Origin of the sequence: Paraburkholderia sediminicola, from assembly GCF_046026855.1 — a bacterium.
Taxonomy (GTDB): Bacteria; Pseudomonadota; Gammaproteobacteria; order Burkholderiales; family Burkholderiaceae; genus Paraburkholderia; species Paraburkholderia sediminicola_A.
In genome coordinates this window covers 1-115,343 of record NZ_JAQQET010000008.1, presented here as the reverse complement: position 1 = coordinate 115,343, position 115,343 = coordinate 1, and the positions used below count along the sequence as shown (strand labels likewise).

Genomic DNA, 115,343 nt, shown 5'->3' with positions numbered 1-115,343 from the left:
AAGGTGAAAGCACTTGTCGCGACGACAGCTCTCGGGATGGGATACGACAAACCTGATCTGGCATTTGTAATTCATTTCCAAATGCCCAGCTCTGTGGTCGCCTACTATCAGCAGGTCGGCCGTGCAGGACGAGCCCTGCCAGCAGCGTACGGCATACTTTTAAGCGGTGAAGGTGACGATGAAATTGCAGACTTCTTTATCAACAGCGCTTTCCCGAAGCCAGAAGAGGTGCAGGATATTCTCCAAGCCCTGAGCGCTGAAACTGAGGGGCTTTCAATCCCAGAACTTCTCACGCGAGTAAATATCAGCCGAGCACGCGTGGAGCAAGCTATAAACTTACTTTCTCTCGAATCGCCAGCGCCGATTGTTAAATCTGCTGCGAAATGGCAACTCACAGTCGCGACGTTGTCGCCGGAGTTTTGGGAACGTGCCAGACGACTCACGCAGCTTCGTCTCGCAGAACGCGAACAGATGAAAACCTACGCCGGCCTAGCGACGGGGCATATGGCTTTCTTGATTGCGGCGCTTGATGGAGATCCAGTGGTCGCTGTCGCGCCAAACTTGCCGCAGTTGCCTCAAGAGGTCGCCCCCGCTTCGGTCCAAGACGCGATTGATTTCCTGCGACGAAGCAATTTGCCGATAGAGCCACGGAAGCAATGGCCGCAGGGCGGTGGAATGCCTGTGTTCGGGGTGAAGGGGAATATAGCTGAGGCGTACAGAGCCGCAGAGGGCCGATCACTCTCCATTTATGGCGACGCAGGTTGGGGTAAGCTCGTGAGGGAGCAGCGATATAAAGCAGAAAAGTTCGGCGCGGACCTGGTCGAAGCCTGCGTTAAAATGCTAGCCGAATGGAACCCGGTACCTTTCCCTACTTGGGTCACATCTGTTCCGTCGCTTCGACATCCGGAACTCGTGCCGGATTTTGCAAAGAGGCTTGCTGACGCGCTTGGACTACCGTTTCATGTCGTGCTTCTGAAGACGGGGCATTCCGCTGAGCAGAAGTCGATGGCGAACAGCAGTACACAAGCTCTCAACATTGACGGGACACTGGAAGTTGTCGACGGAATTTGGAACGAAGGCCCCGTGCTACTGATTGATGACATTGTTAACTCGAGGTGGACTCTGACTGTTGCTGCGTGGCTTTTACGCCGCAAAGGTTGTCCTTGCGTGCTCCCGCTCGCCCTTGCTCAAACGGGACACGATTCATGAGCACGGCGGTTTCGGCTAATACGCAGGCGATTCTCTTGTTAACGGCCCCATTGCTGACTGGGTCGAAAACGGCTCGCGTAGCGGATCTGCTGACTAACACTGAATACAAAAAGTTGGCGCGACGGCTCCGCGAAATAAAGCGGCAGCCGGCGGATTTGCTGGCGTCTGATGCCAATGACGTCATCGAAGCTTGCAGTGATCTTGCCGACGCAACACGTCTTCGACGCTTACTTGGCCGTGGTTTTTTATTGAGCCAAGTTCTGGAGAGGTGGCTCGCACGTTCAATTTGGGTACTGAGCCGCGCGGACATCGACTATCCGCGGCGGCTAAAAGCTCGGCTCAAGGAAGATGCACCTCCCCTACTTTATGGTTGTGGCGACATTAATCTGTTAAATCGTGGCGGCTTGGCGGTAGTTGGGTCTCGTGATGTTGCAGAGACGCTGATGGAGTACACACGAAGGGTCGGGAAATTGGCGGCGAGCGCAGAGGTGACAATCATTTCGGGCGGAGCACGCGGTGTTGACCAAGCTGCAATGATGGGATCTCTCGAGGCCGGCGGTGCTGTTTGCGATGTGATGGCAGAGCAGTTGGAGAAGTCGGCGCTGGGCAACTCTTATCGGCGCTACCTTATGGATCAGACAATGGTCCTGGTTTCGGCATATGACCCTAGCTCGGGATTTAGCGTCGGGCATGCAATGCAGCGAAATAAGCTGATCTACGCACTTTCAGATGCTGCCTTAGTGGTGAACTCAAACATAAACAAAGGTGGTACTTGGGCCGGCGCTGTCGAACAGTTAGACAAGTTCAAATTCGTCCCGATTTTCGTGAGATCCGACGGCGAATTTAGCGAGGGGTTAGACGCGTTACAACGAAGAGGCGCCTCTCCATGGCCAAACCCACAAAATGCTGAGTCGCTGCTCGATCTACTTGCCGCCCTTCCGACACGCGCGCATGCGAGCGAGCAGGCAGATCTTATTGCTGCACCTTCGTCGGAGCCGTCAGCGAGAAGCGCGGAGACTGTGCCGATAGAGGGGGACATGCTGCCGGCAGAAGCGACGAGTTTGCCGACTGAGAGCATGTCCACAGAGAGTGTGCAGGACACGCCGGAAATTTCACACATTACCGAGATAACTGCTGACGCTCCGCCAGTAGGCTGTTCTTCCAAAAAAGTTCCCGCGGACCAACTGTGGGCAACCGCTCAGTCGTTGCTGGAGCAGATCCTAACATCCCCCATGAAAGAAGGAGATATTTCGGACGCTCTCGGCATATCCGCTACTCAGACAAAAGAGTGGCTGAAGCGACTTTTGGACGAGGGCGTTATTGAGAGGAAAGAACGTCCGGTAACCTACGTGCTTCGCAGCGGCAGATTACTGTAAAGAGAATTGTTGCTCAAGGATAGCCGACGAACCTCTTGTTTCGCTTAGCGTGGCTGACGGATGCCGTTGGTCATGGCAATCGACATGCCAGATTCGCGTCTGCACCAACGTCTGGACAGAATCCGATGTGAAAAGCGTGGCTGCAATGACCGGCCCGAGTGTGAGCTATTTGACCGGTCCTGAACAATTCATTTCGCGGACCGCTACGTCGTACCGCAACGTCGATGGCAACCCTGTGGTTGAACAAGGCAGCGAAAATGAAGATGCAAAAAAAGCGGTGGCTTCCTACGGATCATCCGGAGGCTGTGGTCGGCGCCGCGCAACACCGCTGTGCGGCGCATCGCAGGACGCGCCTTTGCGCCAATTCCGATCGCGCTTCAGGGTGTGATGCCCCCGCGCAAGCCCCGGTAGTATCTTCACGCCACCGAAGAAGCAGTCATCACGTCGGCGCGTTTTGCTGATTCGATCGTTTCGGCCAGCAAGTCTTCAACGCCAACTTCGCCTAGCCGCTTGCGAACGGGTCACGCTCAAAGTCACCCTGCAACGGGGCTGGCCGAGGGCACGTCGAAATCTGTCTCAGACAGTTCCGAGTGCAGCCGGTGATTAAGTAAAACCTGAATTATTGTGCGCACGGACTCCTCGGTCGGGACGATTCGCCCTCGCTGGTCGAACTTGAGATCCCATTGACGCGCCGCGCTCACGTCTCGGAGTCGTTGCATGTATTGGGGATTGGCGTAATAGGCTCTTTCTTGGACAACGGCCATGCGGCGCAGGTGCATCGTATTCGTACCCACATGCTCTACTAAAAGGCCTAAATCTGAAAAGGCTGCTTTAAAGTCGTCGCTTTGCTGAAGCTCGACGAATGATACGGCATAGGTCTGTTTATATTCCAGCAGCGATTCGAAGTTCGCCTTATTGACAATCAAAATATCCGTTTCTGTCGCAAAGAAATCAAAAGTTTTAGCGATCGTGAATGATTCATCACCCGACAGATCAAGCTGGTTGCCATTCAGAACCAAGTTTAGAACAGATGCTCTTTTTTTCACACGCCAGTCATTTGCGAGTCGGCGCACGCAGTATAGTACGTCGCCTCCCATTTGCAACCTGACCACATAGCCCGCACTGTTCTCGAGTTGATTAACATCTGTAATCAAATGTTCTTCCGGTGGCAAATCAATCAGCTCTTGCAATTCGGGAAACGATGTTTCATCACCTTCCAGATAGAGGCATCCGATTTCATTTGGCTGAACAAGCAACTGATAGTCTTCCACCTCTTGATAGCGTGCAAGACAGTCAACGGCAATCCGCTTTAGTTCAGCGGTTAAATCTTCCGTAGTCACAACGGAAAATGCTTTAAATTTTCTATTTTTTGCCGAACTTTTTTTGAACGACCATAAGGTAAGCGAGGCGTCAGCAATATTAAAATTTTTGATATTTGCTAGAGACTCATTGGCGGCCATGATTTTACTCTTTGAATTTTGAAAGCACATAGATTCCTTGAACGACGCATGATTTTAATTTGTCGCCCGGATATATCTTTGATTTTGATAGCGCGATAATGTTGCGGCCGTTGCCGTGGATGTCCGCGCTAATTTCATAAAGCTGCCAACCCATAGCAAGTAAAAGCGGATTCATCAGGATCTGACCGGACCGATAAGTTATAAGGAACATCCAAGCAAGGAACACTATAAATCCGTAAAACTTCCCGCTACCGCCCAAATCTAATCCCATGAATGAGACAACATAAGGAAACACGTAGTTAATAAGATCATTCGGGACAGTTTTCGATTCCTTGACAGTAAGCTCATGCAAACCGGGAATTCGATTGAGCACTAAAATGAAAAATAGTAGGCTAACAAGACAGATGGCAAAAAATGTCAACGATCGACCGGGATTGGATAAAATCGGAAACTCGCATTTTTTGAACGACCAACAGACCGATTTTGCCCAACTTTTTTCAGAGATATCTTGAAGAAATAGGATGGCACTCAAAGGAAAATATGAGCCGAGAAAGAGTGATACGGACGGTATTAATTTGACTTGCATCCTTGTCCCGAACCGCTAATGCGTTAATTGGTCGTATCGCGCTGCATTCTACGTGCGGATTGCGTTCTATGCTACCAGTGCAAAGACATCGGCACTAGTGGGTCAGGTCGCAGAAGCGGTGACGAATTGAAAGATTTGGACGACTGCAGCTCGGATCGATTATGACGGTGTGCGTCAGGAATGAGGCGTCCACGCCACGTGTCTCCCTGACGGGGTAAAAGAAAAGGGTTTGCATCGCTGCAAACCCTTTGAATTTCTTGGTGGGGTGTCTGTGACGCAAACACTCGACCTGCGGAATAAAAATACCGGTGCCCGTGCGGAACCTCTCTCGCCGATCAACTAGTCAATGATCAACGATGTCCGTCGCCCCTTCAAACATCAATATTCCCCGCCCTCAACGCATTCGACTCAATAAACGCCCGACGCGGCTCCACATCATCCCCCATGAGCGTGGTGAAAATGCCATCAGCCGCAATAGCATCCTCAATCTGCACACGTAAAAGACGACGCACAGCCGGATCCATCGTAGTCTCCCAAAGCTGCCCAGGATTCATCTCACCCAGGCCTTTATACCGCTGCTTGGAAACATTCCGCTCAGCATCGGCAATCAACCACCGCATCGCGCTCTTGAAGTCGGTAACCGCCATGCTCCGCTCGCCGCGCTTGATCATCGCACCCGCGCCGATCAACCCCTTAAACGTATCCGCCGTCGTCAAAAGCTGCTGATAATCCGCCGTCAGCTGAAACTCTTGATCCAGCACCGAAACCTTCTGATTACCATGATGCGTCCGCGAAACACGCAGTGAGCGCAGCTCACGCACCGGGTCATACATCGTCGTGACCTTCACCTCAGGCTTCAACGGATCGTCCCGAAGCTTCGCCTCAAGCGTCTTCGCCGAGCTCTCAGCCGCTTGCTCAGAAGACAGATCGATCACGACCCCATCCATCACCGCCTCAAGCGCGCCAGCGTCGTACAACCGGCTCAGCCGATCCACCACGCCTTGCGCCAGCAGATACGAACGCGCCAGCTCACCCAAGGCATCGCCTGCGATCGGCGTCGCATTCTCAGAAGGCAGCAGCTCCGACCCATTCAGCGCCAGCTTGAGCATGTGCGCGTTCAGCTCAGTTGCATCCTTCAGATACCGCTCGTCTTTACCCGCCTTGATCTTGTACAGCGGCGGCTGGGCGATATAAATAAACCCGCGCTCGATCATGTCCGGCATCTGACGATAGAAGAACGTCAGCAGCAGCGTGCGGATGTGCGCGCCGTCCACGTCAGCATCGGTCATGATGATGATGCGGTGATAACGCAGCTTGTCGAGGTTGTAGTCGTCCTTGCCGATCCCGCAACCCAACGCCGTAATCAGTGTCACAAGCTGTTCCGAAGAAAGCAGCTTGTCATAGCGCGCCTTCTCCACATTCAGCACCTTGCCGCGCAGCGGCAAGATCGCCTGAAACTTCCGGTCACGCCCCTGCTTCGCCGAGCCGCCTGCGGAGTCGCCCTCGACGATATAAATTTCGGACTTCGCCGGGTCTTTCTCCTGGCAATCCGCCAGCTTCCCAGGCAAGCCAACGCCGTCGAGCAAGCCCTTGCGACGCGTCATTTCACGCGCCTTGCGCGCCGCATCTCGCGCCCGCGCCGCATCAACGATCTTGCCGCAAATGATCTTCGCGTCGTTCGGCGTTTCCTGCAGGAATTCTTCGAGCGCCTTCGCGACCACATCTTCCACCGGCGCGCGCACTTCCGACGACACCAGCTTGTCCTTGGTCTGCGCGCTGAACTTCGGCTCCGGCACCTTCACCGAGAGGACGCACGAGAGCCCTTCGCGCATGTCGTCGCCGGCCGTCTCGACCTTCGCTTTCTTCGCGACGTCGTGATCCACGATGTACTTGTTCAACACGCGCGTCATCGCCGCACGCAAACCGGTCAAGTGCGAGCCGCCGTCGCGCTGCGGAATGTTGTTCGTGAAGCACAGCACGTTTTCGTTGTAGCTGTCGTTCCACTGCATCGCGACTTCAACGCCAATGCCGTCTTTCTCGCCGCTGATGTGGAAAATGTTCGGGTGCAGGACGACCTTGTTCTTGTTGATGTACTCAACAAAACCCTTCACGCCGCCCACAAACGCGAAATCTTCTTCCTTGCCCGAGCGCAGATCGCTCAAGCGAATCCGCACGCCGTTATTCAGGAACGACAGTTCGCGAATCCGCTTGGCCAGAATGTCGTAGTGATATTCGACATTGCCGAAGATCGTCTCGTCGGCCATGAAGTGCACTTCGGTACCGCGGTTTTCGGTATCGCCGGTCACCTGAATCGGTGACACCGCCACGCCGTCGATCTCTTCGATGATGCGGTTCTGCGGCACGCCACGGTGGAATTCCATGAAGTGCTTCTTGCCGTCACGGCGCACCACCAGGCGCAGCCATGCCGACAGCGCGTTCACGCACGAGACGCCCACGCCGTGCAGGCCGCCGGACACCTTGTAGCTGTTCTGGTCGAACTTGCCGCCGGCGTGCAGCTCGGTCATCACGATTTCAGCGGCGCTACGCTTCGGATCGTGCTTGTCGTCCATCTTGAGACCGGTCGGCACACCGCGGCCGTTGTCGGTGATCGAAATCGAGTTGTCCGCGTGGATGGTGACCTGGATGTCGTTACAGTACCCGGCCAACGCTTCGTCGATCGAGTTGTCCAGCACTTCGAATACGAGGTGATGCAGGCCGGTGCCGTCCGATGTATCGCCGATATACATCCCGGGACGCTTGCGCACCGCCTCCAGACCTTCAAGGATCTGAATGGACGAGGCGCCGTAGCCGCTGTTATCGGGTTGCGAATTGTTCGTTTCAGTCATGGATTTTTTCCGGTTCTGCGTTGCTGCTGGGTTGCTGCTCGGGACTTTTCAAAACACCATAAAAACGCCAAAGGGGCACTGCGCCCCTTGGTGTGTTCTCGGTTTCTGGACGCGTTAGATGCGCATCGGCATCACGACGTATTTGAATTCGTCGTTCTCGGGAATCGTGATCAACGCGCTGGAGCTGGCGTCGCCAAGGCTCACTTGCAACATGTCGACCTTCAGGTTCGCGAGCACGTCGAGCAGATACGTGACGTTGAACCCGATATCGACGCTGTCGCCGTCGTACGCGATTTCCAGTTCTTCCTGCGCCTCTTCCTGATCGGCGTTGGTCGACATGATCTTCAACTGGCCCGGCTCGATAATGCAGCGCACGCCCTTGAATTTGTCCGACGTCAGAATCGCGGCGCGTTGCAGCGAACGCTGCAGTTCTTCACGGCCGATCAAGAACTGATTCTTGTGCGACTTCGGAATCACGCGCTGGAAGTCGGGGAATTTGCCTTCCACCAGCTTCGACACCAGTTCGACCTGGCCGAACGTGAACTTCACCTGCGTTGCGGCGATGTCGATCTTCAGCGTGTCGTCAATGTCTTCCAGCAGACGCTGCAGTTCGAGAATCGTCTTGCGCGGAATGATGACTTCCTGGCGCGCGAACGAGCCTTCAATCTTCATCGACGAGAACGCGAGGCGGTGGCCGTCTGTGGCGACTGCCATCAGCTGGTCGCCGTCTACCACCAGCAGCATGCCGTTCAGGTAGTAGCGGATGTCCTGCTGGGCCATCGAAAAATGGACCATGCCGAGCAACTGGCGGAACGTTTTCTGGGGAACCACCAGGTTCGCGCCGTAGTCTTTAGCTTGAGCAACGGTCGGGAACTCGTCGGCCGCCAGCGTTTGCAGCGCAAAGCGGCTCTTGCCGGATTGCACGGTCAAACGCTTGTCGTTCAAGGTCAGCGTGACCTGCCCGTCGGGCATCGCGCGCAGAATGTCGAGGAGCTTTCTTGCTGCCACCGTGGTCGCAACCGAATCGCCGCCCACGCCAAAATCGGCACGCGTGGTGATCTGCAACTCCAGGTCGGTCGACAGGAACGACACTTCTGGGCCGTTCTTGGTAATCAGCAAATTGGCGAGGATCGGCAACGTATGGCGGCGTTCGACGATGCCGCTCACAGTTTGCAGCGGCCTGAGGAGGTTATCGCGTTCGGTCTTGACCAGTTGCATAGAGTTCCTTCGTTGATATGACGGCCTGCGCGCCTGACTTGCCAGCCTTACAGCGCGTAGCCGCGGCTCCCCGCCGGCGCCACGCAGCGCCTGTCACGGCGTGAATTCCGCCCGCGGCCGCCGGGCGGTTAAACCTGTATTGTGCCTGAAAACAGAACCGCTCCACTAAAATGGGGGCGAGTTCCGAAATAAACAGGTCGAAATTTCCGTCCGGCCTGCTTAACCTTTCAGCGTTTGCTCCAGCACGTGCAGTTCGTGGTTCAGTTGCGCGTCTGTACCGCGCTCGGCGGCAATCTTGCGCACCGCGTGCAGCACGGTGGTGTGGTCGCGCCCGCCAAACAGCTCGCCGATTTCCGGCAAACTTTTCTGCGTCAGTTCCTTCGCCAGATACATCGCGATCTGCCGCGGCCGCGCAATGTTCGCCGGACGCTTCTTCGAATACATGTCAGCGACCTTGATGCTGTAGAAGTCAGCCGTGGTCTTCTGAATGTTTTCCACCGAAATCTGCCGGTTCTGTACCGTCAGCAAGTCTTTCAGCGCTTCTTTTGTCACTTCAATCGTGATTTCGCGGCCGTGGAACTTCGAATACGCGAGGATCTTGCGCAGCGCGCCTTCGAGTTCACGCACGTTCGAACGCAGGTGCTTGGCGACAAAGAACGCGACGTCTTCGCTCAGGCTCACAAACTCGGACTGCGCCTTGCGCATCAGAATCGCGACGCGCATTTCCAGCTCAGGCGGCTCGATCGCCACGGTCAGGCCGGAGTCGAAGCGCGAGATCAGGCGGTCGTCGATGCCCGAGATTTCCTTCGGATACGTGTCGCTGGTGATGATCACCTGCGCCTTGTTCGCGACCAGCGCCTCGAACGCGTAGAAGAACTCTTCCTGCGTGCGGGACTTGCCGGAGAAAAACTGAATATCGTCGATCAGCAGCAGATCGAGCGAATGGTAGTAACGCTTGAAATCGTCGAACGCCTTGCGCTGGTAGGCCTTCACCACGTCGGACACGTACTGTTCCGCGTGGATGTAGCGAATCCGTGCGCCGGCCTTGTCCATCAGAAGCTGGTTGCCGATCGCGTGAATCAGGTGGGTCTTGCCCAGGCCCACGCCGCCATATAGGAACAGCGGGTTGTACGAGATGCCGGGGTTGTCCGCGACCTGAATCGCCGCGGCGCGCGCCAACTGGTTGGCCTTACCGGTCACGAAGTTGTCGAAGGTGAGCACGGGATTGAGCTTCGAACGCTCGTACATCGAGTCGTTCTCGCCGTTGCCGTTCGAGTTGGCGCTTTGGCCCGGACGCCACGTGCGGCGTGCGGCTGCGGCTTCGTTTGCGTCGAGGCTGGGAAGGTCGAGGTCGGCGGCATCTTCTGCCGCGGCGCGTGCTGCGTTCGCGTTGAGGTTTGCCATCGCGTTGTTCGCGCTGTTCGTGCCATTGGCGCGCGCGGCATGGGCCGATTGCACGGCGCCGACAGCAGCGTCCACTGCCGCACCGCCGCCGTTTGAACCAGAAGAAGAATGGCCAGCGCCCGTCGAGCCAGGCGCAGACGAGGGACGCGACGGAGCCGACGTCGCTGCCGCAGGCGCGCGCATACCGGCTTTCGGGTCCAGCACAAATTGCACGTCGACCGGCGTCTGCCAGAAATCGCGTGCCATATCGGAAATACGGCCGGAGAACTGGCTCTTGACCCAGTCGAGCTTGAAGCGGTTCGGCGCAGCGATGCTAAGCGTGTTCGCAGCGGCGTCGAAGGCGACCGGGGCCAACGGTTTGATCCACGTCACGTACTGCTGGGGCGTAAGCTCGCGCTCCAGCAATGCGGAACAGTGTTGCCAGAAATCGTTCATCGAGTTGCTGTCGTTATGGTATGCACGGCGGTTCGCCGCTGCCCCTGTCGCGTGCGCGCAACAAGGCCCTGAGCAGCCAGGCGTAACCGCTCCAGGCGCTTGTGCCACAAGGGTTTGCGGCGCAAGCGAGCCGGAGCGGCGTGCAGGATTTTTGGGAAGTAAGGCGAGATTCTAACGCCAAAACGCCAGCGAAAGGGAGTTATCCACAGGGACCGATCATCCGACGAAGCTTCTCCAGCCTGGCGCCGAACCAGGCTAAACTATTGACGGCCAAAAGAAAACCGGTTTAAATAGCGGGTTCCGCGAAAACCAATTCTGCACAACCTCCGGCCATTGCGCTTTCAGCGATGATCGCGCGGTTATTTTTCGATCAAGTGAGAGCAACATGAAACGTACTTACCAACCTTCCGTTACCCGCCGCAAGCGCACCCACGGCTTTCGCGTTCGCATGAAGACCGCAGGTGGCCGTAAGGTCATCAACGCACGTCGCGCGAAGGGCCGCAAGCGCCTCGCCATCTAAGGCAGGCGAGCGGATTGCGCGCTCCGTCTGTGGCTAGCGAGGCCCGCGGTGAAGCGGGAGCGGCAGGGGCGCCGCAACTGGGCTCGGTTCCGTTGCGAGCGCAAGCCGCCTTCCCCAAAGCCGCAAGGCTACTGAAAACGGATGAATTTTCATCCGTTTTTCGTTTGCGCCCGTGGCGCCGCACCGCGCACTTTGTGGTGTACGGCCGGCCCACCGGCAACGACGCTCGCTTAGGTCTCGTGATCGGCAAGAAATATGCGCCGCGCGCGGCCACGCGTAATCTGGTACGTCGAATCGCGCGTGAAGCCTTCCGGCTGCGTCGCGCGGAATTCGGCGGTTGGGATGTGCTGCTGCGTTTGCACACGCGCTTTGACAAGAAAGCTTTGCCGAGCGCTTCGTCGCCCCCGTTGAGGGCGCTGTGCCGCAGCGAGATAGAGGCGCTGCTCGACAAGGCAGCGCGCGAAATTGTCCGTCGCGAGGCGCCGCCCGCGGAAGCGCCCAAGACGGAATGACGCTCAAGTGACCGCCCAATGCGCAGCTATAGCAGCCATGCTGCGCGGGCGTCGCCCGGTACTCCACGTTGCGCGGCGCCGTCCGGCCGCACCAGCCATGCAAACGGTACTCATCGCTTTACTGCGTTTCTACAAGCTTGCTGTGAGCCCCATGCTCGGCAACCGGTGCCGTTTTTACCCTTCCTGCTCTGATTACGCGCGCGAAGCAATCCAGTATCATGGCGCCGCGCGCGGGACTTATCTCGCCGCCAGGCGTATTTGCCGCTGCCACCCGTTTTCCGCGGGCGGCATCGATCTCGTCCCGCCTCCCACTTCTGAAAAGCGCTGACGCGCCGTTCCATCGACACTGAGACAACGCATGGATATCAAACGCACCGTCCTATGGGTCATCTTTTTCATGTCAGCGGTCATGCTGTTCGACAACTGGCAACGCGACCACGGACGCCCGTCGATGTTCTTCCCGAGCGCCAACCCGACCAAGACCGTCGGTAGCGCCGCTCCGGGAACCACGACGCCGGGAACCCAGCCCGCCGATTTGCCGGCCACCAACGCAGCAGCGCCGGGCAACGCGCCGGCTGCAACGCAGTCGCAACTGGTCAAGTTCAGCACCGACGTCTACAACGGTGAGATCGACACTCGCGGCGGCACGCTGTCGAAGCTGTCGCTCGTCAAGCAAGGCGACGGCAAGCAGCCGGATCTGGTCATCACGCTGTTCGACCGCACCGCGAACCACACCTATGTGGCGCGCACGGGTCTGCTCGGCGGCGATTTCCCGAACCATAATGACATCTACACGCCGGTGCCGAACCAGCCGACCGATCTGACGGGCGACGAAAAATCGTTCAAGCTCAGCTTCGAGTCGCCGGTCAAGGGTGGCGTGAAGGTCATCAAGACCTACACGTTCACGCGCGGCAGCTACGTGATTGGTGTCGACACGAAGATTGAAAACGTCGGTACCGCGCCGGTCACGCCGTCGGTCTATATGGAACTGGTACGCGACGACACGCCGGTGGAAACGCCGCGCTTCTCGCACACGTTCATCGGACCGGCTGTCTACACCGACCAGCACCACTTCCAGAAGATGACGTTCAGCGACATCGACAAGAACAAGGAAGACTTCGTCAATTCGGCCGACAACGGCTGGATCGCGATGGTGCAGCATTACTTCGCGTCGGCATGGATTCCGCAGCAGGGTGTGAAGCGCGATATCTACGTCGAGAAGATCGATCCGGCGCTGTATCGCGTCGGCGTGAAAGAGCCGGTGCCGACCATCGCCCCGGGCCAATCGGCTGACGTCTCGGCACGCCTGTTCGCCGGTCCGGAAGAAGAGCGCATGCTCGAAGGCATCGCGCCGGGTCTGGAACTGGTGAAGGACTATGGCTGGGTCACGATCATCGCGAAGCCGCTGTTCTGGCTGCTCGAGAAGATCCACAGCTATGTCGGCAACTGGGGCTGGTCGATCGTGCTGCTCACGCTGCTGATCAAGGCCGTGTTCTTCCCGCTGTCGGCAGCAAGCTACAAGTCGATGGCGCGCATGAAGGCGATCACGCCGCGTATGCAAGCGCTGCGCGAACGCTTCAAGGGCGATCCGCAGAAGATGAATTCGGCGCTGATGGAGTTGTACAAGACCGAGAAGGTCAATCCGTTCGGTGGCTGTCTGCCGGTCGTGATTCAGATTCCGGTGTTCATCTCGCTGTACTGGGTGCTGCTGTCGTCGGTTGAAATGCGCGGCGCACCGTGGATTCTCTGGATTCACGATCTGTCGCAACAGGATCCGTTCTTCATCCTGCCGGTGCTGATGGCCGTCTCGATGTTCCTGCAGACCAAGCTGAACCCGACGCCGCCGGACCCGGTTCAAGCCAAGATGATGATGTTCATGCCGATCGCGTTCTCGGTCATGTTCTTCTTCTTCCCGGCCGGTCTGGTGCTGTACTACGTCGTGAACAACGTGCTGTCGATCGCCCAGCAGTACTACATCACGCGGATGATGGGTAAGTCGAAGGCGAAAGCGGCCTGATCGATGTCTTGCCTGCAGCGGGCAGTGGTAACGCCCGTTGACTGACAGGCAAAAGCAGAAGCTGGCCGTAAAAAAGCCGCCCGGTTTACACCGGGCGGCTTTTTTATGACTCGGCCTTATGACTCGGCCGACGAACTCTTAGGTTTCAATGTGTCTTCGGGCGCGGCGTCGGTCTCCGGTTGCGTGCCGCCGTCAAATTCAGTGATCAGTTCTTCCACCAGATTGCGCTGACGCGGCGATAAACCCGCGAACCGGTTAGCCATCTGCGTAACCAGCTCGACCGTTTCCGGCGTCAGCGGATATTTCTCGCCACGGGCGAGCGGCTTGGTCTTGCCCGAAGGCCCCGGCCCATATTGCAGCCAGTGAAGATCGACTTGCAGCCACTCGGCCAAAACCCGCAACTTATCGGGCTTCGGAATCGTCGTACCTGAAAGCCACTTATGCGCCGTTTGCGGTGAAACGGCGGGGCCACTGGCATAGAGGAAGTTGAATTTCTTGGATAAAGCTGTTCCACCCCTCAAATCTTTCGGGAGTGAGTCTTCCAGCCGTTTGGCGAAAGCGTGTTTTTCTTTGGAGGTCGGCATGGGCCCGATTGTGCAATCCGACGCATAATCAGTGGACAACCAGTTAGGTGATTTTATAGCTCAAATAAGCTATTTTTAGCCTGAAATGGCCACCAAATAACGCGTTTCGCGATTTTGTCGAATCCCGTCTTTTCCTTGTGTGACATACATTTCAGACATGCGGAACGTGTCGATCGGCCGCAAATAGGTTGCAAGCTATCTTAGCTTATTCAAGATAAATCCTAATTTGTCTGACAAAGCCCGCCTACACCCGAGAATCCAGTCGTGAGACGAGGGACTGCAAAGGCCCGCGTTACAATGCCCGGCGCCCACTCATGCGCATTCAATCCCTTCTGATAGCCTCGTCCCCATGCTTACCACCGATTCCGATCCGATCGTCGCCATTGCCACCGCTCCCGGCCGAGGCGGAATCGGGGTCGTGCGGATTTCGTGCGGCCGTGCCGGGGAAGCCGCCGCGCAGCCGCTGATGCAAGCGCTCACCGGCCAGGCACTCGCGCCGCGTCGTGCCAGTTACGTGCCCTTCCTCGACGACAGCGGCAATGCGCTCGACCGCGGCATCGCGCTGTATTTTCCCGCGCCGCACTCCTACACCGGCGAGCACGTGCTCGAGCTGCAAGGCCACGGCGGTCCGGTCGTGCTGCAACTGGTGCTGCAGCGTTGCATCGACGCCGGCCGTGCGTTTGGTCTACGTCTGGCCGAGCCAGGCGAATTCACGCGGCGCGCGTTTCTCAACGACAAGCTGGATCTGGCGCAAGCGGAAGCCGTTGCCGATCTGATCGAGGCCAGCACCGAAGCCGCCGCACGCTCAGCGGGACGCTCGCTCGACGGCGCGTTTTCGCGCGACATCCACGCGCTGGTCGAAGAGGTCATCACCCTGCGGATGCTGGTCGAAGCGACGCTCGATTTCCCGGAAGAAGAAATCGACTTTCTCGAAGCCGCCGACGCCCGTGGCAAGCTCACGCGAATCCGCGAGCGCCTCGCGCATGTGCTGAGCGAAGCGCGCCAGGGGGCGTTGCTGCGCGAGGGTTTGTCGGTGGTGCTGGCAGGACAGCCGAACGTCGGCAAATCGTCGCTGCTGAACGCGCTGGCCGGCGCGGAGTTGGCCATCGTCACGCCGATCGCCGGCACGACGCGCGATAAGGTCGCGCAGACCATCCAGATCGAAGGCATTCCGCTGCATGTGATCGACACGGCCGGCCTGCGCGATACCGAAGACGAGGTGGAAAAGATCGGCATTGCGCGCACGTGGAGCGAGATCGAACGCGCAGACGTCGTGCTGCATCTTCTCGATGCGCGAACCGGCATGAACGCCGAAGACGAAACGATCGCTGGCCGCTTCCCGAGCGGCGTGCCGGTGGTGCGCGTGCTGAACAAGACCGATCTGACCGGGCTCGCGCCGACCGTGACGCCGCTGGACGCGGATCTCGATCTCAGCGAAGTGCGGCTGTCGGCGAAACAGGGCGATGGCGTCGCGCTGCTGCGAGAAGAATTGCTGCGAATCGCCGGCTGGCAGGCGGGCGCGGAGAGCGTGTACCTCGCGCGCGAGCGGCATCTGATTGCGCTGCGTGCGGCCCAGGAGCATCTGGCGACGGCTGCGGCGCACGCCGATCAGAATTCCCAGGCACTCGATCTGTTCGCTGAGGAACTGCGGCTCGCGCAGGACCAGTTGAACTCGATTACCGGTGAATTTAGTTCGGACGATCTGCTCGGAGTGATTTTCAGCCGGTTTTGTATCGGCAAGTAAACCGAGTTAAAAATTTTCGCGCCAATATCTTATCTGACATGCCTGCACTGGCGATTCGAGATAACCTCTCCGACATGCACCGAATGCCATTTGTTGACCTAAATCTGCCTATTTCTTTGGTACACAGAGTACAGCTGGTTTAAAATCACCGCTGTCCGTGTATCAAAGACCCGCCATGCCAAAACTAGCCGCTCCCCTCACCGAAGCGCAGATCCGTGCGCTGGAACCCCGCGCCACCCGGTATTGTGTCGCAGACGGTAACGGCCTCGTCATCGAAATCATGACGACGGGCACCAAGGTCTGGCGCTTCCGCTATTCGCTGAACGGCAAGCGCCAACCGCTCGCCACAATCGGCGACTACCGGATGATTTCACTGCGGGTCGCGCGCGCCAAAGCGCAGAAGTACGCGGAGATGGTCGCGAGCGGCGTCTCGCCAGTGGCGACGGCGAGACGCGACCGCGGTGCAGAGAGCAAGGCCGAGGTGCTGCGTGAGGGCGCGGAACTCTATCTCGCGACGGAGATGGCCGGCAAGTCGGCGGAGTATCAGCGCACCACGCGGCGCGCGCTCGAAAAAGATGTGCTCCCCGCCATCGGCGCCAAACCGATCAAAGCCGTGACGGACGACGACATTCGCGCGATATGCGACCAGATCAAAAGCCGTGGCTCGCCAAAGATGGCGCTGCACACGCGCAACGCGGTCAAGCGGCTCTACGAGTACCTGATCGCCCGGCAACTCGCTACGACCAACCCGGCAGCGCTTATTCCGGCCCGCTTCATCGCGACGCCGGACAGCCGCACCCGCGTGCTCACTCCAGACGAAATGGGGGCCATGCTCCGGGCGATCTACGCATCGAACATTCGACGTCCGCTGAAATTGGCTTTGCACCTGCTTGTGCTAACGATGGTGCGGAAATCGGACATCGTCGAGGCGGCCTGGTCCGAATTTAACCTCACTGCAGCCCGCTGGACGATCCCCGCTGCGCGGATGAACAAGGGCCGCGAGCATGTGGTGTATCTCCCGGATCAGGCGGTCGCCCTGCTTCGCGAGCTTCAGGACACGAAGACCAGCCGGAATTTCGTCTTCCCGAGTGTCAGGGGCGACGATCGTCCGATCGCAAAGAGCACGCTCAATCAGGCCGTCAAATCGCTCGGACTCGATGTGGAGCATTTCGTCTTGCATGATTTTCGACGCACCGCCGCCACTCACTTGCGTGAGATGGGCCAGCCTTCGGAGGCGATTGAAAATGCGCTGGCGCATGCCGTCAAAGACACGCCGGGCGGAGACAACCACGCCGAGCATGTCGCACAACGGCGTCGCAGCTTGCAACTGTGGGCGGATTTTGTCGACGCCCAGATCGAGAGCGGCCGACAAGGTGTGATCGGCTAATTAAGGCAAATGCGACAAGTGCGACGTTGGTTGTCAGGGGCCGGTAAACCCACAGGCCAGCGGTGCGCTTGATGGTACACAACAAAATAAACATAAGCCGCAAACATCAGTCTTCAAAAAGAAATGCAATCTCTTCACAAGGTTCTCAATCCCACTGCGATCGGGCCCCGCCAGCCAATTCACGTCAATCCCGCCGCGCTGCCAGCCAACCCATCACAGCGCCCTTTCTTCTCGCCATTCATCGCCTAAACTAAAACATGGTTGCAAGCCGAGGCGGAGGCTCCGATGTCTGAATCGTTAATGGCTTATTTGTTGGGACCTTTGGTGATGCTGCTGGTCGGCGCGGTGATCTGGGCTGCGTCCCACCCTCGTCATAAGACAGGGCCGGAGCGCCTCGAGCGCTGGCTTGACACGCACTATGCGGAGTGGCTACATCACAAGCACTGAGGCACCAAGCAGAGTCACCCAACAAAAAAAGGCCGTCGCATCAATGCGACGGCCTTTTTCTCTGGTGCGCGCAAGCCTCAAAGCGGCGCGCGCCAGCGCATTCCGTTTACCAGCCCTGTTGCGGCTGCTGCGGATACCCATACTGTGCGGGCGGCGGCGCGCCGCACGCGACATACGCCCGCTGGTACTGGTCATAGCAGTATCCCGGCGGCGGCCCCGCATACACCGGCGCCTGCTGATAGACCGGCTGCGCATACACCGGCTGCTGGTAAGCGACCATAGGCGGAGGATTCAATGCGGACGTGACTACCGCGCCCAGCAAGGCACCGCCGATCAGCGCACCGACCACATCGCCGCCATTGCCGTGAGCTGACGCTTGACCCGCCGCACTCAGGCTCCCGACCATCAACAACGCCATCGCAATCTTTTTCATGTTTGACTCCCGCCGTTCAGGCATGGGACAGATTGTGTGGGTTGCGTGCAGAAATAGATGCTGCAGTTGGTAACCGGGCATTACGGGTGTAACGTCGCGCGAACGGTCCTGTAAAATCCGCCGCGTGACCCGTCGGACAAATCCGACGACCCGCAAAAGCTTTCCTATCCTTCGACCCGAGACCCACAAGTCGACATCGGGCGTCAGGACCAAGCCAAAAAGTTAAGGGGCGTGCGCGTGAAACAATGGACCATCCGGCAACGGATTCTGTGCAGCTTCGGGATCGTGCTGATCGTGATGCTGGCAATGGCAATCGTCACTTTCGAGCAACTCGGCGGCATCGACCACGACGCAAAGAGCCAACAGCAGGACTCGATGCCCGGCCTCTACTACGCCACCGCAATGCGTGCGGCCTGGTTCGAGAACTACACCGTCACGCAGCGCCTCATCTATGTCGACGCGGACCCGGATTCCGTAAAGCGCGACTCCTCCCGCTTGCAAGAGACTCAGCAGACGCTCGAGAAGCTCCTTAACGACTACGGCGCGACCATCTTCCGCCAGGAAGACCGTGAACTCTTCAACAATTTCCGGCAACAACACACGCAATACCTGCCTATCCAGGCGTCGCTGCTGACCGCCCTGGCGAGCTCGAAAGAGAACGCCGCGCAGATCTTCAACACGCAGCTCACACCGGTCTGGGAAACCGGCCGGCTGTCCGTGCGCAAGCTGGTGGACGACAACAAGACCTACGCCGACCAGTCCGCCGAAAGCATCCGCAGCTCGGTCGAGACGACCCGTATCGTGCTGCTCGTGATGCTGCTGATCGCCGCCGTCGCCGCCGTTCTGGCTGGTTACTGGCTGCTGCGCGCGGTCACCACGCCGATGGCGAAGGTGTTACAAGTCGTCGACGTCATGCGCACGGGCGATCTCACGCAGCGTCTGCAACTGAACCGCGCGGATGAAATCGGCGCCCTCGAAGCCGGCTTTAACCGCATGACCGACGAGCTCACCGCACTGGTCGGCCAGGCGCAGAAGTCGGCGGTCCAGGTCACCACGTCGGTGACGGAAATCGCCGCGACCTCGCGTGAACAGCAAGCCACCGCGAACGAAACCGCGGCGACTACCACCGAGATCGGCGCCACGTCGCGCGAAATCTTCGCAACCTCGCGCGATCTGCTGCGCACGATGAACGAAGTCTCCGAAGTAGCCGGCCAGTCGGCGGCGCTCGCGGGCACCGGCCACGCCGGTCTCGCGCGCATGGAGGACACCATGCGCCTCGTGATGGAGGCAGCCGGCTCGGTCAACGCGAAGCTGGCGATCCTCAACGAAAAGGCCAGCAACATCAACCAGGTCGTCGCCACCATTACCAAGGTCGCGGATCAGACCAACCTGCTCTCGCTGAACGCGGCGATCGAAGCAGAAAAGGCCGGCGAATACGGCCGCGGCTTCGCCGTCGTGGCGACCGAGATTCGCCGCCTCGCGGATCAAACCGCCGTGGCGACCTACGACATCGAGCAGATGGTCAAAGAGATCCAGTCGGCGGTGGCAGCGGGCGTGATGGGCATGGACAAGTTTTCCGAAGAAGTCCGGCGCGGCATGCTCGACGTGCAGAACGTGGGCGGCCATCTCACGCAGATCATCCAGCAGGTGCAGGCGCTCGCGCCGCGCTTCTCGATGGTCAACGAAGGCATGCAGACACAGGCCACCGGCGCGGAGCAGATTACCCAGGCACTGACGCAGCTCTCGGAGGCCGCGCAGCAGACGGCGGAATCGCTGCGTCAGTCGACCCAGGCTATCGACGATCTGACGCACGTCGCCAATAGTCTGCGTACCGGCGTATCGCGCTTCAAGGTGGTGGCCTGACGCGCCGCGGCGGGCTCATTCAGGCACACACCTCGACGCAAACACCGTACGTCACTCCACTCCAGCCCACGCCGATGCTCTTCATCCTCTTCACGCTCGATAGCGAACGCTACGTGATCGACGCGACGCAGGTGGAGCGTCTGATGCCGCTCACACCGCAGTCGCCGCCGAAAACGATTCCCGGTGCGCCGTCGTGGGTCGCGGGCGTGCTCGATCACGAAGGCGTGCCGCTGCCGGTGATCGATCTGCCGGCGCTCGCGCTCGGCCGCCCTGCCGCGCAGTTGATGTCGACGCGTGTCGTGCTGGTGCGCTATCCGCATGCGGGCACGGTGCGCCTGCTCGCGCTCCTGCTCGAAGGCGCAACGCGCACCATTCGCCTGAACGCCGATGCGTTTCAGGATGCCGGCATCGACATCCCACACGCACGCTATCTAGGCCCGGTCGCGAGCGAGGCAGGCGGTCTGGTGCAATGGATTCGCGTCGAGCATCTGCTGCCCGACAACGTCAAAGCCCTGCTGTTCCCCGAGGCGCACGCATGAACGCGCATCGCGACAATGCCCCGCTTTATCGACGCTTCGTCGATCTGCTGCATCGAACCATCGGGCTCGATGCAGCGTCGCTCGGTCATGGCGCGATCGAGCGCGCGGTTGATCAGCGAGCCACCGCCTGGTGCGCGGAGGGTCACGCCGACGCCACGCTCGCCGACTACTGGGATGCCGCGCAGGCGTCGCCTTCGATCGTGCAGGCGCTGGTCGAAACGGTGGTGGTGCCGGAGACCTGGTTCTACCGCGATGCCGACGCGTTCCGTGCGCTCGCGCGTCTCGCGCACGAACGCCTTGACGAGCGCGGCACTGCGCTGCCGCTGCGGATTCTGAGCCTGCCCTGCTCGACCGGCGAAGAGCCCTACACGATCGCGATGACGCTGCTCGATGCCGGCATCGACGCCGCGCACATGCGTATCGACGCAATGGATATCAGCGAACGCTCGCTGGCCGTCGCACAGCGCGCCGTGTACAGCCGCAACTCGTTTCGCGGCAACGCGTTCCCGTTTCGCGACGTGCACTTCACGCGCACCGAAGACGGCTGGCGTCTCGCGCCACGCATCGCCGACGCGGTCCGTTTCTCGCGCGCCAACCTGATGCAACTCGATGCCACGACGCTCGGCGTCTACGACTTCGTGTTCTGCCGCAACGTGCTGATTTACTTCGACCGCGAAACACAGGAAACGGCCTTGCGTACGCTCAACAGCCTGCTGGCCGAAAACGGCACGCTGTTCGTGGGTCCTGCGGAAACCGGGCTGTTGATGCGTCATGGCATGCAGTCGGCGAAAATTCCTTTGGCGTTCGCGTTCCGCCGCGCCACGCCCGGTGAAGTGCAGTTCAATGGCTGGCATACCGCGCCGCTCGCCACCGCTGCGGCACTCGCGATGACGCATTCGCCTGTGCCCGCTCTTGCACCGCTGCAGGTGTTCTCGGCCGAGCCTTTCGCGTGGCCCGATCCAGTTGCGCGCAGCTCATTGAACGATATCTCAACACTGACGCCGTTGAACGGTATTTCGCAGCACACGCCGACGCCGTTCAAAGCCGCCGCGCAGTCGCACGAGTTCATGTCACCGCAGATCATCGCGCCGACCAACGCCGCACGCGACACGCTGCAAGCCGCGCACGCGTTGGCCGACGCAGGCCGTTTGACGGAAGCGGCAAACGCGATCAACGCTTATCTGGAACAGCACGCACCGCACGCCGACGCGTTCTATCTGCTCGGTGTGCTGGCCGACGCCAGCGGCGATACGAACCTCGCACGCGGCCAGTATCGCAAGGCGCTCTACCTCGACCCGCAACACGCCGAAGCGCTCGCGCATCTGGCGACGCTGCTCGAACTCGAAGGCGACCGCAATGGCGCGCGTCTGTTGATGGAACGCGCGTCGCGCGCACAGGGAGCGCAACGTGGTTGAGGATCGCACGGTGAGCTTCGACGATTGCTGGAACCGCATCGGCGTGCGCGGAGATTCGTCGTGCGAGCGGCTGGTCGAATACGTGCGCTGCCTGAATTGCCCCGTGTTCGAAGCGGCTGCGGCCAGATTGCTGGAACGTCCGATCCCGCTCGTGGATCTCTCGCTGCATGACGCCCGCACGCCGGCGCAACAGCAACGACACGATCCGCAAGGTGCGAGTGAGTCATTCCTCATCTTCCGCATCGGCGGCGAATGGCTCGCGTTGCCCACGCCGATCTTCAAGCGCATCGTGCAGACGCGGCCAATTCATACGTTGCCGCACCGGCAACATCGCGCGGTGCTGGGTGTGGTGAATGTGCAGGGCGACTTGCTGGTGTGTCTGTCGCTCGCGCATCTGCTGGGTTTCGAGGCCGACACCACTGCGGCCGACGACAAAGCGCGTCACGATCTGCCGCGTTTGCTGGTGGTTTCGCGCGCGGAAGAGCACGCGGTGTTGCCCGTCGATCAGGTCGACGGCGTGCATCGGATCGCAGTCTCCACTTTTTGCCCGCCGCCCGCGACACTGTCGCACGCGGCCGCCGCGCACACGCGCGCCGTGGCCCCATGGCGCGGCATGACGGTCGGCCTGCTCGACGCCGAGGCATTGTTCGATACCTTGAACCGGAGTCTCGGATGACGGACGACCCGCGCCGCCCGTCGCTGATCGATCTCTTCCGCGAAGAAGCGCGGACCCAGGCACGCGTGCTCAACGACGGCCTGCTCGCCCTCGACCGCGCACCGCGCGATGCCGCCGCGCTCGAGGCCTGCATGCGTGCGGCTCATTCGCTGAAGGGCGCGGCGCGTATCGTCGGCGTGCAGGTCGGTGTCGAACTCGCGCACGCGATGGAAGATTGCTTCGTCGCGGCGCAGGAAGGGCGCGCGTTGCTCGACACTGCCTGGATCGATGAATTGCTGCGCGGTGTCGATATCGTTGCGCGCATCGGCAATGATGAAGACGAGTCGGCGCGTGACGCCGTCAGCGCGTGCGTGGCATCGTTGCAAGCGCGTATGGCGGGTGTCGTGCCGCATGGAGCGGCAATGCGGAGAGATGCTGTGCCGCCGGCTGCGTCTATTCCTGCTCACGTCGGCGTCTCTGCATCTGCACCCGGCGTAGCCACCGAACCGCAAACCGCATCGGCCGGCGCTGATCATGAGGCAGAAGCCGCATTCAATCTGCTAGCCAGCGCCTTGCGCGCCGAAGCGATGCCTGCCCCAGCCGCACCGGCCGGCACGACGGAAATCGGGTCCGCGTCAGCCTCTGCAATCCTGTCCGCTCCTGCAGGCGTCTCAGCGTCTGCCACCGCCGCAACCGCGCCCGCCTCGAACGAGGCAAGCGTCCCCTCAACAGACCCCGGCCGCATGCTGCGCGTACGCGCCGACAACCTCGACCGGCTACTCTCCTTATCCGGCGAATCGCTGGTCGAATCGCGCTGGCTCAAACCCTTCGCGCAATCGATGCTGCGCGTCAAACGCGTCCAACGCGACGGCTCGCGCGCGCTGGATCAGTTGCACGAAACGCTCGCCGACCTGAAGCTCGACCCACGTGCGCACGCCGCGCTCGAAGAATTGCGGCGTCTCACAGCGGAATCGCAACATCTGCTCGCCGAGCGTCTGGCTGATCTGGAAAGCTTCGACCGCCGCTCGACGCATCTGTCGCAGCAACTTTACGACGCCGCGCTGCAATGCCGGATGCGCCCCTTCGGCGACGGCACCAGTGGTCTCGCTCGCATGGTGCGTGACGTCGCGCGTTCGCTCGGCAAGAAGGTCCGCTGGCAACTGGTCGGCGAATCGACTCAGGTCGACCGCGACATTCTCGATCTGCTCGAAGCGCCGCTCGGCCACATGCTGCGCAACGCGATCGACCACGGCATCGAAGCGCCCGCGGTCCGTCTCGCGCACGGTAAGTCGGAAGAAGGCACGCTCACGCTCGACGCGCGCCACACTGCCGGCGCGCTGCTCATCACCGTTACCGACGACGGCGCGGGCATCGACCTCGACGCATTGCGTACCTCGATCGTCCGCAAAAAACTGGCGAGCGCCGAAACGGCTGCGCGCCTGTCCGAGACCGAGTTGCTCGAATTCCTCTTCCTGCCCGGCTTCTCGCTGCGCGATCAGGTCACCGAGGTCTCGGGCCGCGGCGTCGGACTCGACGCAGTGCACGACGTCGTCAAGCGCGTGCGTGGCACGGTGCGCATCACGCACGAACCCGGCCTCGGTACGCGTGTGCAGCTGCAGTTGCCGCTCACGCTCTCGGTGATTCGCAGCCTGCTCGTCGAAGTCGCGGGCGAGCCGTATGCGGTGCCGCTCGCGCATGTGAACCGCACGCTGCACGTCCGCCGCGCGGATATCGAATTGCTCGAAGGCCATCAGCACATTGCCTTCGACGGCCGCCGCATCGGCGTCGTCACCGCGCATCAGATTCTCGACACCGCGCCACCTGCCAACGAAGCCGATACCGTCAGCATGATCGTGATCGGCGACGGCGAAGAAACCTATGGCGTGGTGGTCGATCGCTTTCTCGGCGAGCGGATGCTGGTCGTGCAGCCGCTGGATCCGCGCCTCGGCAAAATCAGGAACATCACCGCCGGCGCGTTGATGGAAAACGGCGACCCGGTGCTGATCGCGGATGTCGACGACTGGCTGCGCTCGGTCGAACGGCTCGTGGCGGGCGGCGATCTGCAACACACGCAGCACAGCGCTGCCCTCGCCGCCCGGCGCGTCACACGGCGCGTGCTGGTGGTCGACGACTCGCTCACCGTGCGTGAACTCGAACGCAAGCTGCTGGCTACGCGCGGCTACGACGTGACCATTGCCGTCGACGGCATGGACGGCTGGAATGCGGTGCGCGGCGAGCGCTTCGACCTCGTGATCACCGACATCGATATGCCGCGCATGGACGGCATCGAACTCGTCACGCTCATCAAGCGCGATCCACAACTGCAGGCGCTGCCGGTGATGATCGTCTCGTACAAGGATCGCGAAGAGGACCGCCGCGCCGGCCTGAATGCGGGCGCGGATTACTATCTGGCAAAAGGCAGTTTCCATGACGAAGCATTGCTCGACGCAGTGCGTGATCTGATCGGCGAAGCTTACGGTTAAACCCACGGGTAAAACGGATGAAAATCGGAATCGTCAATGACCTGCCCCTCGCCGTCGAGGCGCTGCGCCGCGCGCTAGCGGCGCGCCACGACTACGAATTGCTGTGGGTTGCGCAGGACGGCCAGCAGGCGGTCGATTTCTGCACCGCGCAGCGGCCCGACATCGTGCTGATGGACCTCGTCATGCCGAACGTCGACGGCATCGAAGCCACGCGTCGAATCATGGCAAAGGCGCCGTGCGCGATCCTGATCGTGACCGTCGACGTAGGCGCGAATGCGTGGCGCGTCTACGAAGCGATGGGCGCGGGTGCGCTCGATGCGGTGGATACACCCTCGCTGAGCGGTCCGGACGCGCACAAGAGCATCGCCACCCTGATCGCGAAGATCGACCGCATCGCCGCGCTCGTCACGGAACGCAATGCACCTGGCGCAGCGGCTGCGGCAGCGCCCATCAGCGCGACCAATCGCGACACGCCGCTGATTGCGATCGGCGCCTCGGCGGGCGGCCCGGCGGCACTCGCCACCCTGCTCGCCGGTTTGCCGAAGGATTTCCCTGCGGCAATTGTCATCGTCCAGCACGTGGACGCGGCATTCGCCGCCGGCATGGCCGACTGGCTGAACCAGCAGTCGGCGCTGCCGGTGCGGATCGCCCGCGAAGGCGACCGGCCGCAAGCGGGCGTCGCACTGCTCGCCGCTACCGACGACCATCTGCATCTGAAGCTGCCTAACGTGCTCGGTTACACAAAAGTGCCGGAAGAAACGCCCTATCGGCCTTCCGTCGACGTGTTTTTTCACAGTGTCGTGTCACGCTGGCCGGCGCGGGCAATCGGCGTGCTGCTGACCGGCATGGGCCGCGATGGCGCAATCGGACTCAAGGCGATGCACACCAAGGGCTATCACACGATCGCGCAGGACGAGGCGACCAGCGCCGTCTACGGCATGCCGAAAGCGGCCGCCGCGCTCGACGCCGCCGCCGCGATCCTGCCGCTGCCCCGGATTGCCACTGCGCTCGCCGCCGCCGTTTGCGCGAGGTAGGCGCACACTAGCCGCACATTAGCCCGCTACGACTCATTGACATTCATTCTGGCTGACCAACATGGACACTTCCAAACCGCATCAGAACGCCACTGCGCCGAACCTTGCAGAACACGACGCGAACGCGCAGACGTACGCGGAGGACGCGCCCAACAGCGCTATCGACGACGCATTGGCGCGCATCCTCAGCAGTCCACCCGCGGCCGAGTGCCCAATCATGGTGTTGCTGGTCGACGATCAGGCGATCATCGCCGAGGCGGTCCGCCAGGCGCTGGCCGATGAAGCGAGCGTCGACTTTCACTACTGTGCGTCGCCCGAAGAGGCGGTGCGCTGCGCCGACGAAACCCGCGCAACGGTGATCCTGCAAGACCTCGTGATGCCCGGCACCGACGGCCTGACCCTCGTGCGGCAATACCGGCAGAATCCGTCGACGCGCGATATTCCGATCATCGTGCTGTCGACCAAGGAAGAGCCGTTAGTGAAGAGCGCGGCCTTCGCTGCGGGCGCTAACGACTACCTGGTGAAGCTGCCGGACCGCATCGAGTTGATCGCGCGGATTCGCTATCACTCGCGCTCGTACCTGAACCTGTTGCAGCGCGACGAGGCCTACCAGGCGTTGCGTCAATCGCAGCAGCAGTTGCTCGCGACCAATCTGGAATTGCAGCGGCTCACGCATTCGGATGGGTTGACGGGTTTGTCGAATCGCCGTTACCTCGATCAGTACCTGGCCGCTGAATGGCGTCGCGGCACGCGCGACAAAACCGGCCTCGGCTTTCTGATGATCGATGTGGACAACTTCAAGGCCTACAACGACACATATGGGCACGTTGCCGGCGACGAAGTGCTTAAACGCGTCGCCCACACCATCGAGTCGTGTCTCGGACGCTCACCCGATCTCGCGGCACGATTTGGCGGTGAAGAGTTTGCAGTGGTGTTGCCGGGGGCGTCTTCGGGTGGATTGCGCTTGCTCGCGGAAAAGATCCGCATTGCAATCGAAGGGCTCGGCATTCCGCATGCAGGTTCGGCAAGCGGCGTCGTGACGATCAGCATCGGCGCAGCGATGATCGTGCCGTCCGCAACCGAACCGGTGACGACCTTGATCGAAGCCGCCGATGTCGGACTGTATCGGGCGAAGCGGGATGGGAAAAATCAGGTGGCGGTGAGCGGCTGATCCGCATTGCCGCAAGGCCACACCCGGCCACGCCCATACGCGCTTCGCCACAATTTTCGACCGGTTGGCGGCGCGAGGCGCACACCACACAGCCTCAGGCGCTCACGAAGCCGCCGCTGGTCCGCGCGTATAACGCGCGGCCGGCGCCTTGTGCGACAGGTTCGGCTGCAGCTGCTGACGAGCGGTGTTGAATCGCTCCCAATCGGCCGCATCTGGCAGCGACGGGATTGTCACCAGTTCGCCTTGGTCAAGACCGGCGAGCGCGGCATCCACCATGTCCTCGGCGGTCATCACGATCTGCGTCGGCAGATGTTCGACCGCGAAACCGGCGCGGTCCCAGAACGCGGTGCTGGTGGCGCCCGGCAGCACGGCCTGCAACTGCACGCCCTTGCCGCCCACTTCATGATGCAGCGACTGCGTCAGATTCAGCACGTAGGCCTTGGTGCCGCTGTAAGTGCCGTTAAGCGTCTCCGGCGACAGCGCAACGATTGACGAGATATTGATCACGATACCGTTGCCGCGCGCCACAAAACCCGGAACGGCCGCTGCCGTCAGGCGTGTCAGCGCCGTCACGTTCAGGTCGATCATGCTTTCGAGCTGGTCCACGTCCGAGTCGATCAGCGAAGCCGTTGCGCCGACGCCCGCGTTGTTGACCAGCATCGTGATGCTGCGGTCGGTCCGCAGACGCTCTTCGATGCGGCGTGTGTCGGCTTTGTCGGTGAGATCGGCGGCGACGATATCGACATGGCGGCCGGTTTCGCTGGCCAGGCGCTCGGCCACGCCGGTCAGGCGTTTAACGTCCCGCGCCACCAGAATCAGATCGTAGCCGCGTCGCGCGAGGCGGTCTGCATAAACGGCGCCGATGCCTGACGATGCGCCCGTGATCAAGGCCGTGCCCTTGTTTGCTTGCGTCGCCATGGTGAATCTCCTTGCGGGCTTTGCGCGTCACGCCTGAGCCCTGATCGGTGAATGGGGAAACCTGAAACCTCCGCCGCTGTGCCTTTTTTGTGGGCATCGCGGTGTTGACGAGGCAAGTCTAGGCGCGTAGCCTTTTGTCTCAAATGTCGTATTTACCTCGTTTTGAGACATCGCAATGAAACGTATCGGCGTGGTGGTTTTCCCCGGCTTCCAGATCCTCGATATGGTCGCGATCTCCGTGTTCGAGCTCGCAAACCTCGAGGCCGGGCAGCCGGAGTACGCGGTGGAAGTCATCTCCGAACTGGGCGGGATGGTGCGCAGCTCGTCGGGCGTCGAGATCGCAACGCAAGCGTTCGGCGATCCGGCGTATGACACGGTGGTCGTAACGGGCGCGATGCAGATCGAGCCGTCATCGGCGGCGTTGCTGGGGTTTTTGAACGACGCGCTCGGCGCCTCGCGCCGCACCACCAGCATTTGCACTGGCGCTTTCGTGCTGGCCGAAGCAGGCATCCTAGACGGCAGGCATGCCACGACCCACTGGCACCATGCCCGCGAATTGCAGCGGCGCTTTCCCGATACGCGCATCGACGAAGACCGCATCTTTATCGTCGACGGCACCGTGTGGACCTCGGCCGGCATGACGGCGTGTATCGATCTGTGTCTGGCGCTGATCGAAAGCGATCTCGGCGTCGAGGTCTCGCGCGCTATTGCCAAGAAACTTGTCGTCTATCACCGGCGCACTGGCGGCCAGTCGCAGTTCTCGGCCATGCTCGACCTGGAACCGAAGTCCGACCGCATTCAGGACGCGCTGTCATACGCCAGGAACCATCTGCACGAGCCGTTGACGGTCGAACAACTCGCCGATGTCGCACATCTGAGTCCGCGCCAGTTCAGCCGCGCCTTTCGCGACGAAACGCGCCAATCGCCGGCCAAGGCCATCGAGGCGCTGCGCGTGGAAGCCGCGCGCACCATGCTCGAAGCGGGCCGTCACTCAATGGAAGCGGTCGCCGCTGACACCGGTTTCATCGATACCGAACGGATGCGGCGCGCCTTTCTGCGCGCGTTTGGCCAGCCACCGCAAGCGATCAAACGCGCAGCGCGCGCGTTGTAACACATGTGGTGGACAATATCGCCGACAGCAACTCCACCGTGATACAGACAGCACCCTAGAGGACGCGTGATGAACTACGACGACAGCAATCCCTTCGCGAAGATTCTGCGCGGCGAACTACCCTGCATCAAAGTGGCGGAAAGCGATGCCGCGCTGGCCTTCATGGACTTGATGCCGCAAGCGGACGGTCACCTGCTGGTCGTACCGAAGGAAGCGGCGGTTGAGATTTTCGAGTTGTCGGATGCCTCGACGGTGGCCTGCATGCGCATGACGCAGAAACTCGCCATCGCCGTTCGGGCGGCTCTGCGCCCCGACGGCGTGTTCATCGGCCAGTTCAACGGCGCGGCGGCGGGACAAACGGTGCCGCACGTGCATTTTCACGTGATCCCGCGCTGGGAAGGACAGCCACTGCGCATGCATGCACGCGAAGTGGCCGATGCGGCCACGCTCGAAGCGCTGGCCAAGCGTATTCGCGACCACTGGCGCGCTCACTGACACCGGGCGCGCCGTAACTGGTCACGCCCCGTAATATGTGTAATGGCCGGTGAAACCAGCCGCACGCGCTGTGCGGCTAGACTGGCACCTGCCTTGTACCCGCAAGGCATTGAGTGTGGATCTCTTTTCAGCCTGCCCGAAACGGCAGGCTTTTTTATTTGGGGATCGAATTCGCGAGCCGCCCTCGCCTCGTCGAGACGTTTGCCGCGCGCTCACCCATGCAGGCCGGCCACCTCAAAGCCGATGCCGCGAACGGCGCAGCGGATGCCGCCAGTCGATACGATGCCGTTTCATCGGCACGGGATTCATCTCGTGCAAATGCCGGTGTTCTTGCCACAATTCGTCAGAGAAAAGAAACGCGACGATAAGCAGCGGGATGACCAGAAAGGCGCCTAATATCAAGTGCTCGATCACGGTAGCCTCCATCGCAAGAGCCTGATTTCATTGTAGAGCACCCCATGTGCCCACACGGTGCCGAGCCCCTCACAAATTTGCGATAAACGCCCTGCGACAACGCGACGCCCCACCCTCGCCGAACCCGCGTGGCGCCTCGCGCTTTGCAAAAACGCGCCGCACCTTGGTCTGGCGTTGCAAGAACTCCCTGCGCTGAGCCCGGACTAACAGGAAACGCAAGCCGGAGCCCTCACCCTGAGCTTGCGCACTCAAACCAATAATTCTCAAGGGGAATCCAATGACTATCGAACGTAGCAGTGAACTGACCCTGCGTCCGCTCGAGCGCACCGATCTGCGCTTCGTCCATGAAGTGAACAACAACGCAAAGATCATGCGGTACTGGTTCGAAGAGCCCTATGAAACGTTCTCCGAACTGACCCAGCTGTATGACCAGCACGTGCACGATCTGCGCGAGCGCCGCTTCGTCGCGATCGACAACGACGGCCAAACCATCGGCGTCGTCGAATTGATCGAGCTGGACTATATCCACCGGCGCGGCGAGTTTCAGATCATCATCGCTCCGCACGCGCAGGGTCGCGGCTACGCTACCGTCGCCACGCAACTCGCGATCGATTACGCGTTTTCGGTCCTGAACCTGCGCAAGGTCTACCTGATCGTCGACAAGTCGAATACCGCTGCCATTCACGTCTATGAAAAGTGTGGTTTCCGGCACGAAGCCGAGTTAATCGAAGAGTTTTTCGGCAATGGCCGCTATCACAATGCATTGCGCATGTGCATGTTCCAGTCCGAGTTCTTCGAAGGTAATCAGCAGGCCGAGTAACCCGCTGCCAGGCCGCCCAGGGACGCCATGCTGCGTCGACTGACGCACCTGGCACCGTTTATCTTTAGTACATACACCGTTATTTCGTGATTTTTGATTAATCGGGTGAATGACTTTGTGTGCAATGCACCAAGTGCATCCGTTAATTGTATTAATTCACTTAATTGGTGCCCCTCGTTTACGCGAATACGCGCCGCAAAGCTTTACTGGTTAAAGCGGTGTGTCCCGCCCGTCTCTTAGTTATCCGTTGCAATCCACCCTGTTTAAGCCGCTGCTCAAGGTTTAAGCAGGGGCGAAACGTGGTGCGACAATTCGCCGCTGTTGCGACCGCACACAAGATGTGCTTGTCCTTCTTACGCGTTCTCCTAAAGTGCAAGGTGCGGGTTCGACGTTAAAGTTAAATACATAGCTAACCTGAGTATTCAACCCGCACCGGAGGAAAATATGAAAACGCGAATCGCCCTTGTTTTCGCCATTGTGGGTTTGGCTGCCGCTTCTGTTCAGGCGCAAGATTTCATGGTCAAGCCGCAGCAAACCATTCAGTTCAAGGCTAACGCGTACGGTTGCCTGTCGAAGGATAAACTCGACGCCGCCGACCAACATGCGCAAGCTGGTGAACAGCAAAAGATGCAGGAATTCTTCTCCGGATATCAGTGCGTTTCCGCGCCGGAAAACTCGAGTTTCCGAGTTGTACGCGTGGTTGGGCACGATGTCGAATTCGTGAATGCGGCTAATAGCGATACGGAAGGCCTCTGGGCAAACGATCGATTCATCAAACAATAAGCTAAACGCCAACGCTCCGGCGAAGCGCCGGAGTTTTTGACTTTCGCCATAAACTCTCTGGCTTTAAAAGCCCGGGGGCTGTGAACCTGCGAGTTATAAACCGGTCAGGCATTGCATGCCTGGCCGTTTTTATTTCTGCCCAATTTTTCCATGAAGTGAAACCGATAAAAAAGCCGATGCGGGATTTCGATCCGCATCGGCAATACGCCTTCTCGCAAAGCGCAGGGAGAAACGTTTAGCCGTTCAAACGGCGATCAATGCGAGTCGCGCGGCACGGGCGCGCCGCTCGATCCGACCAGGAAATCGAGATCGGCGCCCTGGTCCGCTTGCAGCACATGGTCGACGTAAAGCTTGTAGTAGCCGCGCGTGGGCGGCGCGGGCGGCTGCCACGCGGCGCGCCGGCGCGCGAGTTCTTCATCGGTGACATCCAGATGCAGACGGCGGGCGTCGACGTCGAGTTCGATCATGTCGCCGGTTTGCACGAATGCGAGCGGGCCACCCGCAGCCGCTTCCGGCGATACATGCAGCACCACCGAGCCGTACGCCGTGCCGCTCATGCGGCCGTCGGAAATGCGCACCATGTCCGTGATACCTTTTTGCAGCACCTTCTTCGGCAGCGGCATGTTGCCGACTTCAGCAAAGCCCGGATAACCCTTCGGCCCCGCGCCCTTGAGCACCATGACACAGTGCTCGTCGATGTCGAGCGAGTCGTCGTCGATCTTGGCGTGCAATTCCTCGATGTTCTCGAATACCACCGCACGGCCCCGATGCTTCAGCAGATGCGGCGTTGCCGCCGACGGCTTGATCACTGCGCCGTTCGGCGCCAGGTTGCCCTTGAGCACCGCAATGCCGGCCTTGGGCTTGAACGGCTCGGCAAATGTCGTGATGACCTTCTCGTCGTGATTCGGCGCGTTGCGCACGTTGTCCCAGATCGTCTTGCCGTTTACCGTCAGCGCTTCGCGATGCAGCAGGCCCTGTTCGCCAAGTTGCTTCAGCACGGCGGGTAGGCCGCCCGCATAGTAAAAATCTTCCATCAGGTATTCGCCCGACGGCTGCAGATTCACCAGACACGGCACGTTCGAACCGAGCTCCCAGTCTTCGAGCGACAGCTCCACGCCGATGCGTTTGGCCAGCGCGATCAGATGGACGACCGCATTGGTCGAACCGCCGATCGCCGCATTCGTGCGGATCGCGTTTTCGAAGGCCTGGCGCGTGAGGATCTTGTCCATCGTCAGATCCTCGCGGACCATATCGACAATGCGCCGGCCCGCCAGATGCGCGAGCACCTGCCGGCGTGCGTCGACCGCAGGAATCGCCGCGTTGTGCGGCAAGCCCATGCCCAGCGATTCGACCATCGAGGCCATCGTCGACGCGGTGCCCATCGTCATGCAGTGGCCGCGCGAGCGGTTCATGCACGACTCGGCTTCGGTGAATTCTTCCTGCGTCATCGTGCCGGCACGCACTTCCTCGGACATCTGCCAGACGCCCGTACCGGAGCCGATGTTCTTGCCTCGAAAGCGGCCATTGAGCATGGGGCCACCCGACACGGCAAGCGCAGGCAGATTGCACGACGCCGCGCCCATCAGCAGCGCCGGGGTGGTCTTGTCGCAGCCGACCAGCAGAATCACGCCGTCCATGGGATTGCCACGGATCGATTCTTCGACGTCCATCGAGGCGAGATTGCGGAACAGCATCGCGGTCGGGCGCAGATTGGTCTCGCCGAGCGACATCACCGGAAACTCGAGCGGCAAACCACCCGCTTCGTGCACGCCTTTCTTCACATACTCGGCAAGCTCGCGAAAATGCGCGTTGCACGGCGTCAGTTCGGACCACGTATTGCAGATGCCGATCACCGGACGTCCGTCGAATTCGTCGTGTGGAATACCCTGGTTTTTCATCCACGAACGATGCAGAAAACCATCGCGATCTTTGAGGCCAAACCACGCCTGGCTGCGCAGCGGCTTTTTAGTCTGGTTGGAATCAGCCATGAAATCTCCTGTTGGCAAGTATGTAGAGGGGGCGCCTAGCCCGGGGCGCCTAGCCCGGGGCGCCTAGCCCGGGACGCCTAGCCCGGGACGTTTAGCCCGGGGCGTGTATCAGTCGTCAGTGCACACGCTTGCTGCGGCGGTACTGGTCGAACAGCACCGCGAGCAGCAGAATCCCGCCACGAATCAGGTATTGGTAGAAGGTCGGCACATTCATCAGGCTCATTGCGTCCTGCACGGAACCCATGATCAGCACGCCGACCAACACACCGGAAATCGTTGCGACACCGCCCGTCAGCGAAACACCGCCGAGCACGCACGCGGAAATCACGCCGAGCTCGAGCCCGACCGAAGTTTTCGGATCGCCGAGACTCATGCGTGACGCAAGCATCACGCCTGCAAAGCCAGTCACGAGGCCCTGCAATACGAACACTGTGATCTTGATACGCGTAACCGGCAAGCCCGCGAGCAAAGCGGCCTCGCTATTGCCGCCGACGGCCAGCACGTTCTTGCCGAACACGGTTTTCTTCAGCAGAAAACCGAACAGCACGAAACCGACGATGTTGCTCCAGATCGGATACGAAATGCCGAGGAACGCGCCGCCGCCGAGGTCGAAGAAACGCTCTTCGGAGATCATCACGGCGTCGCCGTTCGATGTGATGTAGGCGAGGCCGCGCACGACTTCCATCATCGCAAGGGTGACGATCAGCGAGTTGATCTTGTAGCGCGCGACCAGCACGCCGTTGACCAGCCCGACCGCGCCACCCGCGAGTACCCCGGCGGCGATACCGATCGTCACGCTATGCGTCGCGGTGATCAGCGTGGACGCCACCACGCCCGCGAACGCGACGATCGAGGCCACCGACAAATCCACTTCGCCCAGCGCGAGCACGAACATCATGGTCACGGAGATCGAGCCGATCAGCGTGACGGAAAGCAGCAAGCCCTGAATGTTTCGCGAGCTTAAAAATTCCGGCACGGTGAACGACAATGCCGCGAACAGGATGATGAACACCATCACGATGCCGGACCGGTTGATCAGGTCCCAGGTGCGTGCGGCGCGTGCGCTCAGGCCCGCGGAAGCGACGGCTGGCGTAGTGGGGTCGGTTGAGGGTGTGTGCATGATGTCAATTCCGTTTTCAATGGCACGATTCAGTTGCCTTCGATTGCCTTAACTTGCCTGGTGAGTGCGGCGTCTTTAGCGAGGCAGCGCGAGCTTGATCAGCGCATCCGGCGTGGCCTGCGCCTTCGGCAGATCGCCGACGATGCGGCCTTCCTTCATCACGATCACGCGGTCCGCGACGCCGATCACTTCGGCGAGATCGCTCGATACGACGATGACCGTGCGGCCCGCTTCAACAAGCCCATACAGCAGGCCGTAAATCTCGCTGCGCGCGCCGACGTCGATGCCGCGCGTGGGTTCGTCCATCAGGAATACGTCGATGTTTTCGGCGAGCCAGCGCGACAGAATCACTTTCTGCTGGTTGCCGCCGGAGAGCGTGCCGATCGGCGTTTCGCCGTTACGCGTCTTGATCGCGAGCTTGCCGATGAACTCTTTGGCGATCTGCGCTTCCTTGCGGCCGTTGAGCACGTTGAAGCGGCTGAAATGACGACGGCAACTGATGTTGAGGTTGTCCGACACCGAAGCAATCGAGACGATGCCTTCCTGCTTGCGGTCTTCCGGACACAGCGCGACACCTGCACGCACGGCGTCGCGTGGCGTGGCGAAACGCACGCGCTTGCCCTTGAGCGTGATCTCGCCGGCAGCCGGTTTGACTGCGCCGTAGATGAGCTTCATCAACTCGGAACGTCCCGCGCCGACCAGGCCGAAGAAGCCGAGGATTTCGCCTTTACGTGCCTTGAACGAAGCCGGTTCGCGTAAGCCACGTCCCATCAATTCCTTGACGTCGAGCTGTATATCGCCGAGTTCGCGTGAGCGGTAGCCGTACACGTCGGCGATTGAACGGCCCACCATGCAACTGATCAGGCGATCGCGATCGAGCCCATCGCCCGCTTCGAATGTATCGATGCGGCGGCCGTCGCGAAACACCGTCACGCGGTCGCACAATTCGTAGACTTCATCCATCCGATGCGTGACGTAGATGATCGCGCGGCCCTCGGCCTTCAACGCGCGGATGATCCGGAACAACTGCGTGGTTTCGCGCGACGACAACGAACTGGTCGGTTCGTCGAACGCGATCACACGCGCGTCGCGCATCAGCGCCTTGCCGATTTCGATCATCTGCCGCTGACCGATCGACAGATTTTTCACCTGTTGCGAGGGGTCGATTTTTTCGCCGAGTCTTTCTAACTCACGCACCGCACGTGCAATCAGCGCCTTCTCATCCAGCACGCCGAAGCGGTTGGGCAGGGTGCCGAGCATCAGGTTTTCGGCAACGGTCAGTTCAGGCACCAGATGCAGCTCCTGATAGATGATTGCGACGCCTGCCGCGATGGCCGCCTTGGTGGTGACGAACTGCTGCTCGACACCGTCGAGCGACAGCGTGCCCGCTGCCGGTTGATTCACGCCGGACAGCACTTTAAGCAGCGTCGATTTGCCTGCGCCGTTTTCGCCCATCAAACCGTGCACCTCGCCGCGCCGCACGTCGAGCGACACCTGGTCGAGCGCGAGCACGCCGGGAAAGCGCACGGTGATACCGTCGAGTTGCAGATACGGATCAGTCGACGTAAGCGTAGGCGAGGGCGCTTGCGCGGGGAGCGCCGTTTCGCCGGTGTGAGAAACCGTCATCAAAAGCCTCTAGCGTATGGACAACCCGTGCAGGCCGCTCACGCGTCGGCGTGAGCATCAACGTGAAAACGGCCCGCAGTGTGCAGACTCGAATACCGCTTAAATTCCGAGCTCTTTACGCACGTCCAGCCAGTTGCCGCGCACCATCAACTTGCCGGTGGTTTGCGTGTCGGCGGGCGGCTGCTTGCCGTCCTTGATCCACTCGACGAGGTTCTCCGTGCTCTCCTTGCCGTGCATCGTCGAGCTCACGGCGATCGTGCCGTAGAAACCCGTGGGTTCCTTCTTCTGGAACTCGGCAAACGCTTCGCCCGCACCGTTGATGCCGACGCCGATCACGTCCGCCGCCGGAATGTGCAGTTGTTCAGTCGCGCGAACGCCGCCCAGCACGCTTTCCTCGTTGAGCGCGAAGATCACCCACTTCTTGATGTTCGGATGCTGCGCGAGCACCGGCGACGACGCATTGAAACCGCCTTCGTCATCAGTGGTCTTTTGCGGAGCGTCGAAAATGTTTTCCTTCTTGAAGCCGCCGGCCAACAACGATTCCGTTGCGCCGTCCGTACGCAGTTTGGCGGTCGGCAGTTCGTAGTTCGTGATGCGCAGCGCGCCGACTTCTTCCGGCTTCCAGCCGCGGCGTTTCATCTCTTCAGAGATCGCGGTGCCGACCTGATTGCCGATCTTGAACGCGGACATGCCCAGATGCGGCACGTTCGGCAGCGGCTTGCCGGTGGAGTCGACCAGTTGATCGTCGACGGTGACGAACTTCATGTTGTAGCGCTTCGCACGCGCCTGGATCGCCGGTCCGAGCCGGACGTCGGGCGCACAGATCACGAAGCCTTTGGCGCCTTGCGCGCCGAGGTTATCGATCGCGGCCAGCACCTTTTCACCGTCCGGCGTGCCGATGTTGACCACCGAGAAACCGTCCTTCTGACCCAGCGCGGTGGCAGCTTTCTGTTCGTTGATGAACCACGCCTGTTCCGGCATCTTCACAAGGAAGCCGACTTTGAGCGGCGTGTCCGCGTGCGCGGAGAATTGCGCGGAAAAGGGTGCGGCGAGGGCCGCGGCGGCGATCGCGGTTAGCGTCAAACGGCGAAGCTTGCTGGTCATGCTTGTCTCCTGAGGTTGAAAAGCTGCATTGATTTCGTTTATTTGCAGCGTGAAAGCACGGCGGCGTCAGCCGGAACGTGGATGGGCGATAGCGTGAGCGGCTCGAATCGCGGCAGCGTGCGCCCTGCAACACCATGCGTGCTGCGCGGTGAGATTCGCGGCCGAGTGAACTGCGAGATGCACGGTGGCTACGGCGCTGCAACGGGCGGAAGGTTGAGCCGTGGGAGAAGTGGCAAAGTAAGCATGCCTCATCGCCATCAACCCGCAACGTAGGCCGTTTTCACGGCCGTCCAGAAGGCTGCATCCGTTGCGCCATAGGCTGACGCTTTGCGGCCGCCGCCAGGCGCGTGGTGCTCGACGGCGGTAGTCGGCAAATTGATCGTGACGAGACCGCATTGCACGTGGCGGCGAAAATGCCGCGCGCGGCTCAGCGAGCGCGTGCAGATGCCGGCGCATAAACCGTAAGCGGTGTCGTTCGCGAGATGCAGCGCGTGGTCGTAGTCGTCGGCCTTCAGCACCACGGCTAGCGGACCGAAAATCTCTTCTCGCGCGATGCGGTGTTCGGGTTCACCGATAAACAAAGCCGGTTCGAAAAAATAGCCGCGCGTCGCGCGTTCAAGTTGGCGGCCGCCGTGCAGCAGTTGCGCGCCTTCCTGTTGGCCGACGCGTACGTAGTCAAGATTGCGCGCTAACTGCGCGACGTTGGCGACCGGGCCAATATCCGTGCCGTGCTTCAGTGCATGATCGACGCTGAGCCTGGCGAGCTTCGTCTGCAACGCGTCGACGAACGGCTCGAACACCGCACGTTCGACGACCAACTTCGACGCAGCCGTACTGCGTTGGCCGGTAAAGCTATAGGCCCCGCTGAGGGCTGCATCGACGGCGCCGTCGAGATCGGCATCGGCCAGCACCAGGAACGGATTCTTGCCCCCCATTTCCAGTTGCACGCGTGCGTGCCTCGCAGCGGCAGCCTGGAGGACACGCGTGCCGGTTTCCGCCGAGCCGGTGAAACTGATCGCCGCCACCAACGGATGCGTGACGATCCGCGCGCCGACCTGCCGGCCGCTGCCCAGTACGAGATTGAATACGCCGGCCGGCAAACCGGCGCGGCTGACGATCGACGCCAGCGCCGCCGCGCAACCCGGCGTCGATTCGGCCGGTTTGAAGACGACGCAATTGCCGTGGGCGAGGGCGGCGCCGATCTTCGCGGCAGCAATCGCCAGCGGCGCACTCCACGCCGCGATGATGCCGATTACGCCGAGCGGTTCGCGCGTCACATCGATCTCGACACCGGCGCGCGCCGATGCCCCGGACTCAGCAAACGCGTGGAGTGCCTCGGCGGCAAAAAACTTGAATATCTGGCCGGCCCGCGTTGCTTCGGCTAAAGCTTCCGGTAGCGTCTTGCCAACTTCTCGCGCCAGCAGCCGGCCCAGTTCATCACGGCGCGCGAGCATCTCGCTGCCGATCGTATCGAGCGCATCCGCGCGGCGTTGCGCCGAACCCAGGGACCACTCGCGAAAGGCCGCGCTCGCCGCTTCGATCGCGGTATCGGTCTGCCTTACATCGGCCCGCACGTAGTCGCCGACCGGTTCATCCAGATCCGACGGATTGAGCGACACGCCCGTGGTCGCGCCCGTCTCCCAGCCACCATTGATGTAATGACGGAACGGACTGGCAACGAGCGGGGCAAGCGGATCGCGATTCATCGAAGGGAGGGGCGCCACATGAGGAAAGCTCAAAGTCCACGAATGGTATGAGCCACCCCAATAACTTTCCAATCCCTTTTTAGGCCATCCTCATATCATTTTCGATATGGCATGATGGCGACCTGGTGACGGCAAATCGTCCGAAAGACGGCATCAAGCCGCATAAGGAGACAGGCCCATGACGCGTAGCTACTCGAACTGGTTCGTGCGTGCGCGACTCAAGACGCGGCAGTTGCTGCTGCTCGCGGCGATGGAAGAGGAGGGCAACGTCCGGCGTGCCGCGGACGTGCTCGGCATGACCCAGCCCGCCGCCTCGCGGCTCCTGAAAGAGCTGGAGGACATGCTGGAGGTGAGCCTGTTTGACCGCACGCCGCACGGCATGCACGCCACCCTGTACGGCGAAGTGATGATCCGTCACGCGCGCATGGTGCTCTCGAATCTCAGCCATGCGCATGACGAAATCTCCGCACTGCGCGCCGGTCTGGCAGGCCAGGTGCGCATCGGCGTGATCGCCGCGGCCGCCGCGACAATGGTGCCGCGCGCCATCGCCAGCGTGAAAGAACGTTATCCACAGTTGCAAATCTGGGCGGAGGTGGAGACGTCAGACGTTATGCTGCCGAAGCTCGCCGAAGGCGAACTGGATATCATGATCGGCCGGGTGCTGGAGCGGCAAAACCAGTTCAAGACCGAAGTCCGCTACGAACCGCTCGCCGACGAACCGCTGTGTGTGGTGGCGCGCCCCGGCCATCCTCTCGAAAATGAAACAGGTTTGACACTGCGTGGAATCGTCAACGCGAGCTGGGTTTTGCACCCACCGGGCAGCGTTTTGCGCCATCGCTTTGATCTGATGTTTTCACAGATTGGACTGAATCCACCCCAAAATGTAGTCAATACCAACAATTTTCTGGCGATTTCGAGCTTATTGCTTCAAAGCGACATGTTGGCGGTTTTACCCGATGAAGTGGCGCGCCAGTACCAACAGTACGGTGTTCTCAAGCAGGTACCGATCGATTTACCGTGCAGAATGGATACATTCGGTATCATCACGCGCCAGTCGCACCTGCTTTCGCCGGCGGCCTCCGTCGTGCTCGGAGCCTTGCGGGAAGCCGCTTCCGAGGTCTACGGCACCGCTTTCGAGCCGGCAGTGGCGCGATAAATGCTTCTCCCGTTGCAATAGTCGCAATGGCAGCCGACGTTCGGCTCGGGAGGAGCACGCGATGTACAACAAACACGGAAAACGGCAACGCGCCGTCGACGATTCTTTTTCTGTTCGCTCCGGTGGAGCGAGCGCCTGGTTTAGTAACGGCATGGCTCTAAAATCGACAATTTACAAGGCGGAACTCCAGATCGCCAACATGGACCGGCACTACTACGCCGACCATTCCCTGACGATCGCCCGCCATCCCTCGGAAACCGACGAACGGATGATGGTCCGCGTCGCCGCGTTCGCGCTGTTTGCGCAGGAACGCCTCGAATTCTGCAAAGGTTTGTCGGATGTCGACGAACCGGACCTCTGGCAGAAGGATCTCACCGGCGCGATCGAAACCTGGATCGAAGTCGGCCAGCCGGACGAACGGCGCATTGCCAAGGCGAGCGGCCGCTCGAACGAAGTGATCGTGATCGCCTATGGCGGGCGCACGTCGGACATCTGGTGGCAAGGGGTGCGCGGCAAGGTCGAACGCATGCGCAATGTGACGGTGTGGACGCTCGGCGAAGACATCGCCGCCGCGCTCGGCAAGCTCGCCGAGCGGACCATGCGCCTGCAATGCACCGTGCAGGACGGTGAGGCATGGCTCGGCAGCGCCGAAGCGGATGCGGTGAAGATCGAGTGGACGGTGTTGAAGGCGCCCGCTAGCGCCTGGTAATTACAGCGACGTCGCGCGCGCCGCTTCGGGCGGCCCTTTGAGCTCGACCATATTGCCCTCCGGGTCGAACAGATACAGCGATTGCCCAAATCCATCCGCCCCGTAGCGCAAAGCCGCCTCGCCAGGCCGCGCGCCGTGTTCGGCCAGATGCGCCTTGAGCGCCTCGGCATCGAACGGTTCAACGCGCAAACACAGGTGGTCCATATTCCGCCCCGCGCCCGGCACGCCGTTTTCGGGGTGATCGAGCTTCGCGCCAACCTTTAACAGGTCAATCAGCGAGCGCCCCGCGCGCAACTGCGTCAGGCCCAGATCGGGCTGCTCCTTCTCGACGCTGCAACCGAGCACCTCGCAATAAAAGCGCCTCATCTCCGGAACGTTCGACGCCCGAATGACGATGTGGTCGATCTCGCGAATGTGGATTTTCATGTCGAACGCCCCTTGGCTGCTTCGCAGAATGGATGAATAGCCACCACAGTTTAGAAGAAAGGACGGCGCAGCGAGAGCAGGCCGCGAACCGGTCGCAAGGGACAGATCAGGAATGTTCAGACGAAAAAAAGCCCGCTCTATGTGGAGCGGGCTGAATCCATATCAGGAGGAGACATGGAGGAGACAAGTACTAATATACACATGGGGTTGGTGCGACGCAATAACTTTTTAAGGGAAAACCCGATATCGTGCCAAATTGTCGCAGTTTGCGGCGAGACGAGCGCCTGGCGGGGCTTCCAACCTACGGGGAAGCGCAATGACAGAGCAAGAACCGGGGCGTAGTGTGTCGGCATGCGGCCTACATTGGTGAGCATCGACACCGTCTTTCCGGGACCATCATGAACCGCACCGACCATACCGATATCGACGCCGAAACCGCCGCCGGCACCACCAGCTGGGCCACCGACGCCGAGCGTTGGGAAGCCGTCACCCGCCGCGAGGCGCAGGCCGACGGCGCGTTCTTCTACGCGGTCAGAACGACGGGCGTGTTCTGCCGCCCCTCGTGCGCATCGCGCCAGCCGCGCCGCGAAAATGTTACTTTCTTCACTGACGCAAACGCCGCGCGCGCCGCGGGCTATCGCGATTGCAAGCGTTGCCAGCCCGGCGGCCTGCCGCGCGAGCTGGAGATCGTCAATCGCGCCTGCGCCGCGCTAGATGCCGATCCGCAGCAGCGCCTCACGCTCGCACAATTAAGCGACGCCGTGCACGTCAGCCCGTTCCACTTGCAGCGTCTGTTCAAGCGCGTGGTGGGGGTGTCGCCGCGGCAGTATCAGGCCGCGCAGCGCGGCGCCGCATTGCGCGACGCGTTGCAGAGCGGTTCGGACGTGACACGCGCCACGCTCGATGCCGGCTTCGGCTCGCCGTCGCGGATGTACGACAGCGCCTCGGCGGAATTGGGTATGGCGCCGTCCGCGTTTCGCCGCAAAGGCGCGGGGCTCACCGTGCGTTACGCCAGCGCATCGACCTCGCTCGGCTTCGTGCTTGTCGCCGCAACCGACAAAGGCATCTGCAAAATCGGTTTCGGCGACGATGCCGCGATACTCGCCGAGGACCTGCGCGGCGAGTTCGCCAACGCCGAGCTGGTCGAGGACGCAACGCGCCTCGCACCGTTCATCGCCCAGATCGACGCCTATCTGCGCGGTACCCGTCAGGACTTCGATCTGCCTTTGGATATCGCCGCCACCGCATTCCGGCAACGTGTATGGGACGCGCTGCGGCGCATTCCCTACGGTGAGACGCGCAGCTATTCCCAGATTGCGGAAGCGGTCGGCTCGCCGCGGGCCGTGCGCGCGGTCGCGAGCGCGTGCGCGACGAATCCGGTTGCGTTGGCGATTCCATGTCATCGGGTGCTGCAAAAGGGCGGTGCGCTGGCAGGGTATCGCTGGGGCCTGCCGCGCAAGGCCGCATTGCTCGACAACGAAGCGCGGCACGCGGGCGACGTTTCGCCCGATAAACCCGATCGCCGCGAGCACGCAGCCAATGCAACCACCACCGACATGGACCACGCCGCGTGAGCGCGCTTGACGACGTCGCAACACTCGAACTACCGTTCAAACCACCCTTCGACTGGCCGCGTCTGCTGCGCTTTTTCGGCGGACGCGCGACGCCCGGCGTCGAAGCGGTCGAAGACGGCACCTATCGCCGCGCGATCGATTGGGCCGGCGACAGCGGCACGCTGACCGTGCGCCTGCATCCGCGCAAGCGCTGCATCGTCGCCAACATCCAAGGTCCCGCGAGCCGTCATGCCGACGCGCTCGCCGCGCCGATCGCGAGAATGTTCGACCTGCACGCCGACCCGAAGAAGATCGGCAACGAACTATCCGCCGACCCATGGCTCGCACCGTTGATCGACGCCGTGCCTGGCTTGCGTGTGCCAGGCGCGTGGTCGGGTTTCGAACTGGTGGTGCGCGCCATTGTCGGGCAGCAGGTCAGCGTGAAGGCGGCGACCACGATCATCGGACGGCTGGTGCAGCGCGCCGGCGAACGTATCGAAGGTCATCCGCATGAGAACACCGCGTGGCGCTTTCCGACGCCCGCCGCGCTCGCGACTGTGGAACTGGAAAAGATCGGCATGCCGGGTAAACGCGTAGCGGCGTTGCAAGGCTTCGCGCAAGCGGTCGCTTCAGGCGAGGTGCCGCTCGACAGCAGCATCGCCGACGCCGACAGCCTGCGTGCAGCGTTACTCGCCCTGCCTGGCATCGGTCCATGGACAGTCGAGTATGTGGCGATGCGCGCCTGGCGCGATGCCGACGCGTGGCCCGCATGGGACCTCGTGCTGATGCAGTCGATCTGCGCCCGCGATCCCTCGCTCGTGAGGCCCACGCAGCAACGCACCCGCACCGACGCGTGGCGGCCGTGGCGCGCGTATGCGGCGATGCATCTGTGGAACGAGGTGGCGGATCGGGCGGGGGCCGCGCGCGGCGGCTGAGAGGGTATCGCGGGCAGGGAGAGCGAGGCAGCATGATGTAGCGACCAGACCGGCGCCCCCATGCGGTGACTAAGGTCATACAACATTCAGGGAGCACCGCCGCACAGGCTGGCGGACCGGGGCTAGCGTCCTCGCGTGGCGGCTAAGGTCGTACGCCAACCGGGGACAAGCGCGGATCGCGCCTCAGGCGCGTGACGGGTAGAGTGACAAGGCAAAGGACAGGCCGATTCATCCTGAAAATAGGCAGAGTTGAGTGGTCCGAGGGCCGGCCGGAGCGGCCTCAAGCAGCCGCCGTGGCGAGATGTTAAAGTGCCCGCTACCCGAAAATTCCGCCGAACGTTGTCAACCGCGCAGTGCTGCACATAAGCAGTGAAGCGGCACATGGCGGCCGACAACGCCCGACTCGCATCAATGCCAAACACGACATCCTCCCGCACGAACGACGCGTTCTCGCACCGCCTTTCCGTGCTGACCTCAGGCCCGCGGCGCGATGCGCTGGTACGTGGCTTGCGCGGCATCGAAAAGGAAAGCCTGCGCGTGACGCACGACGGCAAGCTCGCCATGACGCCGCATCCGCGCGTGCTCGGTTCGGCACTCACGCATCCGTCGCTCACCACCGACTATTCCGAAGCGCTGCTCGAACTGATCACGCCGGCTGAGCACGACGTCGCGATCACGCTCGATAAGCTCGATACGCTGCATCGTTTTGTCTACGCAGAACTCGGCGACGAGATCTTGTGGAACAGCTCCATGCCGGGCCTGCTGCCCGAAACAGACGACGGTATTCCAATCGCGCGCTACGGATCGTCGAATATCGGCAAACTGAAGTACGTCTACCGCATTGGCCTGGCGCTCCGTTACGGCCGCACCATGCAGTGCATTGCGGGCATTCACTACAACTATTCGCTGAACGAAGAAGTGTGGCGCGTGTTGCATGCCGATCAGCAATCCACGGCAACCGCCGTCGATTTTCAGTCCGACCGCTACCTCGCGCTGATCCGCAATTTCCGCCGCAGCAACTGGCTGTTGATGTACCTGTTCGGCGCGTCGCCGGCTCTGGATCGCCGCTTCCTGCGCGATCGCCAACACACGCTCGAAACGTTCGACGCCGACACGCTGTATCGCCCGTATGCGACCAGTTTGCGCATGAGCGATCTCGGCTACTCGAACACCACCGCGCAAGCCGCGCTGCACGCCGACTACGACACGCTGCCCGGCTACCTCGACGCGCTCGCGAAGGCCGTGAGCCAGCCGTACCCCGCGTATGAGGCGATCGGCACGCAACGCGACGGCGAGTGGGTGCAGATCAACACGAACGTGCTGCAGATCGAAAACGAGTTTTATTCGACGATTCGTCCGAAGCGTGTCACGTATCCGGGCGAGCGTCCGCTGCATGCATTGGCTGCGCGTGGTGTGCAGTATGTCGAAGTGCGTTGCATGGACATCGATCCATTTGAGCCCACCGGCATTTCACTGGAGACCTCGCGTTTTCTCGACGCTTACCTGCTGGTCTGCGCGCTCGACGACAGCGCGCCGCTGCCGCCGGACGCGTATGCGGAGGCGAATCAGAACTTCGGCCGCGTGACGATGGAAGGCCGCAAGCCGGGCCTTGAACTGACGCGCGACAGCCGACCGGTTGCGATGCTGGATTGGGCCAACGAATTGCTCGTCAAGATCGACGCAGCCGCGGCAACGCTGGATGCGTTGCACGGTGGCGACGCGCATGCGCGCGCCGTGGCGGTTCAGCGCGCGAAACTGGCGGATGCCTCGCTGACGCCGTCCGCGCGCGTATTGCAGACGATGCGCGACAAGCAGCAGAGTTTCCTCGCGTTCAGCCTCGAGCAAAGCGAAGCGCACGCCGCCTGGTTCCGCTCGCGTCCGCTAGACGCCGCGCAGACAAAGGAATTCACCGACCTCGCTGCACAATCGCTGGCAGAGCAAGCCAAACTTGAACAGGAAGAGGTCGGTTCATTCGACGCGTTTGTCGCGGCATACCGGGCGTACACCCTGAACCGCTTTAGCGTCTAACCGACGAACGTAGGCCGCGGCCTGATGCCGTTCAGTTAACACTGAACGGCATTTTCATTTGCGAAGCAGAGAGCGGCCTTGAGGGCCGCTTTTTTATTGCGCACAGGTAACGTCTACGCAAATCGATGCTGGCTGTCGACCAACCCGGCAAAATCTCCGCTTGTTTGACGATTCACGGATGCGTATGAAACACCACGCCGGGGATGCGGTCCAACTTGAATGACACGCTCCAGAGAGGGAGGCTTCACCGTGATGAAAAAAGGTCTGTTGGCCGGGCTATGCCTGGTGGCGACGGCGGGATGTTCGACGCAGGGGCAGGTCAACCCGGACGTCATGCAGATCGCGACAACGCCGTTGACGTGTTCGAACAAAGCCGAGTGTGATGTCTGGTGGCAACGTGCGCAGACGTGGGTAACGAGCCATTCGAAGTACAAGGTCGAATCCGCGACGGACACGTTGATCCAGACTGCCGGCCCGGACGGCGGCAGGCGCGCCTTGGCGTACCAGATTACGCGCACACCGAACCCGGACGGCACAGCGACGATCGGGTTTGCAGCGCATTGCGACGGCTCTTTGGGTTGCAAACCGAACCCATGGGAAGCGGGCGCCGATTTCAAGGAATACGTACGAGGCACGGTGACGTCCGCGCCGCAGAGCGGCGAAAAACCCTCGCAACCTGCGCCAACAGCTATGCACCCGGACACATCAGGACAATCGATCCCGGGAACGAGTGGGGAAGCGATAACGCAGTGAGGGGAACTAACCGATAATGCAGTCAGCGAGGAGAAAACGCTCACGCATGAAACGCGGGTGTGGCCTGAGAACAATCCGCCGCCCAAAATGCGGCGGGGTAGTTCAAGAAGTCCCCATCGGCGCGCGCAGCGCCGCCGGAAGTATGACGCCCTTGTCACTAACGTGGAATGTGCGAGAACACAGATTCCAGATGCACCACTACCGCGACTGTGCGGGGGCCCCACTTAAGAATTAGCGGTGTGAGCCGCTTTCTCTTGCCTACTTCTCTTTGCGGCGGCAAAGAGAAGTAGGTGCCGCCCCGCACAGGGGCAACGCTAATAAACCAATAACAATTCAAGGAAAGGCCAAAGAAGCCATACCAAGGAAAAGCCAACACCATAAAACCACAACCAACAAGCGCCGCACAGGCAAAAAAAACCTCAATGCCCCATAGAAGGCCCAACCCCCTTCCTGGGTTTAGTCACCCAAACCAGCACAGCAAGCACAAGAAACCCCGCACAGGAAATCCGGAAGAAATCATTAGTGGCCATCATATAAGCCTGCGCCGTAACGATCTGATTCAACTGCGCGGTGACACCATCACCAGAAAGCCCAAGACTCCCCAACGCATTGGTAAAAGCGTTCGTATTCGCTGAATAAACATTCACCGAATCGGTCAACATCGCATGATGGTAGATCGTATCGTTCTCCCAGTACGTCGTACTGATCGCCGTCCCGATCGCCCCGGACAAAGTCCGAAAAAAGTTCGACAAACCAGAAGCACTAGCGAGCCGATCATCGGACACGCTGGACAACGTAATCGTCGTCATCGGCACGAAGAAGCAGGCGACACCAATGCCTTGCACCAACCGTGGCCAGATCACATGATTAAACGGCACATCGAGTGTAAAAGTCGAGTTCCAGAACGACACGAACGCAAACACGATGAACGCAAAACTCGCCACCATGCGCAGGTTCAGCCGATGCATATTCTTGCCGATCATCGGCGACAAAAACAGCGCGAGAATGCCGACCGGGGCGGTCGCCAAACCGGCAAGTCCAGCGGTGTAACCCATCACGGTCTGCAACCAGAGCGGGAAAATCACCACTGACCCGAAGAACGCCATAAACCCGAACGAAATAATCACCACGCCGAGCGCGAAGTTACGATCCTTGAATAGCGAGAGATCGACAACGGGTTCCTTGTCCGTCATTTCCCACACCAGCAGGAACGCAATCGACACCACCGCGATAATCGCCAGCGTGACGATAAACGTCGAGTTGAACCAGTCGCGATCCTTGCCAAAATCGAGCACCATCTGCAGACACGACACGCCGATCACGAGCAACGCGAGTCCGACCGCGTCGATCCGCTGTTTGGTGACCTTGGTCTCGCGACCCCGCAGCAACAGGAACGCGCACACCGCCGAGAACAACCCGATCGGCACGTTGATGTAGAAGATCCACGGCCACGTGTAGTTGTCAGTGATGTAGCCGCCCATCACGGGACCGAAAATCGGTGCGCAAATCACGGTCATTGCCCAGAGGCCGAGCGCGAGTCCGCGCTTTTCCGGTGGGTATGAACGCATGAGAATCGTCTGCGAAAGCGGGACCATCGGCCCCGAGACGAGCCCTTGCAGGAGCCGGAACGCGATCAGCGACTCAAAGTTGTGCGCGAAGCCGCACAGCGCCGAGGCGATCGTGAAAAGCAGAACCGACAGCGTGAACAGCCGCGCTTCGCCGACGCGCCGCGCGAGCCAGCCGGTCAGCGGCACCGCGATCGCCGAGGCCACGGAATACGATGAGATGACCCAGGTGCCCTGACTGGTCGCCACGCCGAGGCTGCCGGAAATGGTCGGCACCGCGACGTTCGCGATCGACGTGTCGAGCACTTCCATGAACGTGCCGAGCGCGAGGCCGACGGTGAGCAACGCCAGCATCCCGCCTTTGAGCGGGGTGAGTTCGGCGGCAGGTAGGGCTTCGGCGGGAGCCGTAGCAGCCATGTGTTTCTCCTCAACTGGGAAAGCTTGTCGCGGCAGCTTTATCGCACCCACTGAGTGGCGCGTTTACATGCTGGATCACCCTCTGCCCAGACAGACATTTTCAAACGATGGCGCGTGCAAAAACGCCTCCTGATTACTGCCCGCCGTGATCTGGCAACGGCTCTTCGGGTGAATCTTCCTGCGATTCCTGCGACGGTCCGAGCCCGCAACACGCGCTTGCTTCCTCGCCGATGCCGTTCGCAATGAAACGGCCGAGCAGGTCGAGCAAGGCGGCATGGTCCGCGGCGGAAAATCCGCGCAATTGCTCGTTCAACACGGCGGCGCCCAGAGCGGGCAATTGCTGCGCGGCTTCGTGACCCTGCGGCGTCAACTCCAGCTTGACCATCCGGCGGTCGGCGTCACTGCGTGAGCGCATCACAAAGCCTTTCTTTTCAAGGCGATCGAGCAAACGCGTCATCGATCCGCTGTCGTATGACATGACGCGCGACAGCTCGAACGGCGTGCTCGCGCGTTGCGCAGACAACAGCAGAATCACACCGATTTGCTGGGTGGTCAGTCCTAACGGTTTGACCGCACGGTCCATCCGCGCGAAAAGCACGTTTCGTGCTTTCGTCAGGTAATAGCCAAGACTCGATTCGAGGTGAATCTCGTCCGCGTTGTAGGGCCCATCGTTCATCGTGTATCCGGGAACATCGTCAAGCAGAACGGATTTTAGCTGCCTAAGCAGACAAGTCAAATTTCATTTCGCGCAGCGCGGGCGGCGCAAAAAACAACACCCTCACTCCGCGCGAAGCAAAGTATCTTGAAATTTAATTGCATAGTCAATATTATTGTAGGCAACGAGTTACGCGCGATCCGCGCCACCCGAGACCATGTTCTGACCGATTGTCTGCACGCCGCAACGGCGCCGTGCGAAAAGGATCTTCCCGATGCTGTACCTCAAAAACACCCTTGGCGGCTTGAGCCGCTCCCTGACCGATTCCGCGCTGAGCACCTTTCAAGGGCCGCATCGCTGGTGGAAACTGGCGTTGTTCGCCGTGCTGTTCGTGCTGCCCGGTGGATCGGTGGGGGTCGCGGTGCTTGCGTGGGCGGAGCATCGGCGGGGGCAGAAGGGGGCTAAGGCGGCCCCAGAGGAATCGGTGTCCTCCGTCGCAGTGTCGAGTGCCATTGTAGCTACGAGTGCCGCCACCAGCCCTGCGGGCGCTTGCCAGGCGCGCTTAGGTGCGCCGTGTCGGGCTGCGGCTGGAAAGCTGGCCCGGCAGACTACTTCATCGGATTCGCGGGTTTAATTCCTGTCTGATAAAACCGTCCTTCGTTGCCTGAGCGGCGTTTTTGCCGCCCTCAAAGGCAACGAAGCCGGTAATAGCATGTAACCATCCCGACACCCTAAGTAACACACCTCCTTCTCCCCCCGCATTACCCTTTCAGTTTTCCGCGCCTGAGCGGCTCCATACGCTAACATCCCGGCAGAGCCATGATCTCGGCCGGCAGTGCCGCCAACGGCCGCACTGCGGCGTCCAGAAGGAATCCATTGCATGCAGTTTGATCGAATCTCGCGCGCGCGGACGATTACGCCCCGCGCCTTGACTATTGCAGTATCGGCGGCCCTCGCCACCCTGCTGGCCAGCTGTGCGGTCGGCCCCGACTACAAAACGCCCGGCGCTGAAATCCCAGCTTCCTACAAGGAAGCCGCCCCCGGCTGGAAAGTCGCCCAGCCGGCCGATCGGCAAGACCGCGGCGACTGGTGGAGCATTTACGAAGACCCGCAACTCAACGCGCTCGAAGACAAGCTGAACGCGTCGAACCAGACCATCGCCCAATTTGCCGCCGCCTACCGGCAAGCTCGCGCGCTGGTCGGCGAAGCACGCGCGGCGTATTTCCCGACTGTCGGTGCTTCGGCAGGCGCCACGCGCTCGGGCAACGGTTCGTCGTCGAGCGGCAACTCCACCACCGCCTCGAGCCGCTCCGGCGTCAGCAACAGCTTCAATGTGCAACTCGATGCAAGCTGGGAGCCGGATCTGTGGGGTTCGGTCACGCGCTCGGTGAATGCGCAGAAAGCCGGTCAGCAAGGCGCGGCCGCCGATCTGGCGAATGCGCGCCTGTCCGCCCAGGCCACGCTCGCGCAAACCTATTTCTCGCTCCGCGCGCTCGACTCCGCCCAGAAGCTGCTCGACGATACCGTCGCGGCCTATCAGCGCTCGCTGCAACTCACGCAGAACCAGTACGCAGCAGGCGTCGCCGCGCGCTCCGACGTGATTCAGGCACAAACGCAGCTGCAATCGGCACAAGCGGCCGCAATCGACAATGGTGTACAGCGCGCGCAGGACGAGCACGCGATCGCCGTCCTTGTCGGCGAACCGGCCTCGATTTTCTCGATTCCGCCGATGCCGCTCACCGCCACACCGCCCGCCGTGCCCGCGCAGATGCCGTCGGCGCTGCTCGAGCGGCGCCCGGATATCGCGTCGGCTGAGCGCAAGGCGGCAGCAGCGAATGAACAGATCGGCGTCGCAATCGCCGCGTTCTTCCCGTCGCTGACACTGTCGGCCACCGGCGGCTTCGAGAATTCGGTGTTCTCGCAATTGCTGACCGCGCCGTCACGCTTCTGGACGCTCGGCCCGCAACTCGCCGCAACGATTTTCGACGCCGGCTTGCGTAAAGCGCAGACCGACGCCGCCCGCGCCGTCTACGATCAGGACGTCGCGACATACCGTCAAACGATTCTGGCGGCGTTCCAGGACGTCGAGGACAATCTCGCCTCGCAGCGCATCCTCGAACAGGAAATCGTCGTGCAGCGGCAAGCGGTGGATTCGGCCAGGCAGGCGCTGGCCATCGTCACGAACGAGTACAAGGCGGGTACGGTCGGCTACGTCAACGTGCTGACCGCGCAGACCACCGCCTTCACCGCGGAGCAGAAACTGGAGAGCATCGCCGGGCAGCGGATGGTGTCGTCGGTGGGTCTGGTGAAAGCGCTCGGCGGTGGCTGGGATACAGCGCAAATGAATCGCGAAACGGGCGATGTGGCGGCGCCCGCGCCGCTGCCGGCAGCTTCGGCGACGCCTGTGGCACAAAACAGCGCCGCGTCGCAAGCGGCGCAGAGCAACTAGGCGCGCGATTCGCCAGGACAAAACAAAAGAGGCATAGCCGCGAAATGTGGCCATGCCTCTTTTTTTAACCGCGTGACACTCGCGCCAACCCGCGCCTCAGTGCACGAACGTCAACGCGACCGTATCCGGCCCGCTTGGCCGCCCCAGCAGATTCAGCAGTCCTGCGAGATTGTCGCGCGCTTCCGGGGCGGCGCTGGCCGTCCCATGAAACGACGTCGAGGCCGGTGACACGCTGCCATTGCCGGTCAGCATCAGCGGCCCCTTGAGGGTGGTCAGATCCAGCGTGGACGACACACCCTGCGCCTGAAACAACAGCCGGTATGAACCCAGCGGTTTGACCAGTGAGACGCGCGAACTGACATCGTTCAGCGTCACAGTCAGTTGCCCGAATGCTTCCTGATTGAAGCTGCGCCAATCGGACCATGCGAGACGCACGTCGCCTTGCAGATCGAGCGTATTAAAAGGCGCGCCGAGGCCGCTTAGCAGCGAAGCCGGTACCGCCATCGCACCCGGCGTGACGATGGCGCTGCGCGGGGTGATGTCGACGGTGATCGGATCGGGCATCGCTTCGCTGTGCCGCATGATCATCCGCACACGGCCGGTGAAGAGCGGCCAGAACGCGGTGCGCCATTCGATCCGCCCCGGCAGCAGGCTCGCTGCGCTCATGTCGGAACCGGCGGCAAGCATCAGTGTGGCCGAACCGTGCCACAGTGAGCCGGCTGGGTCGACGAGATTGATGTGGCCACGGGTCTGTTTGGCGAACTGCGGTGTGATCCAGGCGGCCGGCAACAACGTGAGCATCACGGCCGCGCTCGCCAGTATCGCGACCACCAGCCAGGGGAGCGCGACGCGCAGGCGCCGCATCCAGTAATTCATGCGAGATCCTGTAGCGGCGCGGTCATTTCGCGGTAGACGGCTGCAACGACGCCATCAGATCCACCTGGCCGTCTTCCTTGAGCGCGGTCACGTGCGCCTCGGCGACCTGCACCTTGAACTGCTTGCGCGCATCGTCGACCCAGCTCGTCCACGCCGGGAACGACGCGTTCTTCATCTGGATCTGCACCGCGTTGCCGATCACCTGCACCTGGGTCGCGGCAAGACCGTGATCGCTGAGCGAGGCGGTGAGCGCGTCCTTCAGCGCAGCGCCGGTCGGCGCCACACCTTGAGCCGCGGCGGAGAGCTGGCGCGCTTCATTCGACTGCGCGGTCATCTGCGCCAGCTGACGCTGCAACGTAGGCAGCGATTCACGCAGATGCGCGCGGCCATCCTGCGCCGGCGCCCACAGCACCGACCACGCGATCACTACGGCCAGCACGCCACCGCCCCATGCCAGCAGCGTTTTTTCGCGCTCGGTGCGCTGATCCCAGAATCCAGCCCAGCTTTGGGCGAGTTCAGCTTTCATTGTCCGTTCCTGATGGTCCACTTGCCGGTGTTGCTATCGATCGCGCCGGTCAACCCGTTGCGCGCGAGCCGCTTGGCGAAATCGGCATCGAGTTTCACTTCGGGCTTGAAGGTCACATCGAGCCGCCGGTCGTGATAGTCAAGCGCGGCGATGCCGTTGACCGGCACCGGCGCCAACGAACGCGCGAGACCGTCGGCGAGCGACAGAAAATCGTCCGGCGACAGCTCACCCGCCGCCACCCGCAACTGCTGCAACTGGCGCGACATCTGATCGGGCGCATCGAGCACAACCGTCGTCTTGGGGAAGGTGTTGAGGAACAGCTCGGTCATCTGCGTGTTGATCGCGTCGCGCTGGCGCGCGAGCATCAGCCACTGCACGTTCGCACCAATGATCGCGATCACCAGCGCGGCAACTGCCAGCATGACCGGCAGGCGCAGACGCCGCAGCGTCGCGCGGTCGAGCCGCCACGGCTGCGAGGCGAACTCGAATTGACACAGATCGAAGCGGCACTCCAGCGCACGACGCGCAAGTTGCTCGAAGGGCAGCGGGCTGGCCCCATGGATATGGGCAGCGAGCCTTGCGGGGCCGGTTGCAGCAAGACTCGGCTCGTTGCCGGGCGCCTCAGTCAGCATGTACAACGAAACTGGCGCCGCACCGGCGAGCGCGGCAAGCGTCGCGTTCACGGCGTTTGCCGGTACTGCCAGCCCTTCGCCTTGCACGCCGCGCGCAATAGCCAGTTCGACGCGCGGCGCGCCGCTGACCACCGCGCTTTCAATCGCGCCTTCGAGCAGCAACGCGGGCGCGGTCTGGACGACGGCGCCGAGCACGGCCGCCACCATCGGCACCGCCGACGCGACGCCCGGCGCCACCACGGGCGCCACGCCCGGCAGCGACGTCGCCACGCTAGCCGAGCCCGCCATGACCGGCTCGCCCGCGTTGACCATTTCCGCGACCTCGGCGGGTGTATCAAGTGCGACTGCTTGCGGCAGGCAGCGCGTAACCGGCACGGCGCGCACGCTGCGGTGCCCGGCTGCGGCAAAGCCCTCGCAGATGAAGCGGAACCAGCCCCGGTCGATGATCGCGAGCAATTGCCGGCCGCCCGCGACCGGCTGCGGGTCGACGGCGATGTGGCAGGTTTGCGGGTCCTGGATCAGCTGATCCTCGACGATATTCGGCAACGCCTGACGCAGCCGGGGGCCGCGCAATGGCGGCAGCTTGGCGGGCATCATCAGCAGGTCGCGGGCGGCGACCATCAGCACCGTCGACGAAGCGCGCGGCAGCAGCGCGAGCGCCGAGCGGCCCGTGCGTTGGGTGCGGCCCGACTTGTCGAGCAGGACGAACGGCAGGTCCGGCAGTTGCCATTCCTGCGATGGCACCGCCGGATCACGCGGCGGCAATAGAACGATCAGCGTGCTCAAAGGCCACTCTCTCTGGGGAAGGCGTTATTCATAGTTGATCTTGTACCCGCACGATACGCGTAGTGTGAGTCAATGCGTCGCGATAGACGAGGGTCGTGCGGTCCACTTCCGCGCGTTCGTGCTGCACGCGGCCGTGGATCAGAAAGTAATTCGTGTTGACGTCCATGTCGCTTGGATCAATCGCGATCGACTGTACGCCGGCGCCCGTCAAGGCGAGTTGCACATCGCTCACGTTATGGAAAAACACCGTTTGCCGGCGCGCGACGAAGGCTTGTGCGGACGACAGACTCATTCCCGGCACGATTGCCGCGATCACTTCGGCGGAGGCCGTATTCATGTTGACAGCCGATACGGTCGGCAGCACGGTAACGAACGGCCGCAAGCGCGCGATCATTTCCGGCGTATAGCCGGGGACGTCGAGCAGCGAATCGACGCTGATCATTTGCAGCGGCGCGAGCGCCGCGTTGTCGTCGCCGTCTTCCATACCGGGTTTGTCGGTGAAGCTGCCACCGGTGGCGCCGCCCTGCGGGGTCGGGGTCGCTGTTGTCCCGGTAGTGGACGTGACTGTCTGGAAGCGTGTCGCCGATTGAGCGAGGCTCGCGCGGACCTGGACGGCGGTGTTTTTTGCCAGTTGGCTGTTCACGCCGAGGGACACGAGCAAACGCTGATAGGCGCCGATCTGTTCCGTGTTCAGTTGCATGACGCCCGGCGCTGGGCTCGAGACCAGATTGCGGAGGTTGAATTTCGCCTGGGCGTCTTCGATCGAACCTGAGAGATAGGTTTCCTGACCTTGCTCGGCTCTGACTTCACCTATTTGCCCGAGGAAATCCGACAGTCGTGTTTTGGCGATGGGGACGCCCCAAAGGCCGCCCAGATAGGTGATGCCTGCTGAGGTGTCGCCCTCCGAGCGGAGAATCAGGCGCGTCCAGTCGAGCGCGCCTCGTGCGACCCATTGCGCCTGGGATAGGAGGCGCTGGTTTTCTATCCTGCGGATTTGGACTTGCTGGCGCCAGAGCATGCCTGATACCAGGATCGCTGATAGTGCGACTACCAGGAGGGCGCTGATGATTGCTACGCCTTGTTGTTTTGTCTGCGGATGCTTTTCTGGCTGTGCGCCTATGGCGTTGGCCTTTTCTTGATTTGCCTGCGGCCGCTTTTCTGGTTGTACGCCTGCGGCGTTGGCCTTTCCTTGGTTTGTTATTGGTTTATTAGCTTTCCCCCTGTGCGGGGGGGCACCTACTTTTCTTTGCCTGCTGCAAAGAAAAGTAGGCAAAAGAAAGCAGCTCAAACCGCTAACTCTTAAGCGGGTCCCCTGGCTTGGAGGGGGCAGTGGTCCATCTGGAATCTGTGCCCCCGTATCCTCAACCCGGAGCGACAAAGCCGTCATACTTTCCGCCTCGCGCTGCGCGCTCGCCGGACGGGTTTGCCTGGAAAACCAGTGGCTTCGTTTGGGGTGGGTGGGGGCCGTTGGCTTCGCCTCGGCGGGGCGCCTATCCGCTTTTTCTGCAGATGCCTGTGCGTGGGGCAAAGTGCCCACAGCCGAAAGGCGCGTCACGTCGAAACGATCGGATGATGAGAGCACAAGCGCTGATGGGAGCAGCCGTGCCTCCCCGCCTGCAAAGGCGATAGCCGCCGGGGCACGGGTGCCAGAAGAACCAAACGCAATGCCCATCGAGGCGTGAGTGTCGGAAACGCCAAAGATGGCGCCCGGTGCACAAGCATCAGAAGCACCCCGTGTTTTTCGTGATGTGCCGCTCGGCGCGCGCAGCGCCGCCGGAACGGATGACTGCCTTGTCACGAACGTTGAATGTGCGGGAGCACCGATTCCAGATGCACCACTGCCGTTAGCTGCGCGGGGGACCCGCTTAGCATTAGCGGTTTGAGCCGCTTTCTTTTGCCTACTTTTCTTTGCGGCGGCAAAGAAAAGTAGGTGCCTGCCCCGCACAGGGGCGACACAAATAGACCGATAAGAAAACAAGGAAAGGCCAACACCGCAAGATCGCAGACAAACACACGAAGCAGAGAAAGAACCGAAGAAATAGCCCGGCCGCACGCGCCCAAACATAACGCGTCGCGAAGACAACAACAACAACAAAACCCCATAGCGTCGCGGAGACAAAAAAGAGAACTTCATATTCATTCTCCGACGAGAAAAACCCGCGTAACAGGCCGCGCCAACGACTTAGCCCCAACACTTACTTCCAGCCCAGTCACCGACCGCGGCAGCGGCGCATTCCCCAACTGGGGCACCTTCAAATTATTATCGTTCTCCGTGATAGCACTCTGCACATCCTTCATCTGCGTGGTCCAGCCAACCTTCGGCACATAAAGACGGGCAGAAATAGCACCGACCCCACCCATCAAAGGCACCGCCGTCCAGCCATCTCCCTCACCGCCGCGCAGCGCGCGCCGCAACTCGCCCACATTCTCCAACGGCGGCGATGCATACCGAACCACGCGACCCTCGGACACGCGATACCTCACCACCTGCAAACGCGGCGCCGTCCCCGGTAACAACATCTCCCGCACGATCTGCAGCACGCTGCCTGAAACCGATACCGCCGCCTGTCCGGATTCATCATCCGACGCGGCCTGCCGTGCATCGATCCGCATCTGGTCGAAGAGTTGCGCAAAGACGCGCTCGTCTTCCATCGCGCTCGTGATCGTCTGTCGACCGCGAATGATCTGATCGAGCCCGCGCCACGACAGCACGGCAATCACCGCCATGATCGCAATAGCGACCAGCAACTCGATCAGCGTGAAACCACGCGCGCCCGATCGGCTACGGCGCTTAGAGCGAACGGTTGTTTTCATTCGCGACCACCGTAACCATCTGCGCAAGATTGCCGGAACGCCCTGGCATCGTCACCATCACTTCCACTCGACGAAACACCGGATTCGGCGTCGCCGTCACATGCTCGGTACAGATCAACTGCAAATTGCCCTGCGAACAGTCGAAACTCGTCGAGCCGACGTTCGGCCAGCCATGCGTCAAATGCAATTGCGCCAGCGTATTGTCCGCGCTCCATCCCGCGAGCAGACGACGATGCAAATCGGCTTCGCCATTCGCAAGACTCCCCACCGCGCGCAACGACGCCGCCAAGGCAATCGCGATAATCGCCAGCGCCACCAGCACTTCAATCATCGTAAAACCGCGCTGCGATACGCGCGCGCCCATGTCCCTGCAACGACGCATCTCAGTGCACCTCATAGCGGCCATTGCCGGTGCCGACAATCGTCGCGCGCCCCGCCGCCGAAAACAGCGTGATCTGCACCGGCACGTCGATCGCTTCGGTGCCGAACACGACACGGCTCGGGTGCGAATCCGACCCGGGGTAATTGATCGTTACGCCGGTCACGCCACCTTCCCAGTTGCGCGGTCCAAGCAGATCGTCACGCAGCGGACGCCAGCCGTCTTCGGTACGCATATCGAAGCGAAAGCCGCCATCGAGCGGTTGCCAGGCGATCGGCCGTGCGCGCACCTGCGCTTCGTCGCCGGCCGACTCGAACAACAGCGCGAGACGCTGCGCTTCTTCGTTCAGATCGGTGCGCGGGTTGCGCGTCATCGTCAGCGCGGTCAGCGATACCAGAATGCCCGCGATCACCAGCACCACCATCATTTCCAGCAGCGTGAAACCCGCCGCGCGCTTCGGGCCACCAGCGCGTAAGCCACCTGGGCCACGTGAGCCACGTGGCCCGCGCACGCGCGTTCCGGCGCACGCCATGCCCGGCAGCGGCGCCGTACACGGAGTGTCCACACGGGACTTGCAAGCGGACAGTCGCATAGTGCCGGCCACGAACGATCAACTAAAGATCAGAAAAACAATGAGTCGATAAGACGCGCGGTGGATCGCCAAAAGAGCAGGGCGGTCCGGCGCGCCTGAAAATCAACGGCGCTTGCTGAACTACTGAACTATCGGACTACTGCCACGAACCCACGTCGGCGTCGTTACCTTCGCCGCCCGCTTTACCGTCCGCGCCATAGCTGAACACGTCGATTTCGCCATGCACGCCCGGGTTCAGATATTGATAGCTATTGCCCCACGGATCGTTCGGCAGACGTTCGAGATAACCGCCGTCCTTCCAGTTGTTCGGCACCGGGTCCGTACCCGGCTTTTCGACCAGGGCGCGCAGGCCTTGCTCCTGAGTCGGATAACGGCCGTTGTCGAGACGGTAGAGTTTCAGTGCCTGCATCACGGTGCCAATGTCCTGCTTGGCCGCCACGCGCCGCGCTTCGTCCGGACGGCTCATGATTTTCGGCACGATCAATGCGGCGAGAATGCCCAGAATCGCGATCACGACCATGATTTCAATCAGCGTGAAACCGCGTTGACGACGGCTGCGCGGACCCGCGATTTCAGTACGGCGAGTGGTCGACAGTTGCATAGCTTGCTACCTCTTTTCAGGTGAAATTTTCGATCGGGCGGGATTCGCGTGTCAGACAATCAGGGTGCCATTGAACACGCCCGGCCGGTCATTTTAATGTCATGTAGTTGAAGGGTTGCGAGAAACCGCCGGGCCTGGCGCAAAGCGCCAGGTTAGGGCACTTTCCCCCAACGCAATTTTCACAATAGTCCGTACAATATGCGCATGAACGCCATCCAAATCCGCCTTCTGTCGCTCGCGCTGTTCGCCGTGTTTTGCGCGACGCTGACCTATTGGGTCATCACGATCTCCACGACGTCGGGCGCACCGTTGCCAGCGGCCGCCGCGCATGCGCAGGTCTCGACCGACCAGGCCGCCACACTCTTCGGCGGCCAGCTCACCCGCAGCGCCAACCAGGACGTGCATCTGTTCGGCATCCTCGCTTTGCGTGAAGGCGCCGCGGCCATCGTCAGCGTCGGCGGCGAACCGCCGCATGCGGTGTCGCTCGGCAGCACGCTCATGCAAGGCGCCAAACTCTCCGAAGTCCGTGCCCGCTCGATCGTCATCGACCGCAATGGCGCGCATTCCGAAGTGTTCCTGCCGGCTAATTCTGCAGGTCCTACGATCTACATGCGCTGAGTCGTCCCACATCGGATCGCTTCAGCTGATTGCGCGGCCGCCACATTCGCCACCTGAGCAAGCCGTCGGCATAGCCGCCGACATAGTCAGATCGGCCGCGCAACTTCAAACTCTCCCCGGTCACTGCACCAGGTTATTCAACTCGATGATCGGCAGCATCACCGCCAGCACGATCACGAGCACCACGCCCCCCATCGCCAGAATCAGCAACGGCTCGAGCAGGCTCGTCAGGAACATCGTGCGACGCTCCAGCTCGCGTGCTTCGCCATCGGCCGCGCGGTCGAGCATGGTCGTCACGTCACCGGTCGCTTCGCCCGAACGGATCAGGTGAACCAGCACCGGCGGAAACGTCTTCGTATTGCCGAGCGCGCGCGACAGGGACGTGCCTTCGCGCACCCGCACGATCGCATCGTCGATGTTCTCGCGCATAGCGTTGTTGCTGAGCGTTTCGGCGGCGGCTTGCAGCGCGCGCAGAATCGGCACGCCCGCTGCCGTCAGAATGCCGAGTGTGCTGGCAAAGCGCACCGTGTTGTAGCCGCGCACGAGTTTGCCGAGCAGCGGGGCGGTCAACAGCCACCGGTCGAAGGCGAGCCGCGGACCAGGCTGCCTCAGGATCGAGCGCACCAGATACACCAGTAAGACCACCCCGATCAGCATCGCCCACCACCAGTGCCTCACGAAACCGGACAGCGCCATCATCATGATGGTGAGAATCGGCAGTTGCTGTTTGGTGCTGGCGAACACGTTCACCACTTGCGGCACCACGTAGCTCAGCAGGAACGTGACGATGCCGAAAGCGATGAGGGTCACGATCGCCGGGTACGTAAACGCAAGCACGATCTTCTGCTTGAGCGCGTTGCGTTGCTCGATGTAGTCGGCCAGACGCGAGAGCACGAGACCGAGTTTGCCGGTATGTTCACCGGCGGCGACCAGCGCCCGATAGATCTCGGGGAAGTCTTTCGGATGCTGCGTCAGCGCATTCGCGAGCGAATGGCCGCCGAGCACTTCAGCGCGAATCGACGCCATCAGCTCGCGGATGTAGTCGCGCTCCGATTGCTCGGTCAGCACTGAAAGTGCTTCGTCGAGCGGCAAGCCGGCGATCAGCAGACTGGCCAGTTGACGCGTGAGAATTGCCTGCTCGCGCTGCGATAACCGCCGTCCCATCGACAGGCGCTGATTGCGCTCGCCACGGGTGCGCGTCGCCGCCGGTTCGACGACGAGCGGCGTCAGTCCTTGCGAACGCAGATTGGTCCGCGCGCCGCGCGCGCTGTCCGCGTCGAGCACGCCTTTTTGCGCCTTGCCCGCTGCATCGATCGCTTCGAAACGAAATGCCGGCATGCGCTTATGCTCCGCCCGTCACGCGGATCACTTCTTCGAGCGACGTCAGCCCGGACGCGAGCCAGCGGTCCGCATCTTCGCGCAGCGTACGCATACCTTGTGCGCGGCCCGCGATGAGAATCTCGGCGTCCGCTGCGTTGCGGTGAACCAGCGTGCGGATTTCGTCGTCGATCAAAAGCAGTTCGTACACGCCGCGCCGGCCTGCATAACCGGACTGCCCGCACTTGTCGCAACCGACCGGATGCCAGCGCACGCTGCCGTCTTCTTCGACGCGTTCTTCGCGGCACACCGAACACAAACGCCGCACCAGCCGCTGCGCCAGCACGCCGAGCAGCGACGACGCCAGCAGATACGGCTCGACGCCCATGTCGGTCAAACGCGTCACGGCGGATGCCGCGTCGTTCGTGTGCAACGTAGCCAGCACAAGGTGACCTGTCAGCGATGCCTGCACCGCGATCTGCGCGGTTTCCAGGTCGCGGATTTCACCGATCATGATGACATCCGGGTCCTGCCGCAGGATCGAGCGCAGCGCCCGCGCGAAGGTCATGCCGATCCGCTCGTTGACCTGCGTCTGGCCGATGCCCGAGAGGTCGTATTCGATCGGGTCTTCGACCGTCATGATGTTGGTGGTCGCGGTCTCAAGCCGCGACATCGACGCATACAGCGTGGTCGTCTTACCCGAACCGGTCGGGCCCGTCACCAGCACAATGCCGTGCGGCTTGCCGATCAGCTTGTCGAACTTGACGAGCGTATCCGGGGCCATGCCGAGCGCTTCAAGATTCAGTCGCGACGCGTCCTTTTCCAGCAGACGCAGCACCGCGCGTTCGCCGTGACCGGTAGGCAGCGTCGAGACGCGCACATCGACCGGACGTCCGCCGACACGCAGCGTGATACGGCCGTCCTGCGGCAAACGCTTCTCGGCGATATCAAGCTGCGCCATGATCTTGATCCGCGAGATCAGCGCGCCATGCAACGCTTTCTTCGGCCGCACGACATCGCGCAACGTGCCGTCGACGCGAAAGCGCACCACCGACGAAGTCTCGAACGGCTCGATGTGAATATCCGAAGCCTGTTCGCGCGCGGCTTGCGTGAGCAGCGCGTTGATCATGCGGATGATCGGCGCGTCATCTTCCGACTCGAGCAGATCCTCCACCTCGGGAATGTCCTGCATCAAACGCGACAGGTCGACTTCGCCTTCCACTTCGCCGACCACCTGCGCCGCGCTGCCGTCCTGGCGTGCATAGGCCTGGTTGATCGCCTGGGTAAGTTCGTCAGCCGGCACACGCACAATGGACAACGCGCCAAAGTTACGCGCGACCTCGGCAAGCGCTGCATCACTGGTGCGCTCGCTGATCCAGATTTCGAGGCTGTCGGCATGCTGATGCGCGACCAGAATCTGGCCGCTGCGGGCAAAGCCGTAGGGCACGAGGCGCGCGGCGACTCCTGACGGTGCAATGCGCTCGGCATGCTCCGCCACGACGGCGGGCGGCATTGCCGAGGCTTGCGTCGATGCAGCGGCGCGCGCCGCTGCCGACGACGCGGAAGCTGACGGCGGCGTGGACGGCGTACTCACGGCTGCACTCCGGGCGACGCGGTGGAAGGCGTCACCGTTACCGGGTTCGTCTGCACAGCGGCGCCATTCGTAGCGGGGTACGTCTGCTGCACGGTTCCGCCATTATTCATGACCGGGTTCGTCGTCACAGCCCCGCCATTCGTGACCGGCGCCGGCGCCGAAACTGCCGGCGGCGTTAGCTGCTGACGACGCATCCTGTCGAGATCGAACAGGTTCATCGCGGGCGAACCGCCCTGGCTCGGACCGATCGGCATCGGCGGAACCACCGGATCGTCGTTGTCCTTGATCAGGTTATTGTCCGACTTGTAGGCACCCTGTACGCCCTGGATGTAATCGTAGCGGTTCGAGGTCACGGCCTGCGCGGTAGCGCGGTCGGTGATGATCACGGGGCGCAGGAACACCATCAGGTTGGTCTTGTTGCGGGTCTTCTGTTCCGAGCGGAACAGCTGGCCGATCCACGGAATATCGCCCAGCAACGGCACCTTGCTGTTACTGACCTGATAGTTGTCCTGCATCAGGCCACCCAGCACGATGATCTCGCCGTTATCGGCCAGCACCGTCGACTGGATCGAACGCTTGGTGAACTCGGGGCCGGCAGGGTTGGTCGTCGCGTTGGTCGTGCCGTTCACGATCGCCGAGTCTTCCGTGTAGAGCTGCAGCTTGAGAATCCCGCCGTCGGTGATCTGCGGCTTGACGTGCAGCGTCAGACCGACGTCGACGCGGTCGTAGGTATTGAATGCCGACGTCGCGGTGCTGCTCGTGAGATTCGAATACGAACCGGTCTGGATCGGCACGTTCGTACCGACGACAATCTTGGCTTCCTCGTTGTCGAGCGTGATGAGGTTAGGCGTCGACAGCACGTTCGCGTCCGCGGTCTGCGACAGCGCCTGCAGCAGCGCGCCGAGTCCCTGCACACCGAAAATGTTGTGCACCCAACCGACGTTGAGCCCCTGTTGGAGCCCCCCGCTCGCGCTTCCGAGCGCCCCGGCGAGACCGCCGGTGGCCGCGCCTGCCGCGGCGGAGGCCGTCAGATTGATGATGCTGTTGCTGTTGCCGGTCGACAGGTTGGTGCCGGCAAACAATGAATTGTTCGCGACCTGCCACTGAATGCCGAGATTGGCGTTCGTGTTCGAGTTCAGCTCGACGATCAGCGCCTCGATATAGACCTGCGCGCGCCGCGCGTCGAGCTGGTCGATCACCGCCCGCAGGTTGCGGTATACCGGCTCGGCCGCGGTGATGATCAGCGAATTGGTTGCTGAGTCCGCCTGGATCATGCCGCCTGGCTGATTGTCGTCGCTCTTGTCCTTGTCGCCGCCTAGCAGGCCGCTGGAACCGGCACCGCCGTTCGAGCCGTAGCCTCCCCCGCTACCGCCCAACGGCGACGCCCCCGAACTACCGTTGAGTCCGCCCGACGGCAACGGCGGCGTGCCCGACGTGCCTGTCGAATTGCCGCCCAACCCACCGCCGCCGTTCTGGTTAAACGAATTCGCTTCGTTCGAGCCGCCCGACGAGCCGGTGTCGCCGGCTTTGCCGAGCATCCCGCGCAAGGTCTTCGCGAGCTTCGTCGCGTCCGCGTTGCGCAGCGCCACGACGTGCATGTTGCCAGGCATCGTGGTCGGCGTATCGAGTTCCTTCGCCAGTTGCTTCGCCGCCGCGAGCCGGCCACCGTTCGACGCACGGATCAGCAGCGAGTTGGTGCGCGGGTCCGCGGTGATCGACACCTTCAGCGTCGCGTCGGTGCTACCGATCGCGCCGGGGTCGAGCATCTTGGTCAACTGCGTGGCGATGTCGATCGCGTTGGCGTTCTTCAACTGCACCACCGAAACCGACTGGCCCGCCGCCGTATCGACACCCGCGATGATCTGCGCGATACGCCGCACGTTGTCGGCGTAATCGGTCACGACAATCGAATTGTTGGCCGGGTAGGCCGCCACGGTATTGTTCGGCGAGATCAACGGACGCAACACCGGCAACAGGTTGTTGGCCGATTCGTTCTTCAGCACGAACACCTGCGTGATGACCTGATCGCCTCGTGCAACCGGTGTATTGCCGACGTAGGTCGGCACACCTTGCAGCTTGGCGTCAGCCTCGGGCACGACCTTCAGGACGCCGTGATCCTGAACCAGCGCGAAACCCTGCATCCGCAAAGCGGATTGCAAGGTCTTGAGCGCCTGGTCTTCGGGCACCGAATTTTCCGAAACGAGGTTCAGTTGACCCTTCACGCGCGGGTCGACGATGATCGTTTTGCCGGTTGCCGCGCCGATCGCCTTGGCCACCTGGTCGATATCGGCGTTCACGAAGTTGAGTGTCACCTGTGCCTGTGCTGTCTGCGCGGTGATCAATCCAGCCACCAGCAGCGCCGTTGCGACGCGACGCAATGCCATACGATTTCTTCTCATGGAATGTGGGATCGATGCCAACGGCCGTAGCCGTCGACGGTCATGCAGTGCGAACATTTGAGCAGGCCGCCGCCCTATCGGTCTGCCAGCCGGCGTCACAGGCGATCAACGGCCCGGATGCCGGACATCCAATGTCCGAAAAAAATGAACAGTAACAGTTTTTCATGTCGGATTTGTCACAAAACAAACGGCCCGTGCGATTACTCTAAATACCGTTTCGAACCGTCAAGCAATTGAAAGCAAATGAGCTTCCATGCGCCAAACCGCAGAAGTCCTTGGTTTTACGCTTGATTATGTCGGTTAGCCAACTTGACGCGTCTAAGTCTGCCGGTATGATACGAGCCGTTCGAGGTACTGGTTGCGACTTGCCGACACGGGTTTTCCCCGATGTCCGACGAAGGCCCGGCCAGTGAGCCTCAGCGGCTTCCAGCGGCTGAAGTATGGCCGATGCATTACCTTACCGAACCTTACCCTTGCGATTTGTTTAGTCATCTTGACTGATGAAACGAACCTTCGTCACCGTCGCCGCAGGACTTGCCGTGCTGATCGCAGCAGGGTCCGCGCGCGCCGATTGTTTTGACGCGGCCGCAGGGTATCAGAAGGTCAACCCCTTGATTTTGCGTGCTATTGCGTGGCAAGAGTCACACAATCGGCCGGACGCGCTGCATAAGAACGCCAACGGCTCGACCGACTACGGCGTTATGCAGATCAACTCGATTCATCTGCCGACGCTCGCCCAGTACGGCATCTCGCAAGGCACGCTGATGGAGCCTTGCAAGAACGTTTATATAGCGGCATGGCATCTGCGCCGCCAGATGAACAAGTACGGCAATACCTGGCAGGCGGTCGGCGCGTATCACTCCGAGACGCCGGCACTGCGTGATAAATATGCACAGCAGATCGCCGCGATCCTGCGCAAGTGGAACCTGATGCCGGCTGCACACTGAGCGGTATCGTCGTGGGTCCTTTCGTCGATTCGTTGTCAGGCACTTTTGCTGGCGCTCATGCCGGTGCGGCTTTCCGGCCGGTGCTTGTCAGCGTGGCTGCTCAGGCATTCTGATCCGGCCCGTCACGCGGTTACTCCCCGTTTGATGCACAATGCGGCTTCGTGCTGCCGTCGCTGTTCGGCCATCTTCCGGTCCCGGAGTCATGCAACCCAAGCCCGGCACGCCTTCCAATCCTCTTGTCTTTCCGTACTGCGATGAACCAGCCGCTATTGCCAGTCACCGTGCTCTCCGGTTTTCTGGGCGCCGGCAAGACCACGCTCCTGAACCACATCCTCGCGAATCGCGCCGGTTTGCGCGTCGCCGTGATCGTCAACGATCTGGCCGCCGTCAATATCGACGCAACGCTCGTGCGCGACGCCGCTGCGCTTTCGCATGTCGAAGAACAGCTCGTCGAACTGTCGAACGGCTGCATCTGCTGCACGTTGCGCGACGACTTGCTGGTCGAGATCAGGCGGCTGGCCGGCGAAAAACGCTTCGATGCAATCCTGATCGAGTCGACCGGCGTAGCCGAGCCGATGCCGATTGCCGAAACCTTCACCTTCGTTGACGACGACGGCGTGTCGCTGTCCGATGTCGCACAGCTCGATACGATGGTGACCGTGGTCGATGCGTTCAACTTCCTGCGCGACTACGGTTCAGCAGATGCGCTCGCCGAACGGGGCATCGCCGCGACCGAAGAGGACGACCGGACGCTGGTCGAATTGCTGATCGAGCAGATTGAATTCTGCGATGTACTGGTGGTGAACAAGGCCGATCTGGTAAGCGCGGATGAGCTCACGCGTTTACAGCGCATCCTTGCCCGTATCAATCCGCGCGCAGTGCAGGTGGTGAGCCGTTTCGGCGAGGTGCCGCTTGCCGAAGTGCTGAACACCGGGCGCTTCGATTTCGACGAGGCATCGAGCGCGCCAGGCTGGCTGGCGTCGCTCAATCACGAGCACGAGCATGACCATGAGCACGGCCATGCTCATCATGGTGAAGCGGACGAATTCGGTATCGGCAATTTCATTTACCGTGCGCGACGGCCGTTTCACCCGGAGCGCCTGTGGGCATTGCTGCATGAGGAGTGGAAGGGTGTCTTGCGCAGCAAGGGCTTCTTCTGGCTCGCCACGCGCAACGACATCGCCGGTTCGCTGTCGCAGGCGGGCGGCGCTTGCCGGCATGGTCCGGCGGGGATGTGGTGGGCCGCTCAGGATCGCAGCGAATGGCCGGACGGCGATGACGAGCTGGCCGCCGAAATTGCCGCCGACTGGTATGGCGATCCGGACGACCTGAGCATCGGTGATCGTCGCCAGGAACTGGTGATGATTGGCGTCGGCATCGACCCGGCTGTCTGGAAAGCGAAGTTCGACGCGTGCCTCGTGACCGACGAGGAATACACGGCGGGATCGCATGCGTGGCAACAATTCGCCGATCCGTTCCCGGCATGGGATTTCGACGAAGACGACCACGACCACGACGGCCATGGTCATGGTCATGGTCATGGTCATGGCGAAATTGTGCATCGCCACGATTAGGCAGCCCTTGCCCTGGTGCTGAATGTTTGGCCGCGACGCCTGTTGCGGTTGCGGCTCAAACACAAAATCGCAGGCGAAAAAAACCCGCCATTGGCGGGTGTCAACTGCCAGGCAGTAATCTGCTTAGCGCTTGTTGACGGCGTCCTTGAACGCCTTGCCAGCCGTGAACTTGACGGTCTTGGCGGCCGGGATCTTGATAGTTTCGCCGGTCTTGGGGTTACGACCCGTACGTGCTGCGCGCTTGCCCGAACCGAAGCTGCCGAAGCCGATCAACTGGACCGCGTCACCCTTCGACACAGACTTCTTGATCACTTCAAGCAACGTGTCCAGCGTCTCACCGGTTTGAGCCTTGCTGGCGCCGGTCTGTCCTGCGACGGCGTCGATCAGTTCCTGTTTGTTCATTAAGGTTCCTTTCTGAGTTTAGGTTGACACGAACAGCGCGAACGCGCCGATTATACGTGCGCGAGCCACGCCGTCGAGCAGCTGCGGTCCGGATCCCCTCCGGACAATAGCGCCGGGCGATTTGACTACCCGTCGGCCGTGCTGCCGCTCCCTTCGCGGCGCTTGCTATGATAGCGCAGCGCAAACCCAATCAGGATAAGGGTTTCGAAGAAATTAAGCGGTTCCGGGGCCGATATCGAGGGGAAACCCTTCTTTTTTCGCTTCGCGAGCCTCGATTGGAGGCTCAAACCCTGTATGGACGGGGCTTAGCGTTGGTTTTTGCCAACGTTCTGAGCGTCTTTTTCGCCGCCCGGCGAGCTGCGCGCGCTGGTGGTAACGTCTGACCCGCTCTTTCGAGCGTCATTTTCCGTCGCGCATGACCGATCCGCTGATCCCCGCCGTCCTCGCGTTTCGCGACAACGGCACACCTTTTTCGCCGCTCTACGACGACATCTATCACAGTGCTGTCGGTAGTCTCGAGCAAGCCCAATACGTCTTCCTGCGCGGCAATGCGCTACCGGACCGATGGCAGGGCCGCCGCATTTTCACCGTGCTCGAAACCGGTTTTGGCATGGGCATCAACTTCCTGATGACCTGGGCTACCTGGCGTGACGATCCCGCGCGCTGCGAGCGGCTGCACTTCGTCTCGACCGAGAAACATCCCTTTACTCAAGCCGATTTGCAAAGCCTGTATGCCGCGACGATCTCCGATCCGGCGATTGCCACGCTCGCGCAAACGCTGGCCGACGCATGGCCGATGCTCGTGCCCGGCAGCCATCGGCTGGAATTCGAAGGCGGCCGGATCGTCCTGACGCTCGTGTTCGGCGACGCAGGGGAAACCTTGCCAAACCTGCGACTGCGCGCTGATGCGTTCTACCTGGACGGCTTCGCGCCGGCCAAAAACCCCGAGATCTGGACGCCTGCGATCTTCAAGGCGCTCGCCCGGATGGCGGGCGAAGGCGCCACATTCTCCACCTACACCAGCGCTGGCGACATTAAACGCGCGTTGACGCAATGTGGTTTCGAGTATCGCAAGGTCGACGGCTTCGGCTGGAAACGGGCGATGCTGGTCGGCCACTTCGCGCCGCGCTGGCGCGTGCGCCGCTACGAGCCACCAGCGCCGCTAGAGGTCGACGAGCGGCACGCCATCGTGATCGGCGCCGGTCTTGCCGGCTGCGCAATGATCGAGCGCCTGGCTGCACGGGGTTGGCGCGTCACCTCGCTGGAGCGCCATGCATCGGTGGCGCAGGACGCCTCGGGCAATCCGGCCGGCGTATTCCATCCAATGATCTCGCGCGACGACAGCGTCGCTTCGCGTGTCACGCGTGCGGGCTTTCTCTACACGCTGAGGCGCTGGGCAGCGCTCGAACGGCTTGGCCACTGTCCATTGCGCGGCGCCCCGGGACTGCTGCAAATCGCCGCGGACGACGACGAAGCACGCGCGATGAGTCAGGCAATCGCAACGTTCGGTTACCCGTCTGAATACGTGACGCCCGTATCACTGAGCGAAGCGCAAGCCCTTGCCGGTATGCCGCTCGTGCGAAGCGGCTGGCTCTTTCCTCATGGTGGCTGGATCGACCCGGCATCGCTTTGCGCCGCGCAGTGCGCAGCGGCAGGCGATCTGCTCGAACGCCGCTTTGGTGTGGACGTGGCGCGCCTCGAGCGATCCGGCAATCAATGGATCGTCTTCGATGCAGCAGGGCAGGCCATCGCTCGCGCGCCGGTGGTCATTGTCGCAAGCGCACACGACGCCGCGCGCATCGCCGGTTTGCAACACGCACCGACCCGCAGCATCCGCGGCCAGTTGACCTTGCTGCCACCGGGCACGGTACCTTCGCTTGGAGTGCCGGTGATCGGCGAAGGCTACGCTGTCCCGCTAGCCGACGGCGTCACACTCACCGGCGCCACCTACGAACTCGACGACCCTGACTCCTCACTGCGGCCTGATGGCCATCTGGAAAACCTCGAGCGTGTCGCGCAGATGCTGCCAGCCTTTGACGGCATCGTCGAGCCGTCACAGGCGGCAGCACTCGCCGGGCGTGTTGCGTTTCGCTGTGTCACGAGCGACCGCATGCCGATGATCGGCAACGTCGCCAACGAAGCCGCCTCGATGCGCGACGCCGAGCGTCTGCGTGGCGCATGGCCGCTCGATTTGCCGCGCGTCGACGGCTTGTACAGCGCATTCGCTTACGGGTCTCGCGGTCTGGTCTGGGCAGCGTTAGGCGCCGAGTTGATCGCCTCGCAGATCGAAGGCGAGCCATGGCCGCTCGAACGGGAGTTGGCCGAAGACATCGATCCTGCTCGCTTCCTCTTACGCGCGTTACGCCAGGGCACGGCGCGTTAACCGCACACGCTGAACATCGGCGACAGGAAAAGTTATCCACTGAAGCTTGTGGATAACCGCGCCGTTTACCGGTGCAACTCATGTGGAACCGTTGTGGACGTAAACGGGGTAACTTGGCTGCCGTCGAAAATCGCGAAAAGTTACCCTTGTATACCCGTCGCTGCCGCACACGCTGTGCATCCTGTTATACGAGCGGCAAGCTAATGAATTGATTCGGTAAACCAAGGTTATCCACAGAAAACGAGGCACCTTGTTAACTGTTACTACGTATACATACGGTAAACCTGTAAACAGAAGAGCCATCCCGAGATCGAGCGCATTCGTCGAACCAGAGTCGCCGAAAATCGATGGAAAAACATCCCGAGCGACGCTCAGAAAAAACATCTGCAACGTTGAATCTGTACGCTATGAGCGCCAGACTCGCCTTTTAAACGGTCGCTTTTTCCTCGTGTCTAGTAGATAACGTACGTTTTTACCGTTTTGCCTGCATGTTCCTGTCTTTTCGGTCAAGTCTGAAAAAGCTATGGCACAATCGCCGTTCTTTTCCGCGTCGTGCCTCGCCTCTGGCGGCACACGCTGCAACGGAACGGTGCCGCTCAATCAGAATCTGATTCAAAGTCGACGGCGTTCTTTCACCGTGCCGGGCCGGATGCTGCGGCCGCACCCCGGAATGCGCCGCGCTCCCTGCGGCTGCGGCGCATTCAGATCATCCGATCGTTGAAAACTCGCAACGCTGGTCACGCGAAACGATCGCGACAGTGAGCGCCTCATGCGCCCACCCGCTCGCCGGTATTTGCGCCGGTTCGTGTCGTCTGCCGTTGCTGCAAAGGAGAACCCATCACGATGAAATCGGCGTTTTCATTTTTTCCAGCCTGGCCCCTCACACCCGACGCCATTTTTTGGGCTGGTCTTGCATTGCTCGCCGCGGGTCTGTGCGGTGAACTTTGCTATCGCGCATGGCGTTTGCCGCGCATCTCCGGGTATGCGGTCATCGGCCTGATAGCAGGCGCCGCCGGTTTCGGCGTGATTGACGCGGATTCTGCAAGCGCCGCACGGCCGTTGCTCGATGTGGCGCTCGGTTTGTTGTTATTCGAGCTTGGCAGCCGACTCGATTTGCGCTGGATTCGCCGCAATCCCTGGCTGATTCTGTCGAGCGTTGCCGAAGCCACGCTGACGTTCGCGCTGGTTTTGCCGGTTTTGTTGTTCCTGAAAGTGCCGCTGATGGTGGCAACGGTGCTTGCCGCGATTGCCATGGCGACTTCGCCGGCGATGGTGATCCAGCTCAAAACCGAGTTGCGCGCGGAAGGTCAGGTCACCCAACGTTTGTTGACCCTTACCGCGTTGAACAGCATGTATGCGGTGGTGATCGAAAAGCTGGTATCGAGCTGGTTGCACCAGGAGGTCTACGGCAACGTGTATGCCACGATTCTGCAGCCGCTGTATCTGCTGGTCGGCTCGCTCGTGCTGGCTTATCTGCTGGCGCGCACGTGCACGTTTTTTTATCGCCGTCTGAACATGCAGGACGAGCATTCTTTCGTCGCGCTATTCGGCCTCGTGCTGCTGGCGATTGCGGTGGCGCATCTGTTCAAGCTTTCCACCATTCTCGCGTTGCTGGCCGCGGGCATCATCGTGAAGAATCTTGAAGCGCGTCCGCAGTTGTGGCCGGAACATTTCGGCACGGCCGGCTGGTTGTTGACCGTGATTCTGTTCGTGCTGACGCTTACTTCGTTCGAATGGAAAGACATCGCGCTCGGCGGTGTTGCGGCGCTGGGCCTGATTGTTGCGCGTCTGGTTGCGAAACTGGTGGGCGTAATGGCCTTCGCCAAACCAAGCGGCTTGAACTGGAAGCAGGGGATGGCGTTGGGTTTGTCGTTATCGCCCATGTCGGCGCTTGCGTATCTGCTCGTCGACGATACGTACAACCTCTATCCGAATTTCGACCCGCAACTGCGGGCTATCGTGATGTGCTCGATTTTCGTGCTGCAGATTCTCGGGCCGTGGCTCGTGTATCGCAGCCTTGCGCTGGTGGGTGAGCGGCGCGAAGAGTAAAGCACACGCCGCTTCTCGAAGCTGTACGCGCTTTATCCAATTTATTCGCTTCAAAAACGGCCGGGCATGTGACAAATACCCGGCCGTCCTGACTCAGGGGACGCCATGTCACTCGAACCCTTCATCGATTCGAAACCGTTCACTTTCGGTGTCGAACTCGAAATGCAGATCGTCAATACGCACGACTATGATCTGACCAAAGCCGGCTCGGATCTGATGCGTCTCATCAAGGATGAAAAAATCCCCGGCAACATTACGCCGGAAATCACCGAAAGCATGATCGAGTTGTCGACCGGTATCTGCACGACGCATGAACAGGCTGTCACCGATTTGCGCAAGATCCGCGACACGCTGGTTTCCGCTGCCGACCACCTGAATGTCGGCTTGTGCGGTGGCGGCACGCACGCGTTCCAGCAATGGAGTGAACGGCAGATCGTCGATACGCCACGCTTTCAATATCTTTCCGAGTTGTACGGCTACCTTGCCAAGCAATTCACGGTGTTCGGCCAGCACGTGCACATCGGCTGTCCGGATCCGAACAGTGCGCTGTATCTGCTGCATTCGATGTCGCGCTTCATTCCGCATTTCATCGCCTTGTCCGCTTCATCGCCATTCGTGCAGGGTGTCGATACCGGTTTTCATTCGGCACGACTGAATTCCGTGTTCGCGTTTCCGCTGTCGGGCCGCGCGCCTTTTGTGTTGACGTGGGACAGCTTCGAAGAATATTTCTCGAAAATGGTTCACACAGGCGTGGTCAACAGCATGAAGGATTTTTACTGGGACATCCGGCCGAAGCCGGGTTTCGGCACGATCGAAGTACGCGTGATGGATACGCCGATGTCGGTGGATCGCGCCGCGGCGATTGCCTGCTACATCCAGACGCTTGCACGGCATCTTTTGCTCGATAAGCCGATCACGCCGAAAGAAGACGATTACCTCGTCTACACGTTCAACCGTTTCGAGGCATGCCGGTTCGGTCTGGCCGGCAACTGTATCAATCCGCAAACGAGCGAACGCAAGACGATTTCCGAAGATATCCTCGAAACGCTGGATCTGATTGCGCCGCACGCCGAAGCATTGGGTTCGGGCAACGCGCTCGCCGAAATCGGTGCGATTGCGCGCGGTCAGGTCAATGATGCGACGTGGTTGCGTGGCGTCTTCGAGCGGGAAAAGTCCTTGCACGAAGCCGTAAGGCAGCAGTGTCTGCAGTGGCGAGCCTAGCCAGGTACAGGATTGCTTACGTCAAACCGTAAGGAAGACCCGCTTCGTGCGGGTTTTTTTTCGTAAATAATTTCCAGCTCGGGAGGCTTTAGGTTTTTCTAAAGTTTACGTATACAAACGTAGTAGTAGTTAACAAGCATTGCATCTGCCTGTGGACAACTGAATAATTCCCTGCAAAGTCAAAGTTCTACGTAAACTATAACTAGACTGGTCAGAGGTGCATTGGTACCGGGAAACGAGGACAACTTCTGTAAGACGGGGGCGGTCGGATTGCTTATCAAGAATCGACACACATGCCATCCCCTATGTTTTCCCATGGTTATCCACAGGTTGCGTTGGATAACTTAGCTGTACGATTCGCCGCTCTCGCATAGAATGTCGTTTTAGCCGCTTTGGCTTGCAAGGCGGTAAATTTTTGAGATAGTAGATTCCGTCTCGTCTGCTTTTGGGCGAGGCTACCCCACACAGGCTACGGGCGTGTTCGGCAGCGTTTGCCGGCATCGCACGCAAGCTTTAATAAACCAAACGAAGATTATGAGCGAAGGCGTATACGGAGAACAGGCATCCGGGCGAGTGACCCACAGCCTATTGCGATTGAGCACGGCCATGCGGAGCCAGGCTTGGGAATGGGCGGAGGGCGCAGGCCTGACGCCGACCCAGGGCGAAATTCTCGTCTTGCTGATGCAGCGCAAAGGCCCGATGCGGCTCGGCGAAATTGCCCGTGAAACGGCTCTGACCGCCGCGACCACCAGCGATGCCGTGAGCACGCTCGAGACCAAGGGTCTGGTCGAAAAACGCCGTGCCCTTGACGACGGCCGTGCCCTCGCCGTCCGTCTGACGGCGCGTGGCCGAACCGCCGCGAAGCGCGCTGCGCAATGGCCGGACTTCCTGGCTAAAGCGGTTGGCACGCTGCGCGACGAAGAGCAGGCGCTGTTCTATCGCACGTTGCTCAAGACCATCCACCAGCTGGAAGCGCAAGGCACGATTCCGCCGCACCGCATGTGCCTGAGCTGTACGCACTTCGAGCCGAGCAAGAATCCGAAGAAGACGCCGCATCACTGCGGGCTGCTCGACATGAAGATGTCGGACACGGATTTGCGTCTCGATTGCTCGGTGTACGAAGCGGCTGATGTCGCCACCCAAAAGAAGACCTGGAAGATCTTCGCCCAATAAGGCGGCTTCTCCAAGGACAATCCGCTACACTGCCATGCCGTGTTCCGGCGGGCGGCGATTGCCGTCTGCTGGCCGGTTCGCGCCGCGTAGCGGCAAGTCTTTAGTCAACCTGAAGGTGGGACAGGCTGATGAATCACGAAGTTCTGGCCATTCGCCATGTGCACTTCGAGGATCTGGGCAGTCTTGAACTGGAGCTAGGCGAACGTGGTCGCCCGGTGCGTTATCTCGATGTCGGCTTTGCCCGGATCGAAGCGCCGGACCCGGTTGCCGCATCGCTCATGGTCGTACTCGGCGGCCCGATCAGTGCAACCGACGACGCGCTTTACCCGACGCTCATTCCGTTGCTGTCTATGATCGAAAAGCGTATCGCCGCTGGTTTGCCGACGCTCGGCATCTGTCTCGGCGCGCAATTGATCGCGCGTGCGCTCGGTGCTCGGGTCTATCCTTCAGGCCATACCGAACTCGGCTGGACACCACTTACGCTCACCGATGCGGGCCGTGCTTCGCCAGTGCGCCATCTGGACGGCGCGCACACGTCGATGCTGCATTGGCATGGCGACACCTTTGATCTGCCCGACAATGCCACACGTCTCGCCTCGACCCCTGCGTGCGAAAACCAGGCGTTCGCCTGGGGCGATCATGTGCTGGGTCTGCAATGTCATCCGGAGATTCGCGCTGACCGTTTCGAACCCTGGCTGATTGGCAACGCCGGTGAGATTGCCGGCCACGGTATCGATGCGCGCCGGTTGCGGGCCGAGACCGCGCAGTTCGGTCCGGTACTGGAAGCCGCCGCGCGCCGGATGTTCGGCGAGTGGCTCGATCAGATCGAGCCGAAACCTTGATCTGAGCGCGCCTGCAGACAATCACCCGCGGTGCTATGCTCGTTCGCTCTCGGGTTTTTACTGGGCGTAATCCATGAGCGCGCTTTTTTCCCCGCTCACGCTGCGTAGCGTGACGCTTCCCAACCGTATCGTCGTGTCCCCGATGTGCCAGTATTCCGCGGAACGTGGCGAGGCTACGGCGTGGCACATGATCCATCTCGGCAGTCTCGCGTTATCCGGCGCCGGCATGTTGTGCATCGAGGCGACCTCTGTCGAACCGGATGGCCGCATCACGCCGGGCGATCTCGGACTGTGGGACGACGCCACCGAAGCCGCACTCGAGCCTGTCTTGGCCGCGATTCGCAAGCATTCGCACATTCGTGTGGCGATGCAGTTGTCACATGCAGGGCGCAAGGCGTCGAGTCAGGCACCTTGGGAAGGCGGTCAACTAATTCCAGTTTCGCAAGGCGGCTGGCTGCCGCATGCGCCGTCGGCGTTGCCGCATAAAGCGGGCGAAGAGCCGCCTTTGGCTCTCGATACACCCGCACTGAACCGGATTCGCGAAGCGTTCGCGGCTTCCGCGCGTCGCGCCGCGCGCCTCGGTATCGATGCATTGGAAGTGCACGCCGCGCACGGTTATCTGCTGCACCAGTTCCTGTCGCCGATTGCCAATCAACGCAGCGACGACTACGGCGGTTCGCTCGAAAACCGCATGCGCTTTCCGCTCGAAATCTTCGACATCGTGCGCGCGGCGTTTCCCGCCGACAAACCGGTTGGCGTGCGCGTTTCGGCGACCGACTGGGTCGAAGGAGGCTGGACGCTCGAGGACACGATCACGTTCGCACAGGAGTTGAAAAAGCGCGGCTGCGACTGGATCGACGTGTCGTCCGGCGGTGTCTCGCCGTTGCAGAGGATTCCGCTTGAGCCGGGCTACCAGATCCCGTTCGCGAGGGCCGTCAAACAGGCAACCGGCTTGGTTACCATCGGTGTGGGCCTGATTACCGATCCGCTGCATGCCGAACAACTCATCGAAGCGGGAGATGCCGATCTGATCGCGCTGGCCCGCGCGCTGCTGTACAACCCGCGTTGGCCGTGGCATGCAGCGGCGCAACTCGGCGCGACGGTCGAAGCGCCGCCGCAGTACTGGCGTTCACAACCGCGTGAACAAAAGGCCCTGTTCGGCGAGATTTCGTTCGGACAACGGTGAACTTGCCAGTGGGCCCTATGCACGCACGTCTTTTTGACGGTTGAACGAAGCTGTCTTGAGCGTGTAGGATGCCGGATGTGGCGCATGAGCGTCGCAAGTCGACGCGGCGCTCGCAAGGCGCCGCGTTTGCTATCCGCGTCAGAAAAAGCAGCGCGTTACGTGCGGGCATTTCTGGCGGCTGACGGATCTTCACCCCCAGTTCTTCACAAGGATTCATTCAATGAGTTCACGCAGGATCGCCGTGCGCCGTTCGGGTGTGCACGGCAAAGGCGTGTTTGCCATCGAGCCGATTGCGGCCGGCGAGCGGCTGATCGAATACAAGGGTGAGCGGATCTCCTGGAAAGAAGCGTTACGTCGTCATCCGCATAATCCGGACGAACCGAATCACACGTTCTATTTCGCGCTCGACAGCGGCAAGGTGATCGACGGCAAAGTGGACGGCAACAGCGCGCGCTGGATCAATCATTCATGCGCGCCGAACTGCGAAGCCGAAGAGATCGACGGCCATGTGTACGTGCACGCGCTGCGCGATATCGCCGAGGGTGAGGAAGTCTTTTACGACTATGGCCTCGTCATCGACGAGCGCCAGACCAAGAAGCTCAAGAAGGAATACGAATGCCGTTGCGGCGCGCGCAAGTGCCGCGGCACGATGCTGGCTCCGCCGGAGAAAGAGAAGGGCGCTTCCAGGTCCGACAAGACGGTAAGGAAAGCGAAAAAGGCGAAGAAGAAATGAAGCAGGCTGGCTGAGTTGAACGTAAACGAACTCAAGGCAGCCCGTGGCAGTGCATTGGCCCACCGCTGAGTCACATATCGATCGGCGCCGAGTGCGCCGATTTTTTTGCCGGGCGCAGCACCTCGGGATCGACGTCGTACTGAACGCTGCTCGGCACAAGCGGAATACGCACGATGAAGCGGGCACCGCCTTCCGGCGCATCTTCATAATGCACGCTGCCGTGATGCAGCACCATGATGTCGTGAACGATAGCGAGACCGAGACCGGCCCCGCTATCCACACCGGCGTCGCTCTGACCGTCCCCGCGGAAGAACCGTTTGAACAGATCGGCTTGCTGCGTCGACGGCACGCCCGGCCCATTGTCTTCGACGATGATCTCGGCCATGCGCAGATCGTCGATCACGGTTTGCGACACCGTCACGGTGATACGACCGCCATCGAAGCGCGACGGCGGCACGTATTTGAGCGCGTTATCCAGCAGATTGGCGATCACTTCGTGCAGCAACACCGGATTGCCGCGTGCTATCAGCGGGTGATCATTGGCGGGGTCGTCGAGGCGCTGGAAGCCCAGATCGACGTGGAAAGTCAACGCGCGCGGCACCCATTCCGCACCTGTATCGAAAGCGAGTGCGGACATATCCACGTTGACGAAACGTGCCGCCTGTTCGCCCGGCTCCGCGCGCGCAAGCGAAAGCAACTGGTTGGACAGCCGCACGGCGCGATCGGCCGCTGCGCGGAGCTCACGGACCGCGGCAAGGGTCTGCTGCGGGTCACGCGCGACCGCTGCCTGTTCCGCATGCAGCTTGACGGCGGTGAGCGGGGTACGCAACTGATGTGCAGCGTCAGCGATAAATTTGCGCTGGCCGTCGAGCGCGGTTTTCAGGCGGCCGAGCAGCGCGTTCAGCGCGCCCGTGAGCGGCCGGATTTCAACCGGTACATAGGTTTCATCCACTGGTTCGAGCGACGTGTGGGTTTGCCGGTTCAGCGAGTCCGCGAGATCGGTCAGCGGATTGAGCTGCTGGTTGACCACGCGCCACACGATTACCCAGCCCGCGAGCAGCAGCAACAGCAGCGGCATCATGATCGCGACCAGAAACTCGGCGGCGATGCGAAAACGGTGATGTACCGGCTGACCCACTTCGACGACGATCGGATTACCGGTCGGCTGATCGACGCGCACCTGTGCCACGCGTACCGTCACGCCTTCATGTTGCGCTTCGAAGACGTACGCATAGTGCATACGCCGTACGCTGGTGCCTTGCAGCGGCAGGTTGTGGTCGCCGGCGATTTCGGTTTCCCCGTTGCTGATTCGATAGACGAGGTGCTCGACCGGATCGGAGAACATGGCCTGCGCGAGCGGTGGCACCGTGAGGCGCGCATTCGGCCCGGCAATCTGGATCTGTTTGGAGATCGCGGTGGCGAGATCGGCGAGCGACCGGTCGACCACGTGCTGCGTGTACTGCCAAGCCAGCCAGTAAGCGATCAGGCCGCTCATGAGTGCGAGCAGCGAAAGGGGAGCAGCGAGGCGCCGCAGCAGCGTGCGGCGCAGACTATTGGCGGCCGGCTGGGGCATGATCGAACGCACGGGAAAAAGGCAACGGCATAAAGCACCGTAGTGCCGTGAAAATTCGCCGGATGCCGGCGAATTGCGCACCGAGTGCGCGGCGCCGGCCCGGCGCTGTCAGGCCGCAATACAGATTGCGGCCCTTGCGACGATTATGCGGCCTGGCGGATTTCCTGCAACAGGTAACCGAAGCCGCGCACCGTGACGATTTCGACACGGCAGTTTTCGAGCTTTTTGCGCACCCGGTGCACATAGACTTCGATCGCGGTATCGCCGAGATCGCCGCCGAAGTGCGTCAGATGGTCTTGCAGCTGGGCCTTGCTGACCACGCGGCCGTGGCGCAACAGCAGCATTTCGAGCACCGCGAATTCGCGCGGCGACAGTTCGAGCGGCTTGTCGTCGTTGAAAATGCGGCGATCGACGCCTGACAGACGCACACCACCCAGCGACACTTCCGGACGCGGCATATCGCCGTGCGGGCCGCTGCGGCGCATCACGGCGCGGATGCGCGCTTCGAGTTCGGTGGGTTCGAACGGCTTCAGCATGTAGTCGTCTGCGCCCGAATTCAGGCCTTGCACGCGGTCGTTCAACTCGTCGCGCGCGGTGAGGATGATCACCGGCGTATGACGATTGCTCTGACGGAAGCGCGCAAGCAGCGTCATGCCGTCGATACCGGGCAGGCCCAGATCGAGGATCACCAGCTCATGGCGGTTTTGGGTAAGGGCCTGTTCGGCGAAAATGCCGTCATGGACCATGTCGACAGTGAAGCCGGCTTGTTCGAGACTGCTTTGGATGCCGCGTGCGATGGGGCGGTCATCTTCGATCAGAAGGAGTCGCATGGATTTCGCTCAAGTACAATGGTTTTAGGCGTTTGGGCAAGCGGTTCGCCGGGGCGCCTGCTGCACAGGTAACGTGCGGCGTGGCCGTGCCGAACTGGCACGAAGCGGCCACGGAGCAGCTATCGAGCAGCCACGAAGTAGCCATAAAGCGGCCACCGAGCGATCACGAAGTCATGTCCGAGATAACGATTCACGAACTGGAAGCCGCGATCAACTTCTGGCGCGCCCGCTCACCTTCAAGCGGCGACGAACTCGTTCTGTGCAAGGAGGCAAGCGCGCTCTCCAAGCCGTATGCGTTGATGATTGTACAGCGTCAGCTCACCCTATCACCGGATCGTTTAGACGGGATTGCCAGGCAAGCGTGGGATTCTTACGTGCGCCTTAATAATAGCCTGTAGAACTGAAGGTTTGAGCGCCGGATTGCCTGCAATGCCCTTTCATTACCGCCGGATTGTTCGATGCAGCGTGCATCGAGGCATCTGATCGCCTGTATTAAGCAGTAATACTGTCGATAAATTGGGCCAATTTGATGTCCCGTTCAGTCAAGCCATTGGCCTCGTGTGTTGACAGTGTGATTTCCACCTTGCTGTACACGTTGAACCATTCCGGGTGGTGGTCCATCTCCTGCGCCCTGATCGCCACGCGTGTCATGAAGCCAAATGCTTCGTTGAAGTCGGCGAACTTGAAGTGGCGCTGGATTGCGTCGCGTCCCGCTACGGCTTGCCAGCCGTTCAGTTCCGCAATCTGCGCAGCGCGTTCTTCGGAAGTCAGTTTATGAATCATGGTGCTACCTCGTTAATCTGAACAGGCGCGCCAGTGGGCGCGCGCATTCGCTATTTTTTCACGGATACCGTCAGCCTGCAGCCGCCCTGCTCAGGCTGGGCTTCAGATATCGCCGTTGGTTTGCCAGCCTTCCTGCGAGCCGCGCGTGATGACGTGATCGTGCTCGAGCACGTTGCCAGCCGCGAATGCCGGTTCTGCAGCCAGCTTCGCCAGCAGCGGCGCGAAATCGGTTTGCGCGACGCCGAACAATTGCGCGAAGTCGTCGATCACGAAGTAGGTTTTCTGGAACGTATCGATGCGGTAGCGCGTGCGCATCACGCGCTCGAGGTCGAAGCCAAGCCGGTTCGGCGCGGCGCTTTGCTGACTGTAGAGCGTCTCGCCTTTGCTCGACACAATGCCCGCGCCGTAGATCTTCACGCCGTTCGGACTCGCCGCGTCGCGGATCAGGCCGAACTCGACTGTGTACCAATAGAGCCGCGCGAGCAGCGGCAGGGCGCCGGCATCATTGGCGGCGAGCGCGGCGCGGCCGTACGCGTGCATATAGTCTGCGAATACGGGATTGATCAGCAACGGCACGTGGCCGAACAGATCGTGAAAACAGTCCGGCTCCTGCAGATAATCGAGCTGGTCCGGCCGGCGCATCCACCATGTCACCGGAAAGCGTCGATTCGCCAGATGCTCGAAGAACACCTGATCGGGCACGAGTCCGGGCACGGCGACGATTTGCCAGCCCGTCGCGGGCGTCAGCTTTGCGTTGATTTCGTCGAAGGCGGGCACGCGATCGGGCGGCATGCCGATACGGTCGACGCCTGCCAGAAACTCATTGCACACGCGGCCCTTGAGCAACGCGGTCTGGCGTGCATAAAGTTGTTGCCATACAGCGTGGTCGATTGCGCCATATCGCTCGGTCGGCTGGTCGATCGTGAAATCGGCGCGGGTTTCGAGGCCGGCGTCGAATTGCTCCTTGAGTTTGGCGGTGTTGGCTGTGGACATGTTGATGCGCGCTCTGCGGTGACTGCGGTTGAAACGGTGATGCAAGTGTAGAGCGGCAGGCGTGCGGAAAGGGCGCAATGATGGCGTCACGATGTATCAATATGCAATAATCGCGCATCAATAACAGGTTTAATGCGGATATCGGTCATGTTAGAACTCGATCACTTCGATCTCGCGCTGCTGGACGTTCTTCAGCGCTTCGGCCGGGCTACGCATCAGCAATTGGCTGAGCAGGTGCCGCTGTCACCGTCGCAGATTGGGCGGCGTTTACAGCGCTTAGAGCAGGTCGGTGTGGTGGACGGTTATCGCGTCGTGCTGCGGCCGGAAAAACTCGGGCTTGGCGTGACCGCTTTTACCAGTCTGAAGTTGAAGCATCACGGCGATTCGATCATCGAGCAATTCCAGCAACAGATCGAGGTGCTATCGGAAGTACTGGAATGCCACGCGGTGGTCGGTGACGCCGATTATCTGCTGCGCATCGTCGCGCCCGATCTGAATTATCTCTCGACGTTCGTGATGAAAAAGTTGATGCGTGTACCGGGCGTCGACAGCGTGCGCTCCAATATTGTGTTGACCACGTTCAAGCGCAATGGCCCGTTGCCGCTCGGCCATCTGTCGCCGGGGGCGGCCGCCGCTTGATGCGGCGCCTTCCTGGCCTTTCAGGTTTTCAGGGTTTTTAGGGTCGCTGTTCCCGGATTGATGTCGCCGCGACCCATGATGCTTAAGTTTTACGCAGCTTGCTTCGGCTCGCTGTCCGGGCTCAGCAAATCCACGTAAGCCACCGCTACCAGATCCGATTCCGGCACGCCGAGGGTCGCGAACATCGCGTGTGCTTCGGCGTGGCCGCTCTCTTCGTCGTCGTCCTGAGCCAGTACGACTTCGAGCTCGACGAAGTCGCCGAGACCATCGACCCGATCCAGATGAATCCGCGTACGGCCCGTCAGATAGACGTGACGTTCCTTCGTGACGATCCCACGTGTGGTCAGCGCCGTGGCGAGCAGCGCGTGCATGGCTTCAGGGTTGGTCACCGGGCTGCGCGTGTAATACGACGCTTTTGGGCCGTCGCGGTCGTCGCGCTGATAGAAGATCAGTTCGGCCGGTGTGCCGTCATCGAACTGGCGCAGCTTCAGGCGGCCACGCGGCACGTCGTAGAAAAAGTCCTGCTGGCGAAAGATCAGTGGGGCGTCTGGTGCGAGCTTCGCGGCGCGTTCGCGCAGTTGCTCGAAATGCTGGGCGCGGGCTTTGATTTCAATATTGCGTGCCATGTCAGGCTCCTGTCGAAGGATGGCGTGGTCGGCAGCGCCCGGTGTTGCCGGGGCGAAGCTGCCGGGAAGGACAAAGTCAGACGGAACAAAAAACGACGCGGGGCCGGCGCGTGAGCGCGAACCCCCAATCTAACAAAAAGCGCGTGACGGTGTCGTTTCAGATAACGAGGCCGACGAGGATGGCTTGCCAATGTGACTTGCGAGATCGGCTAGCGCTGACCACCCACGCACGGCGATCGATGGCGGCGACCGGCAGGGACCGCTAGGGATGCCACACTAAAGAGGCAGTCAGCGACGTATCCATCGGCCGGGCCGAACCGCTACGCGGCTGTCATGAGAGTGGCTCATATCGCTCCCGTTTTGCCCGCAGGCACGCGTTGATTCTCGCTCTCAAGTCGCCCATTGCTGCTCGATCAGCTTCAATGCGGCAGCGATCACCGGTTCGTCCTTGCGTTCCGCCAGCGTGATAAAGCTGAGCTGGGTCGGCACGGTGACGCCTTCGACGATGGTCAACGCGTGCGCATGGGCTTCGGCGATCGCGGTGGCGTCGCGCGCGAGCGTTAGACCGACGCCTGACTTGACCAGATCGAGCATCGACGGCTCCTGATCCACCTCGGCTACCTTAACCGGTTTTACGCCGGCCTCACCAAAGCAGCGCGTCAACAATCTATTGTGCGCGGACGCGGGTGGCGTCCAGATCCACGGCAGTGCGGCGAGCGAGCGCCAGTCGCGCGCGCCTTTCACACGATCTTTCCAGCCCGCCGGGGCCAGCACGCGGTACTGGAAATGCGTGAGCGTGACGGCGTGAAAGGCAGCGCCGTCGCGGGTATCGTCATCGGATGGAAGGCCGATGTAGTAGCCCACATCCAGTTCACCCGCGCGAACCTGCTCCAGCACCCAGCCCGACATGCCGTGGCGCAAGGCCGTTTCGATGTGCGGCCAGGTTTCCACCAGTTGCTTGAGAAAGCCGCCGAGGCGCAGAAAGGCTGGGTCGAGAATCGTGCCGATCCGCAATCGGCCGCGCACTTCGTGGCGCAGCGACGCCGCCGCGCGCTGCACGTCGCTCGCGGCGCCCAGCGCACGTTCGGCATAGGGCAGCAGGGCCTGGCCGTCGCGTGTCAGCGAGAGCCCGTGCGAGGTCCGCGTGAACAGCGTCACGCCGAGCGTCTCCTGCAAATGCTTGATTTGCAGGCTGACGGCAGGTTGGGTCAGGTGAAGCTGCACCGCGGCACGCGTGAGGTTGCCCTCGCGTGCGACGGTGACGAACGCCCGTAGCAGAGTCAGATCCATATCCTGATATTAGCCCGGCTTATAGCGCAGTTGAGCATTACTCATTGGATTTGTCACCTCGAAGCGCCGTACGCTTGCGTTCATCACGCCGGTTGCGTTGGGCGGAAGACATTCATAGGAAGAGGACAGGAAGATGAGCGAGACATATCAGGACGAGACCGTCCGGAGCGAGACGGGTGCACGCGTGCTGACCCATTTCATCAACGGCAAGACTATCGACGGCACGAGCGGCCGTTTTGGCGACGTCTTCAATCCCGCGCTGGGCAGCGTGAGTGCGCGCGTGCCGCTGGCGAGCGTCGCTGAAGTAGACGCGGCGGTCGCTGCCGCCAATGCCGCGTTTCCTGCATGGAGCGAAACCGCGCCGATCAAGCGGGCGCGCGTGCTGTTCAAGTTCAAGGAATTGCTCGACCGTCACCATGACGAACTGGCGGAGTTGATCACCCGCGAGCATGGCAAGGTGTTTTCGGATGCCAAGGGCGAGGTGATGCGTGGCATCGAGATCGTCGAATTCGCGTGCGGCATTCCAAATCTGCTGAAGACCGATTTCACCGACCAGATTGGCGGCGGCATCGACAATTGGAATCTGCGTCAGCCGCTGGGCGTGGTCGCCGGCATTACGCCGTTCAATTTCCCGATGATGGTGCCGTGCTGGATGTTTCCGGTGGCGATCGCATGCGGCAACACGTTTGTGCTGAAGCCGTCGGAGCGTGATCCGTCTGCTTCGATTCGATTGGCTGAACTGTTCAAAGAGGCGGGTTTGCCGGATGGCGTCTTCAACGTCGTGCATGGCGACAAGGTGGCGGTCGATGCATTGCTCGTGCATCCTGAGGTGAGCGCATTGTCGTTTGTCGGTTCGACGCCGATTGCCGAGTACATCTATACGGAGGGCACGAAGCACGGCAAGCGCGTGCAGGCTTTGGGCGGTGCGAAGAATCATCTCGTGGTGATGCCGGACGCGGATCTCGATCAGGCTGTCGACGCACTGATCGGCGCGGCGTATGGTTCGGCGGGCGAGCGTTGCATGGCGATTTCGGTGGCTGTTGCAGTCGGGCATATCGCCGACGAACTGATCGAGCGACTGACGCCGCGAGTAAAGAGCCTGAAGATTCTGAACGGCATGGAGCCGGAAGCCGAGATGGGGCCGTTGGTGACAGCGGTGCATCGCGAGAAAGTGACTGGTTATATTGATGCCGGTGTTGCTGCTGGTGCGAAGCTGGTAGTTGATGGGCGTGGCCATCAGGTGGCGGGACATGAGAAGGGGTTCTTTCTCGGCGGCACGTTATTCGATGATGTCTCGACCGATATGAAGATTTACCGTGAAGAGATTTTTGGTCCGGTGCTGTGTGTTGTGCGGGTGCCGGATTTTGCTTCTGCTGTTGAGTTGATTAACGCTAACGAGTTTGCTAACGGGGTGTCGTTGTTTACCTCCGACGGCGGGGTGGCCCGGGCTTTTGCGCGACGGATCGAGATTGGGATGGTGGGGATCAATGTGCCGATTCCTGTGCCGATGGCGTGGCATTCTTTTGGTGGATGGAAGCGGTCGCTTTTTGGTGATCACCATGCCTATGGGGAGGAGGGTGTGCGGTTCTACACGCGGTATAAGAGCATTATGCAGAGGTGGCCCGATAGCATCGGGAAGGGGGCTGAGTTCACTATGCCCGTGGCTAAATAGGTTTGTTGTTTTGCCTACGGCGGTGGTTTTTTCTTAATCTGGCTTCGGTGGCCTGCCCTTGATTTGGTTGCCTTGCGCGGCACTTATTGTTGTATGCCTATGGCGTTGGCCTTTCCTTGAATTGTTATTGGTCTATTAGCGTTTGCCCCTGTGCGGGGCGGCACTTACTTTCTTTGCCGCCGCAAAGAAAGATAAGCAAAGAAAGCGGCTCACCCCGCCAGCTTATAAGTGGGTCCCCCGCACAGTTGCGGTAGTGGTGCATCTGGAATCCGGGCTCTCGCACATTGGGCCGTGGTGACAAAGCGCTCTTCAGCTCCCACTCCGCACTGCGTGCGTCGCGGATGGGTCTGCCAGGGAAACCTGGGGCTTCGTTGAAGTAGGGGGGGAGCCATCGGCTTTGCCTCGGCGACGACGGAGTTGCATGGGAAACCAAGGGGGCGTTGAGGGACGGTAGGGGCCATAGCTTTGCCTCGGCGGAGCATCGAGTGGAGCGCGAGTGTGGAACACAGCAATCGGTTTTATGAGCTGCGCTTCGGCGCGCGCAGCGCCGCCGGAAGAATGACGGCCTTGTCACTCACGCCGAATATGCGAGGGCACGAATTCCAGATGCACCACTACCGCAACTGCGCGGGGGACCCGCTTATAAGCTGACGGGGTGAGCCGCTTTCTTTGCTTATCTTTCTTTGCGGCGGCAAAGAAAGTAAGTGCCGCCCCGCACAGGGGCAAACGCTAATAGATCACTAACAAAACAAGGAAAGGCCAACGCCGCAGGCATACAGAAACGAGCACCCGGCAGGCAGACAGATCAAGAAAAGGCCAACGCTGCAGGCGTACAGACCGACCAAACGCCGAGCAGGCAAAAAAGCTTAGGAGACTAAACAAATGAGCAACATCGAAAAATCGCCACCGGCAACCCGCCGCCTGGAAGGCGAATTCGACTACATCGTAGTAGGCGCCGGCACGGCAGGTTGCGTACTGGCCAACCGCCTATCAGAAGACCCAGAAATACAAGTCCTACTGCTAGAAGCCGGCGGCAAAGACGACTATCACTGGATCCACGTGCCGGTAGGCTACCTCTACTGCATTGGCAATCCCCGCACGGATTGGCTCTACAAAACCCAATCGGAACCGGGCCTGAACGGCCGTTCCCTCTCATACCCACGAGGCAGAGTATTGGGCGGCAGCTCATCGATCAACGGCATGATCTACATGCGCGGCCAGCGCGAGGACTACGACGAATGGGCCCGCGTCACCAACGACAGCTCCTGGTCCTGGAGCTCTGTCCTCCCCATCTTCAAACGCAGCGAAGACCACCACGCCGGCGCGTCCGAATCGCATGGAGCAGGCGGCCCATGGCGCGTTGAAAAGCAGCGTCTGAAATGGAAGATTCTCGAAGAGTTTTCACATGCCGCGCAACAAGCCGGCATACCCGCGACCGACGACTTCAATCGCGGCGACAACACTGGCGTCGGTTACTTCGACGTCAATCAGAAACGCGGTATCCGTTGGAATGCGTCGAAAGCTTTCTTGCGCCCGGCGCTCAGGCGCCCGAATCTCACCGTCATCACCGGCGCGCACACCCAGCGCGTGGTGTTCGAAGGACGCCGCTGCACCGGTGTCGAATATCGTGGCGACAACACCGACTTCATCGCCAAAGCCCGCTGTGAAGTAATCCTCAGTTCTGGTGCAGTCAACTCGCCGCAATTGCTCGAACTTTCCGGCATCGGCAATGGCGCACGTCTGCAGAATCTCGGCATCGAGGTCGTGAAGGATCTGCGTGGCGTCGGTGAAAATCTGCAGGACCATCTGCAATTGCGGATGGCGTATAAAGTTGATGGCGTACGCACGCTCAATACCGCCTCCGCCCATTGGTGGGGCAAGCTGATGATCGGCATGCAGTACGCGCTCTTTCAAAGCGGGCCCATGTCGATGTCGCCGTCGCAGCTTGGCGCGTTCGCCAAATCCGATCCTGACGATCGCTCGCTCACGCGCCCCGACCTCGAGTATCACGTGCAGCCGCTCTCGCTGGATCGCTTCGGTGAACCGTTGCATCGCTTCAATGCGTTCACCGCGTCGGTGTGCCAGTTGCGGCCGACCTCGCGCGGCAGCATTCATATTGAATCAGCCGATGCTTCAGCGCCGCCGTTGATTGCACCGAATTATCTATCCACCGATTACGACCTGCACGTCGCCGCCAACGCATTGCGTCTTACGCGCCGCATTGCCGCGGCACCTGCGCTTGCGCCCTATCGCCCGCAAGAGATTCTGCCTGGTATCCAGTACCAGACCGAAGAAGAACTTCGGCGGGCCGCGGGCGCGGTCGGCACCACCATCTTTCATCCGGTCGGCACCTGCCGGATGGGCACCTCCGACGATCCTGGCGCGGTAGTCGACAACCGCCTACGAGTTGTCGGTGTTGACGGTTTGCGTGTGGTCGATGCGTCGGTCATGCCGCTCATTACCTCGGGCAACACCAATTCGCCGACGCTGATGATCGCTGAACGCGCCAGCGACATGATTCGCGAAGACCGTCGCGCACGCGTGGCCGGCAGCGTTGCGGTTCAGTCAAGCGCTGCGCCGTCCATGTCCGCTATGTGACACGCAGTGTGACAACGGGAGCCGAGTCGCGCGGGGCGTGCCTCGGACTTCCTCCGGCATGCTTCGAGCAAGGTCGAAGCACCCTTCGAGTATTCCCCGGGTCCGTCCCGAGCAAGGGCCAAGACCAACTCGAACACCCCTCCAGCCTGCCTGGGTCCGCCTCAAGCAGTCGTCATCCACTAAGTGCAAATCCCGATGAATGCGCTGCATCATTGGCGCGACAATGGCAGCCATGCTGCGTGCCGCCCCATGGATTACCGTCCGGATTGGTGCAGCACGCCAACGAGCGGCACGGGGTGCCCTCGTCGTAAAAAGTCGCGCAGCCGTTCGCGCGGAAGATCGTAATGCTTCGCCTTACTCCGTATGGAAGGGAACATGATTCTCGGCGATACGATTCTCGAAACGCGCGGTCTCACCCGCGAGTTCAAAGGCTTTATCGCCGTGAACGGGGTGAACCTGCGCGTGCGCCGTGGCTCGATCCATGCGCTGATCGGCCCTAATGGGGCAGGCAAGACCACCTGCTTTAACCTGCTCACCAAATTTCTCGAACCGACAGCGGGCCAGATCGTCTTCAATGGAATCGACATCACCAATGAGCGCCCGGCGCAAATCGCCCGCCGCGGCATCATCCGGTCGTTTCAGATATCCGCGGTATTTCCGCATCTGACCGCATTACAAAACGTGCGTATTGGCTTGCAGCGCGTGCTCGGCACGGCATTTCATTTCTGGAAGAGCGAACGCACGCTGCGCCAACTCGACGACCGGGCGATGGACTTGCTCACCCAGGTCGGACTGACCGATTTCGCCGACGTGCTCACGGTAGAACTGTCCTACGGCCGCAAGCGCGCGCTGGAAATCGCCACCACGCTTGCGATGGAGCCCGAGTTGATGCTGCTCGACGAGCCGACGCAAGGCATGGGCCATGAAGACGTCGATCGTGTCACCGCACTGATCAAGAAAGTATCGAGCGGCCGCACGATCCTGATGGTCGAGCACAACATGAACGTGATCGCCGGTATCTCCGACACCATCACCGTGCTGCAACGGGGTGAAGTGCTCGCCGAAGGGAGCTACGCCGAGGTGTCGAAGAACCCGCTCGTGATGCAAGCCTATATGGGCAGCGCAGACGCGGCGCTCGCTGGAGCCCACGCATGAATACGATTGCGGAGCGCGAAAGCCTCGAAGTGAGTGGCACGGCCGGTGGCGCACCCGCGCTGGAGATTGCAGGTTTGCGGGCTTGGTATGGGGAGTCCCATATCCTGCATGGTGTCGATCTGACGGTGAACCGCGGTGAAGTCGTGACGCTGCTCGGCCGCAACGGCGCGGGCCGTACCACGACGCTGCGCGCGATCATGGGCCTGACCGGTCGCCGCACCGGTTCGATCCGTATCGGCGGACGCGAAACCATCAATCTGCCCACGCATCGCATCGCCCATTGCGGCATCGGTTATTGCCCGGAAGAGCGCGGGATTTTTTCGAGCCTCTCGTGTGAGGAAAATCTGCTGTTGCCGCCGCCCGTCGGCGACAAGGCGCACATGATGTCGCTCGAAGAAATCTATTCGATGTTTCCGAATCTGCAGGAACGCCGCATGAGCCAGGGTACGCGGCTCTCGGGCGGCGAGCAGCAGATGCTGGCGGTCGCGCGCATTCTGCGCACGGGGGCGAGTTTGCTGCTGCTCGACGAAATCTCGGAAGGTCTCGCGCCGGTGATCGTGCAGGCGCTCGCCCGCATGATCATGACGCTCAAGGCGCGCGGCTACACGGTTGTGATGGTCGAACAGAATTTCCGCTTTGCCGCGCCACTCGCCGATCGCTTCTACGTGATGGAGCACGGTGCGATCGTGGAGCACTTCGGGGCCGCTGAGCTCGAAACCAAGATGCCAGTACTGCACGACCTACTGGGCGTATAAAAAGCGTCCGATTGCCTCTGATAACCACAAGCGAAGAAACCAGGAGACAGGAATGAAAAAGAACCCACTCGCGCGGCTTGCCACACTGTGTTTCGCGGTTGCCGCCGGCGCCGCGTTGACGATGAGCAGCGCGCAAGCGGCTGACGATGCGGTGAAGATCGGCTTCATCACCGATCTGTCGGGTCTGTACGCGGACATCGACGGCCAGGGTGGCCTCGAAGCGATCCGCATGGCAATTGCCGATTTCGGCGGCAAGGTCAACGGCAAGCCGATTACGCTGGTCTACGCGGATCACCAGAACAAGGCGGATATTGCCTCCTCGCGGGCGCGTGAATGGTTCGACCGTGACGGCGTCGATATGCTGATCGGCGGCACGAATTCGGCGACCGGTCTGGCGATGAACACGGTGGCGGGCGAGAAGCACAAGGTCTACATCAACGTCGGCGCCGGCGCCGACACGCTAACCAACGAGCAATGCACGCCGTACACGATTCACTACGCTTATGACACGACAGCGCTCGCCAACGGCACGGGTTCGGCGGTGACCAAACAGGGCGGCAAGACGTGGTACTTCCTGACGGCTGACTACGCTTTCGGCAAGGCGCTGGAAAAAGCGACTTCAGACGTCGTGAAAGCGAATGGCGGTCAGGTGCTGGGCGCCGTGCGGGCGCCGCTGTCGGCCTCGGATTTCTCGTCGTTCCTGTTGCAGGCTCAGGCCTCGAAGGCGCAGATTCTCGGCCTCGCGAATGCCGGCGGCGATACGGTCAACTCGATCAAAGCCGCGAAGGAATTCGGTCTGACCAAGACGATGAAGCTGGCTGCGCTCCTGATGTTCATCGACGACGTGCACAGTCTGGGTCTGGAAACCACGCAAGGTCTCGTGTTGACGGACAGTTGGTACTGGAACAAGGACGCCGCCACGCGCAAGTGGGCACAGCGCTACTTCGACAAGATGAAGAAGATGCCGTCGAGCCTGCAAGCGGCTGACTACTCGGCGACTATGACCTATCTGAACGCGGTTAAAGCGGTCGGCTCGACCGACACCGAAAAGGTGATGACGCAACTGCGGAAAACGAAGATCGACGACTTCTATGCGAAGGGCTACATCCGTCAGGACGGCAGCATGGTCCACGACATGTACCTGATGCAGGTGAAGACGCCGGCCGAATCCAAAGAGCCGTGGGACTACTACAAGATCATGGCGACGATCCCGGGCGAACAGGCATTCACGACCAAGGCACAGACGCGCTGCGCGTTGTGGAAATAAGCGCAGTGATAACCAGCAAACCGTCTATGTTCCCGTCTTGACGGGTAATTCGGGGCGGATTTTTGGTACACAGCCTGGCGGCAAATCGTTTCATATGCCGCGAGCGATCGGTGAATGGCTCGCCGATCGCTCGCCGGCTGGATCGTGCTTAACCGATCTTACCTGGGCGTTGGCTTAAGGGATTAAGGCTTCAATGGAAATCTTTGGCGTTCCGCTACCGGCAATGCTGAGCCAGCTGTTGCTGGGGCTCGTGAACGGCTCGTTCTACGCGATTCTGAGCCTGGGTCTGGCCGTGATCTTCGGCCTGCTCAACGTGATCAATTTCGCGCATGGCGCGTTGTTCATGCTCGGCGCGATGCTCGCGTGGATGGGCCTGTCGTATTTCGGTCTGCCGTACTGGGTGATGCTGGTGCTCGCGCCGCTGATCGTCGGCGTGTTCGGTATCGTGATCGAGCGCTCGATGCTGCGCTGGCTGTACAAGCTCGATCACCTCTATGGGCTGCTGCTCACCTTTGGACTCACGCTGGTTGTCGAAGGGGTGTTCCGTTCGGTCTACGGTTCTTCCGGCCAGCCGTACGACGTGCCGTCGGCACTCTCCGGCGCGACCGATCTCGGCTTCATGTACTTGCCGAACTATCGCGCGTGGGTGGTGGTGGCGTCGCTCGTGGTCTGCTTCGCGACGTGGTTCGTGATCGAGAAGACGCGCCTCGGCGCTTACCTGCGCGCGGGCACCGAAAACCCGAAGCTGGTCGAGGCGTTTGGTGTCAACGTGCCGTTGATGATCACGCTCACGTACGGCTTCGGCGTCGCACTGGCGGCGTTCGCCGGCGTGCTAGCCGCGCCTGTGATTCAGGTCTCGCCGTTGATGGGCCAGCCGATGATCATCACCGTGTTCGCGGTGGTCGTGATCGGCGGCATGGGTTCGATCATGGGCTCCATTCTTACCGGCCTGATGCTAGGCGTGATCGAAGGGCTGACGCGCGTGTTTTACCCGGAAGCGTCGGCGACCGTCGTCTTCGTGATCATGGCGCTCGTGTTGCTGGTGCGCCCGGCGGGTCTCTTCGGCAAGGAAAAATGATGCAGAGAAAAATGCTCTATGGTCTGCTGCTGATCGCGCTTCTCGCGGTGCCCGTGCTCGGCATCTATCCGCTATTCGTCATGAAGGTGCTGTGTTTTGCGTTGTTCGCCGCGGCCTTCAATTTGCTGATCGGCTACACCGGTTTGCTTTCGTTCGGTCACGCGATGTTTCTCGCTTCAGCCGGTTACGTCACCGGCTACGCGATGCAGACGCTCGGCTTCTCTCCGGAACTCGGCGTACTGGCCGGCACGGCTGCGGCGACGGTACTCGGGTTGGTGGTCGGCCTGTTTGCGATCCGCCGGCAGGGCATCTACTTCGCGATGGTGACACTGGCGCTCGCGCAAATGGTCTACTTCGTATTTTTGCAGGCGCCGTTCACGCACGGTGAGGACGGCTTGCAAGGCGTACCGCGCGGCAGGCTGTTCGGCTTGCTGGATCTGTCGTCGGACGTGACGCTGTACTTTGTCGTGCTGGCCGTGATGGTGCTGGCATTCCTGCTGATCGTGCGGATCGTGCATTCGCCGTTTGGGCAGGTGCTGGTGGCGATCAAGGAGAACGAGCCGCGCGCCGTGTCGCTTGGTTACGACACCGATCGCTTCAAGCTGCTGGCTTTTATTCTGTCCGCAGGGATCGCCGGTCTGGCGGGCTCGCTCAAGGTGCTGGTGCAAGGCTTCGAGACGCTGAGTGACGCCTACTGGACCATGTCGGGGCTCGTGATCCTGATGACGCTCGTCGGCGGCATGGGCACGCTGTTCGGGCCGCTGCTCGGCGCGGCGCTGATCGTCGCGCTCGAAGACCGGCTCGGCGATATCGGCACGGCGCTGGCTGCATCGACGGGGGTCGAATGGTTCCGGTCGCTAGGTGAATCGGTAACCATCGTCACGGGCCTGATTTTCATTGCCTGTGTGCTGGCGTTCAGACGCGGCATCGTCGGTGAGATCGTCGCACGCGTGCGGCCATTGCGAGCCTGAAACGGCACCGGATTTTAAATTGCTTTGGCATCCGATATAATTCGGCAGCCTTGAAGTCGGCTGGGCGGGTCCTTTATTGTGCGCAGTTGACCCCCGCGACCCAAGCTGCACCAAACGTGCCCCAAATTTGTGCCGCAGTGCACCACTAGGGTAATTGCTAGTTGTAGTCACCCAGGTGCTCGTTTAATCTTCATGCAGTTCTGATGCACCACGAATTTTGCAGGTGGAGAACGAGGAGACAATGAGGCACTCAGTGCCCAGACGAAAGCGCTGTTGGATTGATATCCAGCAGCGCTTTTTATTTGTGCTTTTCGTAATTCGCCATTCAAATCTTCCGCTAATTCGGTGCTCCTTTTTATTCATCGAATCACTCCCGATTTCACTCGTTGCCACCCTGCAAATTGCTTGCAGCGCGGGGCTTTTGTCCGCTAAACTTGCCATTCACCGACCGCTTGGTCGGCGAATCAAATCTGCGCATTTGAATTCAAATGAATAACGGGGTAGATAGGGGAGCGGGATGAAGTCGGCATTGCGTTGGATCAGCGCGGCATGGGTCGCCACCGGAGTATCCGCAATATGGAGCGGCCATGCATTCGCTGACGTGAAAATCGGCGTCACGATATCGGCAACGGGGCCTGCTTCCCACGGCATCTTCAACATGAGCACGAACGATCACGCCGGCCTCGACCAGCGTGGCGCGTGTGATGGTGGCGATCGTCGGCGGCAAGTGGCAGCTGTCCGGCGACTGAGCGCAGACGAAGCGATACGGAATCCCATTAAACAAGGCGCGTGCAGTTGACGCGTCTTTTTTATTGCCCGCGTCTGATGAATCGCGGTGCGTGAAGCGCGTTGGACGAGTGAAGGGCGGGCGGTCAAAGTACCGACAAAGCGGACTGTTTCAGGACAAACCCGTATTCGGGCGACAGTCTATTGACCATGGATGATGCAGAACGCAATACTACTAACATATTAGTGTTTAACGTATAAGAAATCGCAGCAGTGGTTCGCAGCAGGGAGTAGCACCAGAACGGAGAAGGCATTGGCGCTAAGCAGGGAAAACCATGCTTGGCATGCCTGAACCCTATAACTAGATTCAGACACCCGGCCCGTGAGCCGGATTCAGATACGCGCTTCAAAGCGTTTGGAGACTTGCAATGAAAAAGACAAAGCAATGGGTACGCACCGGTATCGCGATGGCGTTGATGTGCGGCGCGGGCGCTGCCTTCGCGCAGGTGAAAATCGGCGTCACGCTATCCACTACGGGGCCGGCTGCATCGCTCGGGATTCCTGAAAAGAACACGATAGCGCTGCTGCCGAAAGAGATTGGCGGCAAGACCGTGCAATACATCATCCTCGACGATGCATCGGACACCGGCAAGGCCGTGCAGAACACGCGCAAGCTGATCGACGAAGACCACGTCGACGCCATCATCGGTTCGACTGTCACGCCAAATTCGCTGGCGATGCTCGACGCAGCGTCCGAAGGCAAGACGCCGGTGATCTCGCTGGCGGCATCAGCCGCGATCATTTCGCCGATGGACGCCAAGCGCGCATGGGCCTTCAAGCCGCCGCAAAACGACAGCCTGATGGCTGACGCAATCGCCGACTACATGGAGCGTCACGGCGTGAAGACGGTTGGCTTCATCGGCTTTGCGGATGCGTACGGCGACGGCTGGAACAACGTATTCACAGCCGCGGCCGCGGCCCATCATCTGAAGATCGTCTCCAATGAACGCTTTAACCGCACCGATGCATCGGTGACCGGCCAGGTGCTGAAGACGATGGGCGCGAACCCGGATGCGGTGCTGATCGCGGGCGCGGGTACGCCGTCGGCGCTGCCGGCCAAGACGCTCAAGGAGCGCGGCTACAAGGGCAAGGTCTACCAGACGCACGGCGTCGCCAACAACGATTTCCTGCGCGTGTGCGGAAAGGATTGCGAAGGCGAGTTCCTGCCGGCTGGCCCGATCCTCGTGGCGGATCAACTGCCGGAATCGAATCCGGTGAAGAAGTCGTCGGAAGCGTACAAGGCAGCGTATGAGAAAGCTTATGGCGCGGGCTCGGTGGCGACCTTCGGCGGTCACGCATGGGATGCCGGCCAGATGCTGCAAGCTGCGATTCCGGTCGCGCTGAAGACCGCTCAGCCGGGCACTGAAGCGTTCCGCGTGGCATTGCGCGGCGCGCTTGAAAACATCAAGGAGCTGCCGGTCTCGCACGGCATCATGAACACCACGACCACCGACCACAACGGCCTCGACAAGCGCGCACGCGTGATCGTGCAGATCGTCGACGGCAAGTGGAAGTTGCAGAACGACTAATAACAAAAGCGATACGCGCCTCTCGCGCAACCTGCGGCACGCCATGCCGCATTGCCATTCTGTTCGATGACAATGGCAACGACCGCCGCGCCATGTTCCGGCGCGGCGGTCGCCTTTTCTGGCATTGCAGGTCAGTGACCGGCCGCGGGTCCGCCGCCACGACTGTTTCCCGGTTTCGATTTCGACGCTTCAGGACGAGGAAGTATGGATCTATCAATTGCGGCGATCCTCGCGCAGGACGGCATCACCACCGGCGCCATCTACGCGCTGCTCGCGCTTGCGCTGGTGCTGGTGTTCTCCGTGACGCGGGTGATCTTTATCCCGCAGGGCGAGTTTGTTTCGTATGGCGCGCTGACGCTCGCTGCATTGCAGACACAGAAATTTCCGGCGACGTGCTGGTTGCTGATGGCGATGGGTGCGGCATGTTTTGTCGTCGAGATTGCGGGGCTGGTGCGGCATCCCGAACGGCGTCGCCACGCGGCGCGCACGCTGGCGATGCTGGTCGGCAAATACCTGCTGTTCCCGATCGCGGTTTACGCGCTCACGCAAGGCGTTTTCCTGCATCCACTGCCGATGCTCGCGCAAATCGCGCTGACGCTGCTGATCGTGATTCCGATGGGGCCGTTCGTCTACCGGCTCGCGTATGAACCGATCGCGGAGGCGACCACGCTGCTGCTGCTGATTGTGGCGGTAGCTGTGCACTTCGCGATGGTCGGCCTCGGGCTCGTGATGTTCGGTGCGGAGGGTTCACGCACCACGGCGTTCTCCGATGCGACCTTCAACCTCGGCACGTTGTCGATTTCCGGACAAAGCCTGTGGGTGGTGGGCACGGCGGTGGTGTTGATCGGCGCGCTGTATCTGTACTTCGATCGCTCGATTTCCGGCAAGGCTTTGCGCGCGACGTCGGTGAACCGGCTCGGCGCACGGCTCGTCGGCATCGGCACGACGCAGGCAGGGCGCCTCGCGTTCACGCTCGCTGCGGGCCTCGGTGCGCTGTGCGGCATCCTTGTCGCACCCTTGACCACCATCTACTACGACTCGGGCTTCCTGATGGGTTTGAAGGGCTTCGTAGGCGCGATTATCGGCGGCCTGGTCAGCTATCCGCTGGCGGCGGCGGGCGCGATCCTGGTCGGTCTGCTGGAGTCGTATTCGTCGTTCTGGGCGAGCGCTTATAAGGAAGTGATCGTGTTCACGCTGATCATTCCGGTGCTGCTATGGCGGAGTCTGGCCAGCCCGCACTCGGAAGAGGAAGAGGAGTGACACGATGAAACGGATCATGCAAAACAAGTTCTTCTGGTTGTTCCTCGTGGTGCTGTTCGCATTGCCGGTGTTGCCGCATCCGATTCATGTGCCTGAGTACTGGGTAACGCTGCTCAACTACATCGGTCTGTATTCGATCGTCGCGATCGGTCTCGTGCTGCTGACGGGTATCGGCGGGATGACGAGCTTCGGTCAGGCAGCGTTCGTCGGCATCGGCGCGTATGCGACCGCGTATCTGACGACGACTTACGGCGTGTCGCCGTGGCTCGCGCTGATCGCGGGCGTGGTGGTGACGGCATTGATCGCGCTGATGCTGGGGCTCGTGACAATGCGGCTATCCGGCCACTTTCTGCCGCTCGGTACGATCGCGTGGGGGCTCGCGCTGTTCTATCTGTTCGGCAACCTGGAGATGCTCGGCAAGTACGACGGCATTAACGGAATTCCAGTGCTGAATGTTTTTGGCATCAACCTGGAGTCGGGTCGCCATATCTACTACCTGATCTGGGTGGTGGTGCTCGGTGCGGTAATTTCTGTTCAGAATCTGCTTAATAGCCGGCCAGGGCGGGCGATTCGCGCATTGCGCGGCGGCGGCATGATGGCCGAAGCGATGGGCGTCAACACGGCGTGGATGCGCGTGGTGATTTTCGTCTACGCCGCAGTGTTGGCGTCGATCTCGGGGTTCCTTTACGCGCACCTGCAACGCGCCGTGAATCCGACGCCGTTTGGTCTGAACCACGGCATCGAATTTCTGTTCATGGCGGTGGTGGGTGGCGTCTCGCACGTCTGGGGCGCAGTGCTTGGTGCGGCGATCCTGACCATCTTGCAGGACTATCTGCAAACGCTGCTGCCGAAGCTGCTGGGCGAGAACGGTAACTTCGAAGTGATCGTGTTCGGCATTCTGATGGTGCTGTTGCTGCAATACGCTCGCCAAGGCGTCTGGCCGTTTGTCGCGCGGTTTTTCCCGAAGGGGCCACGCGCACATTTGTCGGATCACGCGGAGCCTTTGCCGCAGCGCAGCAAGCCGGCCACGGGCGAAAGCCTGTTGACGGTGAATAAGGCGCGCAAGCAGTTCGGCGGGCTGGTCGCGGTGAACGATGTCAGCTTCGAGGTGAAAGCAGGGCAGATCATCGGTTTGATCGGCCCGAACGGCGCCGGCAAATCGACCACCTTCAATCTGGTCACAGGCGTGCTGCAGGCGACGAGCGGCGAAATTACGTTTCGCGGCGAACGTATCGATTCACTGAGTTCACGTGAAATCGTCAAGCGCGGTATTGGCCGCACCTTCCAGCACGTCAAGCTGCTGCCTGGGATGACGGTGTTGGAGAACGTTGCGATTGGCGCGCATCTGCGTGGCCAGGCCGGTGTGTGGCGCAGCGTGGCGCGGCTGAACGGTGCAGAAGAGGCGCGCTTGATGGCCGAAGCGGCTCGCCAGATTCGTCGTGTTGGGCTCGAACAGCATATGTACGACGAAGCGGGTAGCCTGGCGTTAGGACAGCAGCGAATTCTCGAAATCGCTCGCGCGCTGTGCTGTGACCCGACCCTGCTGCTGCTGGATGAGCCTGCCGCCGGTCTGCGTTATCAGGAAAAGCTGCAACTGGCGGACTTACTGCGCCGCCTCAAAGCCGAAGGTATGAGCGTGCTGCTGGTCGAACACGATATGGATTTCGTGATGAATCTCACCGATCGGTTGGTGGTGATGGAGTTCGGCACGCGCATCGCGGAAGGCTTGCCGCAGGATGTCCAGCAAGACCCGGCTGTGCTCGAAGCTTATCTGGGCGGGGTGGAGTGATGGAGAACACGATGAATGATGCTGCACCGATTCTCGACGTGAATGGGTTGTCGGTCCGCTATGGCAAGGTCGAAGCGCTGCACGGTGCGGCAATCAAGGTGCGGCCCGGCCAGATCGTCTCGGTGATTGGTCCGAACGGTGCGGGCAAGTCCACGTTGCTGAACGCGATCATGGGCGCATTGCCGACCACTGGTCATGCGAAGGGCTCGGTCCTGTATCAAGGTGAAGACGTCAGCGCGGTGCCGGTTGAAAAGCGGGTCGCGCGCGGTATGTGCCTGGTGCCGGAAAAGCGCGAGCTGTTCGCGTCGATGACCGTTGAAGACAATCTGGTCCTCGGCGCGTATCGGCGTAAGCGGGCAGGGGAGCGCAATTTTCTTGATCAACTCGAGCCAGTCTTTACGCTTTTTCCTCGTTTGAAAGAGCGCCGGAAGCAGGCCGCAGGGACGCTATCAGGTGGGGAGCGGCAAATGCTCGCGGTCGGGCGTGCATTGATGGGCAAGCCCGATCTGCTGATGCTCGACGAACCGAGCCTGGGTCTCGCGCCGCTGATCGTGAAGGAAATTTTCCACATCATTAGCGCGCTGCGGCAGACCGGCGTCGCGACGCTACTGATCGAGCAGAACGCACGCGCGGCGCTGCAAATTTCTGACTACGGTTACGTGCTTGAAACCGGTGAACTGGCGCTGGAAGGACCCGCGACTGATCTGGCGCAGAATCCACGTGTGATTGAAACGTATCTGGGGCTGGCTAAGAAAGTGGCTTAGTTCTCCACTTTTGTTCAGTTCGCTGTGGTTCGAAGCGGTGTGTTTCACGTGAAACACACCGCTTTTTTGTTGTCTGGCCATTCGGACGAAATTCGGGCCTAAACCGAACCCGTTATAATTCGCCCATACATTTTCCTCTGAAAGGCTCACGCGATGATCTGGCGTGAGATCCGCGATGCTTTTTCCCACAGAATTTGACGTAATCGTCGTCGGCGGCGGTCATGCCGGCACTGAGGCCGCTTTGGCCTCGGCACGCATGGGCAATACGACCCTCCTGCTGACGCATAACATCGAAACCCTCGGTCAGATGAGCTGCAACCCGTCCATTGGCGGGATTGGCAAGGGCCATCTGGTGAAGGAGGTCGATGCGCTCGGCGGTGCGATGGCGGCTGCGACGGACGAGGGCGGGATCCAGTTCCGCATCCTCAATTCGTCGAAGGGGCCTGCTGTTCGTGCGACGCGCGCGCAGGCGGACCGTTTGCTGTACAAGCAGGCGATCCGGCATCGACTGGAGAATCAGCCGAACCTGTGGCTGTTCCAGCAGGCGGTCGACGATCTGATGGTGGAAGGTGATCGTGTCGTCGGTGCCGTGACGCAGGTGGGGATTCGTTTCCGCTCGCGCGCCGTTGTGCTGACGGCTGGGACGTTCCTCGACGGCAAGATTCACGTCGGTTTGAACAACTACACCGGTGGCCGCGCCGGCGATCCGGCAGCGGTGTCGCTGTCTGCGCGCCTCAAGGAATTGAAGCTGCCGCAGGGCCGCCTCAAGACCGGGACGCCGCCGCGCATCGACGGTCGGACGATCGACTTTTCGAAGCTTGAAGAGCAGCCGGGTGATCTGGATCCGGTGCCGGTTTTCTCGTTTCTCGGGCGCGTCGAGCAGCATCCGCGCCAAGTGCCGTGTTGGGTGACGCATACGAATGAGCGTACGCACGACATTATCCGTGGTGGTCTCGACCGCTCGCCGATGTACACGGGCGTGATCGAAGGGGTGGGGCCGCGGTATTGCCCGTCGATCGAGGACAAGATTCATCGCTTCGCATCCAAGGAATCGCATCAGATCTTCCTCGAACCGGAAGGGCTGACGACCAACGAGTTCTATCCCAATGGGATTTCCACCAGCCTGCCGTTCGACGTGCAACTGGAACTCGTGCGCTCGATGCGAGGTTTGGAGCACGCGCATATTCTGCGACCGGGTTATGCGATCGAATACGACTACTTCGATCCGCGTGGGCTGAAGGCATCGCTGGAAACCAAGGCGATCAACGGGCTCTTCTTCGCGGGTCAGATCAATGGCACAACGGGCTATGAAGAGGCCGCTGCGCAAGGTTTGCTGGCGGGGATTAACGCCGGCCTGCAAGTGCAGGGCAAGGATGCATGGTGCCCGCGCCGCGATCAGGCGTACCTAGGTGTTTTGGTCGACGATCTGGTGACGCGTGGTGTATCCGAGCCGTATCGCATGTTCACGAGCCGCGCCGAGTACCGTCTGAGCCTGCGCGAAGATAACGCCGATATGCGTCTGACGGAAATGGGCCGCGAACTGGGGATCGTCGACGACGTCCGTTGGGACGCATTCAGCCGCAAGCGCGATGCTGTTTCACGTGAAACAGAGCGCCTCCGCACGACGTGGGTCAATCCTAAGACGTTACCGGCCGAAGAAGCGACTGCGTTGCTCGGCAAGCCGATTGACCACGAATACAGTTTGGCCGATCTGCTCCGCCGCCCGGGCGTGACGTACGACGGCGTCTGCGGCTTGCGCGCGGGCGCATGTGCTGCGCCTGAAACGCTGGCTGAAGACGACGTGTTGCTCGCCCAGATCAAGGAGCAGATCGAGATTGGCATCAAGTACCAAGGCTATATCGACCGGCAAGCTGATGAGATCGAGCGCAATGAGTCGCACGAAAGCACGCGTCTGCCGGAGGGTTTGGACTACGCCGAGGTAAGGGGGCTATCGTTCGAGGCGCGTCAGAAGCTGACGCAATTCCGCCCTGAAACTATCGGACAGGCGTCGCGTATTTCCGGTATTACCCCGGCGGCGATCTCCTTGCTGATGGTGCATCTGAAGCGTGGCTTGGGGCGCCGTTCGACGAAACCCGCCGAACCGGGCGCCGACAGCACGCCGGTGACGCAATGACGGTGAGTCTGAAGGGAAGTGGTAGCGAGGCATTGGCGCCGCTGTTAGCAGGCGGCGTCCGCGAACTCGGTCTCGATCTGAGTGACGCGCAACTCGGGAAATTGCTCGACTACGTAGCGCTGCTATCCAAGTGGAATGCTGTCTACAACCTGACGGCGATCCGTGATCCGCGACAAATGCTCATCCAGCACATCCTTGATTCGCTTTCGATCGTGCCGCACCTCGCTACGCGCGGTGCGTCCTCGGTGCTGGACGTGGGCTCTGGCGGCGGTTTGCCTGGTATCGTGCTCGCTATCGTGCTGCCCGACTGGACCGTCACCGTGAACGACATCGTTCACAAGAAGACGGCTTTTCAGGCTCAGGCCAAAGCCGAGCTCGGCCTGGCGAACCTGTCGGTCATTACGGGCCGCGTCGAGACTTTGCAGGCGGGCGCCGAAGTACCAGCAAAGTTCGACGTAATCGTGTCGCGCGCATTCGCAGAGCTCTCGGATTTCGTTACACTGGCCCGTCATCTGGTTGCGGAGCAGGGGGCGATCTGGGCGATGAAGGGTGTGCGTCCGGATGGTGAGATCGAGCGTCTGCCGGCGGGCGCCCACGTGGAACAGATCATTCGGCTGCAAGTGCCGTCGCTCGACGCGGAGCGGCATCTGATCAAGGTGCTGGTGGATGCCGATAACTGACGGGCATCGCTAGGCTCGAGGCACGTACCGCATACCAGACGCGCTTTCTACTTTATTCAGCAGCAAAAGGGACACACCAACGATGGCAAAAATCTTCTGCGTTGCGAACCAGAAGGGCGGCGTCGGCAAGACGACGACGGCAGTCAATCTGGCCGCGAGCTTGGCAGCGCAGGGACAGCGAGTCCTTCTCATCGATCTGGACCCGCAGGGCAACGCCACAATGGGTAGCGGTATCGACAAGGCCGCATGCGCGAACACCGTCTATGAAGTGCTCGTGGATGGCGTGTCGGTGGCGGATGCGCGAGTACGCCCGGAAGCCGTCGGCTACGACGTGCTGCCCGCGAACCGGGAACTGGCCGGCGCCGAGGTCGAATTGGTCAGCGTGCAGAGCCGTGAGCGCCAGTTGAAGATTGCCTTGGCGGCAGTCGAAAGCGAATACGACTTTGTGCTGATCGACTGCCCGCCGGCTTTGTCGCTGCTAACGCTCAACGGCCTGTGTGCCGCGCATGGCGTGGTGATTCCGATGCAGTGCGAGTACTTCGCGCTCGAAGGCCTGTCCGATCTGGTCAACACGATCAAGCAGGTGCATGCGAACCTGAATCGCGATCTGAAGGTGATTGGTCTGCTGCGCGTGATGTTCGATCCGCGCATCACATTGCAACAGCAAGTCTCGGATCAGCTGAAAGAACACTTTGGCGACAAGGTGTTCGACGTGGTGATCCCGCGTAACGTGCGCCTTGCCGAGGCGCCTAGCTATGGGTTGCCGGGCGTTGTGTTCGATAAGGCATCGCGCGGTGCGCAGGCGTATGTGCAGTTCGGTGCAGAGATGATTGAGCGGGTGCGCACATTGAATGACGCGCCCCAGGCGTCCTAAGCGGATCGAGGAAGCACGATGAATGCAGTAGCAAGAAAGAAGGGGTTGGGCCGTGGTCTGGAAGCATTGCTTGGTGGCAGTGCGGATATTACAGAGGCCGTGGCGATCGAGGGTGCGCCGAACGTGCTGCCGCTCAGCAAGCTACAGGCCGGCAAGTACCAGCCGCGTACGCGCATGGACGAAGGCGCGTTGCAGGAATTGGCGGCCAGCATCCGTGCCCAAGGGGTGATGCAGCCGATCCTCGTACGGCCGGTGTCGGTGGATAAGTACGAGATCATTGCCGGCGAGCGGCGTTTCCGCGCCGCGCGCCTTGCCGGCCTCGACGAGGTGCCGGTGCTGGTGAGGGACGTGCCTGATCAGGCCGCCGCGGCGATGGCGCTGATCGAGAATATCCAGCGCGAAGATCTGAATCCGCTAGAAGAAGCACAGGGTATTCAGCGCTTGCTCGACGAGTTTAATTTCACGCATGAGCAGGCAGCTGAATCGGTGGGTCGCTCACGCAGTGCCGTATCGAATCTGCTGCGTTTGCTTAACCTGGCAGCACCGGTGCAGACGATGTTGCTGGCCGGTGATCTGGACATGGGTCATGCACGTGCGCTACTGGCCGTCGATGCTGCGACGCAGATCACACTGGCCAATCAGGTCGTCAACAAGCGCATGTCGGTACGGGAGACCGAAAAGCTGGTGACGGCGACTACCAAGGCTGCGCCCACGGTGAAGGCGCGTGCGAATCAGGACGGCGGCCGCGACACGCGGCGACTCGAAGAGGAGTTGTCCGATCTGCTTGCCGCCACGGTAAAGATCAAGCTCGGCCGACGCGGCCGCGGCCAGGTGCTGGTGGACTTCGGTGATCTGGACGCGCTGGAAGGCATTCTTGTCCGGTTGCGTGGTAACGCCACGGTGTGATCATGACAAGTTGAGTGTGGAAGGGCGCTGGACATGCTTGCGAATTATCTGGATGGTTGCTAGCAAGCTGTTTGGCGCACTTTGTGCGCTTTCGATGAGGGGTTTGGTTTTATCGGGCTTGCCGGCGTCACGCTCAAGGGGTGGTTTGACGATTTCCCCGGATTGATCGGCACACCGTATTGGCGCTGGGTGGATTCCTGATTAAATTCAACGCAAAATAATCAGGAATACTGAGGTGTTGATCTGTTCAGCCGCTTTTGCAGTGAGGCAGCGTTGATTGTGTTGCGCGGGACTTGACTGAGCAAAGACTGGGCAGGCCGCAGCAGCGAAGAAGCGCACATCGCTCGTTTTTTGTTCTCGATCCGGGCCGCGATGAAACGGTCGGCGCCGCGTGTGAATTGGTCGGACAGAGCAGGGCGGACGTCAGTACGAAGCCGGGCAAACCGACTGTGCTCGAAGTTGGTTACCTGGCCAGAAGCACCGGACCTGACACGGGCGCTGTTATTCGCCATTGAAGAACTCCCCGTACAGAAGCATCGTCCGACCCTTACCCGGCGCCGTCTTGGATGTCTATCAAAGTGAGCAGAAATCGCCGTCTGTTGCATTTTTGAGACGTCCGCAGCAGCGTCGAAACGACGCATCCACGCACTTCAGCCTCCTCAATTCAAGGCGCATGTTTTGCCGCTCCCCGGCCGCCTTACATTTGCCGTGTACAAGCCGCCCGAAATCACGCTCCCGCATGGTGAAGGCCGTTTTCACGCAGGTTATTGAACGGCCTAAAGTCTTGAATTGCCTGCAACTATCGCTTACAATCGCCCGGATTTAATTGCACGGCAACCCCGTAAGCGCAGCGTAAGCTCGCGGGCTGGAACAAGACTTTCGGAACACTGCGATGGCGGTTAAAACGTCGAATCAGGCGCCACAGAATGGGCACGACGAACACCGCGCTGAACGCACCGATTCCGTTGCGTCTACCGGTCAGCACGTTACAACTGACGATGCGTGGGATGTCGAGCAACAAGATAACAATATCGTTCCGCTCACGCGGGTCGAGGCTGAAAAGCTGTTTGGCCCGAATGTGAGTCGTCCATCGCGTGTCACGCCTTTCAAGGTCGTGGCGGCGCAAATGGTTTTGTCCCTGGGTGCGACGCTGGTGTGGTGGCTGTTCTACAAGCCGCCGGGCGCTGCTGCGCTGTCCGCGTTCCTGGGGGGAGCGATCTGCTGGGTGCCGAGCGCGCTGTTCGCGGCACGTCTTAGAACGCTGAGCGGCGCCGAAACAGCGATGAGCTGGATGATCGGCGAAGCGCTCAAGATGGGGACAACGATCGCGATGTTTGTAGCCATCGCTTTCTGGTATCACGACGTACGCTGGGTGCCGCTGCTCGTGACTTACCTCATCGCGCTCAAGACTTACTGGATCGCCCTCGCGTGGCGCTAAGGTAGTAGCAAGAGTAGCAACACAAAATTCAGGCTGGCGCGTAGCGCTGGCGTAAGGAGTGCGGATATGACACGATCCGCACCCGGCGTGTTCCCGCAATACAGAATTGCGGCGGGAACGGCCTAAGACGATTTTCGACAATTTGGGTGGCATTAACGATATGGCAGCTAGCGAAGGCACGCGCGCTCTGGATCCGTCCGAGTACATCGCGCACCACTTGCAGAACTTTTCCACCGGGCACCAGACGTCGATTTTCGACATTCATGTGTGGAATCTGGACACCCTTTTCTGGTCGATCGTTTGTGGTCTGGCCACGATCGCCATCCTGCATCTGGCGGCCCGCAAGGCAACGTCCGGCGTGCCGGGTCGTTTCCAGTGCGCGATCGAAATGCTGGTCGAGATGGTCGAAGATCAATCGAAGTCGATGATCCACGGCTCGCGCACCTTCATCGCCCCGCTGGCACTGACCGTGTTCGTCTGGGTCGCCTTGATGAACTCGCTCGACTTTATCCCCGTCGACCTGCCGGGCCGCGTGATCGGCTGGCTGGGTCTGTCGCAAGTCATTCCCCATCACCGCATCGTGCCGACGGCTGACCTGAACGGTACGCTCGGTATCGCACTCGGCGTGTTCGCGCTGATGATTTACTACAACTTCAAGATCAAGGGCGTAGGCGGCTTCGTGCATGAGCTGCTGTCGGCTCCGTTCGGCGCGCATCCGCTGCTGTGGATTCCGAACCTTGCATTGAACATCATCGAGTTCGTCGCAAAGACGGTTTCGCTCGGCATGCGGCTATTCGGCAACATGTACGCGGGCGAGCTGTTGTTCCTGCTGATTGCCCTGCTCGGCAGCATGTGGGGTTTCGGCGCGGACGCGTCAGTGCTCGGCTTTATCGGCCACGTCATCGCAGGCACGGTTTGGGCGATCTTCCACATCCTGATCGTTCTGCTGCAAGCATTCATTTTCATGATGCTGACGCTGGTGTACATCGGACAGGCACACGACAGCCACTAATCACGGCTTGTTGAACGACGAATTGTTTTAGTTTTGTTTTATTAAATCCCAGTTCCAACCAGTTCCAAAAGACTTTTCACAAAGGAGTGATCATGCAAGCTTTCATCGCCAACATCCAGGGTCTGACCGCCATCGGTATCGGCATCATCATCGGCCTGGGTGCAATCGGCGCCTGTATCGGTATTGGCCTGATGGGCGGCAAGTACATCGAAGCATGTGCTCGTCAGCCGGAATTGATGAACCCGCTGCAAACCAAGATGTTCCTGCTGGCTGGTCTGATCGATGCGGCTTTCCTGATTGGTGTTGGTGTGGCAATGCTGTTCGCGTTCGCGAACCCGCTGCTGTCGAAGCTGGCAGGCTGAGGTTCCTCGGAAGTTTGCGCCTGAGCTATAACTGGTAAAGGCGCAGGGCGGAACGGGCACTTAGGCGCTGATCGAATACAGAATCGATGAGCGCCTTGCCGTTTCACTTTCCGAACTAGCAACGTTTAAGGAAACACCGTGAATCTCAACGCAACCCTGTTTGCGCAAATGGTCGTGTTCCTGATCCTCGCGTGGTTCACGATGAAGTTCGTGTGGCCGCCGTTGATCAACGCCCTCGACGAGCGCTCGAAGAAGATTGCTGACGGTTTGTCTGCCGCTGAAAAGGGCAAGGCTGAACTCGAAGCCGCTCACAAGCGCGTCGACCAGGAACTCGCTCAGGCACGCAACGACGGTCAGCAACGTATTGCTGACGCGGAAAAGCGCGCTGTGACAGTCGCTGACGAAATCAAGGCTCAAGCACAAGCTGAAGCCGCTCGCATCATCGCGCAAGCGAAGGCCGACGCGGACCAGCAAGTCGTGAAGGCACGCGAAACGCTGCGCGGCGAAGTCGCTGCACTCGCCGTGAAGGGCGCTGAACAGATCCTGAAGCGCGAAGTCGACCAGGCAGCCCACGCTGACCTGCTGAATCAACTGAAAGCCGAGCTCTGATCATGGCCGAACTTGCAACCATCGCCCGTCCGTACGCAGAAGCGCTGTTTGGCGTGGCCGAAGCTGGTGACATCGCCGCCTGGTCCACGCTCGTGCAGGAGCTGGCACAGGTTGCGCGTCTGCCCGAAGTGCTGTCGATCGCCTCGAGCCCGAAAGTAAGCCGCGCCCAGGTCAGCGAACTGCTGCTGGCCGCGGTCAGGTCGCCGCTCAAGGACAACGCGCAAGCGAAGAATCTGGTGCAAATGCTGGTGGATAACCATCGCCTGCAATTGCTGCCGGAAATCGCTACGCAGTTCGAAGAGTTGAAGAACGCCCGCGAAGGAGCGGCAGATGTGCTGATCGTCAGCGCATTCCCGCTCGAAGGCGCGCAGTTGAACGAACTCGTCGCAGGTCTCGAACGCAAATTCAAGCGCAAGCTGAAGCCGACGGTCGAAGTCGACTCGTCGCTCATTGGCGGCGTGCGCGTGACGGTCGGCGACGAAGTGCTCGATACCTCGGTCCGCGCGCGGCTTGCCAGCATGCAGACGGCTCTGACGGCCTGAAGCGCATAAAGCGCTGAAGCGGCTGGCACGCAACAGAATTGACTATCAGGAGCGAATAATGCAACTCAATCCCTCTGAGATCAGTGAGCTGATCAAGAGCAGGATCCAGGGCCTTGAAGCGAGCGCAGACGTTCGCAACCAGGGCACCGTGATCTCCGTGACCGACGGTATCGTGCGTATTCACGGCCTGTCGGAAGTGATGCAGGGCGAAATGCTCGAATTCCCGGGCAACACCTTCGGTCTGGCACTGAACCTCGAGCGCGACTCGGTCGGCGCCGTGATTCTGGGTGAGTACGAACACATTTCGGAAGGCGACATCGTCAAGACGACGGGCCGCATTCTCGAAGTGCCGGTGGGTCCGGAACTGCTCGGCCGCGTGGTCGACGCACTCGGCAACCCGATCGACGGCAAGGGCCCGGTCAACGCGAAGAAGACCGACGCAATCGAAAAGATTGCTCCGGGCGTGATCTGGCGTAAGTCGGTTTCGGAGCCGGTTCAAACCGGTCTGAAGTCGATCGACGCGATGGTGCCGGTTGGCCGTGGCCAGCGTGAGCTGATCATCGGCGACCGCCAGTGCGGCAAGACCGCAGTCGCTGTCGACGCGATCATCAACCAGAAGGGCAAGAACCTCTTCTGTATCTACGTCGCGATCGGCCAGAAGGCTTCGTCGATCATGAACGTGGTGCGCAAGCTGGAAGAAACCGGCGCACTGGAATACACGATCGTCGTGGCCGCTTCGGCTTCGGAATCGGCTGCAATGCAGTACCTCGCGCCCTACGCCGGCTGCACGATGGGCGAATACTTCCGCGACCGCGGTCAAGATGCGCTGATCGTTTATGACGATTTGACCAAGCAAGCTTGGGCATACCGTCAGATCTCGCTGTTGCTGCGCCGCCCGCCGGGCCGCGAAGCTTACCCGGGTGACGTGTTCTATCTGCACTCGCGTCTCCTGGAACGTGCTGCTCGCGTCTCGGAAGAGTACGTCGAGAAGTTCACGAACGGCGAAGTGAAGGGCAAGAGCGGTTCGCTGACGGCGCTGCCGGTCATTGAAACGCAAGCAGGCGACGTGACCGCATTCGTTCCGACGAACGTGATCTCGATTACCGACGGCCAGATCTTCCTGGAAACCGATCTCTTCAACGCAGGTATCCGCCCGGCAATTAACGCCGGCGTGTCGGTCTCGCGCGTTGGTGGTGCGGCTCAAACCAAGGTCGTGAAGAAGTTGTCGGGCGGTATTCGTACCGACCTCGCACAGTACCGTGAACTCGCAGCGTTCGCGCAGTTCGCATCGGACCTCGACGAGGCGACTCGTAAGCAGCTGGAGCGCGGCCGCCGCGTGACGGAGTTGCTGAAGCAGCCGCAGTATCAACCGCTGCAAGTATGGGAACTGGCGATCGCGCTGTTCGCTGCGAACAACGGTTACCTCGACGATCTGGAAGTTGCGCAAGTGCTGCCGTTTGAAAAGGGCCTGCGCGAATACCTGAAGTCGAGCCACGCTGACCTGGTCAAGCGCATCGAAGATACCAAGGAACTCTCGAAGGACGACGAAGCCCTGCTGCATACGGCTCTCAAAGACTTCAAGAAGTCCGGCGCTTATTGATCCGCGAGTGATCCGCAAGGCATAAACGGACCTTGAAGCGGCGCGGGCCGCAGGCAACTGAACCCGCGCTGCTTCGATCGCTTTGCATGGGACCCGAGTGCTGAGCGCTAACTCGGGCCGACAAGGAGCAAGCAATGGCTGGAATGAAGGAAATTCGCGGCAAGATCAAGAGCGTGCAAAACACGCGCAAGATCACGAAAGCGATGGAGATGGTGGCCGCATCGAAGATGCGCCGCGCTCAGGAGCGCATGCGCGCTGCTCGCCCGTATGCCGACAAGGTCCGCGATATCGCTGCGCACATGAGCCGTGCGAACCCGGAGTATCGTCACCCGTTCATGGTGTCGAACGAAGGCGCGAAGACGGCCGGCATCATCCTCGTCACGACCGATAAAGGTCTGTGCGGCGGTATGAACACCAATGTGCTGCGTGCGTCGCTGCAGAAGTTCAAGGAACTGGAAGGCCAGGGCAAGACGGTCGAAGCAACTGCGATCGGCACCAAGGGTCTGGGTTTCCTGAATCGTCTGCGCGCCAAGGTGGTGTCGAATGTCGTGCATCTGGGCGACACGCCGCATCTGGAAAAGCTGATCGGCGCGGTGAAGGTGCAGCTCGACCTGTACTCGGAAGGCAAGGTTTCGGCGGTGTACCTCGCGTACACGCGCTTCGTCAACACGATGAAGCAGGAGCCGGTGATCGAGCAACTGCTGCCGCTGTCGGCAGATCAGTTCGAGCGCAAGGACGAAGACGGCACGACCCCGAGCACGCAGTGGGACTACATCTACGAGCCGGATGCACAGGCAGTGGTGGACGAACTGCTGGTGCGTTATGTCGAAGCGCTGGTCTATCAGGCCGTCGCGGAAAACATGGCATCGGAGCAGTCGGCACGAATGGTCGCAATGAAGGCCGCTTCGGACAATGCGAAGACGGTCATCAACGAACTGCAGCTCGTGTACAACAAGAGCCGTCAGGCCGCGATTACGAAAGAACTGTCGGAAATCGTCGGTGGCGCAGCGGCAGTCTGACCATAAGGGTCAGGCACGCCGCTTCGTGCGCGCCCGTGAGGCGCGCCCCGTCTCGGCGGCCCCATCGAAATTGCGCCTTTGCGCGAGTGAAGAATTGAGTATCTAAAGGAAAAGCGATGAGTACTACTGCTTTGGTAGAAGGCAAGATCGTACAGTGCATCGGCGCGGTGATCGACGTGGAATTCCCGCGTGACCACATGCCGAAGATTTACGACGCGCTCATTCTCGACGGTTCGGAACTGACCCTCGAAGTCCAGCAGCAGCTGGGCGACGGCGTTGTCCGTACCATCTGTCTGGGTGCCTCGGACGGTCTGCGCCGCGGTACGACGGTGAAGAACACCGGCAAGCCGATCAGCGTGCCGGTTGGCAAGCCGACCCTCGGCCGGATCATGGACGTGCTGGGTCGCCCGATCGACGAAGCCGGCCCGATCAACTCGGACGTGACGCGCGGCATTCACCAGAAGGCTCCGGCGTTCGACGAACTGTCGCCGTCGACGGAACTGCTCGAAACCGGCATCAAGGTTATCGACCTGATCTGCCCGTTCGCCAAGGGCGGTAAGGTTGGTCTGTTCGGTGGCGCCGGTGTGGGCAAGACCGTGAACATGATGGAACTGATCAACAACATCGCTAAGGAACACGGTGGTTACTCCGTGTTCGCCGGTGTTGGCGAGCGTACCCGCGAAGGGAACGACTTCTATCACGAAATGAAGGACTCGAACGTTCTCGACAAGGTCGCGCTGGTGTACGGCCAGATGAACGAGCCGCCGGGCAACCGTCTGCGCGTTGCGCTGACTGGTCTGACAATGGCTGAGCACTTCCGTGACGAAGGGCTCGACGTGCTGTTCTTCGTCGACAACATCTACCGTTTCACGCTGGCAGGCACGGAAGTGTCGGCACTGCTCGGCCGTATGCCGTCGGCAGTGGGCTATCAGCCTACTCTCGCTGAAGAAATGGGTAAGCTGCAAGAGCGTATTACGTCGACCAAGACCGGCTCGATCACGTCGGTTCAGGCCGTGTACGTCCCTGCGGATGACTTGACCGACCCGTCGCCGGCTACGACCTTCGGTCACCTGGACGCAACCGTCGTGTTGTCGCGTGACATCGCTTCGCTGGGTATCTACCCGGCAGTGGACCCGCTCGATTCGACTTCGCGTCAGATCGACCCGAACGTGATCGGTGAAGAGCACTACGCGATCACGCGCGGCGTGCAGCAAACGCTGCAGCGCTACAAGGAATTGCGAGACATTATCGCGATTCTGGGCATGGACGAACTGGCGCCGGAAGACAAGCTCGCCGTGGCGCGCGCTCGTAAGATCCAGCGTTTCCTGTCGCAGCCGTTCCACGTTGCTGAAGTGTTCACGGGCTCGCCGGGCAAGTACGTGCCGCTGAAAGAAACGATTCGTGGCTTCAAGATGATCGTTGAAGGCGAGTGCGACCACCTGCCGGAACAAGCGTTCTACATGGTCGGCACGATCGACGAAGCCTTCGAAAAGGCCAAGAAGATCCAGTAAAGGTCGGGTGTAACGAAGCGGGCGCCGGCCTCGCGCGTATCGATACTCAAGCGGTATTGGAACGTAAAACCGGCGCCTCTTACTACGCTCAACCAGGAGTCGACACTTATGGCAACAATCAAGGTAGACGTCGTCAGCGCGGAAGAGCAGATCTTCTCGGGCCAGGCGAAGTTCGTCGCGCTGCCGGGCGAAGCAGGTGAACTCGGCATTCTGCCGGGCCACACGCCGCTCATCACGCGGATTCGTCCGGGTGCGGTGCGCATCGAAGCTGAAAACGGTGAAGAAGAGTTTGTCTTCGTCGCCGGGGGCATCCTCGAAATCCAGCCGGGCGCTGTGACGGTTCTCGCCGACACGGCGATCCGCGGCAAGGATCTCGACGAAGCCAAGGCCGAAGATGCACGCAAGCGTGCGGAAGAAGCGCTGCAGAACACGGGTTCGAACCTCGAATACGCAACCGCGCAAGCGGAATTGGCGTATGCGACGGCGCAGCTCGCTGCGATTCAGCGTCTGCGCAAGCTGCGCGGGCAGAATTAGGCATTACGGATCAGAGAAAAAGCAGCCTTTACGGCTGCTTTTTTTTGACCTCTACTTGACGTTTACGGAAAGGTCAGCAAAATCGTATGCTTGGATTGGACGTTGGGCAATTACACCTCCGGCAGCCGGCGCTCTCGCAGAGGGCGGGTAACACTTGATGCCGTACGGACATACGCCGGTGGCACAATCGGTTTCAAATTCATTTCAATAGACTGGGCGAGCTTCCGGTCACGGAGACAACACCATGGCAACGCACCTGTCAGGCGTAGGAGCACTCATCGAACCCAAGGACAACCTGTCGTATGTTCGCGGGTCGACCGAGATTCCGTTGAGTGACGCGCCGCTAGGCCAATTTCTGCGCGACACCGCAGCGCGCTTCCCGGACCGTCTGGCCGTAGTATTTCGCGAACAGCGTATTCGCTGGACGTGGAAGGAGTTCTCTGAGGAGATCGACGTGCTGGCGTCAGGGCTGCTTGCGCTTGGTATCGAGAAGGGCGACCGGGTGGGCATCTGGTCGCCGAACCGTGTGGAATGGTTGCTCACGCAGTTCGCGACAGCGCGCATCGGCGCCGTACTCGTCAACATCAACCCAGCTTATCGGCTCGCGGAACTCGAATATGCGTTGAACAAGGTCGGCTGCAAGGCGATTATCGCTGCCGAGCGGTTCAAGACGTCGATGTACCTCGAGATGCTTCAGGAGCTCGCACCGGAACTGGCGACGCAAGCGCCGGGCGAACTGCGAGCCGCTCGGTTGCCGGCATTGCGCTACGTGATTCGCATGTGCGACACGGAAACACCCGGTATGCTGACTTTTTCCGACGTGATCGAACGGGGCCGCGCGACACTAGACGTCGCGAAGCTCGACGCCATCGGCGCGACACTCTCCTGCCACGAACCGATCAACATTCAGTTCACCAGCGGTACGACGGGCAATCCGAAGGGCGCGACGCTCACCCATAGCAACGTCGTCAACAACGCGCGCTATATCGCGATGGCGATGCGTCTAACGGAGCAGGACGCCCTGTGCATTCCCGTCCCGCTCTATCACTGTTTCGGGATGGTGTTGGCGGTTCTGGCGTGTGTATCGGTCGGTGCGAATATGGTGTTCCCGGGCGAAGGCTTCGACCCGGCTGCGACCCTGGCCGCCGTCGCCGAAGAGCAGTGCACCGCGCTGCATGGTGTGCCGACGATGTTCATCGCCGAACTTGATCATCCGAACTTCGCCACCTATGATTTTTCGCGCCTGCGCACCGGCATCATGGCCGGCTCGCCGTGCCCGATCGAGACGATGAAGAAGGTCGTCTCGAGGATGCATCTGAACGAGATCACCATTGCCTATGGCATGACGGAAACGAGCCCGGTGTCTTTCCAGAGTTCGACCACCGATCCGCTCGACAAGCGCACCACGACCGTCGGTCGGATCCAGCCGCATCTGGAAGTGAAGATCGTCGATCCGCTCGGCGAAATCGTGCCGGTGGGCGAGACGGGCGAGCTGTGCACCAAGGGCTATTCGGTGATGCAGGGCTACTGGGGTGACGAAGCGAAGACGCGGGAGAGCATTGTTGACGGCTGGATGCATACGGGCGATCTGGCCACGCTCGATGCCGACGGCTACTGCAACATCGTCGGTCGCCTGAAGGACATGCTGATTCGCGGTGGCGAAAACATCTACCCGCGCGAGATCGAAGAGTTTCTGTTCCGTCATCCGAAAATCCAGAGCGTGCAGGTGTTTGGCGTGCCCGATTCGAAGTACGGCGAGGAAGTGTGTGCGTGGATCGTTTTGCGCTCAGGAGAGCAGGCCACCGCTGAGGAAATCCAGCAGTTTTGCCAGGGGCAGATCGCGCACTACAAGGTGCCGAAGTACATCCGCTTCGTCGATGAATTGCCCATGACGGTGACCGGCAAAGTGCAGAAGTTCATCATGCGTGAACGGATGATCAGCGAGTTGAAGGTGCAGGAAGGTAAGACGGCCTGACGGACATGCTGGTTCGGCGGGGGGCGGAAATAAGCGGCGCCCCCGGGCCCCAAATTTTTGTTAAAAAGATTTTGGT

The 115,343-nt window shown here is 60.8% G+C and carries 99 protein-coding genes and 1 pseudogene (1 of these 100 running past the window's edge); 66 read left to right on the top strand and 34 right to left on the bottom strand.

Annotated features, from left to right (window positions below; genetic code table 11):
* Both PQR40_RS11145 and PQR40_RS11140 read left to right on the top strand, forming a co-directional pair.
* Nucleotides 1-1,209: the 3' portion of a RecQ family ATP-dependent DNA helicase gene (locus PQR40_RS11145; protein WP_408508990.1), read on the top strand. It extends 870 nt beyond the left edge of the window; 1,209 of the gene's 2,079 nt are visible here — the last part of the coding sequence; the start codon falls outside the window, past its left edge; the stop codon is at nucleotides 1,207-1,209.
* On the top strand, nucleotides 1,206-2,585 hold the full coding sequence (locus PQR40_RS11140) for a DNA-processing protein DprA (RefSeq protein WP_408508989.1): 1,380 nt from the start codon (nucleotides 1,206-1,208) through the stop codon (nucleotides 2,583-2,585). The genes PQR40_RS11145 and PQR40_RS11140 overlap by 4 nt, the downstream gene beginning before the upstream one ends.
* A 533-nt stretch (nucleotides 2,586-3,118) precedes the next feature.
* Here the strand turns inward: PQR40_RS11140 and PQR40_RS11135 are convergent.
* The 5 genes from PQR40_RS11135 to dnaA all read right to left on the bottom strand — a co-directional run bounded on the left by PQR40_RS11135 (nucleotide 3,119) and on the right by dnaA (nucleotide 10,534).
* Nucleotides 3,119-4,045, bottom strand: a complete 927-nt coding sequence (locus tag PQR40_RS11135; protein WP_408508988.1) for a Kiwa anti-phage protein KwaB-like domain-containing protein — start codon at nucleotides 4,043-4,045, stop codon at nucleotides 3,119-3,121.
* Between the two features lie 4 nt (nucleotides 4,046-4,049).
* Nucleotides 4,050-4,631 carry a KwaA family protein gene (locus tag PQR40_RS11130; RefSeq protein ID WP_408508987.1) on the bottom strand — a complete coding sequence of 194 codons (582 nt, stop codon included), beginning with the start codon at nucleotides 4,629-4,631 and terminating at the stop codon, nucleotides 4,050-4,052.
* Nucleotides 4,632-5,002: 371 nt separating this feature from the next.
* On the bottom strand, nucleotides 5,003-7,477 hold the full coding sequence (gene gyrB / locus PQR40_RS11125) for a DNA topoisomerase (ATP-hydrolyzing) subunit B (protein ID WP_408508986.1): 2,475 nt from the start codon (nucleotides 7,475-7,477) through the stop codon (nucleotides 5,003-5,005).
* A 114-nt stretch (nucleotides 7,478-7,591) separates the two neighbouring features.
* Nucleotides 7,592-8,695, bottom strand: coding sequence for a DNA polymerase III subunit beta (gene dnaN, locus PQR40_RS11120; RefSeq protein ID WP_201085769.1), 1,104 nt, complete (start codon nucleotides 8,693-8,695; stop codon nucleotides 7,592-7,594).
* A 219-nt stretch (nucleotides 8,696-8,914) separates the two neighbouring features.
* Complete coding sequence (gene dnaA, locus PQR40_RS11115; protein WP_408337261.1) at nucleotides 8,915-10,534, bottom strand: chromosomal replication initiator protein DnaA; 1,620 nt, start codon at nucleotides 10,532-10,534, stop codon at nucleotides 8,915-8,917.
* A gap of 385 nt (nucleotides 10,535-10,919) precedes the next feature.
* Here dnaA and rpmH point away from each other — a divergent pair, with 385 nt between their 5' ends.
* The 4 genes from rpmH to yidC all read left to right on the top strand — a co-directional run bounded on the left by rpmH (nucleotide 10,920) and on the right by yidC (nucleotide 13,583).
* Nucleotides 10,920-11,054: a 50S ribosomal protein L34 gene (rpmH, locus tag PQR40_RS11110; RefSeq protein WP_004198824.1), complete on the top strand. Its 135-nt coding sequence runs from the start codon at nucleotides 10,920-10,922 to the stop codon at nucleotides 11,052-11,054.
* Nucleotides 11,055-11,068: 14 nt separating this feature from the next.
* Nucleotides 11,069-11,566 carry a ribonuclease P protein component gene (locus PQR40_RS11105; protein ID WP_408239391.1) on the top strand — a complete coding sequence of 166 codons (498 nt, stop codon included), beginning with the start codon at nucleotides 11,069-11,071 and terminating at the stop codon, nucleotides 11,564-11,566.
* A gap of 97 nt (nucleotides 11,567-11,663) precedes the next feature.
* Entirely contained in the window at nucleotides 11,664-11,894 is a 231-nt protein-coding gene (gene yidD / locus PQR40_RS11100) for a membrane protein insertion efficiency factor YidD (protein WP_006050604.1), read from the top strand.
* A gap of 30 nt (nucleotides 11,895-11,924) precedes the next feature.
* Nucleotides 11,925-13,583 (top strand): membrane protein insertase YidC, encoded by a 1,659-nt coding sequence (gene yidC, locus PQR40_RS11095; RefSeq protein ID WP_408239394.1) that lies wholly within the window; start codon nucleotides 11,925-11,927, stop codon nucleotides 13,581-13,583.
* Nucleotides 13,584-13,699: 116 nt separating this feature from the next.
* On the opposite strand, the gene PQR40_RS11090 is transcribed toward yidC, so the two are convergent.
* Nucleotides 13,700-14,167, bottom strand: coding sequence for a helix-turn-helix domain-containing protein (locus tag PQR40_RS11090; protein ID WP_408239397.1), 468 nt, complete (start codon nucleotides 14,165-14,167; stop codon nucleotides 13,700-13,702).
* A 349-nt stretch (nucleotides 14,168-14,516) separates the two neighbouring features.
* Here PQR40_RS11090 and mnmE point away from each other — a divergent pair, with 349 nt between their 5' ends.
* From mnmE to PQR40_RS11075, 3 genes are all read left to right on the top strand, one after another.
* Nucleotides 14,517-15,911, top strand: coding sequence for a tRNA uridine-5-carboxymethylaminomethyl(34) synthesis GTPase MnmE (gene mnmE, locus PQR40_RS11085; protein ID WP_408508985.1), 1,395 nt, complete (start codon nucleotides 14,517-14,519; stop codon nucleotides 15,909-15,911).
* A gap of 175 nt (nucleotides 15,912-16,086) precedes the next feature.
* On the top strand, nucleotides 16,087-17,298 hold the full coding sequence (locus PQR40_RS11080) for a tyrosine-type recombinase/integrase (protein WP_408508984.1): 1,212 nt from the start codon (nucleotides 16,087-16,089) through the stop codon (nucleotides 17,296-17,298).
* Nucleotides 17,299-17,583: 285 nt separating this feature from the next.
* Complete coding sequence (locus PQR40_RS11075) at nucleotides 17,584-17,745, top strand: hypothetical protein (protein WP_325045301.1); 162 nt, start codon at nucleotides 17,584-17,586, stop codon at nucleotides 17,743-17,745.
* Between the two features lie 106 nt (nucleotides 17,746-17,851).
* Here PQR40_RS11075 and PQR40_RS11070 read toward each other — a convergent pair whose 3' ends face one another.
* Nucleotides 17,852-18,178 (bottom strand): ecotin precursor, encoded by a 327-nt coding sequence (locus PQR40_RS11070; RefSeq protein WP_408239406.1) that lies wholly within the window; start codon nucleotides 18,176-18,178, stop codon nucleotides 17,852-17,854.
* 237 nt (nucleotides 18,179-18,415) lie between these two features.
* Between PQR40_RS11070 and PQR40_RS11065 the strand changes: the two genes are divergently transcribed.
* The 7 genes from PQR40_RS11065 (at nucleotide 18,416) to PQR40_RS11035 (ending at nucleotide 27,338) form a co-directional block, all read left to right on the top strand.
* The gene (locus PQR40_RS11065; protein WP_408239408.1) at nucleotides 18,416-20,041 is read left to right on the top strand and encodes a methyl-accepting chemotaxis protein; all 1,626 of its coding nucleotides are present in this window, start codon (nucleotides 18,416-18,418) and stop codon (nucleotides 20,039-20,041) included.
* A gap of 74 nt (nucleotides 20,042-20,115) precedes the next feature.
* Nucleotides 20,116-20,580, top strand: a complete 465-nt coding sequence (locus PQR40_RS11060; protein ID WP_408239411.1) for a chemotaxis protein CheW — start codon at nucleotides 20,116-20,118, stop codon at nucleotides 20,578-20,580.
* Nucleotides 20,577-21,995 (top strand): CheR family methyltransferase, encoded by a 1,419-nt coding sequence (locus PQR40_RS11055; RefSeq protein ID WP_408508983.1) that lies wholly within the window; start codon nucleotides 20,577-20,579, stop codon nucleotides 21,993-21,995. Before PQR40_RS11060 ends, PQR40_RS11055 begins: the two co-directional genes overlap by 4 nt.
* Nucleotides 21,988-22,671 carry a chemotaxis protein CheW gene (locus PQR40_RS11050; RefSeq protein ID WP_408239417.1) on the top strand — a complete coding sequence of 228 codons (684 nt, stop codon included), beginning with the start codon at nucleotides 21,988-21,990 and terminating at the stop codon, nucleotides 22,669-22,671. Before PQR40_RS11055 ends, PQR40_RS11050 begins: the two co-directional genes overlap by 8 nt.
* Nucleotides 22,668-25,133 (top strand): hybrid sensor histidine kinase/response regulator, encoded by a 2,466-nt coding sequence (locus PQR40_RS11045; protein ID WP_408508982.1) that lies wholly within the window; start codon nucleotides 22,668-22,670, stop codon nucleotides 25,131-25,133. The genes PQR40_RS11050 and PQR40_RS11045 overlap by 4 nt, the downstream gene beginning before the upstream one ends.
* A 17-nt stretch (nucleotides 25,134-25,150) precedes the next feature.
* Complete coding sequence (gene cheB / locus PQR40_RS11040; protein ID WP_408508981.1) at nucleotides 25,151-26,167, top strand: chemotaxis response regulator protein-glutamate methylesterase; 1,017 nt, start codon at nucleotides 25,151-25,153, stop codon at nucleotides 26,165-26,167.
* A gap of 61 nt (nucleotides 26,168-26,228) precedes the next feature.
* Nucleotides 26,229-27,338 carry a diguanylate cyclase gene (locus PQR40_RS11035; protein WP_408337247.1) on the top strand — a complete coding sequence of 370 codons (1,110 nt, stop codon included), beginning with the start codon at nucleotides 26,229-26,231 and terminating at the stop codon, nucleotides 27,336-27,338.
* 102 nt (nucleotides 27,339-27,440) lie between these two features.
* Here the strand turns inward: PQR40_RS11035 and PQR40_RS11030 are convergent, their stop codons facing one another.
* Nucleotides 27,441-28,256: an SDR family NAD(P)-dependent oxidoreductase gene (locus PQR40_RS11030; RefSeq protein WP_408508980.1), complete on the bottom strand. Its 816-nt coding sequence runs from the start codon at nucleotides 28,254-28,256 to the stop codon at nucleotides 27,441-27,443.
* Between the two features lie 175 nt (nucleotides 28,257-28,431).
* On the opposite strand from PQR40_RS11030, the gene PQR40_RS11025 reads away from it, so the two are divergent.
* The 4 genes from PQR40_RS11025 to sap1 all read left to right on the top strand — a co-directional run bounded on the left by PQR40_RS11025 (nucleotide 28,432) and on the right by sap1 (nucleotide 31,879).
* Entirely contained in the window at nucleotides 28,432-29,367 is a 936-nt protein-coding gene (locus PQR40_RS11025; protein WP_408239432.1) for a GlxA family transcriptional regulator, read from the top strand.
* Nucleotides 29,368-29,436: 69 nt separating this feature from the next.
* Nucleotides 29,437-29,862: an HIT family protein gene (locus PQR40_RS11020; protein WP_408239435.1), complete on the top strand. Its 426-nt coding sequence runs from the start codon at nucleotides 29,437-29,439 to the stop codon at nucleotides 29,860-29,862.
* Between the two features lie 691 nt (nucleotides 29,863-30,553).
* On the top strand, nucleotides 30,554-31,096 hold the full coding sequence (speG, locus tag PQR40_RS11015) for a spermidine N1-acetyltransferase (protein WP_408239441.1): 543 nt from the start codon (nucleotides 30,554-30,556) through the stop codon (nucleotides 31,094-31,096).
* A gap of 444 nt (nucleotides 31,097-31,540) precedes the next feature.
* On the top strand, nucleotides 31,541-31,879 hold the full coding sequence (sap1, locus tag PQR40_RS11010; protein WP_408239444.1) for a surface attachment protein Sap1: 339 nt from the start codon (nucleotides 31,541-31,543) through the stop codon (nucleotides 31,877-31,879).
* A 254-nt stretch (nucleotides 31,880-32,133) separates the two neighbouring features.
* Here the strand turns inward: sap1 and PQR40_RS11005 are convergent, their stop codons facing one another.
* From PQR40_RS11005 to PQR40_RS10985, 5 genes are all read right to left on the bottom strand, one after another.
* On the bottom strand, nucleotides 32,134-33,867 hold the full coding sequence (locus PQR40_RS11005; RefSeq protein WP_408508979.1) for an IlvD/Edd family dehydratase: 1,734 nt from the start codon (nucleotides 33,865-33,867) through the stop codon (nucleotides 32,134-32,136).
* Between the two features lie 115 nt (nucleotides 33,868-33,982).
* Nucleotides 33,983-34,987: an L-arabinose ABC transporter permease AraH gene (gene araH, locus PQR40_RS11000; RefSeq protein WP_408239119.1), complete on the bottom strand. Its 1,005-nt coding sequence runs from the start codon at nucleotides 34,985-34,987 to the stop codon at nucleotides 33,983-33,985.
* A gap of 75 nt (nucleotides 34,988-35,062) precedes the next feature.
* A complete protein-coding gene (gene araG, locus PQR40_RS10995; RefSeq protein WP_408508978.1) occupies nucleotides 35,063-36,613 on the bottom strand; it encodes an L-arabinose ABC transporter ATP-binding protein AraG in 1,551 nt (516 codons plus the stop codon).
* 99 nt (nucleotides 36,614-36,712) lie between these two features.
* Nucleotides 36,713-37,717, bottom strand: a complete 1,005-nt coding sequence (locus PQR40_RS10990) for an arabinose ABC transporter substrate-binding protein (RefSeq protein WP_408508977.1) — start codon at nucleotides 37,715-37,717, stop codon at nucleotides 36,713-36,715.
* A gap of 257 nt (nucleotides 37,718-37,974) precedes the next feature.
* Nucleotides 37,975-39,423: an aldehyde dehydrogenase family protein gene (locus tag PQR40_RS10985; RefSeq protein ID WP_408508976.1), complete on the bottom strand. Its 1,449-nt coding sequence runs from the start codon at nucleotides 39,421-39,423 to the stop codon at nucleotides 37,975-37,977.
* Between the two features lie 178 nt (nucleotides 39,424-39,601).
* Between PQR40_RS10985 and PQR40_RS10980 the strand changes: the two genes are divergently transcribed.
* Nucleotides 39,602-40,579: a LysR family transcriptional regulator gene (locus PQR40_RS10980; protein ID WP_408508975.1), complete on the top strand. Its 978-nt coding sequence runs from the start codon at nucleotides 39,602-39,604 to the stop codon at nucleotides 40,577-40,579.
* Nucleotides 40,580-40,730: 151 nt separating this feature from the next.
* Nucleotides 40,731-41,288, top strand: coding sequence for a YaeQ family protein (locus PQR40_RS10975; protein ID WP_408393336.1), 558 nt, complete (start codon nucleotides 40,731-40,733; stop codon nucleotides 41,286-41,288).
* Here the strand turns inward: PQR40_RS10975 and PQR40_RS10970 are convergent, their stop codons facing one another.
* Nucleotides 41,289-41,714 carry a VOC family protein gene (locus tag PQR40_RS10970; protein ID WP_408239136.1) on the bottom strand — a complete coding sequence of 142 codons (426 nt, stop codon included), beginning with the start codon at nucleotides 41,712-41,714 and terminating at the stop codon, nucleotides 41,289-41,291.
* 398 nt (nucleotides 41,715-42,112) lie between these two features.
* Here PQR40_RS10970 and ada point away from each other — a divergent pair, with 398 nt between their 5' ends.
* From ada to PQR40_RS10950, 4 genes are all read left to right on the top strand, one after another.
* Nucleotides 42,113-43,288 carry a bifunctional DNA-binding transcriptional regulator/O6-methylguanine-DNA methyltransferase Ada gene (ada, locus tag PQR40_RS10965; protein ID WP_408334939.1) on the top strand — a complete coding sequence of 392 codons (1,176 nt, stop codon included), beginning with the start codon at nucleotides 42,113-42,115 and terminating at the stop codon, nucleotides 43,286-43,288.
* The gene (locus tag PQR40_RS10960) at nucleotides 43,285-44,202 is read left to right on the top strand and encodes a DNA-3-methyladenine glycosylase family protein (protein WP_408508974.1); all 918 of its coding nucleotides are present in this window, start codon (nucleotides 43,285-43,287) and stop codon (nucleotides 44,200-44,202) included. The genes ada and PQR40_RS10960 overlap by 4 nt, the downstream gene beginning before the upstream one ends.
* Nucleotides 44,203-44,613: 411 nt before the next feature.
* A complete protein-coding gene (gshA, locus tag PQR40_RS10955; protein ID WP_408508973.1) occupies nucleotides 44,614-46,230 on the top strand; it encodes a glutamate--cysteine ligase in 1,617 nt (538 codons plus the stop codon).
* Between the two features lie 252 nt (nucleotides 46,231-46,482).
* Entirely contained in the window at nucleotides 46,483-46,983 is a 501-nt protein-coding gene (locus tag PQR40_RS10950; protein ID WP_408508972.1) for a hypothetical protein, read from the top strand.
* A gap of 419 nt (nucleotides 46,984-47,402) precedes the next feature.
* On the opposite strand, the gene PQR40_RS10945 is transcribed toward PQR40_RS10950, so the two are convergent.
* Complete coding sequence (locus PQR40_RS10945; protein WP_408239151.1) at nucleotides 47,403-48,965, bottom strand: DHA2 family efflux MFS transporter permease subunit; 1,563 nt, start codon at nucleotides 48,963-48,965, stop codon at nucleotides 47,403-47,405.
* Nucleotides 48,966-49,098: 133 nt separating this feature from the next.
* Complete coding sequence (locus PQR40_RS10940) at nucleotides 49,099-49,641, bottom strand: MarR family winged helix-turn-helix transcriptional regulator (protein ID WP_408334933.1); 543 nt, start codon at nucleotides 49,639-49,641, stop codon at nucleotides 49,099-49,101.
* A gap of 253 nt (nucleotides 49,642-49,894) precedes the next feature.
* Between PQR40_RS10940 and PQR40_RS10935 the strand changes: the two genes are divergently transcribed.
* A complete protein-coding gene (locus PQR40_RS10935; RefSeq protein WP_408334930.1) occupies nucleotides 49,895-50,254 on the top strand; it encodes a hypothetical protein in 360 nt (119 codons plus the stop codon).
* 246 nt (nucleotides 50,255-50,500) lie between these two features.
* Complete coding sequence (locus tag PQR40_RS10930) at nucleotides 50,501-52,069, top strand: efflux transporter outer membrane subunit (RefSeq protein WP_408508971.1); 1,569 nt, start codon at nucleotides 50,501-50,503, stop codon at nucleotides 52,067-52,069.
* A gap of 96 nt (nucleotides 52,070-52,165) precedes the next feature.
* Here PQR40_RS10930 and gspN read toward each other — a convergent pair whose 3' ends face one another.
* The 8 genes from gspN to gspG all read right to left on the bottom strand — a co-directional run bounded on the left by gspN (nucleotide 52,166) and on the right by gspG (nucleotide 59,275).
* On the bottom strand, nucleotides 52,166-52,945 hold the full coding sequence (gspN, locus tag PQR40_RS10925) for a type II secretion system protein N (protein ID WP_408334924.1): 780 nt from the start codon (nucleotides 52,943-52,945) through the stop codon (nucleotides 52,166-52,168).
* Nucleotides 52,946-52,967: 22 nt separating this feature from the next.
* On the bottom strand, nucleotides 52,968-53,471 hold the full coding sequence (locus tag PQR40_RS10920) for a type II secretion system protein M (RefSeq protein ID WP_172309496.1): 504 nt from the start codon (nucleotides 53,469-53,471) through the stop codon (nucleotides 52,968-52,970).
* Nucleotides 53,468-54,889, bottom strand: coding sequence for a type II secretion system protein GspL (gene gspL / locus PQR40_RS10915; RefSeq protein WP_408239166.1), 1,422 nt, complete (start codon nucleotides 54,887-54,889; stop codon nucleotides 53,468-53,470). Before gspL ends, PQR40_RS10920 begins: the two co-directional genes overlap by 4 nt.
* 28 nt (nucleotides 54,890-54,917) lie before the next feature.
* Nucleotides 54,918-56,009, bottom strand: coding sequence for a type II secretion system minor pseudopilin GspK (gene gspK, locus PQR40_RS10910; RefSeq protein WP_408484217.1), 1,092 nt, complete (start codon nucleotides 56,007-56,009; stop codon nucleotides 54,918-54,920).
* Between the two features lie 1,016 nt (nucleotides 56,010-57,025).
* The gene (locus PQR40_RS10905; protein ID WP_408239169.1) at nucleotides 57,026-57,703 is read right to left on the bottom strand and encodes a PulJ/GspJ family protein; all 678 of its coding nucleotides are present in this window, start codon (nucleotides 57,701-57,703) and stop codon (nucleotides 57,026-57,028) included.
* Complete coding sequence (gspI, locus tag PQR40_RS10900) at nucleotides 57,681-58,085, bottom strand: type II secretion system minor pseudopilin GspI (RefSeq protein WP_408239172.1); 405 nt, start codon at nucleotides 58,083-58,085, stop codon at nucleotides 57,681-57,683. The genes PQR40_RS10905 and gspI overlap by 23 nt, the downstream gene beginning before the upstream one ends.
* A 1-nt stretch (nucleotide 58,086) precedes the next feature.
* On the bottom strand, nucleotides 58,087-58,614 hold the full coding sequence (locus PQR40_RS10895) for a GspH/FimT family pseudopilin (RefSeq protein WP_408239283.1): 528 nt from the start codon (nucleotides 58,612-58,614) through the stop codon (nucleotides 58,087-58,089).
* Nucleotides 58,615-58,810: 196 nt separating this feature from the next.
* Nucleotides 58,811-59,275: a type II secretion system major pseudopilin GspG gene (gene gspG / locus PQR40_RS10890; protein ID WP_408239175.1), complete on the bottom strand. Its 465-nt coding sequence runs from the start codon at nucleotides 59,273-59,275 to the stop codon at nucleotides 58,811-58,813.
* A 204-nt stretch (nucleotides 59,276-59,479) separates the two neighbouring features.
* Here gspG and PQR40_RS10885 point away from each other — a divergent pair, with 204 nt between their 5' ends.
* Nucleotides 59,480-59,893: a type II secretion system protein N gene (locus PQR40_RS10885; RefSeq protein ID WP_408239178.1), complete on the top strand. Its 414-nt coding sequence runs from the start codon at nucleotides 59,480-59,482 to the stop codon at nucleotides 59,891-59,893.
* 120 nt (nucleotides 59,894-60,013) lie between these two features.
* Here PQR40_RS10885 and gspF read toward each other — a convergent pair whose 3' ends face one another.
* The 3 genes from gspF to gspD are packed head-to-tail and all read right to left on the bottom strand — an operon-like array spanning nucleotide 60,014 to nucleotide 65,188.
* The gene (gspF, locus tag PQR40_RS10880; RefSeq protein ID WP_408239181.1) at nucleotides 60,014-61,231 is read right to left on the bottom strand and encodes a type II secretion system inner membrane protein GspF; all 1,218 of its coding nucleotides are present in this window, start codon (nucleotides 61,229-61,231) and stop codon (nucleotides 60,014-60,016) included.
* A gap of 4 nt (nucleotides 61,232-61,235) precedes the next feature.
* The gene (gene gspE / locus PQR40_RS10875; protein WP_408508970.1) at nucleotides 61,236-62,804 is read right to left on the bottom strand and encodes a type II secretion system ATPase GspE; all 1,569 of its coding nucleotides are present in this window, start codon (nucleotides 62,802-62,804) and stop codon (nucleotides 61,236-61,238) included.
* Nucleotides 62,801-65,188 carry a type II secretion system secretin GspD gene (gene gspD, locus PQR40_RS10870; protein WP_408508969.1) on the bottom strand — a complete coding sequence of 796 codons (2,388 nt, stop codon included), beginning with the start codon at nucleotides 65,186-65,188 and terminating at the stop codon, nucleotides 62,801-62,803. The genes gspE and gspD overlap by 4 nt, the downstream gene beginning before the upstream one ends.
* Nucleotides 65,189-65,703: 515 nt before the next feature.
* On the opposite strand from gspD, the gene PQR40_RS10865 reads away from it, so the two are divergent.
* Both PQR40_RS10865 and PQR40_RS10860 read left to right on the top strand, forming a co-directional pair.
* Complete coding sequence (locus tag PQR40_RS10865) at nucleotides 65,704-66,150, top strand: lytic transglycosylase domain-containing protein (protein WP_325044055.1); 447 nt, start codon at nucleotides 65,704-65,706, stop codon at nucleotides 66,148-66,150.
* Nucleotides 66,151-66,404: 254 nt separating this feature from the next.
* Nucleotides 66,405-67,724, top strand: coding sequence for a GTP-binding protein (locus tag PQR40_RS10860; protein ID WP_408508968.1), 1,320 nt, complete (start codon nucleotides 66,405-66,407; stop codon nucleotides 67,722-67,724).
* A 123-nt stretch (nucleotides 67,725-67,847) separates the two neighbouring features.
* On the opposite strand, the gene PQR40_RS10855 is transcribed toward PQR40_RS10860, so the two are convergent.
* Nucleotides 67,848-68,126, bottom strand: a complete 279-nt coding sequence (locus PQR40_RS10855; RefSeq protein ID WP_006050811.1) for an HU family DNA-binding protein — start codon at nucleotides 68,124-68,126, stop codon at nucleotides 67,848-67,850.
* Between the two features lie 415 nt (nucleotides 68,127-68,541).
* Here PQR40_RS10855 and mnmC point away from each other — a divergent pair, with 415 nt between their 5' ends.
* The 7 genes from mnmC (at nucleotide 68,542) to PQR40_RS10820 (ending at nucleotide 77,713) form a co-directional block, all read left to right on the top strand.
* Nucleotides 68,542-70,509, top strand: a complete 1,968-nt coding sequence (gene mnmC / locus PQR40_RS10850) for a bifunctional tRNA (5-methylaminomethyl-2-thiouridine)(34)-methyltransferase MnmC2/FAD-dependent 5-carboxymethylaminomethyl-2-thiouridine(34) oxidoreductase MnmC1 (protein WP_408508967.1) — start codon at nucleotides 68,542-68,544, stop codon at nucleotides 70,507-70,509.
* 843 nt (nucleotides 70,510-71,352) lie between these two features.
* Nucleotides 71,353-72,558 carry a cation:proton antiporter gene (locus tag PQR40_RS10845; protein ID WP_408239196.1) on the top strand — a complete coding sequence of 402 codons (1,206 nt, stop codon included), beginning with the start codon at nucleotides 71,353-71,355 and terminating at the stop codon, nucleotides 72,556-72,558.
* 105 nt (nucleotides 72,559-72,663) lie between these two features.
* A complete protein-coding gene (locus tag PQR40_RS10840; RefSeq protein ID WP_325044051.1) occupies nucleotides 72,664-73,779 on the top strand; it encodes a YbdK family carboxylate-amine ligase in 1,116 nt (371 codons plus the stop codon).
* A gap of 534 nt (nucleotides 73,780-74,313) precedes the next feature.
* Nucleotides 74,314-74,952, top strand: a complete 639-nt coding sequence (locus tag PQR40_RS10835) for a MarR family winged helix-turn-helix transcriptional regulator (RefSeq protein WP_408239199.1) — start codon at nucleotides 74,314-74,316, stop codon at nucleotides 74,950-74,952.
* A gap of 128 nt (nucleotides 74,953-75,080) precedes the next feature.
* Entirely contained in the window at nucleotides 75,081-75,794 is a 714-nt protein-coding gene (locus PQR40_RS10830; RefSeq protein ID WP_408508966.1) for a glutamine amidotransferase, read from the top strand.
* A 73-nt stretch (nucleotides 75,795-75,867) separates the two neighbouring features.
* Entirely contained in the window at nucleotides 75,868-76,980 is a 1,113-nt protein-coding gene (locus tag PQR40_RS10825) for an NADH:flavin oxidoreductase/NADH oxidase (RefSeq protein WP_408334905.1), read from the top strand.
* 220 nt (nucleotides 76,981-77,200) lie between these two features.
* Nucleotides 77,201-77,713: an SET domain-containing protein gene (locus tag PQR40_RS10820; RefSeq protein ID WP_408239208.1), complete on the top strand. Its 513-nt coding sequence runs from the start codon at nucleotides 77,201-77,203 to the stop codon at nucleotides 77,711-77,713.
* A gap of 70 nt (nucleotides 77,714-77,783) precedes the next feature.
* On the opposite strand, the gene PQR40_RS10815 is transcribed toward PQR40_RS10820, so the two are convergent.
* Nucleotides 77,784-79,286, bottom strand: coding sequence for a sensor histidine kinase (locus tag PQR40_RS10815; RefSeq protein ID WP_408239211.1), 1,503 nt, complete (start codon nucleotides 79,284-79,286; stop codon nucleotides 77,784-77,786).
* 143 nt (nucleotides 79,287-79,429) lie between these two features.
* Nucleotides 79,430-80,116, bottom strand: coding sequence for a response regulator transcription factor (locus tag PQR40_RS10810; RefSeq protein ID WP_028197606.1), 687 nt, complete (start codon nucleotides 80,114-80,116; stop codon nucleotides 79,430-79,432).
* A gap of 173 nt (nucleotides 80,117-80,289) precedes the next feature.
* Here PQR40_RS10810 and PQR40_RS10805 point away from each other — a divergent pair, with 173 nt between their 5' ends.
* Nucleotides 80,290-80,514 carry a DUF3717 domain-containing protein gene (locus PQR40_RS10805; RefSeq protein ID WP_408334965.1) on the top strand — a complete coding sequence of 75 codons (225 nt, stop codon included), beginning with the start codon at nucleotides 80,290-80,292 and terminating at the stop codon, nucleotides 80,512-80,514.
* A 94-nt stretch (nucleotides 80,515-80,608) separates the two neighbouring features.
* Here PQR40_RS10805 and PQR40_RS10800 read toward each other — a convergent pair whose 3' ends face one another.
* Both PQR40_RS10800 and phhA read right to left on the bottom strand, forming a co-directional pair.
* Nucleotides 80,609-80,899: a 4a-hydroxytetrahydrobiopterin dehydratase gene (locus tag PQR40_RS10800; protein ID WP_408508965.1), complete on the bottom strand. Its 291-nt coding sequence runs from the start codon at nucleotides 80,897-80,899 to the stop codon at nucleotides 80,609-80,611.
* 102 nt (nucleotides 80,900-81,001) lie between these two features.
* Nucleotides 81,002-81,892 (bottom strand): phenylalanine 4-monooxygenase, encoded by an 891-nt coding sequence (gene phhA, locus PQR40_RS10795; RefSeq protein ID WP_408508964.1) that lies wholly within the window; start codon nucleotides 81,890-81,892, stop codon nucleotides 81,002-81,004.
* A gap of 147 nt (nucleotides 81,893-82,039) precedes the next feature.
* On the opposite strand from phhA, the gene PQR40_RS10790 reads away from it, so the two are divergent.
* Nucleotides 82,040-82,531 (top strand): Lrp/AsnC family transcriptional regulator, encoded by a 492-nt coding sequence (locus PQR40_RS10790; protein WP_408239220.1) that lies wholly within the window; start codon nucleotides 82,040-82,042, stop codon nucleotides 82,529-82,531.
* A gap of 89 nt (nucleotides 82,532-82,620) precedes the next feature.
* On the opposite strand, the gene PQR40_RS10785 is transcribed toward PQR40_RS10790, so the two are convergent.
* Nucleotides 82,621-83,157, bottom strand: coding sequence for a class IV adenylate cyclase (locus PQR40_RS10785; RefSeq protein ID WP_120302736.1), 537 nt, complete (start codon nucleotides 83,155-83,157; stop codon nucleotides 82,621-82,623).
* A gap of 390 nt (nucleotides 83,158-83,547) precedes the next feature.
* A complete protein-coding gene (locus PQR40_RS10780) occupies nucleotides 83,548-84,447 on the bottom strand; it encodes a LysR family transcriptional regulator (protein ID WP_408508963.1) in 900 nt (299 codons plus the stop codon).
* A 133-nt stretch (nucleotides 84,448-84,580) separates the two neighbouring features.
* Between PQR40_RS10780 and PQR40_RS10775 the strand changes: the two genes are divergently transcribed.
* From PQR40_RS10775 to PQR40_RS10650, 26 genes and pseudogenes are all read left to right on the top strand, one after another.
* On the top strand, nucleotides 84,581-86,119 hold the full coding sequence (locus PQR40_RS10775) for a CoA-acylating methylmalonate-semialdehyde dehydrogenase (RefSeq protein WP_408239228.1): 1,539 nt from the start codon (nucleotides 84,581-84,583) through the stop codon (nucleotides 86,117-86,119).
* Between the two features lie 882 nt (nucleotides 86,120-87,001).
* The gene (locus PQR40_RS10770; RefSeq protein ID WP_408508962.1) at nucleotides 87,002-88,717 is read left to right on the top strand and encodes a GMC family oxidoreductase; all 1,716 of its coding nucleotides are present in this window, start codon (nucleotides 87,002-87,004) and stop codon (nucleotides 88,715-88,717) included.
* A 375-nt stretch (nucleotides 88,718-89,092) separates the two neighbouring features.
* Complete coding sequence (locus PQR40_RS10765) at nucleotides 89,093-89,872, top strand: ABC transporter ATP-binding protein (protein WP_097390772.1); 780 nt, start codon at nucleotides 89,093-89,095, stop codon at nucleotides 89,870-89,872.
* Nucleotides 89,869-90,627, top strand: a complete 759-nt coding sequence (locus PQR40_RS10760; protein ID WP_408508961.1) for an ABC transporter ATP-binding protein — start codon at nucleotides 89,869-89,871, stop codon at nucleotides 90,625-90,627. The genes PQR40_RS10765 and PQR40_RS10760 overlap by 4 nt, the downstream gene beginning before the upstream one ends.
* 52 nt (nucleotides 90,628-90,679) lie before the next feature.
* Entirely contained in the window at nucleotides 90,680-91,894 is a 1,215-nt protein-coding gene (locus PQR40_RS10755) for an ABC transporter substrate-binding protein (RefSeq protein WP_408334893.1), read from the top strand.
* 193 nt (nucleotides 91,895-92,087) lie between these two features.
* Nucleotides 92,088-92,972: a branched-chain amino acid ABC transporter permease gene (locus PQR40_RS10750; RefSeq protein ID WP_408239240.1), complete on the top strand. Its 885-nt coding sequence runs from the start codon at nucleotides 92,088-92,090 to the stop codon at nucleotides 92,970-92,972.
* The gene (locus PQR40_RS10745; RefSeq protein WP_408239289.1) at nucleotides 92,972-93,943 is read left to right on the top strand and encodes a branched-chain amino acid ABC transporter permease; all 972 of its coding nucleotides are present in this window, start codon (nucleotides 92,972-92,974) and stop codon (nucleotides 93,941-93,943) included. The genes PQR40_RS10750 and PQR40_RS10745 overlap by 1 nt, the downstream gene beginning before the upstream one ends.
* Before the next feature lie 517 nt (nucleotides 93,944-94,460).
* Nucleotides 94,461-94,596, top strand: a pseudogene (locus tag PQR40_RS10740) (ABC transporter substrate-binding protein); the annotation flags it as partial.
* 501 nt (nucleotides 94,597-95,097) lie between these two features.
* The gene (locus PQR40_RS10735) at nucleotides 95,098-96,258 is read left to right on the top strand and encodes an ABC transporter substrate-binding protein (RefSeq protein WP_408508960.1); all 1,161 of its coding nucleotides are present in this window, start codon (nucleotides 95,098-95,100) and stop codon (nucleotides 96,256-96,258) included.
* A 204-nt stretch (nucleotides 96,259-96,462) separates the two neighbouring features.
* A complete protein-coding gene (locus tag PQR40_RS10730; protein ID WP_408239246.1) occupies nucleotides 96,463-97,518 on the top strand; it encodes a branched-chain amino acid ABC transporter permease in 1,056 nt (351 codons plus the stop codon).
* Between the two features lie 4 nt (nucleotides 97,519-97,522).
* Complete coding sequence (locus PQR40_RS10725) at nucleotides 97,523-99,307, top strand: branched-chain amino acid ABC transporter ATP-binding protein/permease (protein ID WP_408239249.1); 1,785 nt, start codon at nucleotides 97,523-97,525, stop codon at nucleotides 99,305-99,307.
* An 11-nt stretch (nucleotides 99,308-99,318) separates the two neighbouring features.
* Nucleotides 99,319-100,071 (top strand): ABC transporter ATP-binding protein, encoded by a 753-nt coding sequence (locus PQR40_RS10720; RefSeq protein WP_408239252.1) that lies wholly within the window; start codon nucleotides 99,319-99,321, stop codon nucleotides 100,069-100,071.
* A gap of 175 nt (nucleotides 100,072-100,246) precedes the next feature.
* Nucleotides 100,247-102,205 (top strand): tRNA uridine-5-carboxymethylaminomethyl(34) synthesis enzyme MnmG, encoded by a 1,959-nt coding sequence (gene mnmG, locus PQR40_RS10715; RefSeq protein WP_408239255.1) that lies wholly within the window; start codon nucleotides 100,247-100,249, stop codon nucleotides 102,203-102,205.
* A complete protein-coding gene (gene rsmG / locus PQR40_RS10710; protein WP_408508959.1) occupies nucleotides 102,202-102,885 on the top strand; it encodes a 16S rRNA (guanine(527)-N(7))-methyltransferase RsmG in 684 nt (227 codons plus the stop codon). The genes mnmG and rsmG overlap by 4 nt, the downstream gene beginning before the upstream one ends.
* Nucleotides 102,886-102,967: 82 nt before the next feature.
* On the top strand, nucleotides 102,968-103,759 hold the full coding sequence (locus PQR40_RS10705) for a ParA family protein (RefSeq protein ID WP_408239261.1): 792 nt from the start codon (nucleotides 102,968-102,970) through the stop codon (nucleotides 103,757-103,759).
* A gap of 18 nt (nucleotides 103,760-103,777) precedes the next feature.
* Complete coding sequence (locus tag PQR40_RS10700) at nucleotides 103,778-104,665, top strand: ParB/RepB/Spo0J family partition protein (RefSeq protein ID WP_408393303.1); 888 nt, start codon at nucleotides 103,778-103,780, stop codon at nucleotides 104,663-104,665.
* A gap of 892 nt (nucleotides 104,666-105,557) precedes the next feature.
* Nucleotides 105,558-106,103, top strand: coding sequence for an ATP synthase subunit I (locus tag PQR40_RS10695; protein WP_408220199.1), 546 nt, complete (start codon nucleotides 105,558-105,560; stop codon nucleotides 106,101-106,103).
* Nucleotides 106,104-106,263: 160 nt separating this feature from the next.
* A complete protein-coding gene (gene atpB / locus PQR40_RS10690; protein ID WP_408239267.1) occupies nucleotides 106,264-107,115 on the top strand; it encodes a F0F1 ATP synthase subunit A in 852 nt (283 codons plus the stop codon).
* Between the two features lie 92 nt (nucleotides 107,116-107,207).
* On the top strand, nucleotides 107,208-107,477 hold the full coding sequence (gene atpE, locus PQR40_RS10685; protein ID WP_007180033.1) for a F0F1 ATP synthase subunit C: 270 nt from the start codon (nucleotides 107,208-107,210) through the stop codon (nucleotides 107,475-107,477).
* Nucleotides 107,478-107,615: 138 nt separating this feature from the next.
* Nucleotides 107,616-108,086 carry a F0F1 ATP synthase subunit B gene (locus PQR40_RS10680; protein ID WP_074281809.1) on the top strand — a complete coding sequence of 157 codons (471 nt, stop codon included), beginning with the start codon at nucleotides 107,616-107,618 and terminating at the stop codon, nucleotides 108,084-108,086.
* A 2-nt stretch (nucleotides 108,087-108,088) separates the two neighbouring features.
* Complete coding sequence (locus tag PQR40_RS10675; protein ID WP_408508958.1) at nucleotides 108,089-108,628, top strand: F0F1 ATP synthase subunit delta; 540 nt, start codon at nucleotides 108,089-108,091, stop codon at nucleotides 108,626-108,628.
* 58 nt (nucleotides 108,629-108,686) lie between these two features.
* A complete protein-coding gene (atpA, locus tag PQR40_RS10670) occupies nucleotides 108,687-110,228 on the top strand; it encodes a F0F1 ATP synthase subunit alpha (protein ID WP_408239270.1) in 1,542 nt (513 codons plus the stop codon).
* Nucleotides 110,229-110,362: 134 nt separating this feature from the next.
* Nucleotides 110,363-111,247: a F0F1 ATP synthase subunit gamma gene (gene atpG / locus PQR40_RS10665; protein ID WP_179735230.1), complete on the top strand. Its 885-nt coding sequence runs from the start codon at nucleotides 110,363-110,365 to the stop codon at nucleotides 111,245-111,247.
* Nucleotides 111,248-111,363: 116 nt separating this feature from the next.
* Nucleotides 111,364-112,758, top strand: a complete 1,395-nt coding sequence (atpD, locus tag PQR40_RS10660; protein ID WP_408239274.1) for a F0F1 ATP synthase subunit beta — start codon at nucleotides 111,364-111,366, stop codon at nucleotides 112,756-112,758.
* A 108-nt stretch (nucleotides 112,759-112,866) separates the two neighbouring features.
* On the top strand, nucleotides 112,867-113,292 hold the full coding sequence (locus tag PQR40_RS10655; protein ID WP_012434800.1) for a F0F1 ATP synthase subunit epsilon: 426 nt from the start codon (nucleotides 112,867-112,869) through the stop codon (nucleotides 113,290-113,292).
* A 244-nt stretch (nucleotides 113,293-113,536) separates the two neighbouring features.
* On the top strand, nucleotides 113,537-115,267 hold the full coding sequence (locus PQR40_RS10650; RefSeq protein ID WP_408508957.1) for an AMP-binding protein: 1,731 nt from the start codon (nucleotides 113,537-113,539) through the stop codon (nucleotides 115,265-115,267).
* The last annotated feature ends 76 nt before the right edge of the window (nucleotides 115,268-115,343 follow it).

Excerpts from the sequence above, each read along its gene's own strand:
- PQR40_RS10840 (WP_325044051.1), top strand. The coding sequence starts at position 72,664 with ATGTCACTCGAACCCTTCATCGATTCGAAACCGTTCACTTTCGGTGTC.
- PQR40_RS10760 (WP_408508961.1), top strand. The coding sequence starts at position 89,869 with ATGAATACGATTGCGGAGCGCGAAAGCCTCGAAGTGAGTGGCACGGCC.
- PQR40_RS10855 (WP_006050811.1), bottom strand. The coding sequence starts at position 68,126 with ATGAACAAACAGGAACTGATCGACGCCGTCGCAGGACAGACCGGCGCC.
- PQR40_RS10845 (WP_408239196.1), top strand. The coding sequence starts at position 71,353 with ATGAAATCGGCGTTTTCATTTTTTCCAGCCTGGCCCCTCACACCCGAC.
- dnaA (WP_408337261.1), bottom strand. The coding sequence starts at position 10,534 with ATGAACGATTTCTGGCAACACTGTTCCGCATTGCTGGAGCGCGAGCTT.
- PQR40_RS10780 (WP_408508963.1), bottom strand. The coding sequence starts at position 84,447 with ATGGATCTGACTCTGCTACGGGCGTTCGTCACCGTCGCACGCGAGGGC.
- PQR40_RS10975 (WP_408393336.1), top strand. The coding sequence starts at position 40,731 with ATGGCTCTAAAATCGACAATTTACAAGGCGGAACTCCAGATCGCCAAC.
- PQR40_RS10945 (WP_408239151.1), bottom strand. The coding sequence starts at position 48,965 with ATGGCTGCTACGGCTCCCGCCGAAGCCCTACCTGCCGCCGAACTCACC.
- PQR40_RS10885 (WP_408239178.1), top strand. The coding sequence starts at position 59,480 with ATGAACGCCATCCAAATCCGCCTTCTGTCGCTCGCGCTGTTCGCCGTG.
- PQR40_RS10860 (WP_408508968.1), top strand. The coding sequence starts at position 66,405 with ATGAACCAGCCGCTATTGCCAGTCACCGTGCTCTCCGGTTTTCTGGGC.
- mnmG (WP_408239255.1), top strand. The coding sequence starts at position 100,247 with ATGCTTTTTCCCACAGAATTTGACGTAATCGTCGTCGGCGGCGGTCAT.
- PQR40_RS10970 (WP_408239136.1), bottom strand. The coding sequence starts at position 41,714 with ATGAAAATCCACATTCGCGAGATCGACCACATCGTCATTCGGGCGTCG.
- gshA (WP_408508973.1), top strand. The coding sequence starts at position 44,614 with ATGCCAAACACGACATCCTCCCGCACGAACGACGCGTTCTCGCACCGC.
- PQR40_RS11055 (WP_408508983.1), top strand. The coding sequence starts at position 20,577 with ATGAACGCGCATCGCGACAATGCCCCGCTTTATCGACGCTTCGTCGAT.
- PQR40_RS10725 (WP_408239249.1), top strand. The coding sequence starts at position 97,523 with ATGAAACGGATCATGCAAAACAAGTTCTTCTGGTTGTTCCTCGTGGTG.
- gyrB (WP_408508986.1), bottom strand. The coding sequence starts at position 7,477 with ATGACTGAAACGAACAATTCGCAACCCGATAACAGCGGCTACGGCGCC.
- PQR40_RS11020 (WP_408239435.1), top strand. The coding sequence starts at position 29,437 with ATGAACTACGACGACAGCAATCCCTTCGCGAAGATTCTGCGCGGCGAA.
- speG (WP_408239441.1), top strand. The coding sequence starts at position 30,554 with ATGACTATCGAACGTAGCAGTGAACTGACCCTGCGTCCGCTCGAGCGC.
- PQR40_RS11090 (WP_408239397.1), bottom strand. The coding sequence starts at position 14,167 with ATGCCGACCTCCAAAGAAAAACACGCTTTCGCCAAACGGCTGGAAGAC.
- araG (WP_408508978.1), bottom strand. The coding sequence starts at position 36,613 with ATGACGGTTTCTCACACCGGCGAAACGGCGCTCCCCGCGCAAGCGCCC.
- rpmH (WP_004198824.1), top strand. The coding sequence starts at position 10,920 with ATGAAACGTACTTACCAACCTTCCGTTACCCGCCGCAAGCGCACCCAC.
- PQR40_RS11130 (WP_408508987.1), bottom strand. The coding sequence starts at position 4,631 with ATGCAAGTCAAATTAATACCGTCCGTATCACTCTTTCTCGGCTCATAT.
- PQR40_RS10735 (WP_408508960.1), top strand. The coding sequence starts at position 95,098 with ATGAAAAAGACAAAGCAATGGGTACGCACCGGTATCGCGATGGCGTTG.
- PQR40_RS11025 (WP_408239432.1), top strand. The coding sequence starts at position 28,432 with ATGAAACGTATCGGCGTGGTGGTTTTCCCCGGCTTCCAGATCCTCGAT.
- PQR40_RS10825 (WP_408334905.1), top strand. The coding sequence starts at position 75,868 with ATGAGCGCGCTTTTTTCCCCGCTCACGCTGCGTAGCGTGACGCTTCCC.
- PQR40_RS10920 (WP_172309496.1), bottom strand. The coding sequence starts at position 53,471 with ATGAAAGCTGAACTCGCCCAAAGCTGGGCTGGATTCTGGGATCAGCGC.
- PQR40_RS10655 (WP_012434800.1), top strand. The coding sequence starts at position 112,867 with ATGGCAACAATCAAGGTAGACGTCGTCAGCGCGGAAGAGCAGATCTTC.
- PQR40_RS11030 (WP_408508980.1), bottom strand. The coding sequence starts at position 28,256 with ATGGCGACGCAAGCAAACAAGGGCACGGCCTTGATCACGGGCGCATCG.
- PQR40_RS10755 (WP_408334893.1), top strand. The coding sequence starts at position 90,680 with ATGAAAAAGAACCCACTCGCGCGGCTTGCCACACTGTGTTTCGCGGTT.
- PQR40_RS10695 (WP_408220199.1), top strand. The coding sequence starts at position 105,558 with ATGGCGGTTAAAACGTCGAATCAGGCGCCACAGAATGGGCACGACGAA.
- PQR40_RS11135 (WP_408508988.1), bottom strand. The coding sequence starts at position 4,045 with ATGGCCGCCAATGAGTCTCTAGCAAATATCAAAAATTTTAATATTGCT.
- PQR40_RS10700 (WP_408393303.1), top strand. The coding sequence starts at position 103,778 with ATGAATGCAGTAGCAAGAAAGAAGGGGTTGGGCCGTGGTCTGGAAGCA.
- PQR40_RS10650 (WP_408508957.1), top strand. The coding sequence starts at position 113,537 with ATGGCAACGCACCTGTCAGGCGTAGGAGCACTCATCGAACCCAAGGAC.
- PQR40_RS10930 (WP_408508971.1), top strand. The coding sequence starts at position 50,501 with ATGCAGTTTGATCGAATCTCGCGCGCGCGGACGATTACGCCCCGCGCC.
- PQR40_RS10730 (WP_408239246.1), top strand. The coding sequence starts at position 96,463 with ATGGATCTATCAATTGCGGCGATCCTCGCGCAGGACGGCATCACCACC.
- gspF (WP_408239181.1), bottom strand. The coding sequence starts at position 61,231 with ATGCCGGCATTTCGTTTCGAAGCGATCGATGCAGCGGGCAAGGCGCAA.
- PQR40_RS11140 (WP_408508989.1), top strand. The coding sequence starts at position 1,206 with ATGAGCACGGCGGTTTCGGCTAATACGCAGGCGATTCTCTTGTTAACG.
- PQR40_RS11045 (WP_408508982.1), top strand. The coding sequence starts at position 22,668 with ATGACGGACGACCCGCGCCGCCCGTCGCTGATCGATCTCTTCCGCGAA.
- PQR40_RS10770 (WP_408508962.1), top strand. The coding sequence starts at position 87,002 with ATGAGCAACATCGAAAAATCGCCACCGGCAACCCGCCGCCTGGAAGGC.
- PQR40_RS10775 (WP_408239228.1), top strand. The coding sequence starts at position 84,581 with ATGAGCGAGACATATCAGGACGAGACCGTCCGGAGCGAGACGGGTGCA.
- atpG (WP_179735230.1), top strand. The coding sequence starts at position 110,363 with ATGGCTGGAATGAAGGAAATTCGCGGCAAGATCAAGAGCGTGCAAAAC.
- PQR40_RS10990 (WP_408508977.1), bottom strand. The coding sequence starts at position 37,717 with ATGACCAGCAAGCTTCGCCGTTTGACGCTAACCGCGATCGCCGCCGCG.
- mnmE (WP_408508985.1), top strand. The coding sequence starts at position 14,517 with ATGCTTACCACCGATTCCGATCCGATCGTCGCCATTGCCACCGCTCCC.
- PQR40_RS10980 (WP_408508975.1), top strand. The coding sequence starts at position 39,602 with ATGACGCGTAGCTACTCGAACTGGTTCGTGCGTGCGCGACTCAAGACG.
- gspD (WP_408508969.1), bottom strand. The coding sequence starts at position 65,188 with ATGGCATTGCGTCGCGTCGCAACGGCGCTGCTGGTGGCTGGATTGATC.
- gspI (WP_408239172.1), bottom strand. The coding sequence starts at position 58,085 with ATGCGTCGTTGCAGGGACATGGGCGCGCGCGTATCGCAGCGCGGTTTT.
- PQR40_RS10865 (WP_325044055.1), top strand. The coding sequence starts at position 65,704 with ATGAAACGAACCTTCGTCACCGTCGCCGCAGGACTTGCCGTGCTGATC.
- sap1 (WP_408239444.1), top strand. The coding sequence starts at position 31,541 with ATGAAAACGCGAATCGCCCTTGTTTTCGCCATTGTGGGTTTGGCTGCC.
- yidD (WP_006050604.1), top strand. The coding sequence starts at position 11,664 with ATGCAAACGGTACTCATCGCTTTACTGCGTTTCTACAAGCTTGCTGTG.
- PQR40_RS10895 (WP_408239283.1), bottom strand. The coding sequence starts at position 58,614 with ATGGCGTGCGCCGGAACGCGCGTGCGCGGGCCACGTGGCTCACGTGGC.
- PQR40_RS10835 (WP_408239199.1), top strand. The coding sequence starts at position 74,314 with ATGAGCGAAGGCGTATACGGAGAACAGGCATCCGGGCGAGTGACCCAC.
- PQR40_RS10805 (WP_408334965.1), top strand. The coding sequence starts at position 80,290 with ATGTCCGAGATAACGATTCACGAACTGGAAGCCGCGATCAACTTCTGG.
- PQR40_RS10675 (WP_408508958.1), top strand. The coding sequence starts at position 108,089 with ATGGCCGAACTTGCAACCATCGCCCGTCCGTACGCAGAAGCGCTGTTT.
- atpD (WP_408239274.1), top strand. The coding sequence starts at position 111,364 with ATGAGTACTACTGCTTTGGTAGAAGGCAAGATCGTACAGTGCATCGGC.
- PQR40_RS10820 (WP_408239208.1), top strand. The coding sequence starts at position 77,201 with ATGAGTTCACGCAGGATCGCCGTGCGCCGTTCGGGTGTGCACGGCAAA.
- cheB (WP_408508981.1), top strand. The coding sequence starts at position 25,151 with ATGAAAATCGGAATCGTCAATGACCTGCCCCTCGCCGTCGAGGCGCTG.
- phhA (WP_408508964.1), bottom strand. The coding sequence starts at position 81,892 with ATGTCCACAGCCAACACCGCCAAACTCAAGGAGCAATTCGACGCCGGC.
- PQR40_RS11070 (WP_408239406.1), bottom strand. The coding sequence starts at position 18,178 with ATGAAAAAGATTGCGATGGCGTTGTTGATGGTCGGGAGCCTGAGTGCG.
- PQR40_RS10800 (WP_408508965.1), bottom strand. The coding sequence starts at position 80,899 with ATGATTCATAAACTGACTTCCGAAGAACGCGCTGCGCAGATTGCGGAA.
- mnmC (WP_408508967.1), top strand. The coding sequence starts at position 68,542 with ATGACCGATCCGCTGATCCCCGCCGTCCTCGCGTTTCGCGACAACGGC.
- atpA (WP_408239270.1), top strand. The coding sequence starts at position 108,687 with ATGCAACTCAATCCCTCTGAGATCAGTGAGCTGATCAAGAGCAGGATC.
- PQR40_RS10935 (WP_408334930.1), top strand. The coding sequence starts at position 49,895 with ATGCTGTACCTCAAAAACACCCTTGGCGGCTTGAGCCGCTCCCTGACC.
- PQR40_RS11005 (WP_408508979.1), bottom strand. The coding sequence starts at position 33,867 with ATGGCTGATTCCAACCAGACTAAAAAGCCGCTGCGCAGCCAGGCGTGG.
- gspN (WP_408334924.1), bottom strand. The coding sequence starts at position 52,945 with ATGAATTACTGGATGCGGCGCCTGCGCGTCGCGCTCCCCTGGCTGGTG.
- PQR40_RS10745 (WP_408239289.1), top strand. The coding sequence starts at position 92,972 with ATGCAGAGAAAAATGCTCTATGGTCTGCTGCTGATCGCGCTTCTCGCG.
- dnaN (WP_201085769.1), bottom strand. The coding sequence starts at position 8,695 with ATGCAACTGGTCAAGACCGAACGCGATAACCTCCTCAGGCCGCTGCAA.
- PQR40_RS10940 (WP_408334933.1), bottom strand. The coding sequence starts at position 49,641 with ATGAACGATGGGCCCTACAACGCGGACGAGATTCACCTCGAATCGAGT.
- PQR40_RS11035 (WP_408337247.1), top strand. The coding sequence starts at position 26,229 with ATGGACACTTCCAAACCGCATCAGAACGCCACTGCGCCGAACCTTGCA.
- PQR40_RS10985 (WP_408508976.1), bottom strand. The coding sequence starts at position 39,423 with ATGAATCGCGATCCGCTTGCCCCGCTCGTTGCCAGTCCGTTCCGTCAT.
- PQR40_RS10765 (WP_097390772.1), top strand. The coding sequence starts at position 89,093 with ATGATTCTCGGCGATACGATTCTCGAAACGCGCGGTCTCACCCGCGAG.
- gspG (WP_408239175.1), bottom strand. The coding sequence starts at position 59,275 with ATGCAACTGTCGACCACTCGCCGTACTGAAATCGCGGGTCCGCGCAGC.
- PQR40_RS10790 (WP_408239220.1), top strand. The coding sequence starts at position 82,040 with ATGTTAGAACTCGATCACTTCGATCTCGCGCTGCTGGACGTTCTTCAG.
- rsmG (WP_408508959.1), top strand. The coding sequence starts at position 102,202 with ATGACGGTGAGTCTGAAGGGAAGTGGTAGCGAGGCATTGGCGCCGCTG.
- PQR40_RS10750 (WP_408239240.1), top strand. The coding sequence starts at position 92,088 with ATGGAAATCTTTGGCGTTCCGCTACCGGCAATGCTGAGCCAGCTGTTG.
- atpE (WP_007180033.1), top strand. The coding sequence starts at position 107,208 with ATGCAAGCTTTCATCGCCAACATCCAGGGTCTGACCGCCATCGGTATC.
- PQR40_RS10720 (WP_408239252.1), top strand. The coding sequence starts at position 99,319 with ATGAATGATGCTGCACCGATTCTCGACGTGAATGGGTTGTCGGTCCGC.
- PQR40_RS11080 (WP_408508984.1), top strand. The coding sequence starts at position 16,087 with ATGCCAAAACTAGCCGCTCCCCTCACCGAAGCGCAGATCCGTGCGCTG.
- PQR40_RS10830 (WP_408508966.1), top strand. The coding sequence starts at position 75,081 with ATGAATCACGAAGTTCTGGCCATTCGCCATGTGCACTTCGAGGATCTG.
- ada (WP_408334939.1), top strand. The coding sequence starts at position 42,113 with ATGAACCGCACCGACCATACCGATATCGACGCCGAAACCGCCGCCGGC.
- PQR40_RS10810 (WP_028197606.1), bottom strand. The coding sequence starts at position 80,116 with ATGCGACTCCTTCTGATCGAAGATGACCGCCCCATCGCACGCGGCATC.
- atpB (WP_408239267.1), top strand. The coding sequence starts at position 106,264 with ATGGCAGCTAGCGAAGGCACGCGCGCTCTGGATCCGTCCGAGTACATC.
- PQR40_RS11060 (WP_408239411.1), top strand. The coding sequence starts at position 20,116 with ATGCTCTTCATCCTCTTCACGCTCGATAGCGAACGCTACGTGATCGAC.
- araH (WP_408239119.1), bottom strand. The coding sequence starts at position 34,987 with ATGCACACACCCTCAACCGACCCCACTACGCCAGCCGTCGCTTCCGCG.
- PQR40_RS10950 (WP_408508972.1), top strand. The coding sequence starts at position 46,483 with ATGAAAAAAGGTCTGTTGGCCGGGCTATGCCTGGTGGCGACGGCGGGA.
- PQR40_RS10905 (WP_408239169.1), bottom strand. The coding sequence starts at position 57,703 with ATGAAAACAACCGTTCGCTCTAAGCGCCGTAGCCGATCGGGCGCGCGT.
- PQR40_RS11075 (WP_325045301.1), top strand. The coding sequence starts at position 17,584 with ATGTCTGAATCGTTAATGGCTTATTTGTTGGGACCTTTGGTGATGCTG.
- PQR40_RS10705 (WP_408239261.1), top strand. The coding sequence starts at position 102,968 with ATGGCAAAAATCTTCTGCGTTGCGAACCAGAAGGGCGGCGTCGGCAAG.
- PQR40_RS10815 (WP_408239211.1), bottom strand. The coding sequence starts at position 79,286 with ATGCCCCAGCCGGCCGCCAATAGTCTGCGCCGCACGCTGCTGCGGCGC.
- PQR40_RS10785 (WP_120302736.1), bottom strand. The coding sequence starts at position 83,157 with ATGGCACGCAATATTGAAATCAAAGCCCGCGCCCAGCATTTCGAGCAA.
- yidC (WP_408239394.1), top strand. The coding sequence starts at position 11,925 with ATGGATATCAAACGCACCGTCCTATGGGTCATCTTTTTCATGTCAGCG.